This window comes from Streptomyces sp. NBC_00442, from assembly GCF_036014195.1.
In the GTDB taxonomy this organism is placed as follows: domain Bacteria; phylum Actinomycetota; class Actinomycetes; order Streptomycetales; family Streptomycetaceae; genus Streptomyces.
The window spans coordinates 968,045-1,080,874 of record NZ_CP107918.1; the positions used below are offsets into that span (position 1 = coordinate 968,045).

Consider the following 112,830-nt stretch of genomic DNA (forward strand, 5'->3'; position numbering starts at 1 on the left):
TGCGGCGGGCCCGGCGGGGTACGGGCAGCCCGCAGCCGGCCCGTACGAGATCCTTCAGGGTCAGCCCGAAGGCGCTCTCAAAGGTCTCCCCGGGGCTCTGTCCGTGGTCGGACAGGAGCACCATGCGGTAGTCGCGCGGCGCGTGTTCGGCGGCGTCCGCGATCAGCGCGAGGGAGCGGTCGAGACGCTTGAGGACCTGGGCGGCATCCCTGCCGTGCGGTCCCGAGTGGTGGGCCACCTCGTCGTAGGCGACGAGGTCGGCGTAGACGGCGGTGCGTCCGGCGAGCATGTCGCCCATGACGGCGGCGACGACCACGTCGCGTTCGACGACGGTCGCGAAGGCGCGGATGAGGGGGTACAGGCCGCCGCGTCCGATGCGCGGGGTCTGCTTGCGGAGTCTGGCCCGCGTCGACTGGGCGATCTCCAGTCCGACCTCGGCGACGAACGAGACGGCGGTGCGCACCGCGTTGGCCGGGTCGGAGAAGTAGGCGAAGTATCCGGCGCGAGAGCGGTTTCTGCGTCCTCTGCGGGCGGCCGCCGTCAGGACCAGGGCCACCTGGTCGGCGCCGCCGGAGAACAGGTTGCCGCGGCTGGCTCCGTCGAGGGTGAGCAGCCCGCCGTCGCCGGTGCGCTCGACGGCCCGGCGCTGCAGTTCGACGGCGGATGCGGGCCGGTTGGAGACCATGACCTCGCCGCTCTCCTTCTCGTACCAGCGGAACGCGGGCACGTCGAAGGTGGAGCCGTGCAGGATGCCCAGCTGGCTCGCGCCGGTCTGGCTCGACCAGTCGGTACGCCACGGGGTGAGCCGGTGGGTGTCCCGCAGCCAGGCCCCGACGGTCGGCATCAGACCCTGGGCGACGGCGTCGCGCAGAACGCGCTCTCCGACCCCGTCGAGCTGGATGAAGACGATGCCCGGCGGTGTCGGAGCCGCTCCGCCGCCGCGTCGGCGTCTGCGGCGCAGGGCGAGCCGGGACAGCCGGCGCCGGTAGGCGTCGTCGTCGCGTACGGCGAGAGCGGTGGAGGTCGCCGACGCGACCGCCGACATGACCGCCGCGACGATCACCGCGGTCTCGGGGTCGGCTGCGCCCCGGCCGGTCGGGATCAGGCGGAGCGCGAGCAGGAGCAGCGAACCGTTCAGGAAGAACACCAGAAGACCGAGCACCAGCGCGGGCACCAGCAGGAACGCCCGTACCACGAGCGGCCACACCAGCGCGCCGAGCAGCCCGAAGGCGCCCGCTCCCCAGCCGGCCGTGAGCGCGACCCGGGTGATGCTGTCACCGTTGTCGGAGGTGAGCTTGAAGTCGGGCAGGACGCCCGCGAGCAGCATCATGGTGAGCGTCGAGACGACCCACACCACGATCACCCGGAGCAGGGCGCTGCCCGCCGTCCGCCACCGCCCCACGCCGTCCGCCCTTCGAGGTACCCGTTCCTTCCCCACCCTGCCACAGGCCCGGAGGGAGCCGGTGACGTCAGGGCGCGTGCGGCCTGGTGAGGGGGTCCGCCGGTCGAGTGGGGGCGTCGGCGGCAGGGCCGGGTGGAGAGCGTCCCCGCCGCGCGGGCCGGGTGGGGGCCTCGATGGGCGGGGGCCGGGGAGCCGTCGTATCCGGCGGGGGGGCCGGGGCCGGGAGCCGTCGTATCCGGCGGGGGGCCGGGGTCAGCAGCCGTCGTATCCGGCGGTGGGGCAGGGGTCAGCAGCCGTCGTATCCGGCGGGGGGGCAGGGGTCAGCAGCCGTCGTATCCGGCGGTGGGCATCGAGAGGCGGCGGTGGATGTGGGCCTTGTGCGTGGCGTCGTAGTCGGGCTCGTCGAGTCCTGCCGTCTCCAGGCGCACGCCGCGTCGTCGGCACTCGGCGGAGAACTCCGGCACGGACGTCAACGCCCGTGCCAGAACACGGTCGTTGGGCGCGACGAACACGTCGACGAGGCCCGCGTCGACATCCGCCCAGATGCCCGCGTGGTCCGGACGCAGACCGTAGAAGAGCAACTGCCTGGTGACGACGTAGCCGCGGCCCGCGGCCCAGCGCGCACACATCTCGTGCTGGCTGCGGGTGTCCACGAGGAAGGGGTCGAGATCGAGTTCTTCCAGGGGGGTCAGGCTCGCGATCGCCGCCACACGTACGTGGTCCATGGCCGTCCCCCTGTATGCGCCGTAGGGGGCGACCCTACTCCCCTTCAGGGCGGGGAGGAGTAGCCGCACGAGTGGCAGATCTTCCATCCGTCCTGGCTCACCGCAAGGACTCCTCCGCACCGCGGACACTGCTCGGAGTGCATGGTCACGGCACCCCTCCCCTCTGGTGCCCGATGCCTACCCCCGTGGACGCTGGTTTGCGCGCGGGGAGATTTAGGCTCGTCATGAACAATCGCTGACGACCCCCGTACAGCGAGGAGAGGATCGCGTGCCGGTGGAGGTCACCTGGTGGGGTCACGCCACCTGCACCATCGAGGATTCCGGCGTGAGGCTGCTGACCGATCCGCTGTTCGCGCGGCGCCTCGCGCATCTGCGCCGGCGCCGTGGCGCGCTCCCGGGGCCGCGCGCCGCGGTGGCCGACGCCGTGCTGGTCTCGCACCTGCACGCCGACCATCTGCACGTGGCCTCCCTCGCGCGGCTCGCCCCCGGCACCCGGGTGATCGGGCCGGCCGGCGCGGTGCGTTCGGTGCCCGCACTGGGGCGGCTCGGCCTGCGCGTGACCGAGGTGCGGGCCGGCGACGTCGTCGAGGTGGGAGCGGTTCGGGTACGGGCCGTGCCCGCCCGGCACGACGGGCGCAGGCTGCCGGTCGGGCCGCGCCGCTGCCCCGCGCTCGGCTACGTCGTGGAGGGCGAGGCCCGGACCTACTTCGCCGGGGACACCGGGCTGTTCGACGGCATGGCGCAGGCGGTCGGGCCGGTGGACGCGGCGCTGCTTCCGGTGGGCGGGTGGGGCCCCGGGCTCGGGCAGGGCCATCTCGACGCGGGGCGCGCGGCGCAGGCACTGGCCGCGCTGGGAGCGCTCTCAGCCGTGCCGGTGCACTACGGCACGTACTGGCCGGTCGGCATGGACGGCGTGCGGCCGCACGAGTTCCACGCCCCGGGCGAGGAGTTCGTACGGCAGGCGGCGCGGCTCGCTCCGAAAGCCGCGGTGCACCGTCTGGAGCACGGCGAGAGCGTGCGTCTGGAGGCCAGACGATGATCACGGGCGGGGCCCTCGCACTGGCTTTCACGGTGACACCCGAGTCGACGCAGCAGGCCGCCGGCTACCCGACGCTGTTCGTCCTAGTCGTGCTCGGATCGCTGCTGCCGGTGGTGCCCACCGGGGCGCTGGTGTCGACGGCCGCGGTGGTGGCCTTCCACCAGACCGCCTGGTTCTCGCTGCTGCTGGCGTTCGGGGTGGGTGCGCTGGCCGCCTTCCTCGGAGATGTCGCGCTGTACTGGCTCGGGCAGCGCGGGGTGCGGTCGAAGAACGGCTCGCGCCTGCTCGCGACGTTGCGCGACCGGGCGGCGCCGGACCACCTGGAGCAGGCCAGGCGCAAGCTGGACGACCACGGCGTGGTGGTACTTGTGCTGTCACGCCTGGTGCCGGCCGGACGCATCCCGGTCATGCTGGCCTGCCTGCTCGGGGACATGCCGCTGCGCACGTTCGTGCGGGGCGACATCCCGGCCTGTCTGGCGTGGACGGGTGCGTACGGCCTGATCGGCATCCTCGGGGGCTCACTGTTCGACGAGCCGTGGAAGGGCGTCGTGGCGGCCGTGGCGCTGACCCTCTTCATCAGCGGGGTGCCCGCGGGGTGGCGGCGACTGCGGCGGGGACGGGTGGCGGCGCACGACGGCGGCTAGCCGAGAGCGCTCTCACGGGGGGGGCGTGCGTGCTCGCCGGGCGAGCGCCGGGCCGGGGCCGGGGCCGTGGCCGGGAGGGGGTCGCGGCCGGGGCGATGTGGGGGACGGTATGGGGACGAAGGCGGGGCCCCGGGTCAGCGGAGTTCGTCCAGGACCGCGGCGAAGTGGATCAACGCCTCGCGTACGTGGGGCAGTTGGAGGGGGTCCGCCGCGGCGAGGGAATCGAGTCGCTCGTCCGGGGTCGCGCCGAGCAGCGGGCCGGTGGCGAGGCGCACGCGCAGGGCTCCCAGTTCGTCTCCGAAGCGATGGCCGCCGGGGGCCGGCCCGCCGAGACGGCGCGTCAGATAATCCTCCAACTCCATGGAGTCGGTGACGCCCCGGGCGGCGAGGCCGGCGCGGAACGGTCCGAGGTCGGCGTAGAGATGGCGGCCGGCCTGGGGTGGCCTCGCCATGGCGCCCGCGGCGAGTACGGCCTGGTGGGCTGCGGCCGCGACGCGGCCGTGCAGGGCGGCCGCCTGCCGGGTGCGTTCGGCGACGGGCGCCGGTTCGCTGAGCGCGAGCGCCGCGGCCGCGGCCACCGGGGCGGCGACGACGGCGCCGAGCGCCGCGAGGATGTCCAGGGTGCGCGCCCGGCGCGGCACTTCCGTATCCGTGGCGGGGAAACGGGCCACGGCGGCGGGCCAACCCGGCGGGGTGTGCGCGCCACCCAGGTCGGCGAGGACGGTCACATTGCCGGGGCACATCTCGGCGGGGCTGAGCGGCACCGTTTCGTGGGGGCGGTGCACGGTGTCCCGCCAGGTTTCGTCGCTGATGATGTGCAGCCCTTCGGCGACGGCGGCCTCGCAGGCTTCCCGTACGGTCTCGGGCGGCGCCACGGTGGCGGTCGGGTCGTCGGCGACGCAGAGCAGCAGGAGGCGAGGCGTGCCGCCCTCGGCGCGTACCCGGCGAACGGTTTCGAGCAGGGCGTACGGGTCGGGTACGCCGCCGCATTCCGCCGGGGTCGGCACGTGGTAGGCGGGTCTGCCGAGCAGCCGGGCCTGCGGGGTCCACCACGCGGGGCACGGCCTCGGCATCAGGACGTCACCGCCGTACGCGCCGAGAAGGGCGACGAGGAGGGCCTGGGCGCCCGGGGCGGCGACGACGTGTTCCGGGGCGGTGGGCAGCCCGCGTCGCAGCCAGTAGCCGCAGGCGGCTTCGCGCAGTTCCGGGCCGCCGCCGGGCGGCTGGGGTTCGGTGTGCCCCGCGGCGGCTCCGAGTGCGGCGGCGAGTTCCGGGAGTACGGGCAGGCTGGGGCCGGGGGCGGGTGGCCCGTACCGCACCGGCCCGCGGCCTTCGGCGGCCGTCCCTTGCATGCCGGCTCCCTCCTCGCCCAGACCTCGGTGGGGTCCGGGGTCCTGGCCGCTGTCAGGCCCATGTGGTGCTGCGGCCCGCAGGTGATTTCGGGCCGTTCACAGTGTGAACCACACCTTCAAGCATTTATACGGAGGTTTGCCCCGATCCGCCGCTTGTGCGCTCGCGGTGTGCGCTCGCGGTGTGCGCTCGCGAAGAGGCGCGGGCAGCCCCGTGCCACCTCCCGGCGAGCGCACAGGCGGCGGACCGCGGCGTAGGAGTGCCGGCGGGCCGTCGGACCGGCGGTCGGTCGAGCGGTCGTTCGGGCAATCGGTCGGGAGGTCAGTGGTTCGGGAGGTCAGTGGTTCGGGAGGTCAGTGGTTCGGGAGGGCCAGGGCGGAGAGTTCGGATTCCAGGCCCCGCCCTTTGGCGCGCACCACGGCCTCGGCGACCTCGGCGAGTTTGCGGTTGGTGCGCTGGGAGATGGTGCGCAGGATGCCGAAGGCGACGTCGGCCTCGCAGCCGAGGACGTGCATCACGATCCCGCTGGCCTGGTCGATGACCGGGCGGGAGCGCAGCGCCGCCTCCAAGTGCTCGACCTCGGCGAGCGCCGCGTGGTAGCGGCGGTCGCGGACCAGGGCGGTGGTGGTCTCCTTGGCGAGGATGCCGACGGGTCCGCGCACGATGTCCTTGAGCGATCCGGGGCGGTAGCCGTAGAGGCTGACCGTGACCTCGATGCCGGACCGGCGGTACGGGAGCGTGACGCAGGAGCGGACGCCCGACACGAGGGCCAGCGCGCGATAGCCGGGCCAGCGGTCCTCGGTCAGCAGGTCCTCGGTTTCCACGGGTTCCCCCGCGTCCAGTGCGCTCTGGATGGGGCCGTCGCCGCAGGCGAGCTGCACGGAGGCGAGGGGTGCCAGGTCGGGGTGGGTGGCGGTGATGCGGCGTTCGGGTCGGCTGTCGCCGATCGTGGCGACCGCTCCGCAGCAGGCGGGCGCGCAGCGCACCGCTTGTTCGGCGAGCAGGGAGAGCCGCCGGGCGTTGGTGGTCGCTTCGGGCTCTTGGCGTTCGGGCTCGGGCAGCATCGCGAACACCTCCTCGTGCTGCGGTTTCCCGGGCCGCCCGGCCCGAAACGGTACGGGCCCCCGGAGCGCGGTCGAGCGGCTAGCTTTCTCCCATGACGCAGACGGAAGACGACTTCGGCGACGAACTGGCGGACTTCGTCAGACGGGTGGGCGAGCTGCGCACCGCACGCGCTCGCCCGGTCGGTGAACACTCCGTGGTCCTGGACGCGGCACTGTTCGAACTCCAGCACGTGGCCGAGCAGTTGTGGCCGCGCTATGAACGGATGGCGTCCGGATCGGGGGGCGCCTCGCGCGAGGAGCGCCAGGAACGGCTGCTGCTCAAGGCGCTGTTCCAGCGGATGCCGCTGCCGGTGGTACTGGTCGACCGGGAAACCGTCGTACGCAGACTGAACTTCGCGGCGACCGGGCTCACCGGGATCCGCGCCGGATACGCCACCGGCCGGCCGCTCGCGGCCCTGCTCACGCCCGGCGACCGCGCGGCGTTCCGTTCACAGGCGGCCGCGGTGGCGCGCGGCGAGGGCGATCGCGGGCTGATGGTGCGGCTCCAACAGCGCCCCGAGGAGGCCCTGCTGGCCACGCTCACCGCGCTGCGCCCGCCGGGCGAGCCGCAGCCGGCCGTGCTCGTGGTGTTCCAGGCGGGCAGCGCCCGGGGCTCGGCCGCCGCTCCCCCGCCGCCGAAGACGCCCGACCTCGCCGAGTCGACCGGGCACGCCGAACTCATGGATCTGATGGATGCCATGGCGTCCGCACTGCTTCAACTCCCCTCTGGGGCGAGGGAGTCGATACTGACGCGGGCCGCGCGGGTACTGTGCGGACGGTTCGCCGAGTGGGTCGTGGCCGACCTGGTCGACGGCGGTCTGCGGCGCGTGGTCTGCCTGGGACCCAAGGGCCCCGCGGCGGCTCCTCTGCTGCACGCGATGGCCGGCCAGGAGCCCGCGAGTTGCCCGGTGGTGCTCGAAGCGGCCCGCGCCGGGAACGGGGTGCTGCAGGTGCAGCCCGAGGACATCGACGGGTTCGGACACGATCCGACGGGGACGCCGGTGCTGGCGCGCGCCGAGGTGTCGTCCCTGATGTGTGTGCCGCTGGGGGCGCCCGGCCCGGTGACGGGGGTAGTGACCCTGTTCCGGACCGGCTCCGCCCGTCCGTTCTCGATGGCGGAGGGACAGGCGGTCGATGTGATGTCCCGTCATATCGACCTGGCTATGCGGCGTCCTCATCCTGATGAGTCGTCATCTTCTGTGCCACCCGCGGCAGTTGACGCGGAGGAGTCCTGCGCGTCTGCGTCGCCCCCTTCGTCCGCGGCCCCGCCGCCGCCGTCGGCTTAGCCTTCGCCCCGGCCCGTTCCCTCGCGTCCGTCCGCGCCTTCGGCAGCTCCGCGGAGCGGACCGCCTGCCCCGGGGCCCGGCCCGGCCGACCCGCGGAGCGGACCGCCGTCGCGGTCCCGCCCACCGCGGCCTCGTCCCGTGTCGGCCGACGGCCATCGTCGCGCAGATCCCGCATGGCCTGGTCGCGCAGACGGCTGCAGCAGCGCGTGAGCAGCCGGGACACGTGCATCTGCGAGATGCCGAGGTCCTCGGCGATCCGGCTCTGGGTCATGTCGCGGAAGAACCTCATGTACAGGATGGTGCGCTCGCGCTCGGGCAGGCAGCTGAGGCCCGGCTTGACGGACTCACGGTCGACGACGATGTCGAGGGCCGGGTCGGCGCTGCCGAGCGAATCGCTCAGGCTGTATCCGTCTGCTCCGCCCGGCAGTTCGGCGTCGAGGGAGAGCGCGCTGAAGCTGTCGATGGCCTCGAGTCCCGCCCTGACCTCGTCCTCCGTCAGGCCGGCCTGCGCGGCCAGTTCCGCGACGCCGGCCCGCTGGGATCCCGCCGTCGCCGCGATCTCCTGACTCGCCACCCGCACCCGGCCCCTCAAGTCCTGTACGCGGCGCGGCACATGCAAGGTCCACATGTGATCGCGGAAGTGCCGCTTGATCTCGCCCGTGATGGTGGGGACGGCGTAACTCTCGAACGCGGCGCCGCGCGCCGGGTCGTAGCGGTCGACGGCCTTGACGAGGCCGAGGGCGGCGACCTGACGCAGGTCCTCAAGGGCCTCGCCCCGGTTGCGGAAGCGTCCGGCGAGCCGCTCGGACATGGGCAGCCACGCGCTGACGAGGTCTTGGCGCAGGGCGTCCCGTTCCGGCCCCGCGGGCAGCGCCGCGAGCCGTTCGAAGGCGGCGACCGTCTTCGGTGCGTCGTCGTGCGGGTGCTTGTGCTTCGCCGTGGTGTTGGTACGCATCTGCGATCCCAGCTCCCTGAAAGCGGTGCGGCGGATGGTTGTCACCGGGGAGCCTTCTTCGGCCGGGCACACGGGCACGCCCCGAGCGGTCCACCGCTCCCTCGGACGTGCCTCCGGTCCGAAGCACGTGCTGCGCCTGCCCTCGGTTCGCGAGGCCAAACGGGGATTGTGCCGAAGCGGCGAAGATTGTGTCGAAGCCCTCGAGGAGCGGGTTTCCCCCGCTGCACACCCGGTACCCGGCGTATCCGGGCGACCGGGCGACCGATGGGCTGATCAACAGGAACGGGGCGCCGAACTCATGGCACGTTTCGTCAGGGAAGTGATGACGCCGGGCGTCGCCGCCGTGCGGCCCGACGCGTCGCTTCAGGAGGCGGCGCAGCTGATGCGGGCCCAGGACATCCGCGATGTGCTGGTCACGAGGGCGGGCCGGATCATCGGCGTGCTGACGGACCGGGACATCACCGTGCGGGCGGTCGCCGAGGGAGCCGATCCTCTGATCGTGAGCGCGCAGTCCGTCTGTACGCGGCCGCCGGTGTGCGTGGGCCCGGACGACGAGGTGGCGACGGCCCTGTCGTTGATGCGCCGGTACGCGGTGCGGCGGCTTCCGGTGGTGGCCCAGGGGCGCCCTCTCGGCATGGTCAGCCTCGCTGACGCGGCCGCTCACCTGGACGCGAGCCCGCGACCACCGACGTAGACCGTCCCACGCCCACGCCCTCGCCCCTCGCCCGCGACCGCGACCGGGTACCCGCGTGCCTTTCGGGTACCCGCCTGCCATGACGTACTCGAACTGGCACAAGCGACTCGGCGCCCGGGACCGGGCGCTCTTCGACTTCGCCGCCACCAGTCACTGGCCGGCCGCCGAGGCCGTGCTCCCGCGGCTGAGCCGGGCCGCCAACCACGGTGTGCTCTGGTTCACGGCCGCTGCCGCGCTGAGCGCGACCCGCTCGCCGCGCGCCCGCCGAGCGGCCGCGCGGGGCGTCGCCTCGCTGGCGCTGGCCTCGCTGACGGTCAATACCGTCGCGAAGCACGCGGTGCGCCGCGACCGCCCCCTGCTCGACGCGGTGCCGCTGGTACGCCAGTTGAAGCGCCACCCGATCACGACGTCGTTCCCGTCCGGGCACTCCGCGTCGGCCGGCGCCTTCGTGACGGGCGTCGCCCTGGAATCGCCGGCCCTGGGTGCCCTCCTGGCCCCGGTCGGCATTTCGGTGGCGGCTTCCCGCGTCTACACCGGGGTGCACTATCCGGGCGACGTACTGGCGGGCGCGGCTCTGGGCGTGGGCGCGGCCTTCGCGGTGCGCGGGCTCGTCCGGAAGACCCAGCGCGGTGCGGACCCGTCCTGGGGATGTGACGCGGCGACGGAACCGGCGACCGGCCGGCGGCGCCCCCGGCACGACGCGCTGACCGCCCGCCGCCCGGCGGCTCGCCGCTGAGCCGGATCGCCGGCTCGCGGGAAGGGGTAGCGGTTCGGGGCCGGAGCGACACGTCGCTCCGGCCCCGAACCGCTACCCCTTACGGCGCGCGTTCAGGAACCGTCCCTCGGGAGGAGGGGGCCGAGCGGCCCGAGGTCGATGTTGAGGTCCTCCGGGCGCAGCCCGAACTTCGACCTCAGCTCCCCCATCCTGTCCTCCAGGAGCATGAGCGTGAGGCCGATCCGCTCCTCCTGGTCCTCGGTGAGCGCCCCGGTCTCGACGCGGCGCAGCGCCTGGCGCTCCATGAGCTGCCGCAGCAGTTCGATGACGGTCAGGACCAGCCGCGCGAGGTCGCGCTCCACGGTGTCGGGGTCGAGGTCGACCCGGCGCCGCTTGCCGGCCTCGTCCGCGGTCGCGCCGGCGTCCTGCGTGGTCCGGTCGGCGTCGTCCGCGGTCCGGCCTGCCTCGCCCGCCGCCTCCATGGCCTCGAAGATGTCCGCGTTGATGATGTCGTCCATTGCGTCCATTACAGGCGCTCCTCGAAATCCTCGAAGGGGGAGGGGACTTCGGAGCTGACCGAGCTCACCAGCGCGTTGAGGTCGATGCGTACGAGGTCCACGTCGGCGATCCGCAGCGTCAGATCGCCCGTGATGACGACGCCGCCAGCGAGCAGCCGGTCGAGCAGGTCGACGAGGGCGACCTCACGTTGCGCGAGGGCTTCTCCGCTGTCCCTCACGAGTCCTCCTGGCCTTCGCCGCTGTTCCTCACAGGTCCTCCTGGGACTCGTCCGGTCCGCCGGCGAAGGAGTACGGCGCCCAGGGGCCGGTCAGCTCCACGCGTACGCCGTCGTCCGCGGGGGTGTGCTCGCGCACGGCCGCCACGAACTGCTCGCTCTGTTCGCGCGGCACCAGGTAGGCGGCGTTGAGCACGTTCTCGCCGGGCTCGCCGGAGAGCTGTCCGCTCTGGGGGCGGTGCAGCCGCCCGTCCTCGGCGCGCCCGCACAGTTCCGCGTGGAGGGTGCGCGAGAGGGCTCCCGCGCGACGCCACGTGTCGTCGCGGGACTGCCGCTGGCCGAGCCGTCGGCGCAAATAGTCCCGGCCACTGGATGCCTTCGACTCCGGCTCCGGGGCGGCTGGTCGGGACTGTGCGTACACCTTGACGCCCCATTCGACGCGGCCGTCGAGGCGTTCGATGGTCGGCACGAAGCGGGCGCGGCCGGAGTCGATCAGCCGGCGCACACCGCTCTCGTCGCGGCACACCGTCGCCAGGCGCAGCGGCACGGGACAGGTGACCGAGGCGAGTGCGGCGATCACCGCCTCGTGGGTGCGCGCGGTCCCGGAGAGCCAGTCGAGGTCTTCGAGGCGGGAGCGGAGGGGCTCGGCGTCGAACTCGGCGGCCGGGACCCGGCTCACCGCGGCGCACAGCCCGTCGTGCTCGATCACGCGGGGCGGCTCCCCGTCGAGCCCGCGCACCCCGTCGGGCAGCACCCCGGAGAAGGGGGGCGTGACGGCGTACACGTAGAGCAGCTCGTCGTCATTCATCGGTCACCGCCCGCTGTTCCTTGGCCGCGACCGCCTCGGTGTCGGAGGGACGCGCCGCTTCCATGGCGGCGATCCGCGCCTTCAACTCGTCGTTCTCCCGGGCGAGTTCGCGGCGGCGGGCACCGGTGGAGAGGGCGGGGTCGTCCTCCCACCAGTCGATGCCCATTTCCTTCGCCTTGTCGATCGAGGCCACGATGAGCCGCAGCTTGATCGTGAGGAGCTCGATGTCGAGGAGGTTGATGCGGATGTCCCCGGCAATGACGATTCCCTTGTCGAGAACGCGTTCGAGAATGTCGGCCAGGTTGGCGCCGCCGCCGTCGGACGGGTAGGAGTCGGGGAATCTCGCCGGGGTACCCATCAGTTCCTCCCGAAATCGGATGCGCCGCTCGTGGGGCCCTCAAGCCGGTCGAGGAGTTCGTCCTCGCGACGGTCGAACTCTTCCTCGCTGATCTCGCCCTCCATCAATTGCCTTTCCAGTTGGGCGAGTTCGCGTCGCACGGTCGCCGGATCGTAGTACTGCCGCTCCGCTTCCTCGGCGACCTGCCCGAGCACCCAGAAGGTGCCACGGACGGGCGCCGCGGGAAGCAGGAGCAACTGCTTGAGGAGGCCCACTCGAATTCACCCCGTGAAGCTGTAGGGGGGTAGCGGGCCGTGCACCTGGACGACCAGGTGCGGCGCCTGGGCTCGCAGGCCGTCCACGGTGGCGATGAACTCGTCCGCGTGGTCGCGCGGCACGAGGAAGGAGATGTTCGCCAGCCAGCCGGTGGACTGCGGTCCGGGGCACTGTTCGGCGGCCGCATCGCGCAGGGTCTGCTGCACCAGGGCGGCGTCCGCCGTCTCGCGCTGCTGCACGGCCGCCGCGATGCGCTCGCCGAGGCGCAGCTTGTCCTCGTACGAACCGCCGCCGGACTTCCTGTTGGCTTCGCTCAGGGCGCGCAACTCGGCGTTGTCGGCGAGGACTTGGTGCAGGACGGCCTCTTCGTCGTGGGTCGCCTTCACGTTGTACTCGACCTTGCCGTCGAGCGCTTCGAGGCGTTCCAGGTAACGCTCCTCGTGCTCGGCGAGCACGGCCCGTACGGCCTCGTCGTCGGTGGAGACCCCGCCGAACCGCATCGGCAGCACGGGGCCGGCCGCTCCGGCCTCGGCGAGTACATTCTGGTGGGCGAGCAGGTCGCGGCGCTTGGGCTTGAGTTCCTCGGGGGCGTCGCTGACCAGTGCCACGAGTTCGCCCTGCTCGACGGTGCGGACGGGGCGCGGCGGATTGCCGATGCCGCCCATCTGTTCCGGCAGCCGTCCGTGACTGCGGCGGGCTATGCCGTAGACGTAGGTGGTCATTCCTGCTCCTCCTTACGGCGCGTGGTGGTGCGCCGGGCCCGGGGCTTGGCCTCGCGCTGCTGCTCGCCGTCGTCGCGCGCCTCCTTGAAGGCGTCGGAGATGGTCTGCGCGGCGCCCGAGAGCGCTCCCTTGGTCTTGCCGCGGGCGCCCGATTCGGTCATGTCGCCGACCAGGTCGGGAAGGCCGGGGTTGCGGTGCGGGCCCGCTTCCAGGTCGAGGCGGTTACAGGCCTCGGCGAATCGGAGATAGGTGTCGACGCTGGCGACGACGACACGTATGTCGATCTTCAGGATTTCGATACCGACGAGGGAGACACGTACGAACGCGTCAATCACGAGTCCTCGGTCGAGCACGAGCTCCAGGACGTCGTAGAGGCCGCTGCTGCCGCCACTGCCGCCGCTTTGCTGTGCCGGGACAACCGTCATGGCGTCCGGCCCTCCTCACGTGTTGTCCTACGTGCTTCTGTCAGGTGTTGCGTACCGCTGTTGCCTGTCGTGCTGTTGTCTGTCGTCCTGTTGCCGTACGGCCGCGAGATATGCGTCCGGCCGCCGGGCAGGTCGCGTTCACTTCCGGTCGGCCCGGCCGCGTTCGTATCTGTGCAGCCGCTGGTAGCCGGTGAGCTCGCCGCGCGCGTCGAGTTCGACCTCGTACGAGGCGAGGAGGCTCATCGTGTCCGGGACCCGGGAGAGCTCCAGGACCTCGATCTTCAGCAGCCAGCCGTCGTCGGTGCGCTCGAAGGACGAGACCGATTCGGCGGCCATGCCGATGAGCTCGGAGAGCTGGGCGCGTGCGCCCCGCAGAACTTCCACCGCGCTCGGGAGGTTGTCGTCCTCACGGGATGTGGAGGCGGTCTTCGCCGCCGACTTGGATGGTGTCTTTTCTGGGTTCTCGGATGTCTCAGCCATGTCACCTCGCGTTCTAGGCCTTTCGGGTAGCCGCGACCGAGCAGCTCAAACCCCCTGCGAGCGGTTCCGCCCGGACTGTCCCGCCCGCGACGGCACGAGCGGCGTCCACCGGACGGCGCGACACCGCGCCGGGGGGCGGCAGGACCCCTTCGGGTACCGCCCGCCGGGCGCGCGGCAGTTGGGGATTCCGCGGAGGCGGTGCGGACGACGCGGACGGGACGCACGGGCCCGGCGGGCACGTCGGCCGATGAGGCCCGGGTCACACGGCTTGCGTGGCGTACGCCATACCGGCTGCGCGGCGCGTCGGCGGTCCGTGTCGTGAGCGCCTCAGCGGTTCCTGTCGTGCGGCGTGTCGAGCGGGCTGTGGGGTGCCTCGGGGGCGACCGGCGGGACGGGCGGCACGACCGGGGCGCCGGGCGGCACCCCGGGTTCCATCGGCGCGGTGATCCGGTCCGGCGGCGTGCCCCGGGCGCCACGGGCGCTCCTGCTCAGCAGCACGGCGGCGCCGAGCAGCAGGACGGCGACGATCAGCGCCGCCGCCCAGTAGGGCAGCGCCAGGCCGAGCACCAGGAGCAGGAACGCGGTGAGCGCGGCGCCTCCGTAGAGCCCGGCCGCGCCGGCTCCCGCGTACATCCGCGCGGCGTGGCGCTGCTTGCTGGTCTGTTCGCGCAGCTCGTCCCTGATCGCGTCCCGGACGACCTGGGAAAGCTGCTCCGGCAGATTCGGCAGGTTCGTTTCCATGGCGGCCGAGTACCCCCGGCCCCTGTCGCCAGTCCCGGCGGAGCGCGCACCATCCGTCCATATATCAAGACGCGTATCTCATTATCTGGCGGCGCCTCCTAAAGTGGACGCAGCAGCGGGGCAGTTCGGCGAAAGGGAGTCAGCCATGTCACAGGACACACCTCGGGCGCAGCGGGGCGAGAGCGCGGTCTACACCCACGGCCACCACGAGTCCGTCCTGCGCTCCCACACCTGGCGCACCGCCGCCAACTCGGCGGCGTACCTCATCGGCGAGCTGAAGCCGCACATGCGGGTCCTGGACATCGGCTGCGGGCCCGGCACCATCTCCGCCGACCTGGCCGCGCTGGTCCCGGAGGGTCACGTAACGGCGGTCGACCACGCTCCGGGCATCGTGGAGCGGGCCCGCGCACACGCCGCCGACCGAGGCCTGGAGAACATGTCGTTCGCGGTGGCGGACGTCCACGCGCTGGACTTCCCCGACGACACGTTCTGCGTCGTGCACGCCCACCAGGTGCTGCAGCACGTCGGAGACCCGGTGCGGGCGCTGCGCGAGATGCGCCGGGTCACCAAGCCCGGCGGGATCGTCGCGGTGCGCGACAGCGACTACGGGGCCTTCACCTGGTACCCCGAGTCCCCCGTCCTCGACGGATGGCTGGAGCTGTACCACCGGGTGGCGCGGGCCAACGGGGGCGAGCCCGACGCCGGCCGACGGCTCAAGTCCTGGGCGCTGGAGGCCGGTTGTACCGATGTCACCTCGTCGGCGAGCACGTGGTGCTTCGCCACCGCGGAGGAGCGCGCCTGGTGGAGCGGGCTGTGGGCGGAGCGCACGGTCGCCTCCTCGTACGCGGATCTGGCGGTCGACGGCGGACACGCCACGGCAACGGAACTGGCCGCGGTCTCCGAGGCCTGGCACGCCTGGGGCGCGCAGGACGACGGCTGGTTCATGGTGCCGCACGGCGAGATCCTGTGCCGCGTGTGAGTGACGTCCGGGGACCGCGCGGTTCGGCGCCCCCGCCGTTCGGGGACCTCGCCGTCCGCCGATCCCATGGGCCCGGGTCGTGGGATATCTGCTGAAGGACCGGGTGGGCAGGGTGGAGGAATTCCTGTCCGCACTGGAGCGGGTGCACGAGGGTGGCACGGTGTTCGATCCGGAGGTGGTGCGCCGCCTTCTGTCGCGCACCCGTCACACCGACGATCTCGATCTGCTCACGGACCGCGAGCGCGTCGTGTTGACGCTCATGGCCCAGGGCTGGACCAACGCGGCCATCGCGCGGCACCTGCTCGTCTCCAAGAGCGCGGTGGAGAAACACACCAATGCGACCCTGCCCCGCCCGCGGCCGTGTGCGCACCGCACCGGTCGATCGCCTGCCGTGGACGATCTCACCCAACTAGGCTTCGGCGCATGGAGATTCTCGGGACCACGCTGCGCATCTGCGTCGACGACCTGGAGAGCGCGATCGTCTTCTACGAACGCGTCACCGGCAGTCGGGCGCTCCGTTTCGACCGTGGGGGCGTGTCCGTCGCCGCCGTGGGCGCCTTCCTGCTGATGAGCGGTCCCGCGGCGGAGCTGGACGTGCTGCGCAAGGTGGCGGCGACGGTCGCCGTCCAGGACGTCGACGAGGCACACGCCGTCCTGACCGGGGCGGGCGCCCACGTCGTGGCCGGCCCGGTCGCGACGCCCGCGGGCCGCAATCTGATCGCCGTCCACCCCGACGGTTCCGTCTTCGAGTACGTCGACCGCAAGCCGGCGTGACGGGGCCCGGGGCCGTGCTCACCCCGCCAGGTCGCGGATGACATGGCGGGCGATCGTCGCCCGGACGGCCGCCATTTCGGCGGCGATCGCCGCGGCCGCCTCCGGGCCGACGACGACGGCCGCCTCGGCCGGCTCCCCCGCCTCGATCAGGTGCCGGCGCAGATGGGTGGGCGGGTGCGTGGAATCGACGCTGTGGCCGCGCAGCGCGCTGACGCGGCGCCGCCGCTCGTACTCGCGCTCGGAGACGGTGGCGGCGCGCCGCGCGATCCGCTCCCACAGGCCGTCGGCGGCCGCCCGCGGTGCGGCGCCGCCGATCCGCGTCTGCGCGCGGACGGACTCCGTACGCAGGGCCGAGCGGATGGCGTCGCCGATGAGGAGCCGGTCCATCAGGGCGGCGGCCGCCGCGGTCGAGGCGACGCGCGCCGCCGCACGGTCCGCGAGGTATTCGGAGCGTTGCGAGCTGCGCAGGGTGAGACCCTCCAGGAGCAGCGCGATCCCGTACACCCCCCATCGGGGCACGGCCATGAGCGCGTCCGTGGCGATCTCCGGGATGGTCCGGTGACGGTGCAGGCTGTGGGCCGGGGTGAGGAAGTACAGCCAGTGGTTCAGGGAGGACAGGGCGGTACCGATGAAGAAACCGTGCCGCAGGTCACCGTTGGCGTAATGGCCGAGTTCGTGACCCAGCAGGGCGACGCGCTCCTGCGGGTCCAGGGCCTCCCACAGACCCAGCCCGATGTGCAGCGCACGGCGTCCCTTGATGCCGTACGTCGTGACGAAGGCGTTGCAGTCCCCGTCGACGACCACGATGTCGACGCCCCGCGTCCCCACCGCCGACGCGACGTCGTCGACCAGCTCGTAGAGCCGCGGCGCGTCCGCCCTGAGCAGCACCTGTGCGGTGTCGGGCAGCCGGTGGAACCGGGGCCGCAGTACGACGGCGGTCACCAGGAGAATGATCCCGAGGGCGCACTGCAGGATGCTGTTGCGGCCGAGCACCATCAGCAGGACGCCGCCGACGGCCAGCGTGGCGGTGACGCCGTGCACGGCCAGCGCGACCGCGCGGGCGAGGGCCCCTGAGCGGTCCCCCTTGGCGGAGGCGGCGTCCGGTCCCGCGAGCAGCTCGGCGTGCAGCTGCTCGCCGTAGCGGTGGGCGAGGCGGCGCTGCGTCGCCTCGAACCTGCTGCGGGCCGGTTCCTCGCCACCCGGATCGACGTTCCAGTCGCAGGCGGTGCACCACGTGGCGAACCGGTCGTCGCACGGAATGTCCGCGCCGCACATCGGGCATGCCGTCGACTTCCCGACGGCAGGCGTGAGTTGTTCCCCCACTGGGACGTACCCCCCGCCCCATCGGCTCCCCCCGGAGCCGCCCCGGCAAAGGCGCACTGTAGCCCACCCCCGAGGGGCCCCGCGCCGGTACGCCCCCCTGGCCGGCATGCCCCCGCTTGCGCCGGCGCCGTGTCGCGGCCATGGGGTCTGTCCGGCGGATCTGGTTGGCCTTGGTTCCGGGTGTGTTTTCGGTGGTGGTGAGCGGGGGTCTGGTGCGTCCAGCTGTACGGCGGAGGAGGGCGGCGACGCGATGGGGGTCCCCCCCTTGTTCTAGCGGAGCCGAGAACGAGGGGGAGTCGGCACCCGACGGCAACGCGGCAGATGGGCGGGCCGGGCCGCGCGTGCCGTCAGGATCCGCCGGACAGACCCTAGTCCTCGGGCCGCATGCGGTACTGGTAGCGGTCCGGGAGGGGGTCGTCGGTGAGGCGGGACCACAGATCGTTGAGGATCTCGGCGCCCTCGCGCAGGTCGGCGACCTCGAAGCCCGCGTCGAAGAGGGCGCGCGCGGCGTGCGGGTCGCCCTCCGCCAGGAGGAGTTGGGCCTCGACGAGGCGGAAGCGGCCGCGTTCGCGCACGGCGGGGCGCAGCCGGGCCCATATCGCGCGGGCGTCGGCGGGGCGGCCCGCCAAGAGCAGCGCATCCATCGCCTCGCGGCCGAGCGCGGCGTCGGCCGCCGTCCAGGCGTCGCCCTCCCTGCGTTCCTGGCAGAAGTCGTCGTACGCCTCGGCGTAGCGGTCGGCCGCGCGGCTGGCGTGCCCGGACAGCTGGTCGGCGACGGCGAGGCAGCGCAGCAGCGGCCAGCGCGACGGGGCGAGCGGCAGGCCGCGCTCCCAGCTGCGCACCGCTTGGGCGCGGTCACCGGCGTGCCATTGGGCGATGCCGAGGTGGTACTCGGTGAGCGGGTCGGCGGGCGCCGTCTCCAGCATGTCGCGCCAGTGCGGTGCGACGAGGGTGGGGCCGGGCGGGGCCACCTTGCGCGGTTCGGGGAACACACCCGCTCGCAGCAACTCCAGCCAAGGCAGCTGTTCTTGAGTGAGCGTCAGATCGGGGAACGGGGTGCCGGGCAGCTTCGCTCCCGTACGCAGGACTTCGAGGGCGCCCCAGCCCGAGCCGGTGGCGAGGCTCTCGCCGGGCTCGGCGTCGGCGAAGGGACGCCAGGCGGCGTAGGCCGCGTCCACCGTGGCGCGGGGCAGGGCCCGCTCCAGACTGGCCTCGGCTTCGGCGCGGGCCGCCGCCCAGTCGGGGCCGTGCACGAGCGGGGCGTCGGTGGCCAGCGGGCCGTACGCCTCCAGCCAGGCGAATTCGGCGCCCGGGTCGAGCGGCGCGTGCTCCAGCTGGGTACGGGCGAGGCCCGCCTGGATTTCGGCGTATCCGACGGTGCCGGGCTCGGTCAGCCACTCCTGCCAGCGGCGCCCGCCGCGCCCCGAGCCCCACAGGAACAGTTTGCGGCCGCGCGGGGTGTCCGTGGAGGTCTGGACGAGGCCGTGCCCGCTGTCGTCGAGCGAGGCGATCCAGCGGCGGGCGCCGTCGGGGACCTCGTAGAAATAGTCGGCGGGGTGCTCGCTGCGCAGCGGGTAGGTGCGGTCGATGCCGTCGAGGACCGGCACGGGCACCCGGCGCAGGGTGCGCTCGTACCCGAAGTGCCAGGCCTCGTCGGCGGGAGCGAGCACGCGGGTGCGCTCGCCCTCCTCGACGGCGATGTTGGACCACCAGTAGACGGGCGCGGTCCGCTCGTGCGGGTTGCGGACGCGGACGCCCACGTACAGGAAGTCGGAAGCGTCGGGCAGCCAGAGGTCGACCTGGAAGGGGAGGTCGCGCAGCCGTTCCCACTCCCACAGGCGGACCATCTGCCCGCCGTCCGGCGCCGGGACGAGCGCGGCGTGCAGGGGGGCGCAGGACAGGGTGGTGTGGCCGGTGGCACCGATGTTCCACTCGATGCCGCCGGAGAACCAGGCGCCGTTGAGCGCGAAGTCGGCAGGCTGGAACACCGGGTTGGTGTAGAGCAGTTCGCGGCCGGTGGGCTTGTGGAACAGGGAGTGCACGCGGCCGCCGAGACCGGGCAGCACGGTGGCGCGCAGCCGGTCGTTCTCGATCACGATCGTGTCGAGCTCGACGGTGCCGCGCTCGCGCCCGTAGCCGTCGAGGACCCGCACCGGCAGCAGCGTCTCCAGCGGGGCGTATCCGATCTGGCGGGCCATGTCCCGCGGCAGCCCCTCGCGTGCGCGCTCGTCGAGTCGGTGCAGTTCGTCGCGCGGGCGCAGCGCGGGCAGCGGGTTCGCCTCGCCCAACGGGGCGCCGGGCAGGGTCAGTACGGCACGTCGCACGGTCGTGGCCAAGGCAGCCTCACTCCCTCGTACGGGGCTTCGGCGGCTCTTTCGGCCGATCCCCCGATGACCATGGAACACCGCGCCACTGACAACGGCCAGGGGCACCCCGGGTCAGGATTGCGCAAAGGCCGAGCGGACAGGGGCCGGGGCGGCTGCGCGCGGCGGGCCGGATGCCGTATATCGATCGACAGGATCCGCTCCATGGGCGACGATCTGTCCGCAACGGACAGGCGGTACGGAAGGACAGCGGGACATGAGCGAGCAGCACACCTACCGGGTCATCGTGCGCGGAGTGTGGGACGGCCTGAGCGAGGACTCGCGGGTGCGACTGCTGGCCGAGGCCGACGACCACGGGCTGACCGCGATGACGTTCACGCAGGAGGGCTCGCTCGCCTACGACCGCACCCTGAAGCACTTCTCGTGGCGCTTCACCGTGGTCTCCGACGCCGCCGACGGCGACGAGATGGCCGGCGCGATCGCCGAGGACCGGGCCGAGTCCGCGCTCTCGGCGCTCGGCCACGGGTTCCGCGATCTGCGGTCGACCGTGACCGACCTCGACACCATGAAGATCAACTACAAGGGCGGCGGCCGGCGCTGAGGGAGCCTCGGCCGTTACAGCTCCCTCAGCCGGGCCCGGCCGGCCCCGGCCGGTCGGAACGCGGCTCCGGGGACACCGAGCCCGCCGTCAGCACCCCATGAGCAGGAGGCACCGCGCGCCGAGACGTTGTCCCCGCGCCGTCATTCCATCCCCCGCGCGCCGGGTTCCTCACCGCCCCGCTCCGTCATCTCCTTGGTGATCGCCCACCGTTCGTGGTCGCGCCACGCGCCGTCGATGAAGAGGAAGTCCGGCGAGTAGCCCTCCAGGCGGAAGCCGGCGCGGCGGACCAGGTTGATGGAGCCCTCGTTGCGGGGCTGGATGTTCGCTTCGAGGCGGTGCAGGCCGAGCCGGGTGAAGGCGTGGCGGACGATCAGGGTCAGGCCCTCGCTCATCAGGCCGCGGCCGGCCGCCGGGGCGAACGCGCCGTAGCCGAGCGCGCCGCTCTGGAAGGCGCCCTCCACCACGTTGTTGATGTTGATGAATCCCGCGATGCGGCCGTCGCCGCGCTCGCACACCAGGTAGCCGTGCCGGGCCGGATCGTCGAGGAGGCGGTCCACGTAGCTCGCGTACGCGTCGGGGTCGGCGGGCGGGAAGAGCCAGGGGGCGTGCAGTGGGCGGCTCGCCGCGGCGAGGGCGGTGAATTCGTCGGCGTCCTGACGGGTGAAGGTGCGTATGCCCACGCGGGGGCCCTCGGCGAGGTAGCCGGACTCTGTTCCCATCGGGTCAGGTTACTGATCCACCCGCCCGCAAGGACACGTGCTCCGCGGGGCGGTTCTCGGTCCGCGCCCGTCCGCCCCTCACCTGCTGCGCCTCCTCAGGACGTAGCCGCAGCAGAGCCCGACCACGAACACCGCGAGCAGGGCGAGGTACAGCGGCATGGTGACCTCGGGGATCAGCAGCCGGATCTTGACGCGGCGGGTGTTCTCGAAGATGAAGACGAGCGCCAGGATCGCGAGGACCAGGACCGCGATCCTGCCCGGCGTGACGACGCCGCCCGCCCTGCTCCGCGTACTGCTCGACTCGCCCCTGGGGCTCATGGGCCACCCTTCCGCTCGTGTCCGCCGTGTCCGGTCGTGTCCGCCGCTCGTGTCCGCGCGCGATGCCGCAGCTCCGTTGCGCCCAGCGTGCCGGATGCGCGGGTACGGGGTGCGGTGGAGCGAGCCGTACGGGTGAGCCATGGGCCGCGCGCCGAGCATGGGGCCGCCTTGTCAGACAAGCAGGCGCCGGGCATGCTGGGCTTCCGGTACGTCGAGGGGTGGAGCCATGGCAGGGAGCGGACAGCGGCGCAGGCCGGTCGTGGCGCTGTACGAGCGGATCGCGGACGCGATCCACGACGGCACCTATCCCCCGGGCTCGACACTGCCCTCGGAGCCGAAGCTCGCCGGCGAGCTCGGGGTGAGCCGGCCGGCCCTGCGCGAGGCCCTGCTCCTGCTCCAGGAGGACGGGCTGCTGTCGGTACGGCGCGGGGTGGGCCGCACGGTCAACGACCGGCCGCCCCGGCGCGGCTTCGAGCACGTGCAGCCGCTGGACGACCTGCTCGGCCCGGTGCGGGTGCGGGCCCTGCTGCGCAGCCGTGAGGAGCCCACCGACTTCACCGCGCAGCACCTGCTCGCGCCCGCCGGGTCCGAGCTGCGGTTCTGGGAGTCATTGCTGGTCGGGGCGGATCTTGCCGTTGCGCTCAGCCATGAGTGGGCGGCTCCCGAGGATGTTCTGGAGCGGCTGCACCCGGCCTTTGCGGACGCGCTGGCCGCCGAGCCGGCCTCCTCGATGCTCAGCGTCCTCGCGGACGCCTCGCGGGCCGTGGCGCTGACCGCGCACAGCGGGGTGAGCGCGACGCTGCTGGGGCGGCGCAGGGGCGAGCAGCTCGACCGCCCGGCGGACACCCCGGCCGTGCTGATCACCCAGGTCGTACGGGTCGACGGCACTCCGGTCATGGCCGCGAAGCACATGCTGCCGTCGGGGGCGCCCGCCCTCGCGGTCCTTCAGTCGAATTAGTCGCCGGGGTGGTCGGTGGGCGGCACGCTGTACACTCCCGCCTCATGCACTTGTCAGACAACCTTGCCGCCGCCGCTCCGGTCACCCCCGCGGAGTGGATCCGCCGCGCGCCGAAGGCCGTCCTCCACGACCACCTCGACGGCGGTCTGCGCCCCGCCACCATCGTCGAGCTGGCCCGCGCCTGCGGTTACACCGCGCTGCCGACCGAGGACCCGGTCCAGCTCGCCCTCTGGTTCCGTGACGCCGCGGACTCCGGCTCCCTCGAGCGTTACCTGGAGACCTTCGCCCACACCTGCGCGGTGATGCAGACCCGCGAGGCCCTGCACCGCATCGCGGCCGAGTGCGCCGAGGACCTGGCGGCCGACGGCGTCGTGTACGCGGAGGTGCGCTACGCGCCCGAGCAGCACCTGGAGGGGGGTCTGAGCCTCGACGAGGTCGTGGACGCCGTGAACGAGGGCCTGCGCGAGGGCGAGCGCCGCACCGGCGGCAGGATCACGGTGCGCGCGCTGCTCACCGGCATGCGGCACACCCGGCGCTCCCTGGAGATAGCCGAGCTGACCGTCGCGCACCGCGACCGCGGGGTGGCGGGCTTCGACATCGCGGGCGGCGAGATCGGCAACCCGCCGGCCGAGCACCTGCCCGCCTTCCAGCACCTCAAGCGCGCCAACTGCCACATCACCATCCACGCCGGGGAGGCCGTGGGCGCGGAGTCGGTGCACGAGGCGGTCCAGGTGTGCGGTGCCGAACGCATCGGGCACGGTGTGCGGATCACCGACGACATCGGCGCCGACGGCACGCTCGGACACCTCGCCGCGTACGTCCGCGACAACCGGATCGCCCTGGAGGTCTGCCCGACCTCCAACCTCCAGACGGGCGCGGCCCTTTCGTACGAGAAGCACCCGATCGACGAGTTGCGCAGGCTCGGCTTCACGGTGACCCTCAACACCGACAACCGCCTGGTGTCCGGCACGACGATGAGCGAGGAGTTCCAGCACATGGCGGACGCCTTCGGCTACGGTGCGGACGTCTTCGAGGAGTTCACCGTCGCCGCGGTCGAGGCGGCGTTCCTGCCGCTGCCGGAACGCCGTCGCATCATCGACGAGATCGTGCGTCCGGGCTACGCGGCGCTCAGTTCGACCTCCCGCTGACGACGGGCAGTTGGAGCGTCCCCGTGTCGCCGGGGGCGCTCACGACGGTGACCGGCTTGATGCCCTTGTTGCCGAGGTAGGCGTCGTCGCTGGCGGCGATGGCGAACTCGATGCGGTGCCCGGCCTCGTAGCGGTGGGCGATGCCGGGCAGGGCGACGGTGAACGGTTGGGTGACGTCCGGCACCCTCACTGGCGCGACCAGGCGGCGCACCAGTGTCTTGGTGCCGTCGGGCGCCACGTCGTAGAGCTTGGCGAACAGGACGAGCTTGTCGGCGGCGTCTCTTGAGTTCTGTGTCCTCCTGGCCGTGGGCGAGGACACCTTGAGCGTGGCCTTCGCCGAGCCGACCACGTCGACGGGGGCCGCGAGCGGGTCGGTGTCCCAGCCGAGGTAGGTGCCCGGCGTGTCGTACGGCGCCGGGTCGGGCAGCCCGATCATGCCGGCCAGCGAACTCTCCGAATGGCTCGTCGGCACAAGGGCGTTGGTGTACGTACGGCTGCCGCGCGCCACCTTCGCGCGGTTGTCGACGAGCTTGCCGTCGCCGGAGAGGTACATCTTCTGCGTGAGCGGCGGAACCTTGGCCGCCTCGCCGTAGCCGCTCTGCCAGTCGCGGTAGTACGCGAAGGCCGGCCCGGTGTCGGTGTGCCTCAGCCCTCGCAGGTAGCGGTCGAACCAGGACAGGATGCGCCGACCGGTATAGCTGCTCTCCATGTTGCCCTTGGACAGGTCGAGTTCGCCGGGCGCCTGACCGCCGCTGTGGCCCCAGGACTGCCAGATCATCTTGGTGGTGGTGCCGTTGCCCTTGAGCGTGTTGTACGTCGCCGTGGCCTCGTTGAGGTTGAACAGGCTGTCGGTCTGTCCCTGGATGAGCAGGGTGGGGGCCTCGACCCGGTCGAGATAGGTCACCGGGGAGACGCTGCGGGCGTAGCGCAGCATCGCGGCGGTGGGGGCCGCGGGGTAGCTGCCCGAGTTCAGCAGGCCGATCGTCTTGCAGGCGTCGGGGGCGAAGTGCACGCAGCCGAGCGTGCCCCAGCGGGACGGGTCGAGGTTGGGCAGCGTGATCGGTTGGCTCTCGCCGATGAGGTAGAACCCGTTGGTCCACTGCCACTTGAAGGCGCCCGGCACGGTACGGTCGGCGGCGTTGTTGGGGTCGAGCGCGTACGACAGGTCGTTCCAGGTGATCATCGGGACCAGTGCGTCGACGCGGTGGTCGACGGCCGCCGTCGCCATCTGGATGGCGCCGCCGTAGGAGCCGCCGATCATGCCGACGCGCGGGTCGCCGGGGCGGTCCCGGGTGACGAAGTCGATGCGCGTGCCGTCGTCGGCGGCGCGGGTCCCGGCGAGGAAGTCGATGAGGCGGGACGCGGCGCGGCCGTCGGTGCCGGGAGCGTCCAGGGAGATGAGGCAGCCGGACTCGCCGAAGCCGAGCCCCGAGTAGGCGAGGGTGACGTAGCCGCGGTCGGCGAACGCCTTGGCGGTTCCGGTGGTGGAGCCGTCCGACTTGCTGCCGCCGAAGCCGTTGGTGGTGAGTACGGCGGGCGCGGGGTGCCGCTTGTCGACGCCGGCCGGGCGGTAGAGATCGGCGTCGATGGCGCAGGTCCGGTCGCCCGCGCGGACCGTGAACTTCAGGGGTGTGACCGTGACGTGGCCTGCGGTGGGAGCCTGTGCGGCGGCGGGCGCGGCCGCGAGCAGCGGTACGGCGAGCGCCGCGCCGAGAGCGGCCGCCAGCGGCTTGCGGGATCTGGGCACGGTAGGGCGACGGGTCACGGTGTCCTCCACGGCGAGCGGGCCTACCGATCGGTAGGCCCGGCGCCCTCATGCTGTGACACGTCATGGATCACGTCAACGCCTCGGACGCACAAGGTTGTTGATGCGTGTGGGGGACACGGAGGATGGGCTCGGGGGGCGGTCCCGGCCGCACGATCGGGCTCCCCCGTCAGATGAGGGCGGGCGTCTCCAGGGTGAGGGTGCCCCGGTCCGCGTCCAGGACCGCGGGCGCGCCCAGCGGCATGGTCAGGGCGTTCGCGCAGTGCCCGAAGCCGAGGTTCTCCACGACGGGCACGCCCACGCGGCCGAGGCGCTCGTACAGCACCGGGCGCACCCTCTCCTCGTAGGGGCCGCACTCCTGCCAGGAGCCGAGCGCGATGCCGGTGACGCCCTCCAGGCGTCCCGCGCGCAGGAGTTGGGTCAGGGCGCGGTCCAGGCGGTAGTCCTCCTCGCCGATGTCTTCGAGCAGGAGCAGGCCGCCGGCGGACGTCGGCCGGGCGTGCGGGGTGGCGAGTTCCGCGGTGAGCAGGGAGAGGCAGCCGCCGAAGGTGACGCCGCGGGCCCGGCCGGGCACCAGGGCGCGGGCGCCCGGCCGGCCGAGGGTCATCGCGGCTTCCGGCTCGAACAGGGTGGTGCGCAGGGATTCCTGGGCGGCTGCGTCGGTGACGAAGGACTGTGCGGAGGCCATCGGGCCGTACAGGGTGGACAGGCCGAGACGGACGGCGAACGCCTCGTGCAGGACGGTCGTGTCGCTGTAACCGATGAGCACCTTGGGGCCCGCGGCCCGCATCGCCTCCCAGTCGAGGAGGTCGACCATGCGCTGGGCCCCGTAGCCGCCGCGGGCGCACATCACCGCGTCGACGGCGGGGTCGCACCAGGCGTCCTGGAAGTCGCGCGCCCGCTTCTCGTCCTCGCCCGCCAGATATCCGAACCGTGGGTGCCGCTCGGCCACCTGAGGACCAGCGACCGCATCGAGGCCCCAGCCGCGCAGGACGTCGAGCCCGGCCCGCAGCCGGTCCTCGACGACGGGTCCGCTGGGCGCGGTGACGGCGATCACGGCGCCGGGGCGCAGCCGGGACGGGCGGGTGAGGGCCGTCACGCTCACTTGGTGAGCTCCAGGAGCGGGATGTCGTTCCTGTCGATCGCGAACACCTGGGCGTACAGGGAGAATTCGGCTTCGAGAGCGCGGATCATGGTGTCCGCCCGGCGGAAGCCGTGGCCCTCGCCCTCGAAGGTGAGGTAGGCGTGCGGGATGCCGCGGCCGGCCATCTTCTCCAGGAATTCCTCGCACTGTGCGGGCGGACAGACCGCGTCGTCGAGGCCCTGGAGCAGCAGGAAGGGGGCGGTGACGCGGTCGGCGTGCCGGCCGGGCGAGCGTTCGCGGTAGCGGCCGGGCTGTTCGGCGTAGGGGCCGACCAGGCTCTCCAGGTACTGCGATTCGAAGTCGTGGGTGGTGGTGAGCCAGCTCGTGAGGTCGAGCACGGGAAAGCTGATGGCGCCGCAGGCGTACACGTCGGTGGTGGCGAGGGAGGCCGCCGTGGTCCAGCCGCCCGCGCTGCCGCCGCGGATCGCGATGCGGCGCGGGTCGGCGGTGCCCTCGTCGGCCAGGGCGCGGGCGACGGCGGCGCAGTCCTCCACGTCGACGACCCCCCACTGTTCGCGCAGTCGGTTGCGGTAGGCGCGCCCGTATCCGCTGGAGCCGCCGTAGTCGACCTTGACGACGCCGATGCCGCGCGAGGTGAAGTACGCGGTCTCCAGGTCGAGCACGAGCCGTACGTTGCTGGTGGGGCCGCCGTGCACCCAGATCACGTAGGGCGGCAGTTCGTCGGCCGGGCCGGTCCGGTCGGGGCTGTGCGGCGGGTAGACGTGCGCGTGGATGTCCCGTCCGTCGGGCCCGGTGAAGGTGCGGACCAGCGGCTCCGGGTAGTAGGCGGGGTCCACCCTGTCGGTGTGGCCGCAGCCGATCACGCGGGCCCGGCCGGTGGCGGTGTCGAGTTCGACGAGCTCGACGCCGCTGCGGGGGCTCGCGGCCACGCCGACGACACGGCTGCCGTGTGCGGCGAGCGTCGCGCCCCACTGGGTCCACGGCCCCGCGGTGTCCACGAGGTCGCCGCTCTGCGGGTCGAGTATGCCGAGCGTGGTGGCGCCCCTGCCGTGCACGACGGCGATCAGTCCGCTGCTCAGGGGCTGGAACCAGCGGCGCCCGACCTGCCACAGAGGACCGGCGAACTCCTCCTCGCGCGGACACGGCGCGGTCGCCGCCCCCGACCCGGGGTCGCCGCGGTACAGGTTCCACCAGCCGTCGCGGTCGGAGCTGAACAGGAGCTGCCCCTCGGCGTCCCACTCGGCCTGGGCGATGGATTCCTCGGGGCCTCCGGCGACGGCACGGGCCGCGTGCAGCAGGCCGTCCTCGCCGACGTCCGCGACGATCAGCTCGGTGCCGTCCCACGGCATCCGCGGGTGGTCCCAGGCGATCCAGGCGGCGCGCAGGCCGTCCGGCGAGAGCTGCGGGCCGGTGACGAAACGGTGCCGTTCCGCACTCAACTCCCTTACCGCGCCCCGGTGTTCGGCGGCCGACCCGTCCAGGGGGACGGCCGCGATCACCCGGCGCACGTCGGTGGGGGCCGCGCCGGTGAACTCCTCCAGGACGCACCACACTTCGCCGCGCTCCAGGTCGATCCGCGGATCGACCCAGCGCAGCCCCGCGCCGGCCGGGGAGAGCGGGGTGAGCGGGCGCGGCGGCGCGGTGGTGTCCGGCTCGAAGGCGTAGAGCCGCTGGTCGGCGAAGTGCGCGAAGACGATGAGGGGGCCCCGGCCGGCACGGGTGGCGCCGTGCCAGGGTGTGCCGCCGTACTCCATGACCCGGGTGCGCACGTCCCACGGGCGGGGCAGGACCGCCTCGGCGTCGCCGTCGGGGCGGCGGCGCACCAGGGCGCTCCGGCCGCCCTCGGCGGGCCGCGCCTCGGTCCACCACAGGTCGTCGCCGACCATCCCCACATGGTCGGGGTATCCGTCGTGGGTGACCGCGACGGCCGCGTCGATCGGCGACGGCCAGCTTCCGTAAGCCCCGGTGGGCACCATCGTGACAACTCTCCCTATGCGGACCGCAGATAGTGGTCGAGGACGCGGACGCCGAAGTGCAGGGCGTCCACGGGCACGCGTTCGTCGACGCCGTGGAACAGCGCCTGGTAGTCGAGGCCGGCCGGCATCCGCAGCGGCGCGAAGCCGTAGCCGGTGATGCCGAGGCGCGAGAACTGCTTGGCGTCGGTGCCGCCCGACATGCAGTACGGCACCACGTGGCCCTCCGGCGCGAACCGCTCGATGGCGGCCCGCAGTTTGCGGTACGTGGGCGAGTCGACGGGCGCCTGGAGCGACACGCCGGAGTGGTAGAAGTCCCACTCGACGTCGGAGCCGGTCAGCTCGTCCATGGTGGTGCGGAAGGCGGCCTCACCGCCGGGTACGGTGCGCCCGTCGACGTATCCGGTCGCGAGACCGGGGATGACGTTGACCTTGTAACCGGCCTCCAGCATCGTCGGGTTGGCGCTGTTGCGGAGCACGGGCCCGACCAGGGCGGCGGCGGGTCCGAGCTTGCCGAGGAGTTCGTCGGCGTCGAAGTCGTCGGCGTCCGGGTCGGCGTCGATGCCGTGCAGGGCGGCGAGTTCGACGATGCTCGCGCGGACGGTCGGGGTGATCCGCACCGGCCATTCGTAGGCGTCGATGCGGGCGATGGCGGCGGCGAGCCTGCTCACCGCGTTGGCGCGGTTCACCTTGGAGCCGTGGCCGGCGCGGCCGTGTGCGGTGAGCCGCAGCCAGGCGGTGCCGCGCTCCCCCGCCCCGATCGGGTAGACCTCCATGCCGGGTCCGGCGTGGAAGGTGACGCCGCCCGATTCGCTGATGCCCTCGGTGCAGCCCTCAAAGAGGCCGGGGTGCTCGTCGGTGAGGAACGACGCGCCGTCGACGGCGCTGTCCTCCTCGTCGGCGGTGAAGGCGAGGACGATGTCCCGCCGGGGCCGCACCCCGTGCCGGGCCCAGGCCCGCACGACCGCGAGGACCATCGCGTCCATGTTCTTCATGTCGACCGCGCCGCGACCCCAGACCACGCCGTCGCGGACCTCCCCCGAGAAGGGGTGCACGCTCCAGTCGGCGGCCGCGGCGGGCACCACGTCGAGATGGCCGTGGACGAGCAGCGCGTCGGCCGACGGGTCGCTGCCCTCGATCCGGGCGACCACGTTGGTGCGTCCTTTGGTGCGCTCCAGCATGCGGGGCTGAAGCCCCGCCGCGCAGAGCCGTTCGGCCACGTACTCCGCGGCCGGCCGCTCCTGGCAGTCGCCGCCGCCGCGGTTGCTGGTGTCGATCCGGATCAGCCCGGAGGTGAAGTCCACCACCTCGTCGAGCGTCACCCCGTCGACCGTCTCCACCTCAGCCATACTGCTCCTCCACCGCGGACGAGACGATCGTGGTGACCGCCTTGAACGTGCGGATTCCCTCATACATCGTCAAACTGGTGTAGGAAACGCGGCGTTCACCCGTACGCGCCACGCCTGGCACCACGGTGGCCGCGTCGGAGAGGTGCTCGGCGTCGAACTCGATCTCCACGGTGAACGGCCCGCCCTCCACGGGTGCCGTGCGGCGCGCGAGCGGTACCGCGGCTCTGGCCGCGTCCCGGATGTCACCCGCGGTACGGGCGGGGGTGCGGCACACCGCCGCGTAGCGCGAGACATGGTCCTTCACGGCGACCTTGCGGGCGTCCGGCGCATAGCCCTCGGCGTCGGCGCAGGTCAGGTCGTCGCCGGTGACCAGTACGACGGGCACCCCGTACTCGGCGGCGACCTGGGCGTTGAGCAGCCCCTCGCTCGCGCGGGTGCCGTTGAGCCACACCCCGGTGATGGAGTTGGCGAGGTAGGTGTGGGCGAGCACACCCGCCGTGCCGGCGCCCGTGTGATAGCCCACGAAAGCGATCGCGTCGACGTCGCCGTGCTGGATGCCCTCGACCATGGACAGCGACTTGTGCTTGCCGGTGAGCATCCGGGCCCGCTCGTCGAGCCGCTCCAGGAGCAGGTTGCGCATGGACCAGTGCGCCTCGTTGATGAGCACTTCGTCGGCGCCCCCGTCGAAGAACCCGAGCACCGCCGCGTTGACGTCGGAGGTGAACATCGCCCGGCAGCGCTCCCACTGGGGCGTGCCCGGCAGCACGTCGGCCGGCCAGGTGACTCCGGTGGCGCCTTCCATGTCGGCGCTGATGAGGATCTTCACGAAACGTCGTCCAATCGCAGGTCACAGGCTTGACGTTGGGTTTTCCCCAGGGGTTCTCGACGGGTAGCACACGCTCGGCACGGAGACCATGCCACCGCGTGCGTCATCGGTGGCGGAGATCTTCCTGAGGCGTGACGTTACGCCCCGGCGGGAGAACCTGCTACGAGGGGGAGGGCGGTCCGGGCCCCGTTTCCGGCTCCGGCGGCTCCTTCCGCGCGGCACATTACAGAGGCAGATTCCGCTTCGACTGCTCCGCGACACGACGGCACGGCACGCGATCAAGAGGTCGTGTCCCATGGCAATCTGCGGCGAGCACGATGACTTGAATCAGTCGGAGGTACACCGCTCGTGGCGGCGAACACCAACCCCACCGTCAGGAGACGCCGTCTGGGGGCCGAGCTCCGCCGGCTCCGAATGGACAGGGGGCTGAAGAGCACCGAAGTGGCCAAACTGCTCATGGTCTCCCAGCCGAAGATCAGTCACCTGGAGAACGGCAACCGCGCGATCAGCCCCCGCGACGTGCGCGACCTGTGCGCGCTCTACGGAGTCACGGACCAGCAGGTCGTCGACGTGCTGATGCAGATGGCCAGGGAATCGGGTCAACAGGGCTGGTGGCACGCGTACGGCGACATTCCGCAGAGCGTCTATGTCGCCCTGGAGACGGACGCCGCCCGCCTCGACACCTTCGAGCCCATGACGGTCCCCGCGCTGCTCCAGACTCCCGCCTACGCCCACGCGGTCATCGAGGAAACGATCCCCCCGATCACTGCCGAACAGGCCGCCACGCGCCTCAAGGTGCGGCTGCGCCGTCAGCACCGGATCTACGACCCCGGCTGCCCGCTGCGGCTCGGGGCCATCCTGGACGAATCGGTACTGCACCGCGTCGTCGGCGGCCCCGACATCATGCGTGAACAACTGGAGCATCTGAACGCCCTCGGTTCCGAGCCCCACATCACGGTGCAGGTCCTCCCCCACACCGTGGGCGCACATCCGGGCCTTTCGGGCCAGTTCTCCCTCCTGCAGTTCGCCGAAAGCCCCGACGCCGGGGTGGTGTATCTGGAGCGGTTCACCAGCGACGTCCACGTGGAGAAACGATCCGACGTCCAGCACTTCAGCATGCTGTACGACCATCTCCGGGCGCGGGCGCTCGACCCGGCCGGCAGCCGCGAGCTCATCGCCGACGCCACCAAGACGTACATCGGCATGGCAAGCCGCCCCTGAGCCGCGGCCTTCGCGGTCGACGAGGCGGGAGACGGGCAGTGCGTCAGCCGGACGGTTCGCTCTGCGCGGGTACCCGCGCACGGGGAGCCCTGTGCGCGTGCGCCGTCCTTCCGGGTTCCATCACCCGGGCAGGGCGTCGCCACAGCCGTCCCGGAGCCCGGTAGAAGCGGTCCGGCAGGAACACCGCATCGGCGATGATCATCGCGCCGGAGAAGAGGGGCAGCCCCATGAGCACCGCGATGCCCAGGTGCATGCCCAACAGCATCGTGAGTACCGGGTACTTGAGCCGCCCGAACAGGACGAACGGGAAGGCGACCTGCAACAGCACCGTCAGGTAGCAGGCGATGGCGATCGGCACCTCGTGCCCGTCCGCCATGCGGGACAGCCCTGGCCAGGGCCGGAACAGGTCGAGGTTCAGGACGTAGTGGAGGGCGGTCCCGTCGCCCCAGGAACCTCCCTGCACCTTGTACAGACCCGCGGCCCCGTAGAGGAAGCAGACCTGGGCCGCGATGACGAACATCCCGCAGTTGTGCAGCACGGCGGTCAGGGTCCGGCCTCCGGCGCGGAGGTGATGCCGGAGCCCGCCCGCCCTCCGGCCGGCCGACGGTCGCGTCGCAGCGCCCGCACGGGCCCGGAGCCGGGCTCTGCGTGCGTCCAGGGACCAACGACGACCGCATGCGGTGGGGACGAGGTAGAGGGCCATGAGGAGGATGAGGTTGTCCCCTCCGTCGCTCATGAAGATCGCCCTGCTGTGGAACGACGCGACGACGACCGCGAACAGTACGGACACCGCCCTGGTCCGCCAGCCGAGGGCGAACAGTACCGAGACGCCCACGGCCAGTGCGTAACACGCCTCGAAGTAGGCGCGGTTGTCCGACAGGGTGAGGATGCTGCTCCATCCGGTCTGGTCGAACAGCCGCCTCGCCAGGTCCGGCGTCCACGGTGAGCCAGGACCCCAGATCTCGTCGCGGTGCGGGAACTCGCGCAGCAGGAAGACCAGGTGGAGGAGCCCGTATCCGATGCGCAGGACGGCCGCGGCGTACAGGGAGACCGGCCGGTCGGTCAGGCCGTCAAGGGCCGTACGCAGGCGGCCGGTTGCCCGGTGCGGCGCACCAGCCCCCGGACCCGGCCCCGCGCCGGTACGCGGGCGCGATGCGGGCAGTTGCTCAGTTGCCACGGGATGTCCCCTCCACCTTCCACCAGGGAAGGAACCGCGTTTCCGGCGCCCTCGGCGCGACGGCGTCCGGGCCCGCACCGCCTGCCGGGACGGGCCGGGCGATGGGCACCGTGACCACCCGCAGCTGGAGCGCCTCGAAGCTGCCGCCCCGCCGGGCCGCGACGCGATCCGACGCGATGTTGGTCAGGTACTGCTGAGTCATCAGCGCCCGCTGCGTGCGTGGCCGGTCGTCCACCAGGTGGTTGTCGAGGTAGGAACTCCACGCTCGCCGCAGCATGTTCTGCGCCGTATGGCTCGGGAAGGGGTCGTGGTTCACCGCGGCGTTGTCCACGGCGGTCAGGTCGAACCAGCCGCTGGTCCGCACGGTTCCGTCCGGGGCGGTGTGCAGGGTCCTCGCCGAGATCTGCCGGTTGACGGACTCCGGATCCGGAGCGAAGAGCCGCCAGTTCTGCTCGAACAGCGGGAAGACCCAGGCGTTGATCTGCCGGCTGTACCGCTGGGAGAGCGGGTTCGCGGGCGCCACGTGCAGAAAGACCAGGAGCACATGGACCAGGGCCGTCACCAGGCAGAGGAACACGGCGCCGGTCGTTGCCGCGCGCAGAAGTGCGGGCGGGGGCTCCACCTGTTCCGCGGGTCCTGATGCGGATTGCGGTGCGGATTGCCACTCGGGCGGCGGCGTGAATTCCTGATGGAATTGCTGCGGGGGCTGCTGTACGGATTGTTGCGGGGGTGGGTACGGGGAGCGTTGCGGGCTCGTCTGCGTCGAATCGTCCGCGGATTCATGTGCGGATTCATCGGCGGATTCATCGGCGGATTTGTCCTCAACCGTCGATGCGGTGCCGTCGTCCAGCATGGCCTCACCCGGCCTTTCGGTCCCGACTTCTGTCACTGCTTCTCCCGGGCTTTCGGCGGCGGCGTGCGACGGAATCGGATCCGATCCGTCGCACGCCGCCTGTCCCCTCAAGGACGCGTGAACGACTCAGTGACCGTCGCTGCCGTAGCCGCCGTTGTCCTTGCCGGTCTCGTCGCCGTACCCGCCGTGGTCGTGTCCGTTCCCGCCGGAGGAGCCGCCCGTGGACCCGCCGGTGGACCCGCCGGTGGACCCGCCCGTCGACCCGCCCGTGGTGGGGCCCGTGGTCCCGCTCGTGGTGGCGCCCGTGGTCCCGCTCGTGGTGGCGCCCGCGACGAGGCCGCCGAGGGCTCCGCCCGTGGTGCCGCCCGTCGTCAGGACCCCGCCGAGGAGACCGCCCAGGACGCCTCCGGTTCCGCCGCCCGTGGGCACGCCGCCGATGGCTCCGACCGTGGTGGCGCCCGTGGTGCCGCCGGAGGTCGCGCCGGCGATCACGCCGCCGGTGATCAGACCACCCGTGGTCCCGCCCGGGGACCCGGTCCCGCACGGCCCCTGGAAGATCCTGTTGCTGTCCAGCGTCACGGCACCGTCACCGCGCAGGCCCGCGTCGGCCAGCAGCCTGCCGTTGACGGTCGCCCCCGTGGTGGCGGTGATCGACGTGTCGGCCAGGACGGTGCCCACGAACGTGGAGTTGGTACCGAGCGTGGCCGAGCTGCCGACCTGCCAGTACACGTTGCACGGCGAGGCCCCGTTGACGAGGCTCACCGAACTGGCGGACGCCGTCGTCAGCGTCGAACCGACCTGGAACACCCAGACCGCGCTGGAGTTGCCCTGGGCGTCCAGGGTGAGCGTGCCGGTGATCCCGGCCGAGCTGTTCGCCCTGTAGAGGCCCGGCGTCAGTGTCTGGCCGCCGAACTCGTGAGGAGCGTCGTTGTAGATCGCGTCCGTCAGCGTCTGCCCCGCGGCCTGCCTGTACGCCGTGTTCAGGTCGGTCTTGGCTTGACCCGCTACGGCATCGGCGGAGTGCAGGACACCGGGCGGGGTGACCGCACCGGGCCCTCCGTCGGACGTCTGGAAGCCGGTGATGGCCGTCCCCGGGCTGACGCCGACATCGAGTCCGTCGACCACCGTGGGGCCGGTGTTGGTGACCGTGGCACCGGCCAGTACTCCGAAACTGGCCGCCGTGCCCAGGGGCACGGGGCCGGCCACGGCGCTTGCGCGGGTCGGCGTCACCGCGAGGACCGCAGCGGCGATCAGCACGGCCGTTACCGCCGCGATCCACACCGACAATGTGCGCCGTGGAGGCGCGTCAGGGATGTTCAGCGTCATCGAGGGGGCAACTCCTTCAAGAGGATGATCTTGGCAATTCCCGGCCGTGCAGAATTCCATTCTGCGTCTGGCATATTACGCAGGAATCTGCTCCAGTAATGGCCCCGCCGTGCGGTTTCGCCGAAATGGAAGAATGCGGCCCTTGATCTGCACAAATGATTAATGACCTGAATGGCGGCGCAATTTCTACGGCTCGGCCACGATCGAACCGCTCACGCTTCCCCGACCGCCCGCACCCGCGAAGGGGCGCCACTCACCGCGGCGCCCCTCGACCGATGGGCACGCGTGTCCCAACGTGGCTTCGTGAGGCGCGAGTTGGGCAGGATTCGCCACCGCACGGAGGAAGCTTCCGCGCTCCGGCCAAACCTTCGGCCGCCGCTCCGGTCACGGAGGCACATCCAGGGCCCACAGGCACAAGAATGGTTGTCGTCACGGCGCCCGGGGCTCGCTCAACCGGGGCCGACAGGGCCCGCGTCCGGGTCCGGTCCGGGTCCGCGTCCGGGTCCGGGTCCGGGCCTGAGGGCCGCCGCAGGCGGCCCGGGGATACTGGCGGCATGCGTATCGACTTCGATCCCGCCGTGGTGCCGCCCTTCGACTTCTACCGGCTGCTCACCGCGACCGTGGTGCCCCGCCCCATCGCGTGGGTGTCGACGGTGACACCCGAGGGGATCCCCAACCTCGCACCGCACTCCTTCTTCACCATCTCCTCCGTCGCACCGCCCGTCGTCCAGTTCACCTCGGTGGGGCGCAAGGACTCACTGCGCAACGTCGAGGCGACGGGCCAGTTCGTGGTCAACCTGGCTCCCGAGCCACTGATGCACCAGGTCAACGTGACGGCGACCACCTTCCCGCCGGGTGTGAGCGAGTTCGAGCAGGCGGGCCTCGCCACCGAGCCGAGCCTGCGGGTGAAGCCGCCGCGGGTGGCTCTTTCGCCGGTCGCCCTGGAGTGCGAGCTGCACAGCACGCTCGGCATCGGCGACTCGACCGTCGTGTTCGGCCGGGTCGTGCACGCGGTGGTGTCGGACGAGGTCATGGTCGACGGCCACCCCGAGATCCGCCGCCTGCTGCCGCTGGCCCGGCTCGGCAGGGACGAGTGGGGCACGGTCGCCTCCGTACACGAGCTCGGCCGGGTGCCGTACACGGGACCCGAGGGCGGCGCCTGACGAGCAGGCGTTCGCGGCGGGCCGCCCGGCACTCGACGTGCGGCGGCCGCACCGGCGGACCACCCTGGAGCCATGCGGAAACCAAGGACTCTGGACGCCCGCGCCTCCGTACACATCGGCGGTCGGCGGCGCCGCCGGGCGGGCTTGGCGGCCCTGTGGGCGGCCCGCCTGTGGAGGGCCGGACGGCTGGCGGGCCGCTGGGAGGAGCGCCTGCGGCGGCGGCGCCGGTCCTAGGGCCTCACGGCCTCACGGCCTCACGTTTGGATCGTGCCGGGCTCACGGGGTCTGTACGGCGGTCCGGTTCGCCCTGTTCCGGGTGCCGGTGGCCGCGCGCTATCGCCCGGCCGCCGGCACCGCCTGGAGCTGTTCGAGGCGCCGCCGTACGGCGTCGAGCGCGCCGGGCTGCCGGCCGGGCACCCGGGTACGCAGGGCGATCAGGTCCGGAGCGAGCGATCGGGCGCGCTCGGCGTCACGGAGCTGCTCCCACTGGTGGTGCGCCCGGTCGACGGCCGCCTGGACATCGGCGTCCTCGGTGGTCTGACCGCGGGCGAGCCGGGCCTGGGCGCAGGCCATCCACAGCTCGCAGGACCGGGCCGGCTCCCGGGCCAGCCGGGCGAGGTCGGCGCGAACCTCCAACCAGTGGAGCGCCTGCGGCGACGAGGGGCCGTGGGTCCGCATCGCCTCGCTCTCCCACACCGCCGCCATCGACGCCGCCTCGCCGTGCCGCCCGGCGCGTGCGGCGGCCAGGATCGCCGGATGCGGATCGCTCGCCGCTCCGGCGGCGGCGGGCGGCACGGAGGGCGGGAACGAGGGCGGGGCCGGCAGGAGACGGGCCGCGCTCTCCTGGGTCCGGGCCGGCGGCACGGAGGGCAGGAGGCGGGGCGGCGCCTCATGGGGACCGCCCGGTGGCACGGACGGCAGGAGGCGGGCCTCCCCCTCCTCACGGCGGGCCGCATCCTCCTCACGACGGGCCGCATCCTCCTCGCGACCGGCCGACGGCGCGGACGCACGCGCATGTGCCGGGGGCGTGGTCGACGCGGCGGGCTGGGTGTCCGCGCTCAGCAGGAGCGCGTCGCCGGGGCCCGCCCGGTCCGCCGCGTACGCGTGCAGCTCGGCGAGGGGCGGCCGGGCGCCGCCGCGCCAGACCTGCGCGTACGCCTTCACATAGTCCGGCGAGGCGATCGCGCGGCGCGGCGCGGGCGGGGCGACCCTGCCGTAGAGGCGGACGCCGGCACCGAGGGCGAGGCCGTCCTGTCCCAGCCGCTGCCAGGCCGCCGGGTCGGCGACCAGATCGACGATCACCGTGGTCGTGCCCGGCTCGCGCACCTGGAACTCGTGGGCCAGCCAGTCCCAGGGGAAGGCGGTGTAGCGCAGGCTGGCCTGCGTGGTGCGGGCCAGCGCCAGATGGATCTGGTGCCGGCGGGCATCGACGTGCAACTGCCCCGCCACATACACGGACAGCGGTCCGGGCGCGGCGGACACCGCGCGGATCCTGGTCAGCACGGTCTGCGGGTCGACCGGATCGGCGAGTTCCACGACGCTGGCCGCGTCCGTACCGGTCAGCACGCCCGGAGGCACCGCGGCCAGACCCGGCAGAGCCGATGCCGCGTCGACAAGACGTCCCTTGTTCGCCGGGGCGGCCGCCAGCAGCAGCGCCGTACCCGGTTCCTGCCCCTTGATCAGCACACGAGCACCGTATCCGGTCCGCCCCGCATGTTGTCCCGCCGTCGGCCCAACTCCCCTGCGGACGAAGGCAATCGAGAACTATGTGCAGCAAAGGGGCAAAGCTGATCGGTCACGGCAATTCGCCGCCCCTTCCCCGGAGTTCACCCCTCGGATCCGCGCCCCTGCACCCGGGCCGGTCGCGGCGGCCGCGTTACGGTGAAGCCCGCCACCGACCGCCGACCGCCAGGACCGTCATGCCCGTCACCCCTCTCTCGACCGTCCCCTACACCGCGGAGCAGGACGGCGCGGTGCCTCAACTCCTCGATGTGCACCGCAGCGAGGCGGCCCCGGCGTCGGCCCCCTGCGTGCTCCTGTGGCACGGCTCGGCTCCGGACACGCGGTTCGAAGTCGCGGCCCTGGCACGGGAGACGGCCCGGTACGGAGTGACGGTGTTCGTGCCCGACTGGCGTCCGGACGCGCCCGACGGCGGGCGCGCGCACCTCATGGCCTCATGGCGTTACGTACGCGAGAACGCGGCCTCGTTCGGCGCCGACCCGGGCCGCACCGTCGTGGCGGGCTGGTCGATGGGCGCCGGCGCCGCCGTGGCGATGGCGCTGCGCCCCGACCTCACGGACGGCCCGCTCCCCAAGGCGGTCGTCGGCATCGCCGGCCTGTACGGGCGCGCGGCGCGCAGCACGGGCTCCGTCCCGCTGGAGGATCTCGCCGCATCGCCCTCGACGGGGGTTCCGGTCGTCCTGGTGCACGGCGCGGCGGACACGATCGTCGAGAGCCGGCACTCCCTCGACTTCCACACCGCGCTCGTCGGGCACCGCAGGCCGGTGAGCCTGTACGAGCCGGCGACCGACCACGCCGGAGTCGTCATGAGCGCCTTCGACCCCGCGCTCGGCCACTGCGTCCCGGCCACCTCGCCGCAGGCCCTGCGAGCCGGGCGGGACACGGCCCGGCTCGTCGCACGGGCGGCCCTCGACTGAGCCCCGGCGTGGGCCCCGGCGCCCGTGCGGGATCTCCCGCGTGGCTCGGACGGGCCGGTGGCGCCATGCTGGGAGCGTGATGACCGTGCTGCTGGTAGCCACCGACGAGGAAGCCGCGGTGCTGCGCGAGCGCATCCACCGCAACCCCCACTTCCGCGTCATCGCGCACACCCCGAGCCCCCGGCTCGCCCTGGCGCAGGCCTACGTCCTGCTGCCCGACGTGGCCGTGCTCGACCCGAGCATGCACGGCGACAGCGACCCGACGGCCCTGTTCACCGGTCTGCGCTCGCTGTCGCCGCCCAGCGCCGTCGTCCTGCGCACGACCCCCGCCACCGCCGGGCTCCCCGAGCTGCGCACCGTCCTGGAGGAGGGCGCGGTGCACACCGCGGCGCGGGACGACCACGACGCCCTCATGGAGGCCCTGCTCACCATCGGGCGGCGCCGCGAGAGCTGCGACCCCGACCGCTGAGCCGTGCCGGGCCGGCGCGGCGGCTCCGCGGGCGCGGGCCTGGCCTTCCGCGTGCGCGCTCCGGACGGACGAGCGACACTGGAGGGGTCTCTGTGCCGGTATGCCGAAATTCCCGGAAGCGAGGGTTTTCGTGACGCCGCCGCCGAACCGCACCGACCTCACCGCGGAGCCGCCCGCCCCCGGCAGGCACCGCGGGGGCGTCGTCGGTGTGCCGTGCTGGGTGAGCCTGATGGCTCGGGATCTGGGTGCGGCGCTGGATTTCTATGGTGCGGTGTTCGGGTGGTCGTTCCGGTCGGGGGCGTTGGGTGAGGAGTTTCGTATCGCGTCGTCGGGTGGGGTGCCGGTGGCGGGGATCGGGGCGTTGGCTCCGGCGCTTCGGGTGGCGGTGGCGTGGACGCCGTATTTCGCGGTGGAGGACGCGGATGTGACGGTGGCGCGGATCAAGGAGCGGGGTGGCACGGTGGGGGTGGGTCCGGTGGCTCTGCATACGGGGCGGGGTGCGTTGGCGGCGGACCGGGACGGGGCGGTGTTCGGGTTGTGGCAGGGTCCGTTGGTGTCGCAGTGGGAGGTGTGGCGGGATACGTCGCCGGCGTGGACGCGGTTGCGGACGCGGGATGCGTTCGATGCGGCGATCTTCTACGGGGAGGTGCTGGACTGGGCGTGTGAGCGGCCGGGCTGCTGTGAGGTGCGGTACGAGCACGACGAGGTGGTGCTGCGGCACGGCGGGCATGTGGTGGCGCGGCTGACGTCGGGTGCCGTGGAGGCGGCTCCCGATCCGAGTCTGCGTCCGCACTGGCACACCCATTTCACCGTGAAGGATCCCGTGGCGGTGGCCGGCACCGCCCGCGCCAATGGTGCGACGGTGCTTGCCGAGGGCACTTCACCCGCAGGGCCCTGGGTCCGCGTCAGCGACCCCGACGGAGCCACCTTCACCCTCAGCACCCCCGCCTGAACCACGCCCCACCACCAACCACCGGGACGGGAGCTCGATGCGCCGCCCGTCCGGGGTGTACTCCGTGGTGAGGAGCGGGAGTTCACCTTCCGCGAGCACCGCAAGGCCGGCGTCGGCGAGCAGCTTCGCGAGCCCGCTGTCGGACACCTCTCCCGGCGCGATGCCGTGGGCGAGGACAGCGCGGAGCTTGGGCGGCGGCCCCTGAACATCCTGGGCGAGCCGCATGAGTACCGGCTTCGCGCCCTCCGCGAGCTCCACGACGAAGGCCCGGCCCGCGTCGCCGAGCAGGGTGGCGATGGCGTTCGCGACGGGCCGCCGGTCGGCCGGTTCGCACTGGTGCAGCACGCCCCGTACGTACACGTTGGCGTCGCCCAGCCGGTCGTGCAGCGCCTGGACGGCCTTGTCGTCGGCGGCGTCCAGCTGCTCGAACTGTGCTTCTTTGCCCGGATCCTGGCCACCGGCCTGCTCGACGGCGGCGAGGGAGAGGTCGACCCCGGTCACGTTCGAGAAGCGGCCCGCGAGGTAGCGGGTCTGGGTGCCGTTGCCGCAGCCCAGGTCGACCATCGGCAGGTCGGGGTCGTCGATGCGGCCGGCGAAGTGGGCCAGGTGGCGGGCGGCGGTCAGGGCCGGCTCCGCGTCCCAGAAGACCGCACCCTGCTCGTCCGGCGCCTCGCGCCAGAACCCCTCCCAGGCGTCCTTGTACCGTCGCGTCACGCTCATGACCGTCTCCCCGGGCAGCATGCACAGTGTCAAGATCGGTCTACCGCGCGGGGCGCACACCGGGCAAGCCCATGGCACACACCTTCACGTGCCGTTCGAGGCCCGCGCCGGCGGCGTCAGCGCGCCGCGCGCGGCGTCCGCGGGAGTGCCACGTCGAACCAGACGGTTTTGCCGTTGCCGGTGCGGCTGGTGCCCCACTCGCGCGCGAGCGCGCTGACCACCCGAAGGCCCCGGCCGGCCTCGTCGTCCGGGCCGGTGCCGAGCAGGGACGGCAGGGTGTGGTCGTCGTCGACCACCTCGCACAGCAGCGCCTCGGCCCGCACGAGACGCAGCTCGACCTGGCGGCCGTGCGCGTGCCGGATGCCGTTGGTGACGACCTCGCTGACCAGCAGCTCGACGGTCTCCTCGACGGCCGAGAGGCCCCACCGGTCGAGCTGTTCGCGCACCAGGCGGCGGGCGCGGCCCACCTCTCGCGGGTCGACGGCGAGCCGCCACTCGGCGACGTCCTCGCGGGCGATGCCGTTGAGGCGTGCCATGAGCAGGGCGACGTCGTCCTTGCGGCCACCACAGGTGTTGAGGGAGCGGATGATCGTGTCGCAGGCGTCGTCCATGGAGGCGGCCGGGTGGGCGGCCGACTCGCAGAGCGTGGCGAGGCCGACGCCTATGTCCTCGCCCCGCACCTCGACGAGCCCGTCGGTGCACATGATGAGGCGGTCACCGGGCTCGACGCGGACGCGGGCCGTCTCGAACGGCACCCCGCCCACGCCGATCGGGGCTCCGGTGGGCAGTTCGAGGAGCTCGCTGCGTCCGTCGGCGGAGCGGACGATCACCGGCGGGACATGGCCCGCGTTGGCCATCCGCAGTTCGCCCCTGATCGGGTCGTACACGGCGTAGAGACAGGTGGCGAGGTAGTGCTCGCCCAGACGCTGCGCCAAGTCGTCGAGGTTGCGCAGGAGTTGGTCGGGCGGGAGGTCGAGGGCGGCCATGGTCTGCACGGCGGTGCGCAACTGGCCCATCATGGCCGCCGAGTTGAGACCGTGCCCCATGACGTCGCCGACGACGAGCGCGGTGCGCGACCCCGGCAGCTTGATCGAGTCGAACCAGTCGCCGCCGACCCGGCCGAGCAGGGTGCCCGGCAGATAGCGGGTCGCGGTGTCGCAGCCCGCCATGCGCGGGGTGACCTGCGGCAGCATCGAGTCCTGGAGGGTCTCGGCGACGCTCTCCTGGTAGGTGTACATGCGGGCGTTGTCGAGGACCAGACCGGCGCGCGCGGCCAGTTCGGCGCCGGTGACGCGGTCCATGTCGTTGAACTCGGCCCGCTCGGCGTGCCGCAGAAGGATCATGAAGCCGAGCACGACGTTGCGCGCCTTCAGCGGGACGACCAGCATGGAGCGTCCGTTGATCAGCGGCCGGATGTCGCGCTTTTCGAACTGTGAGGCGATGGCGGCACCCATCTCCTCGCTGATCCGCGGCACGAGCACGGGCTCGCCGGACGTCATGCACTGGAAGAACGGGGTGTGCGCGGGGAACGGCATGGACTCGCCGACCGGCACCACGTCGTCCCAGCGGCCGGGCTCCTCCACGTGTTCGAGGGCGACGCGGTGCCACAGGGTGCGCGCGTCGGGCGGCCCGTCGGGGAAGCCCTCGCCCGCGATGACCTGCTCGCGCAGATAGGTGCCCGCGACATCGGTGAAGCGGGGTACGACGGCGGCGCTCACTTCCTGGATGGTGCGGGACAGGTCGAGCGAGGAGCCGATCCGGCCGCTGACCTCGTTGAGGAATTCGAGCCGCTCGCGCACCGCGGCGTATTCGAGGTCGGCGGCGAATTCGGGGCCGGGCCGCTGGGCCCGGGTCACGGGCTCCATGGGGTGGCGGCGCGGCGCGGACCGGCGTTCGGTGCGCCGCGGCACGCCCCAGTCGGGCGTGACGGGCACCCGGTCGTGGTGGCTGAACTCCAGTACGGGGTAGCCGAGTTCGAGGACCTGGGCCACTATCCGGGAGCTTTCGCCGACGCTCATGCTCGGCAGGATCTCCGGCAGCCGCCGGGCCAGCTGGTCGGCGCCGGGGAAGTCGGTGTGCAGGGCGAAGCCGGGCGCTATCCGCTCCACCGGGCCGTCCTCGTCGTCGCTCTCCAGGTGCAGTCGCGCGGCGTCCGCGGCGAGCACCAGGAGCCGCTCGGGTCCGGGTCCGACCAGCGGGTAGGCCCACCACAGCACGTCGCTGCGGTCCCGGCCGGGCTCGCGCAGTGCCGCGCGGCCGGCGGTGGGGTAGGCGGTACGCCCGGTCAGCGGGCCGTCGAGGCCGGGGCCGAACGCGTCGCCCGCGCCGAAATCCTCGAAACCGCCCCCGTCGGCGTCCGCGTCGTCGTAGTGGTGCTCCAGCGCTCCGGACACCGGAAGCAGATCGACGGCGGGCCTGCCGACCGCCTCTTCCCGGCCGGGACCGAACAGCCTGCGCGCACCCGAGGACCAGTGCGACACCAGGCCCTCACCGTCCACGACGATCACGGCGAGCGGAATCCGGCCGGCCACGGCGAACTTCTGCGCCAGCTGCGGCGGAGTGCCACTGTCCATGGGTGGGAGGCTCCTTCCCCGCCGCGAGAATCGGCGGCTGCGCCTCCACCGTACGGCCATCGGCGCACCGCGCGGGACCCAACTGCACAATAGGCGTACGCCCTGGCGTACATGCCGGTGACACAGACCAAGGGCCTTTTCGCTCCGCACCGTTGGGCCCGCCCGCCCCCGGTCGCGGGTCCCGCGGTTCCCGTCCGCGGCGCTCGGGCCGCGGGCCCGTGCCGCCGTCCATCGCCCGGCGGTCCCCGCCGTGTGCGGATCTGCGCCATTTCGGCAGGAGCGGGGCCGGGCCCGTACGGGGCGCGCGACGGCCGCGGCGCGGCGGTTCCTTCATATTCCCGTCGGCATTCCGGAGGGCGACGGTAGGCTTTTCCCACAGCGGGAAACAGCCGAATACTCCGTCACGTTCTCGGCCCGTTCATGATCCGTTGAACATTGTGGATCAAGACCGGGTCGCAGCTCGGAGAAGAGAATGAGCAACCGGTTCTCGGATCGAAGGAGAGGTCATTTTTGGCCGCGCCTTGACAGTCGACAGTTTACAATGCAACAATTTCCTGGTACGGGGGCGTGAGATCATGTATGCCACTTGTCCAGCCCGTCACGCTTCCGCAAAAGGAACCCTTCCGGCCGATCAAACGGGGTGTGGTAGGTGATGAAGGTAGGCATACTCGGATCACTTCGTATTTCCTGCGACGAGGAAAACGGACACAGGCACGTGGAGCTGGCTCCCAAGCCTCGTACGGTCCTGACCGTCCTGATCGCGAACGCCGGCGGCATCGTCCCCGTGTCCGCGCTGGCGCGCGAAGTCTGGGGCGACAGCAGGCCCGTCAGCGCGTTACGTAACCTGCAGACATATATCTTTCAGTCACGCAAGGTGTTGTCCCAGTTCACAGGCCTTTCACTGCGTGGCGTAGCCAGCGAGTTCCTGATGACGAGGCCCGGCGGCTACTCCTTCACCAACACCGCGGCCCGGTTCGACTACAGCTCCTACCGAAACCTGGTGGTGGACGGCCGGCGCATGCTGCGCAAGGGCGCGGACGACGAGGCCATTGAATTGTTCGAGGATGCTCTGAGCATTTGGCGCGGGCCGGCCTTCGTCGACGTCATGCGCGGGCCGACGCTGGAAACCCAGCGGCGTCAGTTCGAGGAATCACGCATCGGCGTCATCGAATCCCTGTCCGACGCCAAGATCAGGGTGGGTAATTACCATGAGGCCATAGCGGACCTCGCGGCTTCCATATCGGAACACCCCCTGCACGAGGGAATACACTACCGATACATGCGGGCCCTTCACCTCACGGGTCATCGGGCGCGGGCCCTCGACGTCTTCAACACGCTTCGTTCAAATCTCGTCTCCGAACTCGGAATCGAGCCCGGGGCTCCGGTCCAGCGGTTGCAGCACAGCATTCTCAATTCTTCCGGGCCCGACTACACGGCCCCGTATCCGCCGTCGACGGGAAGAATCATTCCCGTCGCATAGGACGCGAGCGGCTCGGAGAAGTTCACGATCCACCAGGCGATCTCCTCGGGCCTTCCCAGACGGGCCATCGGGAGCAGTTCCTGCAGGCGGTGCATCTCCGTCACCTCGTGGTCCGTCCACGCGTTGTTGTCGAGGATCGGGGTTTCGATCGGGCCGGGCGCCACGGAGACGACGCGGATCCCGTGGTCGGCGAGCTCGCCGGCCCACGCGCGGGTGAAGAAGTCGAGGCCGGCCTTGGTCGCCCCGTAGAGGGAGAGGCCCGGCCAGCCGCGCTGTCCGAAGGACGCGCTGATGTTGACCACCGTGCCGCCCGCCACCGACAGCGCGGCCAGTGCCGCCTGAGTGAGCAGCAGGGGCGCCCGCAGGTTCACGGCCATGAACCGGTCGAAGTCGTCGACGGAGATCGTGCCGAGCGGCGTGCGCCGCAGCAGGCCCGCGCTGTGCACCAGGGCGTCGATGCGGCCGAAGCGCTCCAGCGCCGTGTCCACCACCTTGTCCGGGGCGTCCTTGTCCGTCACGTCCATCCGGAACGGCGAGATGCTGGGCCACTCCTGCCCGGTCCCGAGGAGTTTCTCCCAGGACCTGCCGACGGCCAGGACGTTGGCCCCGCGCTCCGCGAACGCCCGCGCGGTCGCCCGTCCGATGCCGCTGCCTGCGCCCGTCACGACTGCGGTCTTGCCCGCCAGGGTGGGTAACAACGCGGCGCCTCCCGGTGCGATGTGAACACTCACCGAGAGAACACCGCGCACGCGGCTCAGGTTGCACCCTGCGGCGCCCGCCCGTGACGAACAGTGATGGCCGCCGGGTCCGGGGCCCCCGCCTACGGAGCCGGCGCCCCGCTGCGCGAGACCGGTCGCATCGCCGTCCGGTCGGAGAGCAGCCGCTGGTTCACGCCGTGGGTCAGCGTGCGGCGGTCGGCGGGCGGATCGAAACGGCCGAGGATGCGCACCGCCCCCGTGAGGGGGTCGAGTTCGGCCCGGTCGCGGGTGGAGAGCCACCCCGGCCCGTCAGCCCCGTCGGGCACGAACCGGGTGGGAGGCCCCTCCTCGCCGAGGTAGGGGGTACGGGCGAGGCGGACCTGGAGTTCGCCGTCCAGGATGCGGATGCGGATGCCCGGCGCGACCATGCCCACCGCCCCGGGGGAGAACCAGCCCACGGGGTCCGCGGCCACGATGCCCGTCTCCGTCGTGCCGTACGCCTGCCCTATCCGTACCCCGTACTGGTCGGCGAACCGCGCGTACACCCGCTCGGGCAGCCGGTCGCCGCCCGAGATCGCACAGCGCAGCCGCGGCAGCCGTACCGAATGGTCGGTGAGGGTGAGCGCGGCGAAGTGGGCGGGCGCCGCGAGGACGGCTGCCGCGTTGGAACGGATCGCGGTGCGCAGCGCGGCGCTACGCGAGGCGCGCGGCGCGAAGACGCTGACCGCGCCGACGGACATGTGGTGCAGCAGACCGCCGATGAGGTTGAAGGAGTGCGTCAACGGCCCGAGCAGCAGCACCCGCTCCCCCGGGCCCGGCATTCCGGCGAGGCGGCTGAAGGCGACGAGTTCGTCCTGCAACGACTGCGGGGTCCGGCCCACCGCCTTGGCATAGCCGGTGCTGCCCGAGGTGAACTGGACCAGGCAGTGGTCGGTGGCCGCGCGGCGGCCGCCCTTGATCCGGCGGACGTAGACCTCGCATTCGTCGTGGAAGGTCCGTGCGGGCGATCCGGAGGTGTCGAACGAGATGTAGAACTGCGGCCGGCAGCGGTCCAGGAGGAGACCGAGTTCCCCGCCTCGTATACCGGCGCCCATGAGCATGACTTGGGCGCCGAGCGACCACAGGGCGAAGACCGACCAGATCTGGGTGAAGCTCTCGGCTCCCTGAAGGGCGACGGTGCCGCCGGGGCGAATGCCATGGGCTTGGAACAGGCGCCGCAGCATGGAGACTTGGGTCCGTAACCGTTCATAGGTGACGTCGTAGCCACCCTGCGCCCATATCGCTTCCCGGGGCGGGCGTGCCAGCATCGCGGCACCCCACCAGTCGGGTTCACTACCGGATTCGTCTCGCATGTCGGCCTCCCGCTCGTACGTGTGTCCGGCGACGGTCTCCCTAGGCGGAACACCGGCGGGCCGGAAACGGTTGCACGCGGAAGCGGGCGCGAAGGTGAAGGATTGTCGGCCGCCCGACCGTGCGGATCGAGCGGCCGACCAGGGACCGGTATTACGGGGGAATGGAATCCCGGCCCCAGCTCATGGGCGCGGCGCGGCCGCGTGCGTCAGACGGAGAGAGGACGACAACTGCGGCAGGCACGATAGCCCGCCCGGCTTGCCTCCCTCGCGCTGCGGAACGGCTTGCGGTGGGGCGGCGTGATGCGGCGCGCGTGCGCACACGTCGGATGGCAGTAGATGTGGGTCGTATCGCTGCCCAGGTAGACGGCGCCTTCTCGTGAGAGCTCCGCGAACCGCTCCATGTCGATGCCTTCGGCCGCGCGCAGGGCGCGTCCGGTGCCCGGCAGATAGGCGGCGTCACACGGCGTGCCGTCGTCGTGGGTGACACGGTGACACGGAATGAGCAGCATCACCGGGTTGTGCGCCAGGACGTGGACGACGCGGTCGGCGTCGCTCAGGCACGCCTCCCTCGCGACCCAGCCGGCGGGGCGCAGTTGCCCCTTGGGGATGCACCGCACCGCCTGGAGGACCGCGCGGTCCTCGGCGGGCAGCCGGGCCAGATCGATCGGCAGGTTCTTGGCGCGCCCGGTCCGCAGCGCGGTGCGCAGGCCCGGCAGGGGTGTCGTCGCGCAGATGGCGGTCCTGCGGGTCCGCGCCCAGTGCAGTTCTTCGAACATGGCCGGGCTGACCACCATCGACTCCAGCATCGCGCCCGTCACCGCACGCGGGCTGAAGGCCACGTACAGGCCGCCCGCACCGGTGTCCAGCCGGACGTACGTGTCGTAGCGCTCGGTGGAGATGTTCACCCGTTGCAGCACACGCAACGCGAAATCCGCCGGGGCGGGAGACGTGAGATCCGCCAGTGCGTTCTCCACGTCCTGCTCGGACGGCGCCATGTCCTCACTCCTCGAGCTCACTTCACCACCTCCCTCATCGGCGGGTCGTCCCTGCCTTCCAGTAACAGCCGCAGGCTACCGATCCCTCGGGACACCTGGGCCTTGACCGTGCCGACCGGGCACCCCTGCGCCTCCGCGATCTCTCCGTAGCTCATGCCGACCACATGTCTGAGCACCACCGCCACCCGGGGTTTCTCCGGGAGTTCGGCCAGGGCCGACACCAGGCATCCCCGGTCGTGGGAAGCCGATGCCCGCTCCTCGGGTCCTGGCCGCGCGTCCGCCCAGGCCCCGCACGAATCCTCGACGGGAACGGCGGACACCGGGTGCCGTACCGCGGTGCGCACCTGGTTGCGCCAGGTGTTGGCCGCGATCGTCATCAGCCAGGCCCGCGGCCGCAGGGCACGGCGCCGTTCCGGCGAGTAGCCCCGCAGAGCCGTGTAGGCGCGCAGAAAGGTGTCCTGGCCCAGGTCGTCCGCCTCCGCGGCCGATCCCGTGACCCGGAGCAGGAACGCGCGGACCACCGTGGCGTGGAGTCGGACCAGCTCCGTGAAGCCGTCGTCGAGATCCACTGCCAGGCGCTCAGTCAGCTGCTCCGCCATCTCGTCCATCACCGACCAGAACACCGAGCGGTCGGAAAGGGTTGCACGGACCTGGTCGCGTACCTGCTCTCACCAGTCGTCATCCTTCAACCCTGCGCGCACGCGAGCCGGGGCGCTGGCGGGATACGGACACCGAGCTGCGGCGGGGCTCACCCCGGGGTCAGGACCTCCGAGACGGCCGCGGGGTCCCAGTAATAGGGGCGGATCTCGAAGAGAAGGCCTGATCGCACGGTCATCATCTGCACGAGGGAGGTGTCGAGCTTGCGCCCCGACGCGCGGGCGACGAAGCGTACTTCGTTGACGACGACGATGCGCTCGTCGTCGACCAGGTGCCGCTGCTCGAGGAACTCCACCGACTGCCACAGCTCGGTCATGACACCCATGAAGCGTTCCATGCCCTCGGCCCCGCGCCACTCGCCGGTGAAGGGCAGGCCGGGGGCCTGGTGGAGCACCACCTGCGGGTGCAGGCAGGCCGCGATCTCCGCGAAGCCGGCCCGGCCGGGACCCCCTGCCGCCACATACGCCGATTCAGCGGCGTAGAACCGCTCCAGCACCGCTCGGGCACCGTCACTCGTCATCATGGTCAAGGCCTCCTGCCGGGGTCGAGGCGGTCGCGGTCCGACCACCAGGGACACCAACGAAGGGCGACTCGACGGGTAACTGCGCGGCGGCATCGGCAGGTCACGCGGGAGCACGACGTCCGAATACCGCCGGATCGTGGGGGCGTCGGGCGCCAGCATGGCCCGCATGACCAGCACGATCGATCAGCAGGGCCGGGCGGCCGCCGGCCGGGACGCGGCGGCGGCCCGGCGCGCCGTCATCGGCGAGGACGGCGCCGGGCGCTGCCCGTGGGCCGTGACCCATCCGCTCAACCAGGGCTACCACGACACCGAGTGGGGACTGCCGGTCCACGGCGAACGGGAGCTGTTCGAGCGCATCACCCTGGAGGCGTTCCAGGCCGGACTGAGCTGGCTGACGATCCTGGCGAAGCGGCCCGCCTTCCGCGCCGCCTTCGACGGATTCGACCCGGTGGCCGTGGCGGCGTACGGCGACGGCGACATCGAGCGGCTCCTCGACGAGCCCGGCATCGTCCGCAACCGCGCCAAGATCGTGGCGGCCCGTGGCAATGCGAGAGCCGTGCTCGCCCTGCGCGAGCAGGGCGGCCTCGACCGGCTGATCTGGTCCCACAAGCCGCGGCGGACCCCGGCGCCGTTGACGGCCGGCGACGTGCCGACCCGCACGCCCGACTCCGAGGCCCTGGCCCGCCGGCTGCGCTCGCTCGGCTTCTCCTTCGTGGGGCCCACGACGTGCTACGCCCTGATGGAGGCCATCGGTCTGGTGGACACCCATCTCATCGGATGTCACCGGCGCGGCAGTTCGGGTGAGCACGTCTGAGGGCCGGGGTGTTTCTCACGGGCCGACGCGTGACAGCCGGCCCGCCCGGGAGCCCACCACGTTCTGATGGATCTCCCGTACCGCGCTCGACCGGTTGAGGGTGATGTAGTGCAGACCGGGGGCGCCTTCGGCGAGCAGCCGTCGGGCCATGGCGGTGGCGTGCGCGACGCCGACACGGTGTGCGTCGTGCGGGGCGTCGCGTGCGGCCTCCAGACGGTGCGCGAGGTCTTCGGGGAAGGCCGCGTTGCTCAGCTCCGCGAACCGGCGGATCTGGCGGACGTCCGTGGCCGGCATGATCTCGGGGATGATCGGGATGTCGCACCCGGCGGCCGTCACCAGGTCGCGCAGTCGCAGATAGTCCTCGACGCGGAAGAACATCTGGGTGATCGCGTAGTCCGCGCCGGCCCGGCACTTGGCGACGAAGTGGCGGATGTCGCTGGCCCAGTCGGGCGAGCGGGGATGACGTTCCGGGAAGGCGGCGACTCCGATCGTGAAGTCGCCCAGTGAACGCACCAGTTCGACGAGTTCGGACGCGTGGGCCAGTCCCCCCGGGTGGGGGGTCCAGTCGCCTCTCGGGTCTCCCGGAGGGTCGCCGCGCAGCGCGAGGACGTCGCGCACGCCGGCGTCCGCGTACTGCCCGATGATGCCGCGGAGTTCGGCGACCGAGTGTCCGACGGCGGTCAGGTGCGCGACCGGCCGCAGGGTCGTCTCGGCCGCGATCCGTTTGGTCACCGCGACCGTCCGGCTGCGGGAGGAGCCGCCGGCTCCGTAGGTCACCGACACGAAGTCCGGTGCCAGCGGCTCGACTTGACGGATCGCCCGCCACAGGGACCGTTCCCCGTTCTCCGTCTTCGGCGGGAAGAACTCGAAGGAGAACGTCGGTCGCGCGGACGCCTCCCGGTGGCGCGGAGGCCGCGGCGGCGCCGTCACGCGAGGTCCCCGACGAGCGGTTCGACGAGGGCCTTGGCCGGGGCGCCGTAGTGCCGCCCGATCCGCCGCAGCAGATCCACGGGCACCAGTTTGTACTCCTGGGTGCCCACCGTTTCGAGGACCAGGGTGGCGAGGGCGCAGCCGAGGTGGGCGGCGCTCTCCAGGGGGAGGCCGCGGGCTGCACCGGCGAGGAACCCGGCGCGGAACGCGTCGCCGACGCCCGTCGGGTCGAGCGCCGCGTCGGTGGGCACGGCCGCCACGCGCAGCGTGGGCCGGTCCCGGCGCGCCACGCTCACTCCACCGGCACCCAGCGTGGTGATCCACGTGCCGGTCCTGTCCAGCACCTGGTCGTGGGTCCAGCCGGCGCGTTCCTTGAGGAGGGCGGCCTCGTACTCGTTGGTGAACAACAGGCGCGATCCCTCCACGAGGAGGCGGGTCTCGGCGCGGTCGAGCCGGGCGAGCTGCTGGGAGGGGTCGGCGGCGAAGGACAGCCCCGTCGCGCGGCAGGTTTCGGCATGGCGCAGCATCGCCCGCGGATCGTCGGGGGCGATGACGGCGAGGGTGACACCGCCGCGTTCGGCGACCGGGGCCAGGTCGATGTGCCGCGCCTCGGCCATCGCCCCCGCGTAGAAGGTGGCGATCTGGTTCTGGTCCGCGTCCGTCGTGCACACGAAGCGGGCCGTGTGCAGCGTCTCGCTCACGCGCACCGCCCGGGTGTCCACGCCGTTGTTCTGCAGCCAGGCGTCGTACTCCGCGAAGTCCTTGCCGGCCGCGCCGACCAGGACCGGCGCCAGGCCGAGCCTGGCCAGGCCGACGGCGATGTTGGCGGCCACTCCGCCGCGGCGCACCTCCAGGGTGTCGGCGAGGAACGACAGGGAGACGCGGTCGAGCCGGTCCGGAATCAGCTGGTCGGCGAAGCGTCCGGGGTAGACCATCAGGTGGTCGGTGGCGATCGAGCCGGTGACTGCGATGCGCACGTCAGGGTCTCCTTGAGGTGGGGTGCCGGGTCGTGTGCTCACGCGCCGGCCGCGGCGCGCAGGGCGTCGGCGCGGTCGGTGCGCTCCCAGGTGAAGTCGGGGAGTTCGCGGCCGAAGTGGCCGTAGGCGGCGGTCTGGGCGTAGATCGGGCGGAGCAGGTCCAGGTCGCGGATGATCGCGGCCGGACGCAGGTCGAAGACCGAGGTGATGGCCGTCTCGATCTTCTCGTTGTCCACCGTGTTGGTGCCGAACGTCTCGACGAACAGGCCCACCGGCTCGGCCTTGCCGATCGCGTACGCCACTTGGACCTCGCAGCGCGCGGCCAGGCCCGCGGCCACCACGTTCTTGGCGACCCAGCGCATCGCGTACGCGGCCGAGCGGTCGACCTTGGAGGGGTCCTTGCCGGAGAAGGCGCCGCCGCCGTGGCGGGCCATGCCGCCGTACGTGTCGATGATGATCTTGCGCCCGGTGAGGCCCGCGTCACCCATCGGGCCGCCGATCTCGAAACGGCCGGTCGGGTTCACGAGGAGGCGGTGCCCCTCCGTCTCCAACTTGACTCCCTCGCGGGCGAGTTCGGACAGGACGTGCTCCACGACGTACTCGCGGACGTCGGGGATCAGCAGCCCTTCCAGGCTGACGTCGGCCGCGTGCTGGGAGGAGACGACGACGGTGTCCAGGCGCACCGGGCGCGACCCCTGGTACTCGATGGTGACCTGGGTCTTGCCGTCGGGGCGCAGGTACGGGATCGAGCCGTCCCGGCGGGCCGCGGAGAGCCTGCGGGACAGGCGGTGGGCCAGGTCGATGGGGAGCGGCATCAGGGTGCTCGACTCGTCGGTGGCGTAGCCGAACATGAGGCCCTGGTCGCCGGCGCCCTGCCTGTCGAGTTCGTCGTCGTCACCGGCGGCGGGTCCTGCGACCCGCTTCTCGTAGGCGGTGTCGACGCCCTGTGCGATGTCCGGGGACTGGGCGCCGATGGACACCGAGACGCCGCAGGAGGCGCCGTCGAAGCCCTTGGCCGACGAGTCGTAGCCGATCTCCAGGATCTTCTGCCGGACCAGCTGGGCGATGGGGGCGTACGCGGTCGTCGTCACCTCTCCCGCGATGTGCACCTGCCCGGTGGTGATCAAGGTCTCCACGGCCACCCGGGAGGCGGGGTCGTCGAGCAGCAGCGCGTCCAGGATGGTGTCGCTGATCTGGTCGGCCATCTTGTCGGGGTGGCCCTCGGTCACGGACTCCGAGGTGAACAGGCGTATGGACATGGGGAGTTCCTCACTCAGGGAAGCGGATGGGGAGGCAAGGAGGCGGCCGGGCCCGCCAGGGCGCGGGTGACCAGGTCCGGTGCGGCGCCGGTGTAGCCGGCCGGGTCGAGCAGGGCCGCGAGCCTCTTCTCGTCGAGGTGTCCGGCCAGTTCGGGCAGGGTGCGCAGGACGTCGGCGAGGGGCCGCGCCTCGCGGTCCGCGGTGACCGAGGCCGCCGCCAGGAGTTCCTTGGCCCGGCGCTTGCCGAGGACGGGCGCGAGGGCCACCGCGAGGCGCTCGGTCACTATTTGACTGCCCGTCAGTTCCAGGTTCTCGCGCATCCGGCCGGGGCGGACCACGAGAGCGCGCGTCAGCTCGACGGCGGTGTGCGCGGCTCCGCCGGCCAGCCGCAGACCTTCCCGCAGCAGGAGCCATTCGGCGTGCCACGCTCCGGCCGAGCGTTCGTCCTCCGTGACGAGCGCCTGGGTCAACCCGGCGGTCAGGAGGGGGACTTGGAGCGCGGCGCTGCGGATCAGCGTGGAGAGCACCGGATTGCGTTTGTGCGGCATCGCGGAGGAGGCGCCGCGTCCCGCGACCTCCGGTTCGGCGACCTCCCCGATCTCGGTCCTGGTCAGGACCTGCACGTCGGCGGCCATCTTGCCGAGCGCCCCGGTCGTCATGGCCAGGGCCGCCGCCAGGTCGGCGATCGGCGTGCGCAGGCCGTGCCAGGGCAACGGCGGACGGCTCAGCGAGGTTTCGGCGGCGAAGGCGTCGACGAGCCGGTCCGCGTAGGAAGCGGGGTCGAAGGCCTGCGCGTCGAGGGCCGCGTACTCCAGGTAGCCGGCCAGGGTGCCCGCGGCGCCGCCGACCGAGACGGGCAGCGTCCGCTGCGTCGCGGCAAGGCGCGCCTCGGCGTCCAGGGTCAACTGCCGCCACCCCGCGGCCTTGAGGCCGAATGTGGTGGGCACCGCGTGCAGGCAGAGGGTGCGGGCCGCCATGACGGTGTCCCGGTGGCGCTCCGCCAGGCCGGCGAGGGACCGCGAAACCTCCGCGAGGTCGGCGCGGATCATGCCGATGGCCCGGTGGGCCACCAGCATGGCCCCGGTGTCCAGGACGTCCTGGCTGGTCGAACCGCGGTGGACGTACTCCGCCGCCGCGGGGCTTTCGGCGGCGACCGCGTCGGTGAGGGCGCGCACGAGCCCGACGACGGGGTTGGCCGTCTCCCGCGCCGCCAGCGCCAGCTCCCGCAGGTCGAACCGCTCGGCGCGGGCGGCGCGGGTGATGGCTCGGGCGGCGTCCGCCGGGACCGTCCCGAGCCCGGCCTGGGCGCGGGCCAGCGCCGCTTCGGCGTCGAGCATCGCCTGGAGCCACGCGCGGTCGCAGACGGCCTCTTCGACCGGGGTTCCGGCCCTCACCGGTGACAACAGGCCCGTGTCGGGCCCTCCGTCGAACGTCTCGCTCATGCCGTCACCTCCAGCAGGTCCGGGCCGGGGGCGGCCGCCGCCGAAGAGGCAGGGGCCGGGGCGAGGCTCAGGCCGAGCACCGCCCGTGCGATGGCGTCGGAGTCCCCGAGCGTGACCGAGTTGACGCCCGGCCGGATCCCGGCCGCCGTCACCCAGTGCACGGATTCCGTGGGTACTCCGTAGGCGAAGCGGCGGGGGTGGGCGCGGCCCCGCCCGTCGATGAGGCGATAGGGACGTTCCGTGACGGCCAGGCCGCCCGTCTCGTACGTGGTGCCGTGGACTCCGTCGAGCCGGTACGGCGTGATCTGACGACTCATCAAAAGCTGCCGCAGCAAGGCGTCTTTGGTCCTCCTGAGGTCGGGCTCGGGGAGCCGGGCCTCAATGAGCACCGTGGCGCTGACGGGCTCGGCGGCGACGGACTTCGACGAGGCGACGAAGGCGGGGCCCCCGTCGGCGCCGGTGGCGATCTCGATGTGCAGATCGGGGCCGAGGACGTCGACGACGCCGGCTTCGATCAGCGCCCGGAGCTCCTCGACCCGCGAGACGGGTGGCCCGATGGAGAGGAAGGCGTTGAGCGGTGTGTACCAGCCCTGCAGATCGTCACGGTAGGAGTTGCCTTCCAGGCCGCCGTGGTCGACGGCGAGACGGATCTCGTTGCGCAGGTCGCGCAGTACGTCAAGGGCCGTCTTGAGGGGTCCGCTCAGGTTCCCGGACCGGGCCTCGCGCACGTCGCGCGCCAGATGGTCGAGGAGCCAGGCGCGGAACGCGGCGCGATCGGCGAACCGTCGCCCGCCGGTGGGCCGGGCGATGGCCCCCCAGTCCCACCGGTCGGCGCTCTCGACGCCGAACTCGTCGAGCAGGCGCTGCTCCTGGGCGCCCGCGGGCGCGGTCAGATAGCGCCGGGCGAACTCCTTTGCCGCGGCGCGCCGTCCACGGCCGGCGAGGAGCGTCTCGTAGTAGACGCACTCCACTTCCTTGGCGATCAGGGGCCACAGGTCGGTGCCGAAACGGACGCGCTCGGCGCCCTCGGCCCGTCGGCGCAGGCCGGCGACGACCTCGGGGGTGAGCAGCCGCGGCAGATACCGCCCGTGCGCGCCCTTCTCGTTCTCACCGCGTGCGTGATACGGAATGCCGCGCCGTGATCCGGCCAGGATCCTCGGTTCCTGGCCCGACGGGCGGTAGACGAGCCGGCCGTCGCGGCGCTCGAAGAAGCCGCCCCTGCCCCGGGTCAACAGGGCCATCTGGTCGAAGAAGTTCAGGCCGAGCCCGCGGATCAGCACGCTCTGGCCGGGAGTCACCCGGGACAGGTCGAGGTCGGCCGGGTTGGCCGGCGGCACGTGCGTCAGTCCGCGCGCCGCGGCGGCGCGCGCCCACTCCTCCTCCCGACTCCCCGGACGGGTCGGTACGTGCCCGAGGGCGAGCACGACGGCGTCGAGACCACGCAGCTCTGTGCCGTCCGCGAGTTCCAGGGTCTGGGGGCCCTCGCGCACGCCCGTGGTGTCGCGGAGCGCGACGGCCCGGGTGGCGTACTCCCGCAGGACGCAGTGGGCGGGGGCCCGCCGTGCCACGTGCCGGTAGGCATGGGCGAGGTAGTGGCCGTAGAAGGCGCGGGTGGGATAGGAGTCCGGGGCCAGGTCGCGGGCCTCGGCGTGGACCCGGTCGTCGTGGTCGACCCGGTCGCCGGACGCCACGACCTGCTTGGCCCACTCGTACAGGCTCGGCCCCGGCTCGACCGGCCCGTCCATGTCCACGCTGGTGTCGGTGAAGACCGTGACCTGCGAGGCGACCGTGTTCATCAGGAGGAGGCCGGACTGGTTGGTGCGCCAGACCTTGCCGGGTCCGTGCGGATAGGGGTCGACGAGGTGGATGACGACCGTGTCGTGGGTGGCGCTCTCGCGTTCGTTGGCGCAGAGCCGCTCCAGCACGGACAGTCCGCGCGGACCCGTGCCGACGATGCAGACCTCCAGACGGCTCCCGCTCATGTCGCCTCCCCCGGCTTCGACCGCCGGGCACCGGTCACCCGTGCCACGAGCTCTCCCGGATCGGGGGGCAACTGGTCGCCCCGCCAGGCCACGTGCTGGTCGGGCCGGATCAGTACGAGGTCGCGCTCGTACAGCTCGCGGGCGTCCTCGCCCTCGACGTCAAGCACCGTCAGCGGCATGCCCGCCGCCTGGGCGGCGGCTTCGAGCGGCTTGCCGCTGGGGGGCTCGGGCCCCAGCCGCAGCAGGGTGAACCCGGCGCCGAACCGGTCGAAGAGGGAACTTCCCTGGCCGTGCCAGTCGTCCAGCCACAGATGCGGGGCCCGGCCGCCGGGGACGCTGCTGGGCGTGTAGGTGCCCCAGGAGTCCGCGGGCGGCTCGCCGTCCGGTGCGATGACGGGCGAGCCGTCGTAGCGGGCCCCGAGCTGCACGCCGAGGGAGTGGGTGCGTTCCCCGTAGCAGCGCAGCAGCGCACCGACGCGCTCGCGGGCCGCCGCTCCCTGCCGCGTGTCCTCTTCGAGCGCCGGCGGCCGGTCTATGCCGCCGAGTCCGGAGTTGAGGTCACGGGCGGCCGTGGTGTTGCGCAGGGCGATCGGCCTGCGTTCGCCCTCGTAGGTGGCCAGGAGGCCCGGCCCGCCCCAGCCGTCGAGGACGGCGGCCAGCTTCCAGGCGAGGTTGGCCGCGTCGTCGACGCCCGTGTTCATGCCGAACCCCCCGTTCGGGGTGAACAGATGGGCCGCGTCGCCGGCCAGGAAGACCCTCCCCTTCGTGAAGCGCTCCGCGACCAGGGCGGCCCCCGGCGTCCAGGGCCGGTGGCTCAGCACCTCGACGGGCAGCGCCCTGCCCGCGGCGCGCCGCACGAGCGAGGTGATGGCTTCGGTGTCCGCGGTGTCGGGATCGAGCGAACTGGTCAGGAGGAAGAACTCGTCGTCGCCGTTGAGCGAGATGAGGTTCATGACGAGTTCGCTGTTCAGCGCCCAGTAGCTCCAGGCGCGCCGCCCCGTTAACACCTCCTGGTGGAAGGTGGGCAGCCGCAGGTGCACGGCGGTCGCCCGGCGCCCGAGCACCTCCTGGTCGAGCGAGCCGGGTCCCTCGTAGCGGACGCCGAGGGCGCGGCGCACGAAACTGCGTCCGCCGTCGCTTCCCACCACGTAGCGCGCCGTCCAGTCCTGCGTGCTCCCCTCCGCGGGGAACTCCGCGCGCAGCGCCACCTGTTCGGCGTTCTGTTCCAGCGCCGTGACCCGCCGGCCGAACCGCAGGGAGATGTTGGGCCGGGTGCGCGCGTGGTGGTAGAGGAACTCCTCGACGTACTTCTGGTTGGCCCGGTGGACCGGCTCGGGAAGCTGGTCCGTACGGGGAGAGACGGCCGTCTGCCGCAGCCGCTGCGTCCCCGTGGGCAGGGTGAGGCGCGACAGTTCGTGGCCGCTGTAGCGGGTGAAGTAGGCGATGTCCGTGGGCTGTTCGCACGGAAGGCCGAGCCGTCGGATGGGGCCGGATATCCCGAGCCGGCGATAGTGCTCCATCGTGCGGGCGTTGTGGGTGTTGCCGCGCGGCCGGCCGTGCCAGCTCTCCTCGGCGTTGAAGACGACGCTCGGCACGCCGTACCGGTCGAGGAAGAGCGCGAGCAGCAGCCCCACCGGTCCGCCGCCCACGATCGCGACGGGCGTGTACGGGTGGTCGCTCATCTAACCCCTCCTCCCCGCGCCGCTGTCCCCGTCGAGGGCGAGGGACCTGCGGAGCGCCTCGGCGAGCGCCTGGGCCGGTTCGTGGACCCGCGACAGCCACCGCATGGCCACGAAGCCGTCCGGGCGCACCAGGATCGCGCCGTCGCGGTCGTGACCGCACAGCCCCGCCCACTCCCCTTCCTCGTCGACCGGGCCGCCGGCGGCGCCCACGGCGTGCGCGGCGACGGGAACGCCGTAGGACGCGGACAGGCGGGCGGCGGCCGTGAGCCAGCCCTCTCCCCTGGCCCCGGCGAGCAGGAGGAACGCCCCTGGCTGTGCCAGCAGGTGGTGGGTGGAGACGCGCTCGGTGCCGCACCGCAGCCAGGCGTGCGGCAGCCGGGCCCCCGGACTCGACGTCGGCTCGTAGACCAGGCCGAGCGGGTCGGGCTTGGGGTAGGTGGCCCGGTCGGCGCCGACGAAGCCGGCTCCCGCGTAGTCGTACCCCATTTCGAGGCCCAGGTGGGCCGTGGTGATCCGGTTGGTGTCGAAGTACTCGCGCAGCACCGCCCGCCTGGTGTCGCCGTCGGGGGTGTCGGAGAAGAGCGCCGTCATCTGGGCGCGGTTCCACTCCGGCCGCGCGCCGGGCACGACGCCCGTCCCCGCGGTGAAGGCGATCTGGTTGAAGAGCGAGAACAGCGCCCGCTCCACGACGCGCTGTGCCACCGGCTTGCGTTCCGCCTCGTAGCTGTCGAGCAGCGACTCGCCGGCCTGGCCGTTCAGGACCCGGGCGAGCTTCCAGGCGAGGTTGTGCACGTCCTGGATCCCGGTGTTCAGGCCGAGCGCGCCGGACGGCGGGTGGCGGTGGGCGGCGTCACCGACGAGGAAGACCCGGCCCGAGCGGAACCGTTCGGCGACCAGTCCTTCCACCGGCCACTTGCTGATGCTCTCCACCTCCATGGGGTGGTCGTCGGGGAGCTTCAGCGTGCGGCGCACCATCTTCACCGTCGTCGCGTCGTCCACGTCGGCCGCGCCCGGGTCGCCCGGCGGCCGGGAGAACATCAGCGTCCACTCCTCGGAGTGCCGGCCCCAGTTGCGCGGCCCCATCGGCACCACGCCGCAGTGTTCGAGCGTCCCGTCCTCGGCGAGGCTGGAGACCCGGTTGACCACCGCGTCGTCGTACGGGATGAACGGCGAGAAGTCCGCCCGTACATGGAGGTTGATCCATTCGAGGAATGTCGGCGTGCCGGTCATGGGGATGTCGCGCATGCGGCCCACGGTCTTGCCGCCGTCGGCCGCGATGACGTACGCGGCCCGCACCTGGAAGCTGTCGCCGCTGGTGCGGTCGCGGACGGTGGCGCTCACGCCGCTCTCGTCCTCGTCCAGGGACGTCAGCTCGTGGTGGAAGAGGAGTTCTCCCGGACCGCGTTTCTCGGCATGGCGGCGGATCAGGGGTTCGAGCCAGCGCTGCCCGAGGTTGGCGTGCCGGTAGGCGGATGCCCTGGCGTAGCGTTCCGCCTCCTCTCCGCCGCCGTAGGCGCTGGTCCGGTACAGGACCTTGCGGTCGTAGGGCTCCTCGCCGCCGAGGCTGGAGAGCCAGACCATCGCTCCGCAGTTCTCCGGCGGGGCGCCCTCGCGATAGATGTCGTCGGCCACGTCGTGGTGGCCGAATATCTCCATGGTCCGGGCGTTGAGGATGTGCGCCTTCGGCTGGATCGACGTGGTGGGGTGGCGCTCGACGAGCAGCGAGGCGATGCCCAGGTCGGACAGGATCAGGGACGCGGTGAGGCCGGATCCGCCGCCGCCCACCACGAGGACGGGGACATGACGGTCGCTCGGACCGGACCGGGGGGCTGCGTTCATGAGAGTTCCTCGGATTCGCGTTCCCGCACGGGAGCGGCGACCAGCAGGCTGGTCTCCAGGGCCAGCGGAGTCACGGACTCCAGGCACAGCCCGGCGGCGCCGAGCAGGCCGCGGTAGCCGTCGAGGGTGCGTTCTCTGCCGCCGGCGGCCATCAGCAGATGCAGGTCCCACAGGAGCGCGAGGAGTTCGCTCCCCTCGGTGGGGATGACCCGCTCCACGATCAGCAGCCGCGCGGTGTCGGGCATGGCCGCGCGGAGGGTGGACAGCAGGCGGCACGCCTGGTCGTCGTCCCAGTCCTGCAGGACGCGGGAGAGCAGGTAGACGTCGGCTCCGGCCGGAACGCTGTGGAACGCGTCTCCGCCCACCGCGTCGTAGCGGTCCTCCCCCACGGCCCGGTCCAGGTGCTCCCTGGCCACCGGCAGGACGTGCGGAAGGTCGAACAGCACGCCGTGCAGGGCGGGATGGGCGTCGAGGACGGTGGAGAGCAGCATGCCGCTGCCGCCGGCGACGTCGACGACGGTGTGGCAGGCCGAGAAGTCGTAGGCCTTCACCACGTCGGAGAAGAAGACGTTGCCCGCGTTCATCGCCCGCTGGAACTTGGCGCCGGCGGCCGGATCCGCCTGGAGGTGGCCGCGCAGGTCGACGCCGAAGGCGTGCTCGAAGCCGGAGCGTCCGGTGCGCACGGCCGGTACGACGGCGCCCCAGGCCCGCTGGAACTCCTCGCCGTAGATCACGGCCATGTCCCGCATGGACCGGTCGTCGTCGGTGCGCAGGATCTGGCTGACCGGGGTCAGCCGGTAGCCCTCGTCGGCGGAGCCGGTGAAGAGCCCCATCGCCGTCAGCAGGCGCATCAGGCGTTCGACGGCGTCCTTGTCGGCCTCCACGGCCAGGGCAAGGGCCGCGGCCGTGTCATGGCCGGCGGCGATGTGGTCGGGGATGTCGAGCGCGGCGGCCGCGTACAGCGCCTGGGCCTGCCAGGCGCCGGTGAGGATGTCCACCACGCGACGTGCGGGGTGCCCGTCGGGCATGAGTCGAGCCTTTCGGTGTCGAGGAGGCCGGCGCGATGTGCCGGCGCCGGGCGGGGCTATTCGGCGGGTACGGAACCGATGGCGGTCCGGCTCCGTACGTGGGCCGCCCCCGCGGGCGCGGGCCCGCTGAGGATGGAGCGGTGCTGTTCGCGCAGCCGGCGCTTGAGCACCTTGCCGGTGGGGCCGACCGGGAGCGCGTCACGGTTCTCGGCGATGACCAGCGCGCTCAGCGGGGCCAGCCCGGCGGCGGTCAGTGCGGCGTTGCACCCGTCGAGCAGGTTGCGCGGGGAGCGCTCGATGCCGTCGCCGAAGAGCACGACGGCCGCGGGCCGGCAGGCGCCGGGGCGGTCGGGGTCGGCGACGGCCACGACCGCGGCGTCGAGCGCCTGGGTCCTGAGCAGGACGGTCTCTTCCAGCGGAAGGCTGTAGACCGGGCCGCCGGCCGTGTGGATCACGTCGGGCGTGCGGTCGAGGTGGTACCAGAGGCCCTGGCTGTCGCGCCGCACCACGTCCCCGGTCAGGAAGTAGCCGTTGCACAGGGAGTCGCGGCCCAGGGTCGGGTCGTCCCAGTAGCCGGGGGTGAGGCTCGGCGTGCGCACGCCGAGCCGGCCGGCTTCTCCGTCGGGCAGGACGTTTCCGTCCTCGTCCAGGACCGCGGCCTGCCGCACGGCCTTGACGGGGCGCCCGATGAGCCGGCCGAACCCGGAGCTGTCGGGGGTGAAGACCTGGCGGAAGAGGACCATCCCCATCTCGGACGAGCCGAGCCCGTCGATGTAGCGGGAGCCGGGCTTCTTCTTGCCGTCGTCGTGGCGCATGCCGAGCGCGGTCAGCGGCCGGATGTGACGTTCGTGCGAGGCGTCGCCCATGCCGTTCCAGGAGTGGATGTGCTGAGCGGCGTACGGGGTGACCTTGGATACGTCGATCTCGGCGAGCGTCAGCGGGAAGCCGAGGACGAAGGTGGGGTGGAACCGGTTGACCGCCCGGACCACGGACTCGCCCTTCGCATCGTCCAGTACGAGCGTCGGGATGCCGAGGAGCAGCGCCATCGTGAGGTAGCTGATGCCGGCGGAGTGGCTGTGCGGCAGGGCCGTCAGCATGCGGTCGCCGCGCAGCGACGGGAAGGTCCACAGGCGTTCGCGCTTGCCGTCGAAGAAGGAATCGTGCGTGAAGACGGGGGCCTTGGGCCGTCCGGTGGTCCCGGAGGAGTGCGAGATCATCACCAGGTCGTCGCCGCGGTGGCGGTGCGGGAAGCCGGGCATCGGGCCGGTGGGGCGCGGTGCGTCGCGGTCGAGGCGGGCGATGTCCTGCGTGAGGATCCTGCCGGCCTCGGGGGCCCCGGAACGGGCCCAGGCGTCGGCGCAGTTCGCGCGGAGGTCCTCGTCGGCGACGAGCACGGTGGTCCGGGTGCGCAGGAAGTACTCGGCGGCCGTGTCGCTCGCCATGTTGGGGTTGCAGTGCACGGCCACCGCTCCCAGGGCGGTGATGGCGATGTGGTGCAGGAGCCCGAAGAGGCCGTTGCGGGTGTGGACACCGACGTGGGTGCCCGGCAGCACGCCGTGCGTGCGGTGCCAGTGGGCGTACCGGATGGCCGTGATGCGCAGGTCGTTGAGCGAGACGCCCGGGGTCTGTGTCTCGTCCCAGCCGGGCGATGTCACATCCGGGTGGAAGAGGATCGGCCGGTCGCGGTCGGTCGCGTTGCGCCATGCGTGCCAGAAGAAGTTTCCGGCGCCGAGCCTGCGGTTGGCGGTCAGGCTCAGACGCTGGGCGACGGAGCGGTGGGTCCCGAATATATGCATCGGTGTGTGTCTCTCATCCTTCGGCAGAATGTGTCTGGTCCCATGCCTCGTTCAGTGCCGTGCGCAGCCACTCCGCGAGCGCCGTGGCCCGGATATCGCGCGGGACGGCGTGCGGCACGGCGAGGGGCGCGGCCCGGCCGAGGGTGGCCGTGAGGCGCTCACTCAACTCCGGTGACGCGCGGGACAGTTGGGCTTCGGTGAAGGCTTCGCGCAGCCGCCGTACGACGGTGTCCGTGTCGCGGCCGATGAGGAGGGAACAAACGCCTCTGCCGCTCGCTCCCACCAGCAGGCGCCCCAGGGGGCTGTCCGTGGTGGCGTAGTGGATGCGGACGCCGCGCCCCCGGTTCTTGAAGACGGTGGGTGTCATCCCGAGGAGGCTCTGTGCCCGTGCGTAGAAGTTGCCGTTGGTGTTGAAGCCGGCCTGGTAGATGGCGTCGGTGATGGTGCGGGTCCGCGGCAGGGCCAGCCGGAGCCGTTCCGCCCGGCAGGCGTCCGCGTACGCCTTGGGTGTCACCCCGGTGGCGGTGACGAACACCCGGTGGAAGTGGAACCGGCTGAACCCGGCCCCCGCCGCCAGCTCCGCGAGCGGCGGGGGCGTGCCGGGCGCCTCCATCGCCCGGCACGAGCGGATCACGGCGGCGGTGCGGGCCGCGTGGGCCGAACCGTCGGGGCGACAGCGCCGGCAGGGCCTGAACCCGGCCCGCTCCGCGGCGGCCCCGTCGGGAAAGAAGACGAGGTGGCCGCGGTGCGGCGGGCGCGAGCCGCAGGAGGGTCTGCTGTACGTGCCGGTCGTCAGCACCCCGTAGCAGAAGGAACTGTCGGCCCGGCTGTCCCGGTCGAGCACCGCGCGCCATCGGGCGTCGTCCTCCACGGACCGTGGGGGCGGGCGGAGTTCGCGTCCCCGGGCCGCGCGGATCGGGGGCGGGCGCCCGGCCGGCACCGCGGGCGCCGACGCGGCGGCCGCGCGTCCCGGCATCGCGCTCACTTCTCCAGGCAGAATTCGGCTATGGGGTAGCCGACGTGCCGGTCCGCGACCGGCAGGTAGCCGAGCACCTTGTCGCCGGGCTTGAGCTCGGTGCTGTTGAGCACCACGCCGCCCGGCCCCAGCACCCGTACGTGCCAGTCGTCCTGGAGGATCAGGTTGGCGGTGCGCCCTTCCGGGCCGACCGCGTCGATGGAGATCAGCGGACGGCTCTCGATCTTCACCCGGCCGACGGTCACCAGCCGTGTCCTGCCGTGGATGTCGACGGCGGTGACCTTGCTGCCGGACTTCAACTCGCTGAGGTAATTGGTGCGTTCGTTCTCGCCGAGGGTGTACGAGTGGATGGCTCCGGCGTTGACGCGGAAGGGGCGGGTCGGCATGTAAGGCAGCGGATGCGTCTCACTGACACAGAGGATCATGCCCTTGGAGTGCGAGCCCACGAGGATGCCCTCGTCCTCGCGGAAGTAGGTCGCGGTGTCCACACACGCCCGGTCACCCATGCCGACGTGCGCGGTGGCGGTGATCTCGAGCTCCACCAGCTCGACGTCCGGCACTCCCGCCTGGGCGGCCAGCTTCAGATCGGTGGTGTCGCCGACCTTGGCCGGCGCCATGAGCACGCCGTCCGAGCCGAGTTCGAGCACACCGAAGATGATCTCGGCCTCTTCGACGTCCTTGGCCACGGTGATGAGGCTGCCGTCCGCCCTGGCCGCCGCGGCGATCACGATCTCCAGCGGGATCTTGGTGGGGTCGCGGAAGTCGAGCAGGCTCCACTTCTCCACGCGGCCCGACGTGCAGGCCTCCTCCAGGGTCTCCGCGTCGACGATCTCGACGTACCGGCCGAACTCCACGGCCGGGTGCTGAAGCGCCAGTTCCCTCGGCTCACCGTGCTTCGCCGGATCCACGATGATCACGTCGGCGCCGCCGAAGTCCTCGGGCAGGGGCTGGCCCTGGGGGAACAGCACCTTCTTCACCGTGGGCGGAAGCGTGGCGAAGTCCGCCGGGTCCGCGGCCAGGATGGCGTCGACCCGCGCGTGGACGGCCTCTTCCACGATCGCGTCCTTGGCGGACCCGACGGAACGGATGTCTATCCAGCTGAGCTTCACAGAGCACCTGCCATCTGAGAGGAGGGGGAAGGGACCAGAGGGATGGGGCCGCCGTGCACGATGGACGCGAGTTCACGCACCGTGGCCGCGGGGTTGGCCGAGCCGAACACCCGCCGCCCGACGGCGAGTCCACTGCACCCGACGGCCATCGCGGTGGTGGCGAAGTCCGTGAGGCTGTCGCCGCGGTTGCCGCCGGCCACGATCACGGGGAGGGTGGAGTTCGCGACGACTTCGACCATGCTCTCGGCCGGCGAGGCGAAGACGGTCTTGACGATGTCGACGCCGAGGTCCGCGGCGATGTTCACCACGTGGGAGAGCAGGACCGGGTCGGACGGGTCGGTGACGCGGGGTCCGCGCGGATAGATCATGGCGAGCAGCGGCATGCCCCAGCGGTCGCAGGCCGCGGCCACGGTCCCGAGGTCCGCGAGTTGCGCGGACTCGGTGTCCGACCCGATGTTGACGTGCACGCTGACCGCGTCCGCGCCGAGCCGGATGGCGTCCTCGACGTCGCCGACGAGGACCTTGGCGTCGACGTCCGGGCCGTGCACGGTGCTCGCGCTCAGATGCACCAGGAGCGCGCATTCGGTCAGCACGTCGGGGTCGACGACGCGGGCGCGCCCCTTGTGCAGGACGATGCCGTCGGCGCCTCCGGCGACCACGCCGCGGACCAGCGTGTCGAAGCCGTCGGCGCTGGTGATGGGGCCGTCCGAGACGGAGTGGTCGAGGGGGACGAACAGGTAGCGGCCGTCGTTGTGGCCGCCGGACAGGCGGGCCAGGCGCATTGATTTTCCGGTGGAGGACGTTCTCGTCATGAGCACTCCCTTGTGCGGCAGACGCGCATCGGCTTCTAGGACTTCTTGCGGACGAGCGTCACTCCGTCACCGATCGACAGGATGACCGCTTCCACGCGCTGGTCGGATGCGACGTGCGCGTTGAAGGCACGCATGCTCGCGCCTTCGCCGTCGGGGTCGTCGACGACGGTCTGGAACCAGAGGACGTTGTCGACGAGGATCGCGCCGCCGGGGCGCATCCGCGGGACGAGCTCCTCGTAGTACGCGATGTAGTTGGGCTTGTCCGCGTCGATGAACGCGAGGTCCACCACGGGGTCGGCCGGCAGGGCGCGCAGGGTCTCAAGGGCCGGCCCGAGGCGGAGTTCGATCCGGTCCTCGACCTCGGCCTCCACCCAGGCCTTCTTGGCGATGTCGGTCCACTCCTCGCTCACGTCGCAGGTGAGGAGGTGGCCGCCGGGCGCGAGTCCCTTGGCGATGCACAGGGCGGAATAGCCCGTGAAGGTGCCGATTTCGATGGCGGTTCGCGCTCCCATGAGCTGGGTGAGAAGAGTGAAGAATCCGCCCTGCGGAGCGCCGATCTGCATGCGCGCCCGGTCGCCGACGGTGGCTGTGGCCGCGACCAGATTGCGCTGTGCCTCATCGGCTTGGAGGCTGTTTTCCACGATGTATCCGTAGAGGGCTTCAGGCACCATTTTCGGTCTCATGGAAAGAGCTTTGCATCGACTACTCCAGAGCTCATCCAGGAATAATACAGGGGACCGGAATCAGCCATTCCGGACATATGAAAAAAATAAGGGTGCCGAAGACCACCGGGATGGTCTTCAACACCCTTGTTCTTTACCGCTCCCGCCTTCGCTGCCCTTGTCTTCGCAGCCCCTGTCTTCCCTGCTCCGTGTCAGTAGTGCCAGGCCGCCACTTCGTCGGGCAGCGGTTCCAGCTCGGCCGTCTCCGACGGTTTGCGGGTCATGTATTCGGGATTGCAACCCTGATAACCGAGCATCCGCGCCACCGGCGCGAGGACGCCGAACAGCACGCGCTGGACCGGCCAGGACGGCTGGGTGAACCGCAGCACGTCCTGGAACTCCAGGGTCGTCACGGCCTGCTGAAGCAAATGGGGCATGCCCCGCGCGTCGGTCTTGCCGTCCTGCGCGAGCCCGAAGAGCTGACGCAGCACCAGGCTCTCGAACCGGTCCGCGCGGCCGCGCAATTCACACACGTGCCGCGACTCCTCGGTGCCGGCGTTCCACCAGCGGTGCTGTGCGCCCGGCGGTATCAAAACGCTCTGCCCCGGGCTGTCGAGCACCTGCTCGTGGCCGTCGACGAGAAAGGCCACCCGGCCTCTGACCAGCGTGAAGCGCTCTTCACTCAGCGGATGCGTATGCGCACCGGAGACGGCCCCGCCCGGCTGGACGTACACGTCCATGATGGTGCGCTTCCCATCCGTCTCCGCCGCGGGCGTCCTGATGATCACGCGTTCCCTGCACCGCGGGTTGACATATACCTCTCCCTGGCTGACGGTCATCTGCCGAATCTCCTTCGCCGAGACGTGTGCTGCGTCTTTTTGTGCTTCACAGCCGCGCACCGCCACTCACATCGATGACCCGACCGGTGATCCAACGAGCCTGTTCGGAGGCGAGGAACGAAATGACGTCCGCGACGTCCTGCGGCTGTCCCACGCGACGCAGAGCCGCTTCTTCCGAGACCGCCTTCTGAGCCGCCTCGTTTCCCCGCAGCCAACCCGCGTTGACATCCGTGTCCAGAGTCCCTGGAGCAACCGCGTTCACCGTAATTCCACGTCCACCCAGTTCTTTCGCCAAGGTGAGCGTGAAGGTGTCGATCGCTCCCTTCGTCAGGCTGTAGGCCATGACTTCGGGAAAAGCCATCCGGGTGACAGCGGAGGACACATTAATGACCCGCGCGCCGTCGCGCAATCGTGTGAGGCCCTGCTGAATGAGAAAGAACGGCGCGCGCACGTTGACCGCGAAGATGCGCTCGAAGTCCTCCGCGCTCGTCTCCGAGAGGGTCGCCCACACCGACGTTGCCGCATTGTTCACCAGAATGTCGACTCCGGGATCGCCTGCGAACTCCGCGACCTTCTTGTCGAATTGCGCCCAGAGTTCCTCCGGCCCCCCGGGCCGCGAGAAGTCGGCCTGCACCGGGAAGGCGGAGCCGCCCGCGGCCCGGATGCCGTCGACGACCTCCTGCGCCGCGCCGGCGTTCGTGGCGAAGTGGACCGCGACCACGGCCCCCTCACCGGCCAGCCGCTCGGCCGTGGCCCGGCCGAGTCCGCGACTGGCGCCCGTCACGAGGGCCGTCTTGTCCTTGAGCGATGTCACAGTCGCCGCCTGTCTGCTGGAACCGGAGGGGAACCGGATGAGGGGTGTCGCGGTGGGACCGGAGTGCGAGGCGTCCGGCGTGGGGCCGACTCGAGCGTCGGCCGTGGGGCCGGCTCAGGCGTCGGCGCGGTCGCGCACCCCGCGGCGGGCGAGGAAGAACCACACCAGCAGGGCCGAGGCGAGCAGGAAGGCGGCGTTGACGAGGACTCCCATGTGGAGCCCGCCCAGTACGGCCTCGGTCTCGGACTCGGTGGCGGCCAGCGACGAGGTGCGGGCGGAGATGACGGCGCTGACGACCGGGATTCCCAGAGTGATGGCGATCTGCATGCTCATCGTGGTCAGACCGGTCGCGAGTCCCTGCTCCTCGTCGGGCATCCCGGAGGTGGCACTGACCATGTACGAGACCAGGCTGTAGGCGTGGCCGAAGAAGCCGACCGCGAGCGCCGCGAAGACCAGCACGACGCTGCTGTCGCTGTCACTGAGCCACAACAGCACCGCGTACGCCAGGGACTGGACCACCAGCGACGCGGCGAGAACGGCCGGCGCACCGATCCTGGCGAGCAGCCGCGGCGCGATCGTGCCGCCCACGATCGTCAGGATGCCGGGCAGACCGATGGCCACACCCGTCGTGAACGCGGAGAAGCCGAGCACCTTCTGCATGTACAAGGTCGTCGAGAAGGAGATCGCGGTGGCCATGGCGATCGAGGCGAACCCGCCGAAGTTGCCCCACCGGACGGTCCGCCGCTTCAGGACCCGGACCGGGGCCAGCGGGTTGGGGCTCTTCAGCTCCACGAAGTAGAAGGTCACCAGGAGCGCCGCGGACGCCACCAGCCAGATGTAGACCGCGGGTTCGGCCCAGCCCTTGTGTCCGGCCGTCGTGATGCCGAAGACCAGGGCGAGGAGCCCGCCGGTGACCGTGATCGCGCCGGGGACGTCGAGCCGGGTGTGCGTACGGGACTTGGCCTCCGGGATCACCATCAGCGTGCCGATGAGCACCAGCACGGCCACCGGAACGTTGATCAGGAAGGACCAGCGCCAGCTGAACAGTTGCGTCAGCGCGCCACCGAGCAGCGCACCCGCGCTGAACCCGCCGCCCAGGAGAGCCCCGTTCAGGCCGAGCGCCCGTTGCCGCAGCGGGCCTTCCTGGAACGTCGTGGTGAGCAGGGACAGGGCCGAGGGCACGGAGATCGCGGTGGCCACGCCCTGGGCGACGCGGGCCGCCACCAGAACGGCGGCGCTCTGCGCGAGGCCGCCCACCAACGAGGCCGTGGCGAGCAGCGCGACACCCAGGATGAACACCCTGCGCCGGCCGAACAGGTCGGCGATGCGTCCGAAGAGCAGCGTGAATCCGGCAGCGGGCAGGGCGAACCCCGTGGTGATCCACTGGAGGTTGTCCAGCGAGAAGCCCAGTGAGTCTCCGATGACAGGGAGCGACACGGTCAGGATGGAAAAGTCTGCGGCGAGCATGAACTGGGCGCCGAGCAGGACCGCGAGGGCCAGCTTCTGCTGGCCCGTCATGCGGTCCGGCGCGGCGGCCGCGGCACGTGTGCCGGTCATCTCCTCCAGATCGGACATGGTCTTCCCTTTCCAGCTGCGGCGTTGTCGACATCTCCGGGCGTGAGTCCCCGCGGGGCCGGAGAACCGGCGTGAAACCGACCGGTCGATGGGAGAACACCGGCCCCGTCCGGCGGGTTGCATGGGCCGGGAAATTCGACCGCAAGATCTTGAGCGCCGTCGGCGCGGCCGGTGACTAGCGTCGCCGTGACGCAGCCTTGGGAGGCCACATGGACGAGACGACAGCCGCGGGAGCGCAGGCCGGGCCCGGCGTGCACCGGCGGGCGCTGCTGATCGCGGGCGCCACAGCCGGCGGTTCGGCCGTGCTGGGCGGCGCGGGCCCGGCGCGGGCCGCGGGGACCGGCGGCGCCGCACCCACCGCGCCGGGCGCCGCGCCGAGCGTGGTCACCCCGGGTGACGCCCGGTATCCGGACCTCGTACGAGGGTGGAACCAGCGCTGGGTCGGCCGACCGGACGCGGTGCACGTGGTCGGCTCGGCGGAGCAGGCCAGGGACGTCGTGCAGTCGGCGGTCCGCGACGGCAAACGTCTTTCCGTGCGCGGCGGGGGCCACTGCTACGAGGACTTCGTCTTCGACCCGGACGTCCGGGTCGTCCTCGACATGTCCCGGCTCAACCAGGTCTTCTACGATCCCGCACGGCGCGCGTTCGCCGTGGAGGCCGGGGCCCAGTTGCTGGACGTGTACGAGAACCTCTACCGCTTCTGGGGCGTCACCGTGCCGGCCGGCATCTGCTTCTCCGTCGGGGCGGGCGGACACGTCAGCGGGGGCGGCTGGGGCATGCTCTGCCGCAAGCACGGACTGGTGGTGGACCACCTCCAGGCCGTCGAGGTCATCGTCGTCGATGCCTCGGGCACGGCCCGGCTCGTCACCGCCTCGCGGGACTCCACCGGGCCGCTGCGCGAGCTGTGGTGGGCGCACACGGGCGGCGGCGGGGGCAACTTCGGTGTGGTCACGCGCTACTGGTTCCGCACCCCGGGCGCGCGCGGGAACGAGCCGTCCGAGCTCCTCCCCGCGCCCCCTCCCGAGGTCCTCCTGCACGCGACGTCCTGGTCGTGGGACGCGCTCGACCGCGCGGACCTCATCCGGCTGGCAGGCAATTACGGCGCCTGGCACGCGGCGCACCGCGACCCGGGAACCGCCTTCGACGGTCTGTGCAGCTATCTCGTGCTCGGCCACCGCTCGGGCGGCTCCGTCTCCATGGTGACCCAGGTGGACGCCTCGGACCCGGACGCGTCCGCGCTGCTCGCGCAGTACCTGGAGGCCGTCACGCAGGGCGTACGGGCCGCGGCGGCGCCGATGAGCGAACCGGCCGGGGAGCACCCGGCGTTGCCCGGGTTCGCCAGCCCTCGGCGGATCCCCTGGCTTCAGGCCACCCGGCACCTGGGCACGACCAACGCCCTGGTGAACGATCCGACGCTGCACAGCGACTTCAAGTCCGCCTATTTCCGCGAGGGGTTCAGCGACGCGCAGCTCGCCTCCCTCTACGACCGGCTCAGCCGCACGGACTCGGGCAATGCGACGGCCGGCATCACCCTCAGCTCCTTCGGCGGCCGGATCAACTCCGTCGCCCAGGACGCGACCGCCTCCGCGCACCGCGACGCCGCCTTCAAGGCGCTGTGGGGCATCTGGTGGTCCGACCCGAGCGAGGAGTCGGCCTGCCTGGACTGGATCCGCTCGGCGTACGCGCAGGTCTTCGCGGCCACGGGCGGGGTTCCCGTCCCGAACGGGGCCACCGACGGCTGCTACGTCAACTATCCGGACGCCGACCTGAGCGACCCGCGCCACAACACGTCCTCGGTTCCGTGGCACGCGTTGTACTACAAGGCCAACTACCCGAGGCTGCAACGCGTCAAGGATGCCTGGGATCCGCGTGATGTGTTCCGGCACCGGCAGTCGGTGCGCCCGTCCGGCGCCTGACGTCGGACCGTGCCGGGGGCGTCCGCCCGGGGTGTGGAGGTCAGCGTTCCCAGGGCGGGGCCCCGGCCGGGGGACGGGTGGTGACCCAGCCGCGGCGCATCTCCCAGGTGCCCCCGTCGCGGGCCGCGCCGCGCAGGCCGTGCAGGGTCTCCGGTCCGGTGAGCGCGGGCAGGCGGGAGTCGCCGAGGCCGGCGAAGGCGTAGGTGCGGGCCGGGTCCCAGTCGGTGGAACGGCGCAGCCTGCGGGCCAGCTGGGCGAAGCCGAGGGGCGCCGCGGCGATCACCCACGCGTCGGGGGCCCCTTCGGTCAGGCGCACGGCCGGGCGCAGCCAGGACGCCGCCGTCTCCGGCCAGTCGACCACCGTGAGGACCACGCCGTCGCGGGCCGTCCAGGCCGCGCCGAAGGCTTGTGCGGCGGCGCGGCAGGGGGCGCAGCGGGCGTGGCCGATCGAGACGGTCTCGATGCGGTCCTTCCGCCGGCCCGGAGCGGTCAACAGGCCGATGAGGGCGGCGAGTTCGGGCTCGCTGTGCGGCTCCGGGTCCGGCAGGGCGCCGTACTGGGCCAGTTCCGCGGGGCCGATCAGGGGAGACCGCGCCAGGTGCCGTTCGGGGAGGGTGCTCATGGGGTGCGGATGCCTTCCCGGTTCGCTTTCCATCGGGCGTACTGATCGGACAGGCAGACCGCGCAGGGCCGGTATCCGGCCGCGACGGCGGTGGCCTCGTCGGCGAAGAACACCCGGTCCCGCACGTAGTGGCCGCGGGCGATGGCCCGCAGCGCGGAGGGGCAGTCGAGGCGCCCGTACAGGCGTTGGCGCCGGTGTCCGCCCAGGGTGCCCGGGGTGACGCTGGGGCGGGCCGTGCCGTCCGCGCCGATCAGTGTGTACGTGCGCTCGGCCGCGCCCGCGTCCGGCGGGGCATCCTCGATCACCACGTGACCTCCTCGGGGGGCTTCAGGCCAGCGTCGGTTGCAGGGCGCCCTCGTGCGTGAGGAGGCGGACCTTGGCCTCCACGCCTCCCGCGTAGCCGCGCATGGAACCGTCCGCACCGATCACGCGGTGGCAGGGGCGTACCAGCAGCAGCGGGTTCGCGCCGATCGCCGCGCCCACGGCCTGGGCCCGGCCCCGTTCGAGACCGAGCTGTGCGGTCAGCCGGCCGTAGGTGGTCGAGGTGCCGTACGGGATGGCTTCGAGGGCGCGCCAGACCCGCCGCTGGAAGTCGGAGCCGGCCGGAGTGAACTCCACGTCGAAGGTGGTGAGTTCACCCGCGAAGTAGGCGGACAGCTGCTCCGCGACGTGGGTGAACGCCGTGGGATCGCGGCGCCACCCGCTCTGGACGGCGGGGACGCCCCGCTGCCCCGGCAGGGACAGCGAAGTCAGGGTGGTGCGGCCGTCGGACGGCTCCCCCACCAGGAGCAGTTCGCCCAGCGGGCTGTCGATCGTCGTGTACGAGGGCATCGTCGCCATCCTCCTCATCACCTTTCGTCTCACCCTCCACACTGCGGGGTGACGGCGACGGATACTGGCGGAATACGGACATCGCACTGGGGCGGGGCGCGGGGCCCGGATGCCGGGCCCCGCGATCGTGCGGGGTCAGTCCTCGTGCCCGAGCTGGAGGTCGCGCTCGGTGCGGCCGCCGCCCGCCACCTGGAGGACCGTGGCCACCGGCGGATAGCCGGCCGCGATCACGGTGTATTCGCCGGAGGACAGGTCGATGAATCTGAAGGTGCCGTCGGGGCCGGTGGTGAGGGTGTCGACGACGTTGCCCGCGGCGTCGAGCAGCGTCACCCTGGCGTCCTCGACGGGGCGGCCGCCGCCCGCGCGGACCGTGCCGCGCAGCACCGCTCCCCCGGCCAGCTCGATGTCCTGGCGGGTCTCGCGCGAGGCCTGCACGGAGACGGGCAGGGCGGCGGGGCGGAAGGCGGGGGCGCTGGCGGCCAGGGTGTACTCGCCCGCCACCAACTCCCCGATCACATACGTCCCTTCGCGTCCGCTGCGTGTCGCCGAGACGACCTCGCCGCGTACGTCGGTGAGGGTGACGGCGGCGTCCCGTACGGGGGTGCCGTCGGCGGTGACCACGGCGCCGGCGAGGCGGCCCGCGCCGCCGAGGACCACGTCGAGGTCGACGGGGCGCTCGCCGACGGTGACGGCGACCGCCTGCGGCTGGTGGCCGCCGGCCGCGGCGATCAGGACGTAGGAACCGGCGCCGGGCACGCTCAGCGCGTACCGCCCGTCCGCGCCGCTGGCGCCGCGTCCGACCTGCTGGCCGCGTACGTCGACGAGGGTGAGGGCGGCGCGCGGCACGGTGGTTCCGTCGTGGTGCTGGACGGTGCCGGTGACCGGGACGCCGCCGGCGTAACCGGAGTTGGCGGCGGTGCGGGCGTGCGGCAGGGGCGCGGTGTCGGTCACGGGCGCGGTCTCGGCGGTGGGGGCGTTGTGGGACACCAGCGGTTTCTCCTTGAGGAAGAAGGCGAGGACGAAGCCGAGCACGAGCACCGGCACGAGGTAGAGGAAGATGCGCGGCATGGCGTCGGCGTAGGCCCGGATGTAGCCGTCGCGCAGCGCGGGCGGCATGGCGTGCACCAGTTGCGGGGTGATCGACTCGGGATCGGGCAGGCGGGCTCCGGCCGGGAGCCGCTCGGTGAGCGCGTGGGCGAGCCGGTTGGTGAACAGGGTGCCGAAGATCGCCGCGCCGACGCTGCCGCCGATCTGCCGGAAGTAGTTGTTGGCGCTGGTGGCGGTGCCGAGGTCGGCGGGGGCTGCGGCGTTCTGCACGGCGAGGACGAGCACCGGCATGACCAGGCCGATGCCCGCGCCGAGCACGGCCATCCAGATGCTGTAGTCCAGCCGCGGGGTGTCGGTGCCGAGCTTGGAGAGCAGCCACATGCCGACGGCGGAGACGGCTCCGCCGACGATGGGGTAGAGCTTGTAGCGCCCGGTGCGGCTGATGAGCTGGCCGGAGACGATGGAGGCGCCGACGATGCCGCCCATCATGGGCAGCACGAGCAGCCCGGACTCGGTGGCGCTGGCCCCGTCGACCATCTGCAGGAACGTCGGCAGATAGCTCGCGGCGCCGAAGAGGGCGACGCCGATGACCGCGCCCACCAGGCCGGAGACGTTGAAGACCGGGTCGCGGAACAGCCGCAGGGGGATGACGGGTTCGGCCGCGTAGTTCTCGACGACCAGGAACAGCAGGGTCGTTCCGGCGGCTCCGGCGGCGAGCCCCACGATGGTGCGCGAGCCCCAGGCGTACTCGGTTCCGCCCCAACTGGTCAGCAGTACCAGGCATGTTGAGGCGGTGGCCAGGAGCAGCATGCCGAGCACGTCGAGGCGGGGGCGCACCGCGGGCCTCGGGAGTTTGAGCACGGCGGTGATGACGGCGAGGGTGACCAGGCCGAAGGGCACGTTGATGTAGAAGCACCAGCGCCAGGTGGCGTGGTCGGTGAAGAAGCCGCCGAGCAGGGGGCCGGCCACCGAGGCGAGCCCGAAGACGGCTCCGATCAGCCCCATGTAGCGGCCGCGCTGCCGGGGCGGCACGATGTCCGCGATGATCGCCTGCACGCCGATCATGAGTCCGCCGCCGCCGATGCCCTGCATGGCGCGGAAGGCGATGAGCTGGTCCATCGTGCGCGACCAGCCGGCCAGTGCCGAGCCGATGACGAATACGACGATCGCGAACTGGAAGACGGGTTTGCGGCCGAAGAGGTCGCCGAGCTTGCCGTAGATCGGGAGCCCGATCGTGGAGGCGAGGAGGTAGGCGGTGACGGCCCAGGAGACCTTGTCGAGGCCGTGCAGATCGCCGACGATCTTCGGCAGCGCGGTCGCGACGATCATCTGGTCGAGCGCCGCGAGCAACAGCGTGAGCATCAGGCCGACGAAGACCATCCGCACCCGGCGGGGCTCCAACGGCGCCCGGGGCGCGGGCGGTTGCTCCACCGCCGGCGCCGCCGGAGCCGGAGCGGGCTCGGCGGCCCGCTCGTCCTTCACCAGAGTGATCCCGCCCACGAAACTCTCCCCTCGTCACGCTTGCGCCGACCATTTCTCGCATTACGCGACAACCGGGGCAAGCGGAGCGAGGGTGGGCGGGAGGCGCACGCCGGGCGCTTATGCGCTGGCGGGAGCCCCTACGGCGCACAACCGGGCGGGGACGGAAGTCCACCCGAACCGGTGACCGTGGAGAAGGTTACCGCGGGCTACTTCTCCACCTCGGCGGCGAGCTTGGCGAGCATCGCGTCGTAGATGCGGCCGAGCCCCTTGGGCGCGAAGGTCCTTTCGAAGAATCCGCCGATGCCACCGGCGCCGTTCCACACGGTGGCGACGACGACCTTGGCGCGGCCCTCGCCGGCCGGCGTGACCGTCCACGTGGTGACCATGGAGGAGTTGCGGTCCTTCTCGACGAGCTGCCCGTCGGTCGGCTCGGTGACCTCCAGGAGGCAGTCGCGCACCCGCTTGCTGGTGGCCTGGAGCTTCCAGTGGACGAGGGTGCCCTCGCCGTCGCCGCCCTCGCGGACCTCGTACTCGCTGAAGTGCTCCGTCAGGAGCTTCGGGCGGCCGACCTTGTAGTCGGCCAGCGTGTCGAACACGGTCTCCGGATCCGCCGTGACGATCCGCTCCGTCGTGGCCTCGACCTGCGCCATGGCACTTCCTCCAGCAGTTGTGTTTCGGGGGTTCCCGGGGCGGGCCAAGCCAACCACCTCGGGGTCGGCCGTCACAATCCGGGTTGCGATCAAGAAGGGAACATGTGTTCTATTCAGGGGTGGGCGTGACCGAACAGGGCCCACACGAGCAAGGGAGGCGTTCATGCGCTGGGAGAATCTCGCCGACGACGACGCCTCGGCCGGCGCGGCCCGCACGGCCGCGCTGTTCGCCGCGGACACGGTGACCACCCGTACGTTCGACACCCCCGAGTTCCGCGGGATCACCTTCCACGAGATCCGGGCGCGGTCCATCGTCAACCGGGTGCCGGGCGCGTCCCGCATGCCGTTCGAGTGGACCGTCAACCCCTATCGCGGCTGCTCGCACGCATGTGTGTACTGCTTCGCCCGCAAGACGCACAGTTATCTGGACCTCGACACCGGGCTCGGCTTCGACTCGCAGATCGTGGTGAAGGTGAACGCGCCGGAGCTGCTGCGCTCGCACCTCTCCTCGCGCCGCTGGCACGGCGCGCACATCGCGATGGGCACCAATGTCGACTGCTACCAGCGCGCGGAGGGCCGCTACCGGCTGATGCCGGGCATCATCGCGGCCCTGCGCGACCACGCGAACCCGTTCTCCATCCTCACCAAGGGCACGCTCATCCTCCGTGACCTGGAACTGCTGGAGCAGGCGGCGGCGGTGACCGAGGTCGGCATCTCGGTCTCCGTCGGCTTCCTCGACCGGGAGCTGTGGCGCACGGTCGAGCCCGGCACGCCTTCGCCGGAGCGCCGCCTGGACGTCGTGCGCACGCTGACCGAACACGGCATCGGATGCGGGGTCCTGATGGCGCCGGTGATCCCCTTCCTCGGCGACCACCCCGACCAGCTGCGCGCCACGGTCCGCGCGATCGCCGCCGCCGGCGCGACCTCGGTCACCCCGCTGACGCTCCATCTGCGGCCCGGCGCCCGGGAGTGGTTCATGGCGTGGCTCGGCGAGCACCACCCCCATCTGGTGCGGCGGTACGAGCGGCTGTACGCGGAGGGGGCGTACGCGCCGAAGTGGTACCAGCGCCGGATCACCGGTCACGTGCACGAACTGGCCAGGGAGTTCGGCATCGGTCCGGCCCACCGCGGCGCGGCCCGGCGCATCCCGGCCGCTCCGGCACCCACGGAATCCTCGCCGACGCAGCTCACCCTGCTCTGAGAGGATGGCCGGCATGACGACACCGACGCGCATCGGCGCACCCGAAGGCATCGCTCCCGGCAACGGCTACAGCCATGTGGTCTGGGGAACCGGCCGGTTCGTGGCCATATCCGGGCAGTGCGCCCTGGACGAGAAGGGGAACATCGTCGGAGAGGGTGACGCGCGGGCCCAGGCCGACCAGGTCTTCGAGAACCTGCGCCGCTGCCTCGCCGCCGCGGGTGCCACCTTCGAGGACGTGGTGAAGCTGACCTACTTCGTCACGGACGTGGCCCATCTGCCCGCCGTCCGCGCGGCCCGCGACGCCGTCATCACCGCCGACCAGCTGCCCGCCAGCTCGGCGGTGCAGGTCAGCGCGTTGTTCCGGCCCGAACTGCTGGTGGAGATCGAGGCGTTCGCGGTGACCGCGCCGACGGCCGAGCACCCGTAGGAGCAGGCGGCGTCCGCGCACCCGTGGGGCCCCGCGTCCGGATCCGGGCGGGCCGGGCTCTAGATCCGGCCCCGGCCCGCCTGGATCCGGCGGAGCGCCCAGGCCGCCGGCCGGGCCACCCGCGGGTGCGCCAGGGCCTCGGTGAGGACCTCGACGGCCCGCTTGTCGCCGAGCTCGCCGAGGCCCTCGATACAGGCCTGAGCCACGCGCCAGTACGGGTTGTGCGCAGAGAGCAGCGGCCGCAGCGTCCTGATCAGGGCCGGTACGGACTCGGGGGCGCGCAGGGCCGTGAGCAGACGGACCGGGTGCAGCGCGTAGGCGGTGCGCAGTTCATTGGTCGCGAGGGCGGCCGCGGCGCGTGCGGTACGCGGGTCGCCGAGCCGCGCCAGAGCGTACGCGGCGCTCGCGCAGCGTTCCGGATCACGGTGGTTGAGCAGCAGGACGAGCGCCTCGAAGGCCCGGCGATCGCCTTCGGCGCCGAGCCGGAACGCGGCCATCTCGCGCGCCCACAGCGGGCGTTCGTGTTCCGTGAGCACAGCCGCGAGCGCGTCGTGGTCGACCGTGGCGGCCAGCTCTTCGTACGCCGCTGAGCCGCCGCTCTCGCGCCGCACTCGGTCCAGGAGGGACCGTAACTCCTCGTCCATGTCCAAAAGCCTAGTGGCGTAAGGCCGTTGGCACCCCAAGGATGATCGGATCCCGTCGCTCGCCGGGACATGCCACCGGCAAGAAGCACAGGCAAGGAGCGGTCCCATGGAGCACAATGGCGCCCCGGCACCGGGCGACCGGCCCGCACGCCCCTGGTTACCGGGCCGCCGGGCCGAGTTGGCGGCGCTCGCGGCGAGGGTGCGCTCGGTGGGGCCCGGCGGGGGCGCGCTGGTCGTACGGGGGGCGGCCGGCTCCGGCAAGTCCGCCCTGTTGCACGCGACGCGCGGGTTCGCCTCGCGGGCGGGGTTCCTGATTCTGGCCACCTCGGGGGCGCCGGCCGGCACGGCCCTTCCGTACACGGCGCTGCACGAGCTGCTGCACCCGCTCCTCGGCTCCGCGGGAGCACTGCCGGACGCCCAGCGCGTGGCCCTGCGCACCGCGTTCGGCGAGGAGGCGGGGCCCGCTCCGGAGCCGTTCCTCGTGGCGCTCGCCGCGCTGGGTCTGCTCACCGGCGCCGCCGCGACCCGCCCGGTCCTCGCCCTCGTGGACGGCCTGCCCTGGCTCGACGAGGCGAGCGCGCAGGTGGTCGCCTTCCTCGCCCGGCGCGTCGGCGACGACCCCGTCCTGCTGTGCGCGGCGGCCCGGACCGAGCCGGGCCGACGGCCGTTCGCGGCCGGCGTGGACAGCCTGGAGCCGAGCGGTCTTGACGCGTCGGCCGCCGCCGAGGTCCTCGCCGTCACGGGCCGCGATCTGTCGCCCGCCGAGCGGGACGAGGTCATCGCCGCGGCCCGGGGCAACGCGCTCGCGCTGACCGAACTGCCCCGGATGTGGCGGGAGTTCATGCCTGCGGACGGGGGTCTGCTCGGGCCCGCACCCACCCCGGCCGGCCGCCTCGAGCGGGGATTCGCCGCGCTCTTCGGCGCCCTGCCGCGAGCCGCCCGGGACGCGGTGCTCGTCGCCGCGGTCGACCCCGGCGCCACGGTCACCGAGATCCTTGCGGCCGCCGCCCGGATCGGCGGCTCCCCGGTCACCACCGGCGATCTGGACCGGGCGGCCGCCGCGGGTCTGCTGCGCGTCGAGGAGAACCGGATCCGCTTCCGCCATCAACTGGTGCGCTCCGGCGTGCTGCACGCGCAGCCGCATACGCGGCACCGGGCGGCGCACACCGCGCTCGGTGCCGCGCTCGGCTCCGACCCGTACCGCGGCGCCTGGCACCGGGCGCTCGGCATGGACCGGCCCGACGACGAGGCGGCGGACGCCTTGGAGGCCACCCACCGGATCGCGCTCGCCCGCGGTTCGAGCGCCCTCGCGATCCGCGCCCTCGAGCGGTCGGCGCACCTCACCCGGGATCCGGCACGGCGCGGCCGCCGGCTGCTGCTCGCCGCCGAGCTCGGCGTACGGCTGGAGCGCTCCGACCTCGTACGCCCCCTGCTCGACGCCGCGGCGCGCACCGCCCCGGGCGCGCGGGACCGGGCCCGGACGGCGTTGCTGAGCGAGCCCTGCGGCCACGGGGCGGCGGCCCACGGCACCGGGGGCGAAGACCTGTGTGCGCTCGCCGAGGACGCGGCGCGGGCCGCGGACGCGCCGCTCGCCCTCGATCTGCTGCTCGCCGCCGCGCGATCGTGCCACCGCGCGGACCCCGGTGCGCCGACGCGTCGGCGCGTCGTCGCCACGGCGGAGCACCTGAAGGGCCCGGCGTGGGATCCGCGCCTGACCGCCGCGCTCGCGCTGGCGGAGCCGGTGCGCCAAGCCGCCGATGTCCTCGCGCAGTTGACCCGGGCGGCGAAGGAGCACGGCGTCGACAGCGACGGGCTGCGACTGCTCGGCACGGCCGCGCACGCGGTGGGCGACCCGGTGCTCGCCACGGATTTCCTCGACCGCGCGGAAGCCGGGTTGCGTGAGCGAGGCCGTCTGGCCGCGCTCAGCCAGGTCCTCGCGGTACAGACGCGGGCGCGGCTCGACCTCGGCGCCTTGCGCCGGGCGGGCGAGGCCTCGGCCGAACTGCGCCGGCTCGCCGCGGAGACGGGATGCCCGGTGGACACGGCGGGCGCCCTCGTGGCCGAGGCCGGCGCCGCGGCCCTGCGCGGCGACACCGGGGCGGCCCGGCGTCTCGCGGACCGCGCGGAGAAGACCGGCCACGGCCGGGACGCGGACCTGCCCGCCGAGGTGGCCCTGGTCCGCGGCATCGCCGCCTGCGCGGCGGACCACCACGACGAGGCCTACGACACGCTGCGCGCCCTCTTCCCCGATGCCGGCCGCCCCGCACCCGGCTCTCCCGCGCGGGACGACCACTCCCCGCGCCCCGGGGCCGCCCGCCCCGGCCACGACGCCCCCGAGGCCGGCGTCGACGACCCGCCCTGCCGGGCCTGCTTCGGTGCGATCGGGTTCCTCGCCGATGCGGCCGTGCACGCGGGGCGGCACGGCGAGGCGGCCCGGGTGGTCGCCCGCCTGGCGCGGCGCACCGCGGGATCCCCGGCGCCGCTGCTCCGCGCCCATCTGCGGTACGCGGCCGCGGTGCTGGCCGACGACATCGAGGCGGAGACCCTGTTCCGGCGGGCGCTCGCCGACAATCTGGCCCGCTGGCCGTGGCCGCGGGCCCGCGCCGAGCTCGCCTACGGCGGCTGGCTGCGCCGGCAGCACAGGACCGCGGAGTCGCGCCCGTTGCTGCGTTCCGCGCGGCTCACCTTCGACCGGATCGGGGCCCGGCCGTGGGCGGCGCGGGCCGGGGAGGAGCTGCGCGCCGCGGGCGAGCGCACCGCCCCGCCCGCCACATGCAGCCCGTTGCGCCAACGCGCGCTCATGGCAGGTGAGTTGGGGCCGCTGGAATCGCAGATCGCCCGGCTCGCGGGCCTCGGCCTTTCCGACCGGGAGGTGGGCGACCGGCTCTTCCTCTCCGCCCGCACCGTCGGCGCGCACGTGGGCCGCGTCCTCCACCGGCTCGGGCTCGCCTCCCGCGACGGGCTCGGCACCGCCCTCGACACCTGGGCCGGCTGAGGCCCGCGGGGCCCGCCCCCGCCCGTCTCGTCCGCCCCCCCGCCGCAGGGGCGAGCCAGATCACATGGACTCGGCAGGGAGAAGGCCTGGCGCGCTCGTTACTCGCCGGTTAATCTCAGGTGAGCGGGTAACCCCCGCGGCTCCGGTGGCCTGGTGACGCAGCCACCGCGAGTGATCGTCGGTTCGGCAGTTCTGTACGACGCGCCCCGGGACAGGGCCGTCGGCCTCTTTCAGCGAGTCGCTCCACGACTCGCGCCACGACACAACTCCCGCACGCCGTGCGCCCGTCGGCGTATTCGAGCGCCCCCTGATGCCGGTCGCGTGCGCCCTCTCTCAGTCGTCACTCATCCCTGGAGTCCCGTGATGGACATCCCCCTGAACACTGTCGCCGTGGTCGGTCTCGGCACCATGGGCACCGGCATCGCCGAGGTCCTGGCCCGCGCCGGGCGCGAGGTCATCGGCATCGACATCAGTGAGCGCGCCGGCCGCCAGGCCGTGGCCTCCCTCGAAGCCGCCACGGCCCGCGCGGTGTCCCGCGAGCGGATCACCGCGCAGGAGCGGGGCGACATCCTCGCCCGGTTCCGTACCTTCACCGACCTCCAGGCCGCGGCCGAGGCCGATCTCGTCATCGAGGTCGTGCCCGAGACCTACGAGCTCAAGCACCAGGTCTTCCACGCCCTCGACTCCATCGTCGCGCCCACCACCATCCTGGCGACCGGCACCAACGCCCTCTCGGTGACCCGGCTCGCCGCCGATTCCGCGCACCCCGAGCGCGTCATCGGCCTGCACTTCTTCAACCCGGCGCCCGCCATGAAGCTCGTCGAGATCGTCTCGTCGGTGCTGACCGCGCCGCCGGCCGTCGACGCGGTCACCGCGCTCGCCCTCGACCTCGGCAAGGAGCCCGTCGCGGTGGGCGACCGTCCCGGCTTCGTCGCCGACGGGCTGCTCTTCGGCTACCTCAACCAGGCCGCCGCGATGTACGAGTCCAAGTACGCGTCGCGCGAGGACATCGACGCCGCGATGAAGCTGGGCTGCGGGCTTCCGATGGGCCCGCTCGAACTGCTCGACCTGATCGGCATCGACACCGCGCGGACCGTCCTGGAGGCGATGTACGCCTCCTCCCAGGACCGGCTGCATGCGCCCGCCCCCATCCTCGGCCACCTCGCCGAGGCCGGCCTGACCGGCCGCAAGAGGGGCCGCGGCTTCTACACGTACGAGGGTGAGGGCAGCGCGGTCGTGGTGGCCGACGCCCAGACCCCGGACACGATCGCGGGCGGGGGCGGCGGCCGGGAGATCCGCTCGGTCGGCGTGGCCGGCTCGGGCACCATGGCCTCCGGCATCGCCGAGGTCTTCGCCAAGGCCGGGTACCACGTGGTGCTCGCGGCCCGCAGCCTGGAGAAGGCCGAGACCGCCAAGTCCCGTATCGGCACGTCGCTTTCGCGCTCCGTCGACAAGGGCCGGCTCACCGCCGAGGCGCGCGAGGAGACCCTGAACCGCATCACGGCCGCGGGCGCCCTGGAGGCCTTCGCCGACGTCGACCTCGCCGTCGAGGCGGTCGCCGAGGACCTGGAGGTCAAGCAGCAGCTCTTCTCGACGCTCGACAAGATCTGCAAGCCGGGTGCGGTGCTCGCCACCACCACCTCCTCCCTGCCCGTCGTCGCCTGTGCCCGCGCCACCTCTCGTCCCCAGGACGTCATCGGGATGCACTTCTTCAACCCGGCGCCCGCGATGAAGCTCGTCGAGGTGGTCCGCACGGTGCTCACGTCCGACGAGGTGCACGCCACCGTCCGCGAGGTCACCGCGAAGATCCGCAAGCACCCGGTGGACTGCGGCGACCGCGCCGGGTTCATCGTCAACGCGCTGCTCTTCCCGTACCTCAACAACGCGATCAAGATGGTGCAGGAGCACTACGCGACCCTGGACGACATCGACGCCGCGATGAAGCTGGGCGGCGGTTACCCGATGGGCCCCTTCGAACTGCTCGACGTGGTGGGCCTCGACGTCTCGCTCGCCATCGAGAAGGTGCTGCACGCCGAGTTCCGCGACCCGGGCCTCGCCCCGGCGCCGCTCCTCGAACACCTCGTCGCGGCCGGCTGCCTGGGCCGCAAGACGGGCCGGGGATTCCGCGAGTATGCCCGGCGCTGATCCGGAGGCGGGGTGGGGCGGGCTGCTCGATCCTCCGGACAGCTCGCCCCCGTGGGCGCGACCTGCCGCGCCCATGCAGTACGTTCGGTCCATGCCCCAGCCAGTCAGGTCCACCCGTACGAACGCCGTGCCCGATGCCCCGGAGAGCGCCGCGGGCAGCAGGGCGGCGGCCCAGCGGCTCAAGATGCGCCGTGAACTGGCGACCGCGGCGATGGACCTGTTCTCCGCGAAGGGGTACGAGGCCACCACGGTGGACGAGATCGCCGCGCGGGCCGGAGTCGCCCGGCGGACCTTCTTCCGCCACTTCCGCTCCAAGGAAGAGGCGATCTTCCCCGACCACGACGACACCCTGGTACGGGCCGAGGCGGTCCTGAACGCCGCGCCCCCGCACGAGCATCCGCTGGACACCGTGTGCCGGGGCATCAAAGAGGTCATGAAGATGTACGCGGGTTCCCCCACGGTGTCCGTGGCCCGCTACAAACTGACCCGTGAGGTGCCCACGCTGCGCGAGGCGGAGATCGCCTCGGTCGCCCGCTACGAGCGCCTCTTCACCCGCTATCTGCTCGGTCACTTCGACGAGCACGACCACCAGCCGGGCAATGACGACCCGCTGCTCGCGGAGGTCGCGGCCTCCGCGGTCGTCACCGCCCACAACCACGTGCTGCGCCGCTGGCTGCGGGCCGGCGGCCAGGGTGACGTGGAGAGCCAGCTCGACCACGCCTTCGCGATCGTGCGGGAGACCTTCGGCTCCGGCATAGGAGCGGGCCGCACCAGCAAGCCGAGGCCGGCCGCCACCGTTTCGGCCGGCGACGAGGTGCTGGTCGCGGTGGCCCGCACGGACGCGCCGCTCGACGAGATCATGCAGACCATCAAGCAGGCGCTCAAGACGACGTAGGCGGCACCCAGTGCCATTGGTGGCCGCATCCCTCCCGGAGGGATGCGGCCACCGGCCTGTCCGGCGGCACCCACGCGCCCCGGCGGGCCGACCCCGCTGACCTGCAACGATCGATCATCGCTCATCTGTACCGCTCAATTCGCACATGAGAGAAACTCTTGGCACGCAGTGTCTTGCGGCCTGGCACGGGGTGCCATACGTTGATGTTGTCCGGGTGGCCGGCGCACGGAGAAACCTCGTACGCCGGCTGTCCCACACCCGCCGCTACCGGCGAGTGAGCCCGGACGCCTGCGTCACAGGCAACCTCCCGCGCCCACCAGGCGCTGCCGTACTTGAACGACCACACCGCCGAACCGACGGCACACCTCCACAGCACCACCCCCGAAGACCCTCAACGCCCGCCATGGGCGCTTCGCCGGAGGCAACACCGTGAAGGAAATCCTGGACGCGATCCAGTCGCCGGAGTCCACCTCCGCCGACTTCGCCGCTCTGCCGCTCCCCGACTCCTACCGCGCGATCACCGTGCACAAGGACGAGGCGGAGATGTTCGCCGGGCTCACCACCCGCGACAAGGACCCCCGCAAGTCGATCCACCTGGACGAGGTGCCGATCCCCGAGCTCGGTCCGGGTGAGGCCCTGGTGGCCGTGATGGCCTCCTCGGTCAACTACAACTCGGTCTGGACCTCGATCTTCGAGCCGGTGTCGACCTTCAGCTTCCTGGAGCGCTACGGCCGGCTCAGCGATCTCACCAAGCGCCACGACCTGCCGTACCACATCATCGGCTCCGACCTCGCGGGCGTCGTGCTGCGCACCGGCCCCGGCGTCAACGCCTGGCAGCCGGGCGACGAGGTCGTCGCGCACTGCCTGAGCGTCGAGCTGGAGAGCTCCGACGGCCACAACGACACCATGCTCGACCCGGAGCAGCGCATCTGGGGCTTCGAGACCAACTTCGGCGGCCTCGCCGAGATCGCCCTCGTCAAGTCCAACCAACTCATGCCCAAGCCACGGCACTTGAGCTGGGAGGAGGCGGCGGCGCCCGGTCTGGTCAACTCGACCGCGTACCGCCAGCTGGTCTCCCGCAACGGCGCCGGCATGAAGCAGGGCGACAACGTCCTGATCTGGGGCGCCTCCGGCGGACTCGGCTCGTACGCCACGCAGTTCGCGCTCGCGGGCGGCGCCAACCCGATCTGTGTCGTCTCCAGCCCCGAGAAGGCCGACATCTGCCGCGCCATGGGCGCGGAGGCGGTCATCGACCGCAACGCCGAGGGCTACAAGTTCTGGAAGGACGAGCAGACCCAGGACCCCAAGGAGTGGAAGCGCTTCGGCAAGCGCATCCGCGAGTTCACCGGCGGCGAGGACATCGACATCGTCTTCGAGCACCCCGGCCGCGAGACCTTCGGCGCCTCGGTCTACGTCACGCGCAAGGGCGGCACCATCACCACCTGCGCCTCGACCTCGGGCTACATGCACGAGTACGACAACCGCTACCTGTGGATGTCCCTGAAGCGCATCATCGGTTCGCACTTCGCCAACTACCGCGAGGCGTGGGAGGCCAACCGGCTGGTCGCCAAGGGCAAGATCCACCCGACGCTCTCCAAGGTGTACTCCCTGGAGGACACCGGGCAGGCCGCCTACGACGTGCACCGCAACCGGCACCAGGGCAAGGTCGGCGTGCTCGCGCTCTCGCCCCGCGAGGGCCTCGGCGTCAGCGACCCCGAGCTGCGCGAGAAGCACCTCGACGCCATCAACCGCTTCCGCAACGTCTGAGGTCCGGGAAGTCACATGACAGAGCGTCAGAAGGATCGGCCGTGGCTCATGCGGACGTATGCCGGTCACTCGACCGCCGAGGCGTCCAACGAGCTCTACCGCAACAACCTGGCCAAGGGTCAGACGGGTCTGTCGGTCGCGTTCGACCTTCCGACGCAGACCGGATACGACCCCGACCACATCCTCGCCCGCGGCGAGGTGGGCCGGGTCGGGGTCCCGGTCTCCCACCTCGGTGACATGAGGCGCCTGTTCCAGGACATCCCCCTGGAGCAGATGAACACCTCCATGACGATCAACGCCACCGCGATGTGGCTGCTCGCCATGTACCAGGTGGTCGCCGAGGAGCAGGGCGCGGACATCACCAAGCTCCAGGGCACCACCCAGAACGACATCGTGAAGGAGTACCTCTCGCGCGGGACGCACGTCTTCCCGCCGGGTCCTTCGCTGCGCCTGACGACGGACATGATCTGCTACACCGTCAACAACATCCCCAAGTGGAACCCGATCAACATCTGCAGCTACCACCTGCAGGAGGCGGGAGCCACCCCGGTCCAGGAGATCGCGTACGCGATGTCCACCGCGATCGCCGTCCTCGACTCGGTCTTCGCGTCGGGGCAGATCCCCGAGGACCGCAAGGGCGACGTGGTGGCCCGCATCTCCTTCTTCGTGAACGCGGGCGTGCGCTTCATCGAGGAGATGTGCAAGATGCGCGCCTTCGGCCGCATCTGGGACAAGATCACGCGGGAGCGGTACGGGATCGAGGACGCCAAGCAGCGGCGCTTCCGCTACGGCGTCCAGGTCAACTCGCTGGGCCTGACCGAGGCCCAGCCGGAGAACAACGTCCAGCGGATCGTGCTCGAAATGCTGGCCGTGACCCTGTCGAAGGACGCCCGCGCCCGCGCCGTCCAACTCCCCGCCTGGAACGAGGCGTTGGGGCTTCCGCGGCCCTGGGACCAGCAGTGGTCGCTGCGCATCCAGCAGGTTCTGGCGCACGAGAGCGACCTGTTGGAGTACGAGGACATCTTCGAGGGCTCGCACGTCATCGAGGCCAAGGTGGACTCGCTGGTCCAGGAGTGTCTGGCCGAGATCGACCGGATCCAGGAGATGGGCGGGGCGCTGGCCGCCGTCGAGTCGGGCTACCTCAAGTCGCAGCTCGTCTCCTCGCACGCCGAGCGGCGGGCCCGTATCGAGGGCGGCGAGGAGAAGATCGTCGGCGTCAACTGCTACGAGGCGACCGAGCCGAGCCCGCTCACCGCCGACCTGGACGGCGCGATCATGACGGTCGACCCGGCCGTCGAGGCCCGCGTCGTCGCCTCGCTCAAGAACTGGCGCGACACCCGCTACCAGCCGCCCTTCAACCACCCGCGGCCCTGCAAGGCCCTGGAGAAGCTGAAGGCGGCCGCCGAGGGCACCGGCAACCTCATGGAGGCCACCTTGGAGTGCGTGCGCTCCGGCGTCACCACCGGCGAGTGGTCCGAGGCGCTGCGCGAGGTGTTCGGCGAGTTCCGGGCGCCCACGGGCGTGTCGTCGGCGCCGGTCGCCGTCACCGCCGAGGCGGGCACTCCGATGGCCGTGGTTCGTGAGAAGGTCGCGCGGACCGCCTCGGACCTGGGCTCGGGCCGGCTGCGTCTCCTGGTCGGCAAGCCGGGCCTGGACGGGCACTCCAACGGGGCCGAGCAGATCGCGGTGCGTGCGCGGGACGCCGGCTTCGAGGTGGTCTACCAGGGCATCCGGCTGACTCCGGAACAGATCGTGAGCGCCGCCCTCGCCGAGGACGTGCACTGTGTCGGCCTGTCCATCCTGTCCGGCTCGCACGCCGAACTCGTGCCGGACGTCCTGGTGCGTCTGCGCGAGGCGGGCGCGGGCGACATCCCGGTGATCGCCGGAGGGATCATTCCGCCCGCGGACGCCGAAGCATTGCGCACGGCGGGCGTGGCCGCCGTCTTCACACCCAAGGACTTCGGTATCACGGAGATCATCGGCCGTATCGTCGACGAGATCCGGAAAGCGAACAAGCTCGACCCGTTGGAGGTCCCCGCATGAGCTCCCACCCGTCTCCCACCGCCACCCTGCCTGGCGGCCCCTCTTCCTCCCTCACCCCGGTCAACCGGCTCCGCCCCCGCCGCTCCTGCCTCGCGGTCCCCGGGTCGAACCCGCGCTTCCTGGAGAAGGCCCAGGGCCTGCCCGCCGACCAGGTCTTCCTCGACCTGGAGGACGCCTGCGCCCCGCTGGCGAAGCCGGAGGCCCGGCACACCATCGTCAAGTTCCTCAACGAGGGCGACTGGACGGGCAAGACACGCGTGGTGCGCGTGAACGACTGGACGACCGAGTGGACGTACCGCGACGTCGTGACCGTCGTCGAGGGCGCGGGCCAGAACCTCGACTGCATCATGCTGCCGAAGGTGCAGAGCGCCGACCAGGTCGTCGCGCTCGACCTGCTGCTCACCCAGATCGAGAAGACGATGGGCTTCGAGGTCGGCAAGATCGGCATCGAGGCGCAGATCGAGAACGCACGCGGCCTGAACAACGTCAACGCGATCGCCGAGGCGTCGCCGCGCACCGAGACGATCATCTTCGGGCCCGCCGATTTCATGGCGTCGATCAACATGAAGTCGCTGGTCGTGGGCGAGCAGCCGCCGGGCTACGGCGCCGACGCCTACCACTACATCCTGATGAAGATCCTCATGGCGGCCCGTGCCAACGACCTCCAGGCGATCGACGGCCCCTACCTCCAGATCCGCAATGTGGACGGCTACCGCGACGTGGCCAAGCGCGCGGCCGCCCTCGGCTTCGACGGCAAGTGGGTGCTGCACCCCGGTCAGGTCGAGGCGTCGAACGAGATCTTCTCGCCGTCGCAGGAGGACTTCGACCACGCCGAGATGATCCTCGACGCCTATGAGTGGTGCACCTCCGAGGCGGGCGGCAAGAAGGGCTCCGCGATGCTCGGCGACGAGATGATCGACGAGGCCAGCCGCAAGATGGCCCTGGTCATCTCCGGCAAGGGCCGGGCCGCAGGCATGAAGCGCACCACGACGTTCGAAGCCCCGGAGGCGTGATCATGCAGTTCGGCCGGACCTATGAGGAGTTCGAAGTCGGCGCCGTCTACAAGCACTGGCCCGGAAAGACGGTCACCGAGTACGACGACCACCTCTTCTGTCTGCTCACCATGAACCACCACCCGCTCCACATGGACACCAACTACGCGGAGAAGACGACCGACTTCGGCAAGAACGTCGTCGTGGGCAACTACATCTACTCGCTGCTCCTCGGCATGAGCGTGCCGGACGTCTCCGGCAAGGCGATCGCCAACCTGGAGATCGAGTCGCTCAGGCACGTGGCGCCGACCTTCCACGGCGACACCCTCTACGGCGAGACGACGGTGCTCGACAAGACGCCGTCGAAGTCGAAGTCGGACCGCGGGATCGTCTACGTCGAGACCAAGGGCTACAAGCAGGACGGCACCCTGGTCTGCGTCTTCCGCCGCAAGGTGATGGTGCCGACCGAGACGTACATCAAGGAGCGCGGCGGCGAGCAGCCCGGCCGCCCTGAGCTGGTCGAGCCCGCGAAGAAGACCGCCCCGACGACCGCCCAGAAGCCCGTCGAGAAGTCGGAGAAGTAGCCATGGCCCGTCTCGCGCAGACCGCCGGTCTGACCGACGTCCAGCAGGAAATCCTGTCCACCGTACGGGACTTCGTCGACAAGGAGATCATTCCGGTCGCGACCCGGCTGGAGCACAAGGACGAGTACCCGACGCAGATCGTCGAGGGGCTCAAGGAGCTGGGCCTGTTCGGCCTGATGATTCCCGAGGAGTACGGCGGCCTCGGGGAGTCGCTGCTCACCTACGCGCTGTGCGTGGAGGAGATAGCGCGTGGCTGGATGTCGGTGTCCGGCATCATCAACACGCACTTCATCGTGGCGTACATGCTCAAGCAGCACGGCACGCAGGAGCAGAAGGACACCTTCCTGCCGCGGATGGCGCTCGGCGAGGTGCGCGGCGCCTTCTCCATGTCGGAGCCGGCGCTCGGCTCGGACGTGTCGGCGATCACGTCCAAGGGCGTCAAGGACGGCGAGGAGTACGTCCTCAATGGCCAGAAGATGTGGCTGACCAACGGCGGAACGTCGTCCCTGGTGGCCGTCCTGTGCCGGAGTGACGAAGGACACCCCGAGGGCACGGCGCCGCACAAGTCGATGACGACGTTCCTGGTCGAGAAGGAGCCCGGCTTCGGCGAGGTCCGGCCCGGCCTGACCATCCCCGGCAAGATCGACAAGATGGGTTACAAGGGCGTCGACACGACCGAACTCATCATGGACGGGCTGCGCATTCCGGCCAATCGCGTCCTCGGCGGGACCACCGGCCGTGGTTTTTACCAAATGATGGACGGCGTCGAGGTCGGCCGGGTCAACGTCGCGGCACGTGGCTGTGGAGTCGCTCAGCGTGCATTTGAGTTGGGTGTCTCCTATGCCCAGCAAAGGCACACTTTCGGAAAGCCGATCGCCCAGCACCAGGCGATTCAGTTCAAGCTCGCCGAAATGGCTACCAAGGTCGAAGCGGCGCATGCGATGATGGTCAACGCAGCACGCAAAAAGGACTCCGGGGAACGAAACGACCTCGAAGCAGGGATGGCGAAGTACCTCGCCTCCGAGTACTGCAAGGAGGTGGTCGAAGACGCGTTCCGCATTCACGGCGGTTACGGCTTCTCCAAGGAGTACGAGATCGAGCGCCTGTACCGCGAGGCGCCGATGCTGCTCATCGGTGAAGGTACCGCCGAGATCCAGAAAATGATCATTGGGCGCCGACTTCTTGAGGAGTACCGGTTCCAGGGTTGATTGTCGCTTTTGAGTCGGTTCGGCCGCGAAGAACATCACACCCTGTCATCGCCTTCCGGCCGCCGACTCGGCTTCTGGCTTGCCCAGTTGCGGCTCGCAACCGATACCATCGCCGGTAAACCTGCCGCCGTCCCCCGTTGCCAGCGCGGCATCATCCGCTACGAAGGTCATCCATGCCCCACAGCCAAACCTCTGCACCACGCGACGGCTTCCTCAACGGACGCCTTGCTCGCGGAGCATCGCCGTGGCTTCTGCCGACCGTCGCCACCGCAGCCATCAGCCTCGCCCGCTCCCGCCGTTCCAAGGGCGCCGCGATCGTGGCCGTGCCCACCACCGCGCTCGCGGCGGGCATGCTGTGGTTCTTCCGCGATCCCGAGCGTGAGATCACGCAGGGGCGGGTCATTTCCCCCGCCGACGGTGTGGTGCAGAGCATCATGCCGTGGAAGGACGGGCGTACCCGCGTCGCGATCTTCATGAGCCCGTTGAACGTCCACGTCAACCGCGCGCCCCTCGCGGGCACGGTGACGTCGGTGGAGCACATCCCCGGTGGCTACGTTCCGGCGTTCAACAAGGAGAGCGAGAACAACGAGCGCGTCGTCTGGCACTTCGACACCGAGCTCGGTGACATCGAGATGATCCAGATCGCCGGCGCCGTCGCGCGCCGCATCGTGCCGTACGTGCCGCAGGGCACCAAGGTCGAGCAGGGTGAGCGCATCGGCCTGATCCGCTTCGGCTCGCGGGTCGACATCTACCTCCCCGAGGGTGTCGAGGTCGCGGTCGAGGTCGGGCAGGCGACCACCGCGGGGGTGACTCGAATTGACCGTGGTTGATCCCGAGACGCAGGCCGGCTGGGTCCCCGAGGCGGAGTCCGACGACGACGTCGAGGAGATGCCGCTGTCGCTGCGTCTGTCGATAGCGGACACCCTCACCCTCGGTAACGCCACGTGCGGCTTCATGGCGGTGTACTTCACCACCACCGGCATCCTCATCCCGCACCTCTCCGGCAGCCAGGAGACCGGCATGGCGCGGCACTCCGCCGCGACCGCCGTGATCCTGATGCTGCTCGCCGCGATCTTCGACCTCTGTGACGGTCTGGTCGCGCGCAAGCTGCGCAGCTCCCCGATGGGCGCCGAGCTGGACAACCTCTCGGACCTCATCAGCTTCGGGCTCGCCCCGGCCTACTTCGTGCTCGTGTACGGCATGGTCGCGGACGACGCCCACCAGCGGGTGGCGGCGGTGGCGGCGATCACCGTGCTGCTCGCCGTGGTGCTGAGACTCGCGCGCTTCTCGTGCGTGACGATGAAGGACGGCATGTTCCAGGGCATGCCGAGCCCGTTCGGCGCGCTGACGGTCGTCTCGATCGTGCTGCTGGAGCTGCCGTTCGTCCCGACGCTGCTCGCCGTCATAGGAGTCGCCTGGCTGATGGTGAGCCGGGTCGAGTACCCGAAGCCGCGGGGGATCCTCGCGGTGGCGATGCTCAGCTGGATCATCGGGGCGATGGGGCTGCTCGCGGCGTGGGCGTTCGACGCTCCCGGCGGTCAGATGCTGCTCCAGACCGGTTGTGCGCTGCAGATCGTCCTGGCCGCCACGATCCCCCTCTTCGCGACGGCCCGCCGAGTGAACACGTTCCGTGACAATCGGCGCGAGGCGCGGGCGGCGCAGCTGCCGTAGTCGCTCACACGGCTGAAAGGGGGCCCCGGGTTCTTGAACCCGGGGCCCCTTTTCGTATCCCCGCCGGCCGGGGCGGGCTCCCCGTCGCACGGGGCGGGCCTGTCGTCCGGCTGCGAGCGGAGGCCGCTTCTCGCGCAGTTCCCCGCGCCTCTAACCCCGCCTTCGTGTGCGGACCGTGCTCGCTTCTCGCGCAGTTCCCCGCGCCCCTTACGGGGCTCGGTGGAGGCATACCCAGCCTGTCATGGGGGTCCCCCCTGGCCCTCAAGGCCTTGGGGGAGATTGAGGACGAGCACCCTTCAGGTGGCGAACGGGGTCCGGGGCGGAGCCCCGGGGAGGGGGCGGTCAGTGGGTGCTCTCCGTCGGGCGGAGGCCGGCCGGGATCTTCGCCCAGGCGAGCACCGCCGCGGCCAGCGGCAGCGCCGCCGCCAGGAGGAACGTGGGGGTCATGCCCAGGGTGAACGCCGTCGAGGCCTTCTCCAGGAGCAGCGCGCCGCCCGGCCCGCCGATGGAGGAGGCCACGTGTGCCGCCTCACCGACCGAGTCGCGTACGGACGCGGTCGTGGGCCCGTCCAGAGCGAGATCCGGCAGGTGGCCGCGGTACAGCGCCGCCGCGACGCTGCCGAGGATGGCGACGCCCATCGCCGCGCCCAACTCGTAGCAGGTCTCCTCGACGGCTGCCGCGCCGCTGACGTGTTCCTTGGGCGCGGAGGCCATCAGGGTCACGGAGGCGGCGGTGGTGGCGATGCCGACACCGCAGCCGAGCACGCCGAGCGCCACGGCGACTCCGGGGTAGGCCAGCGGACCCGACTGCTGGAACAGCCAGGGCAGCGCGAGCCCCGCGGTCATTAGGAGCAGCCCGCCTCCGATGACGTGCCGGATCGGCAGGCGGTGCATGAGGACCGGGGTCACCAGGGACGTGACGACCAGGCCGAGCGGCGCCGGAAGCAGACGGACACCGGCCTCCAGGGGGCTGTAGCCCTGGCCGTACTGGAACCACTGGGTGACCAGGAACAGCGCGGAGCCGAGCGCGATCATTCCGAGGAAGATCGAGGCCGCGGCGATGCTGAAGGACCGGTTGGTGAAAAGCCGGACGTGGAAGAGCGGCTGGGCCAGGCGCAGCTGACGCCGTACGAAGACCGTGAGCGCGACCGCGGCCACCACCAGCAGCACCCAGGCCACCGGGTCGGCGGGGCCGCCCTTGCCCAGCTGCTTGATTCCGCCGGCCAGGGCGAGCATGCCGACCACGGACTGCCCCACGCCCCACCAGTCCCAGCGGCCCTCGCGGGGCTGTCGGGACTCGGGCAGGATCCAGGCGCCGAAGGCGATGATCACCAGGGCGACCGGCACGTTGAGCAGGAACGCGGACTGCCAGCCGTTCTGCTCGACGAGCAGCCCGCCGACGACGGGCCCGAGCGCCATGCCGCCGCCGAACACGGCCGCCCACACCGCGTACGCGAGGGCGCGCTCGCGGGCGTCGGTGAAGACGTCGCGCAGGATCGACAGGGTCGACGGCATGATGGCCGCGCCGCCGACGCCGAGCAGCGCGCGGGCGGCGATGACCTGCCAGGCCGCGGTGGCGAAGACCGCCATCAGGGAGGCGAGCGCGAAGATCGCGAAGCCGGCGAGCAGCAGGCGCTTGCGTCCCCAGCGGTCGCCGAGCGCGCCGGCCGTCACCAGCAGTCCGGAGAGCGCGAGCGCGTACACATCGATGATCCACAGCTGCTGTACGGAGCTGGGCTGAAGATCGCTCACCAGCGAGGGGAAGGCCACGTTGAGGATCGTGGTGTCCATCGCGATCAGCAGCAGGCTGCCGGACAGGATCGCGAGGACGAGCCAGCGCCGGGGATCGAGGGGCGGCGTGCCGAGGGGCGACGTCATGGAACACTCCAGTATCGAATGAGACATCAGTGTCTCACGAGAGGCGGGGGTGTGCACCTCGGTGCGTTCGCAAGGGGCGGCTTCCCGTCCAGGGAACGACAGAACGGCCCCCCTCGCTCGTCGCGAGGGGGGCCGTTCGGGTTGCCGGGATCTAGCGCAGGAAGTCGCCCGCGATGTTCTGGGCGACCCGTTCGAGCAGCGGGCCGGCGTTGGCCATGCAGCGGGCCGGGTCGGGCTCCAGGTCGGTGAGCGCGTAGGCGCGGCGGATGCCCGCCTCGCCGAGCTGGCCGGGCTGGAGCAGCAGGCGGCCGCAGACCGCGACGACCTCGATGCCCGCCGCGCGCGCGGCTGCCGCGACGCCCGCCGGGGCCTTGCCGTGCAGGGTCTGCTCGTCGAGCGAGCCCTCGCCCGTGATGACCAGGGTGGCCCCGGCGAGCGCGGGTGCGAAGCCGAGCACGTCGAGCATGACCTCGATGCCGGGACGGAACGTGGCGTCCAGGGCGACCAGCGCGCCGTAGCCGATGCCGCCGGCCGCGCCGGCGCCCGGGGCGAGCGCGGCCTCCGCGGCCTTCGCGCCGAGCACCCCTTCGAGGACCTTGGCGTAGTGGGCCAGCGCCGCGTCCAGGCTCGCCACGTCATCGGGCGATGCGCCCTTCTGCGGACCGTAGACCGCGGGTGCGCCCTTGGGGCCGGTCAGCGGGTTGTCGACGTCGCTGGCAAGGACGAGTTCCACGTCCTTGAAGCGGGCGTCGAGACCGGAGAGGTCGGCCGTCGCGAGGTCGGCGAGCGCGCCGCCGCCGGGGCCGACGGGCTCGCCCGCGGCGTCCAGGAAGCGGGCGCCCAGCGCGGCCAGCATGCCGGCCCCGCCGTCGGTCGTCGCGCTGCCGCCCACGCCGAACACGATGGTCCGTGCGCCCGCGTCGAGCGCGGCGAGCAGCAGCTCCCCCGACCCGTACGTGCTGGCGGTGGTCGCCGCGAAGACACCGTCGGGAAGGTGCTGGAGCCCGGAGGCCTCCGCCATCTCGACCACGGCCACGCCGTCGCGCACCGCGTACGCGGCGGTCACCGGGGTGCCGAGCGGTCCGGTGACCAGCGCCTCGCGGCGCTCGAATCCGGCCGCCACCGCGGCCGCCACCGTGCCGTCGCCGCCGTCCGCGACCGGCAGGGTGTCCACCCGCAGATCCGGGACGACCCGCCGCAGCCCGGCCGTCACCCGCTCGGCGACCTCTACGGCCGTGAGCGAGCCCTTGAACTTGTCCGCCGCTACGAGTACGCGGGCGGTCTCCAAAACTGCGCCGTCCGTCACCTTGCTATCCCTTGCTTTCGAACAGGCAGTCGCGCCGCTTCAGACCCTATCCGCCCGGCGCTCGCCTGCCCATAGCTGCCCGGACCCACGGGCGGCGCGCCACCCCACAAAATGGGCACATTGCCTACCATAGTGGGGCGCCATGAGCATGGATTCGATCGATCATTCCGGCTCCGGCACCCCGCCGGGCGATGCGCCCAGTGACCTCGACCCCTCGCCCGACCGCACCGTGATCACCATCGGTGTGCTCGCCGTGGCGGCCGCGGTGGCCTGGGCGGCCCTCGGCAAGAGCTCCTTCGACAGCGCCTCGTCGACCGCGCTCGCCTGGGTCCTGAACAACTTCGCCTGGCTCTTCGTGGTCGCCGCCGACACCTTCCTGGTGCTGTGCGTGGTCCTCGCCATCAGCCGGTACGGGCGGATCAGGCTGGGCGCCGACGACTCCGAGCCCGAGTTCACCAATCTGGCGTGGATCGCGATGATGTTCAGCGCCGGCATGGGCATCGGCCTGATGTTCTACGGGGTCGGCGAACCCCTCACCCATTTCCTCAGCCCTCCGCCGGCGACCGGTGCGCTGCCCGGCACGGGCGACGCCGCCCGCACCGCTCTGGAGTACTCCTTCTTCCACTGGACGCTCACCCCCTGGGCGATCTACGGCATCGCGGGCCTCGCGCTCGCGTACGCGGGCTTTCGCAAGCAGCGCGGCAACCGGCTCTCCTCCGCCTTCGTCCCCCTCATCGGCGCGCGGCGGGCCGAAGGACCGGCCGGCAAGTGCATCGATCTGCTGGCCGTCTTCGCGACCGTCTTCGGCACCGCGACCAGCCTGGGGCTCGGGGCGCTCCAGGTCGCCGAGGGACTCGACATCACTTCGGGCATCGGCAACTCACGGACGACCCAGCTCGTCATCATCGCCTCGCTGTCGGCGGCCTTCGTGCTCTCCGCCTTCTCGGGCCTCCACAAGGGCGTGAAGTGGCTGTCCACCATCAACATCGTGCTCGCGGCGGTGCTGATGCTGTTCGTCTTCCTGCTGGGTCCCACCGTCTACGTCCTGGACACGATCCCGGCTTCGATCGGCGGCTATCTCCACGATCTGCTCCCCATGGCGAGCCGCACGGGCGCGTTCACCGACCGCGCGTGGCTGGGTGCCTGGACGATCTTCTACTGGGCGTGGTGGCTGTCCTGGGCGCCGTTCGTCGGCACCTTCATCGCTCGTATCTCGCGGGGCCGCACGATCCGCGAGTTCCTCGTCGGGGTGCTGCTGGTGCCGAGCGGCGCGACCGTGATCTGGTTCTGCGTCATGGGCGGCACCGCGATCCGTCTCGAATCCACGGGCGCGGCCGACCTCGCCGGCACGGTGAAGGACGGCGCCGAGGCCTCGCTCTTCGCGATGCTGGACGCGCTGCCGATCGGCACCGTCACCTCGTACATCGCGATGGTCCTGGTCATGACGTACTTCATCACCAGCGCGGACTCGGCCTCCCTCGTGATGGGCTCGCTCACCAGCCGGGGCTCGCTGCACCCCCCGACATGGCTCGTGGTGATGTGGGGCGTTCTGATGGCGGCGGTCGCCGCGGTCCTGCTCGTCGCGGGCGGCCTCCAGTCCCTCCAGACGGCGACGATCCTGGTGGCGCTCCCCTTCGTCCTCGTGATGCTGGGTCTGTGCTGGTCGCTGGTGAAGGAGCTGCGCGAGGACCCCGGCGCGGGACCCTCGCGCCACGGAGCGCTGCACGGACTGCGCGACGCGGTACGGGCGATGGTGGGGGACGCGATCACCGAACAGAACCCCGCCCTGCACCACAGGCTGCGCCGGGCCGCCAAGTCCCGTACGGGCGACGATGGTTCGGGCCCGCCCCAGCTCTGACGTCACGAGCGGGGGCGCGCCGGCCCCGACGACACGGGCGGGGCATCGGGCCGGATCCCCGGCCCGGCGCCCGCTCCCGCTCCCAAGGAGCTTTTCAGGAAGTCCAGTTCCAGCGTGAGCAGGGTGTCCGCGACGCCTTCCCCGGTCACCATGTGCCCCACCCCCGGCAACAGCAGCACCCGGTGGGGCCGGCCTGCCGCGACCAATGCCGCCGAGAGACGCAGTGTGTGTGCGGGGGCCACATTCTCGTCGGCGAGTCCGTGGACGAGCATCAGAGGACGGGTCAGATTCCCGGCGACCGGCAGCAAGGAGCTGCGCTCGTAGTCGAGCGGCTCCAGATCCGGGTGGCCGAGGTAGCGCTCCTCCCAGTACGTGTCGTACAGGCGCCGGTCGGTCGGCGGCGCCCCCGCGACGGCCGCGTGGAACACGTCGGGACGGTGCAGCACGGCCCCGGCGGCGAGGTAGCCGCTGAACGACCAGCCGCGGATGCCCACGCGGCCCAGGTCCAGGGCGTCGCAGTGTTCGGCGGCGGCGTGCAGCCCGTCGATCTGGTCGTCGAGCACCGGGCCGAGCCGGTCACCCACGACGGCCCGCTGCCACCGCACCCCTCGCCCGGGGGTGCCGCGCCCGTCCGTGGCCAGCACCGCGAAGCCGTGCTCGGCGTACCACTGGCAGACCGCCGTGTGCCACCCGTTCGCCTTCGTCACGATCTGCATGCCGGGTCCGGCGTACGGGCTGAGCAGCACCGGGAGCCGGGGCATGCCCGGCTCGTACCAGGACGGCAGATGAAGTCGGCCGCGCAACTTCCGCTCCCCCAGCGGCAGATGGGCCGGCCGCGGGGTGACCAGGGGCTGCTGCGCCAGGACCGCGATCCTGCCTTGCGGCTCGCCGTCCCGCAGCACCGTCACCGTGTGCCCGTCCAGGGTTCTGCTGTCCACCACCAGGGTGTCGCCCCCGGCCGTGGCCGTATGCACCCCCGGGGTGTGCGTCAGCCGCTCGAAGCCGCGCCCGGCCTCGTACGCCCAGACGTGTTCCTCCGTCGGCTCCTCGCTCGCGGTGAACAGCACCCGTTCCCCCACCGAGCCGAGCACCGCACGGACGTGGAGCCCGGCCGGAGCGAGCACATCGCCGAGGCGGATGGTGCGCTCGTCGCCGCGGACCTCGGGCAGCACCAGCATCCCCGCCGCGGTGTGCAGCGGAGCGCCCGGAGGGTACTCGATCCAGTCCTCGTCCCTCTGCCGGGCCAGTGGCTCGACAGCGCCGGTCGCGGGGTCGGCCCGCAGGACCCACATCGTCTTCTGATCCCGGGTCTGAAGGCCGATGACGGGCCCCGCGCTCTGCCAGTCGGCACTGACGACGTACTCGAACGCGAGCCCCCAGCTGCCGGTCGGCGCGTCCTTCGCGGGCGCCCGGTGCGGCAGTTGTACGGGTGTGTGGCCGCCGGCGACCGTCATCAGGTGCAGCGAGGTGACCGCGTTGACCGTGCCGGCCGCCGGGTACGGGACCGACCGGGGCACCCGGCCGGGATCCGAGGGATCGCTCAGCCACCGGCGCTCCACCCCGGAGGTGTCGACCCGGGCGACGAGCAGCGCGTCGCCGTCCGGAGACCACCAGTGGCCGCGCGTTCTGCCGATGGACTCGACAGCGGTGTGGTCGGGCAGCCCGTAGGTGATGTCCGCGGACTCGGGTACGGCGAGCGGCCGGTCACCCGTTCCGTCGGTACCCACCACGCGCAGGGCGCCTCGGGCGACGTAGGCGATGAGGGTGCCGTCCGGGGACGGGCGGGGGTCCCTCACCGGGCCGGCCGTGGGGATGCGGCGCGGCGGGCCGCCGCCGTCCGTACGCACCGTCCACAGCGAGCCGTCGAGCAGGTGGGCCACGACCCGGACATCGCGGTCGGTCGCGTAGGCCGTCGTGGGCCCGGCCAGGATCCGCTCCTGACCGCCCTCGTACATCCACAGGTGGGCACGCGGATCGACGCCGGATTCCGAACGGAGGAACAGCACGCGGTCGCCGTCAGGGGAGACGGTGATGTCGCGGGGCACTCCGAGCGTGAAGCGGCGGGTCCTGGCGAACTGACGGGGAAAGCCATCGATGTCCATGATCGTCCATCTGTGCGGGTGCGGTGACACGAAAAAGGCTCCAGGTCGATGACCTGGAGCCTGAAGGGGGTGGGGGCGCGGTGGCCCCGTCAGTTGTCACGCGGCGACGATCTCAGCCGGACCGCAGGCATGTTAGCACCCAGGAGTCAGGAACGAACAAGTCCACGACCTCGTCCTGCGGCATCAACTCCGGGCGCCGGACAGGGCGTACGACGCGCCCGGCGTGCCGGTCCCGCCCCCACCGGCCCCCTAGGCTTCTCGACATGACGACCGACAACCTCACCGCCCCCGACAACGACTACGCCGCCTACATCGCCGGACTCCCGCGTGTCCTCGCCGGGGCCGCCACGCTGTTCCGGGACGCCGGGGGCAGGGTGCTGCTCGTCGAGCCCAACTACCGCGAGGGCTGGGGGCTGCCGGGCGGCACCATCGAGTCCGACACCGGAGAGACCCCGCGTCAGGGGGCTCGCCGCGAGACCCTCGAAGAGATCGGCCTCGACCTGGAGCCGGGCAGGCTCCTCGCGGTGGACTGGACGCCCGGCACGGCCCGCCCGCCGATCGTCGGCTACGTCTACGACGGCGGAGTCCTCGACGAGACCCAACTGCGCGCGATCCGCCTCCAGGAGGAGGAGCTCATCTCCTGGCGCCTGGCCGCGCGCGACGAACTGTCCACCTACCTTCCCTCCCCGCTCTGCGGCCGGGTGCTCGCGGCGCTCGACGTCCTGGCGCAGGGGCACGGCACGGCGGAGCTGGAGAACGGGCAGCGGGTGGGCTGAGCGATTCCGGTCCACTGTGCCGCACGGACCGGCGCGGGTCGTTCCGTCGCGCACATATGCGCCATCTCGACGATGCGAGGAACGCACTAAGCCGATGACTGACCCTCACCACGTCGAGGACGACAGCGGCTGCCTTCGCCTGGTACTCGCCGTCCCGTCCTCCCTGCTTGCACTCATTGCCGCGTTCTTCTGCCGGACGGCGCTGACCATCCACCCCTATGGGGCCTGGGACCGCGACGCGTTCGCAGGCATCGCCGTTTCGTGCCTCCTCACCATCGGGTCTACCGGTGCGACGGTGATGCTGTGAGCGATGCCATCGGTGCGGCTGGTCGTGCGCGCATGGTGGTTGGCACCCGCCCTTGTCTTCGGGGTCGTCGCAGGGGTGCGATGGGTGATGAGCACGTGAGCTCCTCACCGCGTCAACCCCAAGGGTGGAGGCCGGGGGCTGGTTGTCGGACCCGGGCCGTAGGGTCCATGCGTCTCGCAGGGACAACGCGTCAAAGACGCCGGTGAGTCGTCGTACCCCGCCCCGCCCGGTCGCTGTAGAGCGGCTGTATCCCGAGTTGGGGCCGCTCTGAGCGCGCGGCTCGTCGGGAGAGCCGGCGGTAAGACGGATCAGGGCGGCGGCGATGCCGACGAAGGCCGGGAAGTGCTCGGCCCTTCGTTCGTAGCGGCGGTGCAGGCGGCGGCACCCGGCCGGCCGAGCGACGGTGCGTTTCCACGGTCCAGCGATCGCGGCCCAGGCGCTGGGAGGACTCGATGCCCTTGCGCGCGACCCGCGGACGCGCTGCCCCGCTCCGCAGCACGCTCGGCCAGGGGGACGCGCCCGGCTGACGGGGCGGCCGGGCGGGGCATCGGGGACGGCGGCCGGGGCATCGGGGGCGGCGCGGGCGGGGTCCGAGAGGGGCGGCCTAGAAGAGCGCGTCCTCCGTCTCGCCCCTCTCGAAGGCCAGCAGCCGCTGCTTGCGGTCGAGGCCGCCGCCGTAGCCGGTGAGGCTGCCGTTGGCGCCGATGACGCGGTGGCAGGGGACGATGATGCCCACCGGGTTCTTGCCGTTGGCCAGGCCCACCGCGCGGGACGCGTTCGGGCTGCCGAGGGCTTCGGCCAGCTCGCCGTAGGAACGGGTCCGGCCGTACGGGATCTGCTGGAGCTGATGCCAGACGCGCTGCTGGAAAGGGGTGCCCAGCATGTTCAAGTCCAAGTCGAATTGGGTGAGTTCACCCGCGAAGTACGCCTCCAGCTGGCGGATCACCTCGGGGAAGGGGCCGCCGTCGGCGCGCTCGCCGAAGGTCTCCTGCGGTGGACGGTGACGCTGGTTCTCCATGTAGAGACGGCTCAGCACGCCGTCGGCTGCGACGAGGGTGAGCGGACCGTAGGGGCTGTCCACGACGGTGTGCGTGATGTGCGGCACGACGGAACCTCCTTACGCGGGAAGGTAGTTGATGGCATGGTCTTCCGTCGCCCAGAGGTACTGGACGGCGTAGGCCCGCCAGGGCCGCCAGGCGGCAGCGGACGCGGTGAGCGCGGCGGGCGTGGACGGCAGCCCGAGGTTCTGGGCGGCCCGGCGCATGCCGAGGTCGGTCGGCAGGAAGGCGTCCGGGTCGCCGAGCGCGCGCATCGCGATCACCTCGACGGTCCAGGGTCCGAAGCCGGGCAGCTCCATGAGCTGGGCGCGCGCCAGGTCCCAGTCGCTGTCGAGACCGAGCCTGAGGGTGCCGTCGGCGAGGGCCGCGACGAGCGTGGTGAGCGTGGCGCGACGGCTGCGCGGCAGGGCCAGCGTCTCCGGGTCGATCTCCGCGAGCTGGGCGGGCGTCGGAAAGAGGTGGGTGAGGCCGCCCGCCGGATCGTGGACGCCCTGACCGTGCGCGACCACCAGTCGGGCCGCGTGCGTGCGGGCGGCGGCCGTCGAGACCTGCTGGCCGAGCACCGCCCGCACCGCGAACTCGGCGGCGTCGACCGTGCGCGGCACCCGCCGCCCCGGCGCCTTGTCGACCAGCGGCGCGAGCAGCGGGTCGGTGCGCAGCCGGTCGTCCACGGCGACGGGATCGGCGTCCAGGTCGAGCATCCAGCGGCACCTGCTGATGGCGATGGTGAGATCACGGAGGTCGGTGAGGTGGAGCACGCAGCCGATGTGTTCGGGCTGTGGCGTGAGCTCGGCGATGCCGTGCCCGTACGGGAGGGACAGAGTGCGGCGGAACGCGCCGTCGCGCCACTCCTCGACTCCGGGGACTCCGGTCGCCGCGAGGTGCCCGAACAGATTGTCCGGGGTCAGCGGGGCCCGGAAGGGCAGCCGCAGGGTGATCGCGCCCGGCGTCTGGCCGGCGATGCCCGGTGTGGCGCGGGCCCGCAGCTCGGTCGGGGCGAGCCCGAACACCTCGCGGACGGTGTCGTTGAAGGTGCGGATCGAGGAGAACCCGGCGGCGAAGGCGACCTCCGCCATGGGCAACGGGGTCGTCTCGATGAGCAGCCGCGCGGTCTGCGCGCGCTGCGCCCTCGCGAGGGCCAGGGGGCCCGCGCCGAGCTCGGCGAGCAACTGGCGCTCGATCTGGCGGGCGCTGTAGCCGAGGCGGGACGCGAGCCCCGGCACGCCTTCGCGGTCGACGACTCCGTCACGGATGAGGCGCATGGCGCGGGCGACGGTGTCGGCGCGCGCGTTCCACTGCGGCGAGCCGGGTGTCGTGTCGGGGCGGCACCGCTTGCAGGCCCGGAACCCCGCCTGCTGACAGGCGGCCGCGCTCGGGTAGAAGGTCATGTTCTCGACCTTGGGCGGCACGACCGGGCAGCTGGGCCGGCAGTAGATGCGGGTGGTGAGGACCGCCGTGAAGAACCAGCCGTCGAAGCGCGCGTCCTTCGACTGAACGGCGCGCACGCAGCGCTCGGTGTCGGTGTGCATCGGTGCGGGAGCGACGGGAGGCATGGCTCAAGCATCCGACACGGACCCCGCCCCCGCTGGCGAGAATCCGACATCGAGCTCGCGGGGCCTGGGAGCCGTACGGGGTACGCGGGCCATCCGTGCACGGGGGGCCTCCATGCACGCGAGGCTTCCCCGCACGGGAGGGGCTTCCATCGGTTCCGGGGTGGGGCGGTCGCGGGATCCGATGTGGGCACGGGCGCGAGGCGGCGGCGCGGTCGCGCGTGGGGTCCGCACGAGCTTCGGGCGGTGGCGTGAACACTTGTCCGGTCGGCGCGGAGTGTGGTCTCGTGGGCGTGATCACGCGGGCGGAACGAGGGGGCACCGATGGCGGACGGCAAGGGGCGGTTGCTGGCCATCAGCGACCTGCACATCGGATACGCCGAGAACCGCGCCCTGGTGGAGAAGATGGTGCCCGGTTCCGACGACGACTGGCTCCTGGTGGCCGGGGACGTCGCCGAGAAGGCCGCCGACATCCGCTGGGCCCTCGCCACCCTGGCGAGCCGCTTCCGCAAGGTCGTCTGGGCCCCCGGCAATCACGAACTGTGGACGCATGCGAAGGACGACGTCACCCTGCGGGGCGCCGCTCGCTACTCACACCTGGTCGAGATGTGCCGCGACCTGGGCGTGCTCACCCCGGAGGACCCGTACCCGGTCTGGGACGGTCCCGGCGGCCCGGTCGCCGTCGCGCCGCTGTTCCTGCTGTACGACTACACCCTCCTGCCGGCCGGCAGGACCACCAAGAGCGAGGGGCTCGCCTACGCCTACGGGACCGGCGTCGTCTGCAACGACGAGTACCTGCTGCACCCCGACCCCTACCCGAGCCGCGAGGCCTGGTGCCGGGCCCGGGTGGCCGAGACGGAGCGCAGGCTCACCGCGCTGCCCGACGACCTGCCCACGGTCCTGGTCAACCACTACCCGTTGCACCGCCACCCCATGGACGTCCTGTGGTACCCCGAGTTCGCCATGTGGTGCGGCACCCTGCTGACCGCCGACTGGCACCGCAGGTTCCGCGTGTCCGCCATGGTGTACGGCCATCTCCACATCCCCCGGACCACCTGGCACGAGGGGGTCCGCTTCGAGGAGGTGTCGCTCGGCTATCCCCGCGAATGGCGCACCCGTCCGAGCGCGCCGGGTCAGCTGCGCCGCATCCTGCCGGTCCCGGCCGAACACGAGGCGCCGGCCCTCAAGCACCGGACGGGCTGACCGGGAAGCCGTTGCCGGTTCCGGTTCCGGTTCCGGTTCCGGTGACAGTGCACGCCGGAGTCCCCAACTCCCCTTCGACGCAGGGTCAGTGACGGAACGTCAGTCAATGGACGCACCCTATGGACGTCGGCCGACGGTCCTCAGCCGACCTGCTCGGCGAAGGCGGCGTACGCCCGCTCGTCGAAGAGCACGAACCTGACCTCTTCCACCGCCGTCCTCGCGCCCCGCACCGCGTCCACCGCGATGCGCGCGGCATCCTCGACGGGCCACGCGTAGACCCCCGTGGAGATAGCCGGGAACGCGACCGTGCGCGCACCGAGCTCGTCGGCCACCCGGAGCGACTCCCGGTAGCAGGAGGCGAGCAGCGGCTCGTCACCGCTGCCGGCCCGGTACACCGGGCCGACCGTGTGGATCACGTGGCGTGCGGGCAGCAGGCCCGCCGTGGTGGCGACCGCCCGGCCCGTGGCCAGGCCCTTGCCGTACTGCGAGGCCCGCAGGTCACGGCATGCGGCGAGGACAGCCGGGCCGCCCCGCCGGTGGATCGCGCCGTCCACCCCGCCGCCGCCGAGAAGCGAGGAGTTCGCCGCGTTGACGATGGCGTCGACCTCCTGTTCGGTGATGTCGCCGCGCACCAGGACGATCTCCGCCCGCGCCGCCGTCACCGCAGGTCCGCCCTGCGCAGGGCGCGCCACACGGCCTTCGCCGCGTTGTGGCCGGACATGCCGTGCACGCCGGGGCCCGGCCAGGCGGCCGACGAGCACAGGAACACCGAGGGGTGCCGGGTCGTGTAGGGGAAGAGGGAGACCTTCGGGCGGAGCAGCAGCTGGAGGCCGCGGGCCGCGCCGCAGGCGATGTCGCCGCCGACGTAGTTGGCGTTGCGGGCGGCGAGCTGGGGCGGGCCCGCGGTCGCCCGAGCCAGAACCCGGTCGCGGAACCCGGGCGCGAACCGCTCGATCTGCCGCTCGATGGCGTCCGTGGCGTCGCCCTCCCACCCGTTGGGGACGTGCCCGTACGCCCAGAACACATGCTTTCCCTCGGGCGCGCGGGACGCGTCGACGAGGCTCGGCTGGGCCGTGATCAGGAACGGCGTCGCGGGCGCGGTGCCGGTGGAGGCCTGGCTGAGGGCGGCGCCGATCTCGCGGCTCGACGGCCCGATCTGGACCGTGCCGGCCATCCGGGCCTCGTGCGCGGTCCACGGCACGGGCCCGTCCAGGGCGTAGTCGATCTTGAAGGCGGCGGCTCCGTACCGGTAGCCGTCGTAGGCGCGGCCCAGGCCCGCGATCCGGGCGAGAGCGGTCGGCGAGGTGTCGAAGAGGTAGGCGCGGGCCGGCGGCAGGTCGTCAAGGCGCTTCACCTCGAACCCGGTGTGGACGGCTCCGCCCAGGTCCCGCAGGTACGCGGTGAGCGCGTCGGAGATCGACTGGGAGCCGCCGCGCGGCAGCGGCCAGCCGTTCTCGTGCGCGGCGAGCGCGAAGAGCAGACCGACGCCCGCGGTGGCGATGCCGTTCAGCGGGGCGATGACATGGGCGACGAGGCCGGCCATCAGGGCGCGCGCCCGGTCGTCGCGGAAGCGGCGCATCAGCCAGCTGTACGGCGGCAGGCCCACCGCGCCGAACCGCGCGAGGCCGAGGGGGTCGCGCGGCAGCGCGGTCGACGGCAGCGACATGAAGTCCCGTGCCAGAACGTCCCACTTGCCGAGGTAGGGGGCGATCAGACGGCGGTAGGCGCCGGCGTCGCGCGGGCCGAAGGAGCCCGCGGTCTCGGCGACCGACCGGGACAGGACCGCGGCCGTGCCGTCGTCGAAGGGGTGCGCCATCGGCAGCTCGGGGTGCAGCCATTCCAGTCCGTACCGCTTCAGCGGCATGGTGGCGAAGACGGGCGAGCCGATGCCCAGCGGGTGGACCGCGGAGCACGGGTCGTGGCGGAAGCCCGGGAGGGTGAGCTCCTCGGTCCGGGCGCCGCCGCCCACGGTGTCCTTGGCCTCGAAGACCTCGACGCCCAGTCCCCTCCTTGCCAGTTCGACGGCGGCGGTCAGCCCGTTGGGGCCCGCCCCCACGACGACTGCATCGAGCATCGGCGCCACCTCGGACTTTCCTCACACCACGGCCAGGGGCCCCAGGATATTCCGGGTGCACCGACAATCCGGCCCGGGGTAGCGTCCGGCCGGTGAACTCGCAGCCGGACTCCGCCTTCAGCGCCCGCGTCCTCGCTCTCGCCGAGCGGCTCACCGAGGTGCCCGGGGTGCGGGCCGTCGCCCTGGGCGGCAGCCGCGCCCGCGGCACGCACCGGCCGGACTCCGACTGGGACCTGGGTGTCTATTACCGCGGCGAGCCGGACGTTGGCGCGCTGGCCCGGCTGGCCGAAGAGGTCACGGGCGCCCCGGTGGAGGTGGCGGGGCCCGGCGGCTGGGGCCCCTGGGTGAACGGCGGCGCCTGGCTGACGCTCGACGGCGTCGCGGTCGACTGGATCCTGCGCGACCTCGACCGGGTGGAACACGTCTGGGCGCGGTGCGTCGAGGGCCGGTACGAGGTCGGTGTGCAGCCGGGTCACCCGCTCGGCTTCTGGTCGCCCGCCTATCCCGGGGAGGTCGCCCTCGGCCGCGTACTGGCCGATCCCCAGGGCGAGTTGACGCGACTTCAGGTACGGACGCGGCGCTATCCGGAGCCGCTGCGGGCGGCGCTGGTCGCGGCCGCCTGGGAGGCGGAGTTCTCCGTGGCGGCCGCGCGCAAGTCGGCCGGCTCGGGCGATGTGCTGCACGTGTCGCTGTGCCTGTCGCGGGCCTTCGGCGTCCTCGCCCAGTCGCTGCACGCCCATCACCGGCGCTGGCTGCTCAACGAGAAGGGTGCGCTGGCCTCGGCGGCCGCTCTGCCCGCGACGCCCCCGCGCTTCGCCGAGCGGACGGCGGCCGCCCTGACCGTCCTCGGCATCGAGGCGGTCGACCTCGCGGACACGCTCGTCGGCGACGTACGGACCGCCCTGTCCTGACGGCGCCCCGCCTCCTCGTGTCACACCCCGCCGGAGCTCCGCGGCGCCACATCCCGCCGAACCCCCGGGGGCACCACGCCGAGGGCCCGCGTCACACCCCGCCGGAGCCGGCCGCCCGGCAGCCCCGCCAGAATCCCCGTCCCGCTCCCCTCACTCCCCCGCCAGGAGCCCACGGACGCGGTCCGCCGTCGCCGCGTCGCGGGCCGCGGTGAACGGCAGTGCGTTGCCCCCGGTGATACGGAACGGCACCCCGGCGACGGTGGTCTGCGCGCCGCCCGCCTCGGCGACGAGGAGCAGCCCCGCCGCGTGGTCCCAGGCGTACTCCCAGGAGAACGCCAGCGCGTCCAGCTCCCCACGGGCGATCGCCAGGTATTCGAGGCCTGCCGAGCCGCAGGGCACGGCCTCCACCCCGTCGGTGCGCAGGCTCAGGAGGGCCCGCTTCTGCTCGGGCGTCGTGTAGTCCGGGTGCGAGGTGGCGACCCGGAGCACCGCGCCCGGTTCGGGTGAACCGGCGTGCAGCGGCTCGCCGTTGAGGGTGGCGCCCCGGCCCCGGACCGCCACGGCCATCTCGTCGAGCGCGGGCGCGTACGTCCACGACGCCAGGAGTTCGCCGTGGTGGGCGAGCGCGACCAGGGTACAGAACCCCGCTTCGCCGCGGACGAACTGTCGGGTGCCGTCGACCGGGTCGACGATCCACACCGGCGCCTCGCCGCGCAGCGCCTCGTAGATGGCCGGGTCGGCGTGCACGGCCTCCTCGCCGACGACCACCGAGCCGGGAAGTATCGCCGTGAGGGCGGCGGTCAGATGCTCCTCCGCCAGCCGGTCGGCGACCGTCACGAGGTCGTGCGGGCCGTTCTTCTCGGTGATTTCGTGCACGGCGAGCTGCCGGAAGCGCGGCATGATCTCGGCGGCCGCCGCCTTGCGGACGGCTTCTTCCACCGATGCCGGACCATCTGCGAGAAAACCTTCGTCGATCATGCGTCCAGCAAAACACGCGGCACTGACAACCGGCGAGCCGCGTCCGATCCCCCGGTGAACAGCGCGTGGCCCCCGCGTGAATCCCGGCCGGCCCGGCCGGTGGAGCGGCACGGGGCGGAATACCGCGGGGCCCGACTACCGTTGAGCCGGCTCGGAGCAGAGGGAGGCACAACGGTGCACGGCGAATACAAGGTCCCCGGCGGCAAGCTCGTCGTCGTCGATCTGGAGACCCGCGACGGCGTCCTGCGGGACGTGCGGGTCGCGGGCGACTTCTTCCTCGAACCCGACGAGGCCATCGAGGCGATCGACGGCGCCCTGGAAGGCGCCCCCGCCGACACCACGGCGGCCGGCCTCTCGGCCCGTATCGACGCGGCCCTGCCGCCCGGCACCACCATGTACGGGCTGTCGTCCGACGGTGTCGCGGTGGCCGTGCGCCGTGCGCTGGCCCATGCCACCGACTGGAACGACTACGACTGGCAGCTGATCCACGACGGCCCGCAGCCGCCCGCCCTGCACATGGCGCTCGACGAGGTCGTCACCGCCGAGGTCGCGGCCGGCCGGCGTCCGCCGACCCTGCGGGTGTGGGAGTGGGCCGCTCCCGCGGTGGTCATCGGCAGCTTCCAGTCGCTGCGCAACGAGGTCGACCCCGAGGGCGCCGAACGCCACGGCATCACGGTCGTGCGGCGGATCAGCGGCGGCGGTGCCATGTTCATCGAGCCGGGCAACACCATCACGTACTCGCTGTCGGTGCCCGACGCCCTCGTACAGGGCCTGTCCTTCGCGGACAGCTACGCCTACCTCGACGACTGGGTGCTCGGCGCGCTCGGCGACATGGGGATCAAGGCCTGGTACCAGCCGCTCAACGACATCGCGACGGAGGCCGGCAAGATCGCGGGGGCGGCGCAGAAGCGGATGGTCGCGGGCGGCGGCGCGGTGCTGCACCACGTGACGATGGCGTACGACATCGACGCGGACAAGATGACGGACGTGCTGCGCATCGGCAAGGAGAAGCTGTCGGACAAGGGCACGAGGAGCGCGAAGAAGCGGGTCGACCCGCTGCGGCGCCAGACCGGCCTCGCGCGCGAGGCCGTCATCGACCGGATGATCGCGTCGTTCCGCGCCCGGTACGGTCTCTCCGAAGGCAGGGTCACGGACGAGGAGATGGTCCGGGCGCGTGAGCTCGCGGCCGCCAAGTTCGCCACCGATGAGTGGACGGCGCGCGTCCCGTAGGAACGGCGCGTTCCGCAGGACGGCGCACGGCGTGGAGGAACGGGGACCGGTGGATGGCTGAGCGGTCGATGCGGCTGGACGGGCCCGAGGTGGCGCCGCTGCGGGTGGAGACCGCGGCGGGCGGGCGGCTTCTTGTGCGCCAAGGCGCGGAGCCGGTCCTGTTCGCGGTGCAGCGGGCCTCCCGCCGGGGGCTGCACTATGCGAGGACGGGCCGCTACGTCTCGCCCGTGCCGCCGCTGCGGGCCGCGCGGGCCCGCTCGTTCGCCACCTCGCGGCCCTGCTCGGCCCGCTGGTCGCACCACTTCGGCGCCGCTCTGCGCGCGAGCCCCAACGGGCCGCTGCACCAGGGGGATTGGCGGCTGCTCGGCTCGCTGCCCCGCTGGTTCGCCGACGCCAACTGGCCCAAGCTGCTCGCGCACGATCCCGACCGGGGCCACCTGACCTGGTTCGGCTACGGCGACCCCGTCGAGGACGCCCGCGATCTGCTTCCCCTGCGCCGCCTGTCCCCGCCGGACGCCCCGCGCGTGAAGGCCTTCCGCCGCCTGTACCGCGAGGGCGTACTGCCCCCGGTGCTCCTGTGGTGGATCAGCGGCCTGAACTCCCCCGTCGTGCTCGACGGCCACGACCGCCTCACGGCCGCGCTCGCGGAGGGCGGCCGCCCGGAGCTGCTCGTCCTGACCCGCGCCGTGCCGGACGGCTGGGCCGGGCCGGCGATGGACCGGCGCATCGAGGCGTACGAGGACCACGTACACCGTCAGGAGGCGGAAGGCGGACCGCTCGCCTCCTTGCTGATCTCGCACGAGTCCCGCAGGTTCGCGGCGGACCTCACAGCCCTGGAGGACGCCGCCGCCCTCACCCGCGGCTGGCCCCTGCCGGGCGGCCCCGACGCGTGGCAGCGGGCCGTCGACGCCTGCGCGCCGGGCTGGGAGCCGGGCCCGGCGGACTGACGGTCCGGGGCGAGTGCCCCGGCCGGCGGCATAACGGGCCCTGAGGGTAAGGGAATTGACGGGGCGCGCCGAGGGGCGGCGCGAGGCGGGGTCAGGTCAGGGCGGGGGTCAGGTCAGGTCAGGGCGGGGATGACCTGCTCGCCGTAGGCGTCGATGACGGCCTCGCGGGCGTCGTGCATGGCGTACACGGCGAACTGGTCGACACCGAGTTCGCGCAGCGCCTTCAGTTTCTCGATGTGCGCCTCGACCGGGCCGAGCAGGCAGAAACGGTCCACGATCTCGTCGGGCACGAAGGCGGTGTCGGGGTTTCCGGTCCGGCCGTGGTGGCTGTAGTCGTAGCCCTGGCGCTGCTTGATGTACGCGGTGAGTGCCTCGGGCACGAGACCGGAGTGTTCGCCGTAGCGGGACACCAGGTCGGCGACATGGTTGCCGACCATGCCGCCGAACCAGCGGCACTGCTCGCGGGCGTGGGCCACGTCGTCGCCGACGTAGGCGGGCGCGGCGACACAGATCGTGATCGAATCCGGGTCGCGGCCCGCGTCGGCGGCGGCCTTGCGCACCGCCTTCACCATCCATTCGGTGAGGAAGGGATCGGCGAGCTGCAGAATGAACCCGTCGGCCTTCTGCCCGGCGAGCGCGAGCGCCTTCGGCCCGTACGCCGCCATCCAGACGGGCAGCTTGCCGTCCTTGACCCACGGCAGCCGCAGGGGCTGACCGTCGACCTCGGACTCGCGGCCCTCGGCGAGGTCGCGGATGACGCCGATCGCCTCGCCGAGCCTGGCCAGGGTGTTGGGCTTGCGGCCGGCCACCCGCATCGCGGAGTCGCCGCGCCCGATGCCGCAGACCGTGCGGTTGCCGTACATGTCGTTGAGGGTGGCGAAGGTGGAGGCGGTCACCTCCCAGGTGCGGGTGCCGGGGTTGGTGACCATGGGGCCGACGGTCAGTTTGGTGGTGTGTTCCAGGATGCGGCTGTAGATGACGAACGGCTCCTGCCAGAGCACCGACGAGTCGAAGGTCCAGCCGTAGCGGAAGCCGTTGCGTTCGGCACGCCGCATCAGGCCGACGACGGCCGAGGCGGGCGGATCGGTCTGCAGGACAAGTCCGAAATCCATGGTGCTCCTAGCGGTCCACGGTGCCTGACCTTGCAGGCCGGCTGCCTCGGCGGCGGTCCGAGGAGGGATAATCCTGGACTCCTTGCGGGGGCTTCGCAAGAGGGCTTCTCCGCGTGTCCGCCGCTCCTCGGGACAGTCTTCACGACCGGGTGCGCCCGCTGCCCGCCGCAGGACCGACGCCACGGCGCCGTCATGCGTCTGGCGCAGTCGGCTTCGGGTCGACGGTGCGCGCGGGGGTGTGCCGATGGGCGCGCGACCGTACGCGAGAGGGGGCGGCGTTCGCACGCCGCCCCCTCGCCCCACCTCGGGGCCCGTCGCGTCAGTGTGCCTGCTCGAAGGGCGAGGGCACGGGGTAGTAGGCCGCGAGGAAGGCGCGCAGGGTGCGGTCCTGCTCCTGGACCGAGACCTCCGCGTTGGCCGATTCACCGATGCAGAAGACGGCGCGGTTGCGGGTGGCCAGCAGACGGCTCA

The 112,830-nt window shown here is 72.1% G+C and carries 101 protein-coding genes and 4 pseudogenes (2 of these 105 only partly in view); 38 read left to right on the forward strand and 67 right to left on the reverse strand.

The features are described from left to right. Window positions 1-1,330, reverse strand: partial view of an alkaline phosphatase family protein gene (locus OG432_RS04425; protein WP_443058551.1) — the 5' portion only. 899 nt of this gene lie to the left of the window's left edge; 1,330 of the gene's 2,229 nt are visible here — the first part of the coding sequence; the start codon lies at window positions 1,328-1,330; its stop codon lies off the left edge, out of view. 392 nt (window positions 1,331-1,722) lie between these two features. Next, window positions 1,723-2,127 (reverse strand): hypothetical protein, encoded by a 405-nt coding sequence (locus OG432_RS04430; protein WP_328307910.1) that lies wholly within the window; start codon window positions 2,125-2,127, stop codon window positions 1,723-1,725. A gap of 268 nt (window positions 2,128-2,395) precedes the next feature. Between OG432_RS04430 and OG432_RS04435 the strand changes: the two genes are divergently transcribed. Further along, complete coding sequence (locus OG432_RS04435) at window positions 2,396-3,166, forward strand: MBL fold metallo-hydrolase (protein WP_328307912.1); 771 nt, start codon at window positions 2,396-2,398, stop codon at window positions 3,164-3,166. After that, entirely contained in the window at window positions 3,163-3,810 is a 648-nt protein-coding gene (locus tag OG432_RS04440; protein WP_328307914.1) for a DedA family protein, read from the forward strand. The genes OG432_RS04435 and OG432_RS04440 overlap by 4 nt, the downstream gene beginning before the upstream one ends. Before the next feature lie 134 nt (window positions 3,811-3,944). On the opposite strand, the gene OG432_RS04445 is transcribed toward OG432_RS04440, so the two are convergent. Then, entirely contained in the window at window positions 3,945-5,162 is a 1,218-nt protein-coding gene (locus OG432_RS04445) for an aminotransferase class I/II-fold pyridoxal phosphate-dependent enzyme (RefSeq protein ID WP_328307916.1), read from the reverse strand. A 351-nt stretch (window positions 5,163-5,513) separates the two neighbouring features. Continuing rightward, a complete protein-coding gene (locus tag OG432_RS04450; protein ID WP_328307918.1) occupies window positions 5,514-6,224 on the reverse strand; it encodes an ANTAR domain-containing response regulator in 711 nt (236 codons plus the stop codon). A gap of 92 nt (window positions 6,225-6,316) precedes the next feature. Here OG432_RS04450 and OG432_RS04455 point away from each other — a divergent pair, with 92 nt between their 5' ends. After that, entirely contained in the window at window positions 6,317-7,549 is a 1,233-nt protein-coding gene (locus OG432_RS04455; RefSeq protein WP_328307920.1) for a PAS domain-containing protein, read from the forward strand. Window positions 7,550-7,715: 166 nt separating this feature from the next. Here the strand turns inward: OG432_RS04455 and OG432_RS04460 are convergent. Continuing rightward, window positions 7,716-8,504, reverse strand: a pseudogene (locus OG432_RS04460) (SigB/SigF/SigG family RNA polymerase sigma factor); the annotation flags it as partial. Window positions 8,505-8,802: 298 nt separating this feature from the next. Here OG432_RS04460 and OG432_RS04465 point away from each other — a divergent pair. After that, window positions 8,803-9,198, forward strand: coding sequence for a CBS domain-containing protein (locus OG432_RS04465; protein WP_328307922.1), 396 nt, complete (start codon window positions 8,803-8,805; stop codon window positions 9,196-9,198). 79 nt (window positions 9,199-9,277) lie between these two features. Next, window positions 9,278-9,838: pseudogene (locus tag OG432_RS04470) on the forward strand (phosphatase PAP2 family protein); the annotation flags it as partial. Window positions 9,839-10,026: 188 nt separating this feature from the next. Here the strand turns inward: OG432_RS04470 and OG432_RS04475 are convergent. The 9 genes from OG432_RS04475 to OG432_RS04515 all read right to left on the reverse strand — a co-directional run bounded on the left by OG432_RS04475 (window position 10,027) and on the right by OG432_RS04515 (window position 14,435). Beyond that, window positions 10,027-10,440 carry a gas vesicle protein K gene (locus OG432_RS04475; RefSeq protein ID WP_328307923.1) on the reverse strand — a complete coding sequence of 138 codons (414 nt, stop codon included), beginning with the start codon at window positions 10,438-10,440 and terminating at the stop codon, window positions 10,027-10,029. After that, a complete protein-coding gene (locus OG432_RS04480) occupies window positions 10,440-10,649 on the reverse strand; it encodes a gas vesicle protein (RefSeq protein ID WP_328307925.1) in 210 nt (69 codons plus the stop codon). The genes OG432_RS04475 and OG432_RS04480 overlap by 1 nt, the downstream gene beginning before the upstream one ends. Before the next feature lie 28 nt (window positions 10,650-10,677). After that, on the reverse strand, window positions 10,678-11,454 hold the full coding sequence (locus tag OG432_RS04485) for a GvpL/GvpF family gas vesicle protein (protein WP_328307927.1): 777 nt from the start codon (window positions 11,452-11,454) through the stop codon (window positions 10,678-10,680). Beyond that, the gene (locus OG432_RS04490) at window positions 11,447-11,812 is read right to left on the reverse strand and encodes a gas vesicle protein (RefSeq protein ID WP_328307929.1); all 366 of its coding nucleotides are present in this window, start codon (window positions 11,810-11,812) and stop codon (window positions 11,447-11,449) included. The genes OG432_RS04485 and OG432_RS04490 overlap by 8 nt, the downstream gene beginning before the upstream one ends. Beyond that, window positions 11,812-12,066, reverse strand: a complete 255-nt coding sequence (locus OG432_RS04495) for a gas vesicle protein GvpG (protein ID WP_328307931.1) — start codon at window positions 12,064-12,066, stop codon at window positions 11,812-11,814. The genes OG432_RS04490 and OG432_RS04495 overlap by 1 nt, the downstream gene beginning before the upstream one ends. 6 nt (window positions 12,067-12,072) lie before the next feature. Further along, window positions 12,073-12,789, reverse strand: a complete 717-nt coding sequence (locus OG432_RS04500; protein ID WP_328307932.1) for a GvpL/GvpF family gas vesicle protein — start codon at window positions 12,787-12,789, stop codon at window positions 12,073-12,075. After that, on the reverse strand, window positions 12,786-13,214 hold the full coding sequence (locus OG432_RS04505) for a gas vesicle structural protein GvpA (RefSeq protein WP_328307934.1): 429 nt from the start codon (window positions 13,212-13,214) through the stop codon (window positions 12,786-12,788). Before OG432_RS04505 ends, OG432_RS04500 begins: the two co-directional genes overlap by 4 nt. Before the next feature lie 138 nt (window positions 13,215-13,352). Next, entirely contained in the window at window positions 13,353-13,694 is a 342-nt protein-coding gene (locus tag OG432_RS04510; protein ID WP_328307936.1) for a gas vesicle protein GvpO, read from the reverse strand. 327 nt (window positions 13,695-14,021) lie between these two features. Continuing rightward, window positions 14,022-14,435 (reverse strand): phage holin family protein, encoded by a 414-nt coding sequence (locus OG432_RS04515; protein ID WP_328307938.1) that lies wholly within the window; start codon window positions 14,433-14,435, stop codon window positions 14,022-14,024. A gap of 145 nt (window positions 14,436-14,580) precedes the next feature. Here OG432_RS04515 and OG432_RS04520 point away from each other — a divergent pair, with 145 nt between their 5' ends. From OG432_RS04520 to OG432_RS04530, 3 genes and pseudogenes are all read left to right on the forward strand, one after another. Next, a complete protein-coding gene (locus OG432_RS04520; RefSeq protein ID WP_328307941.1) occupies window positions 14,581-15,414 on the forward strand; it encodes a class I SAM-dependent methyltransferase in 834 nt (277 codons plus the stop codon). Between the two features lie 79 nt (window positions 15,415-15,493). Continuing rightward, window positions 15,494-15,754 (forward strand): annotated as a pseudogene (locus tag OG432_RS04525) (LuxR C-terminal-related transcriptional regulator); the annotation flags it as partial. An 83-nt stretch (window positions 15,755-15,837) separates the two neighbouring features. Further along, on the forward strand, window positions 15,838-16,188 hold the full coding sequence (locus tag OG432_RS04530) for a VOC family protein (RefSeq protein ID WP_328307944.1): 351 nt from the start codon (window positions 15,838-15,840) through the stop codon (window positions 16,186-16,188). A gap of 18 nt (window positions 16,189-16,206) precedes the next feature. On the opposite strand, the gene OG432_RS04535 is transcribed toward OG432_RS04530, so the two are convergent. Both OG432_RS04535 and OG432_RS04540 read right to left on the reverse strand, forming a co-directional pair. Further along, a complete protein-coding gene (locus OG432_RS04535; protein ID WP_328307946.1) occupies window positions 16,207-17,463 on the reverse strand; it encodes a M48 family metallopeptidase in 1,257 nt (418 codons plus the stop codon). A gap of 416 nt (window positions 17,464-17,879) precedes the next feature. Beyond that, window positions 17,880-19,847, reverse strand: coding sequence for a DUF5107 domain-containing protein (locus OG432_RS04540; RefSeq protein WP_328307948.1), 1,968 nt, complete (start codon window positions 19,845-19,847; stop codon window positions 17,880-17,882). 244 nt (window positions 19,848-20,091) lie between these two features. Between OG432_RS04540 and OG432_RS04545 the strand changes: the two genes are divergently transcribed. Beyond that, the gene (locus OG432_RS04545; RefSeq protein ID WP_328307950.1) at window positions 20,092-20,436 is read left to right on the forward strand and encodes a DUF6204 family protein; all 345 of its coding nucleotides are present in this window, start codon (window positions 20,092-20,094) and stop codon (window positions 20,434-20,436) included. 140 nt (window positions 20,437-20,576) lie between these two features. Here OG432_RS04545 and OG432_RS04550 read toward each other — a convergent pair whose 3' ends face one another. Then, a complete protein-coding gene (locus tag OG432_RS04550; RefSeq protein ID WP_328307952.1) occupies window positions 20,577-21,155 on the reverse strand; it encodes a GNAT family N-acetyltransferase in 579 nt (192 codons plus the stop codon). Between the two features lie 78 nt (window positions 21,156-21,233). Then, on the reverse strand, window positions 21,234-21,473 hold the full coding sequence (locus OG432_RS04555) for a LapA family protein (RefSeq protein ID WP_328307954.1): 240 nt from the start codon (window positions 21,471-21,473) through the stop codon (window positions 21,234-21,236). Between the two features lie 226 nt (window positions 21,474-21,699). Between OG432_RS04555 and OG432_RS04560 the strand changes: the two genes are divergently transcribed. After that, window positions 21,700-22,431: a GntR family transcriptional regulator gene (locus OG432_RS04560; protein WP_328307956.1), complete on the forward strand. Its 732-nt coding sequence runs from the start codon at window positions 21,700-21,702 to the stop codon at window positions 22,429-22,431. Window positions 22,432-22,475: 44 nt separating this feature from the next. After that, window positions 22,476-23,579, forward strand: a complete 1,104-nt coding sequence (locus tag OG432_RS04565) for an adenosine deaminase (protein WP_328307957.1) — start codon at window positions 22,476-22,478, stop codon at window positions 23,577-23,579. Here OG432_RS04565 and OG432_RS04570 read toward each other — a convergent pair. From OG432_RS04570 to OG432_RS04590, 5 genes are all read right to left on the reverse strand, one after another. After that, the gene (locus tag OG432_RS04570; protein ID WP_328307958.1) at window positions 23,560-25,344 is read right to left on the reverse strand and encodes a CocE/NonD family hydrolase; all 1,785 of its coding nucleotides are present in this window, start codon (window positions 25,342-25,344) and stop codon (window positions 23,560-23,562) included. The genes OG432_RS04565 and OG432_RS04570 overlap by 20 nt on opposite strands. Before the next feature lie 169 nt (window positions 25,345-25,513). After that, window positions 25,514-26,449, reverse strand: a complete 936-nt coding sequence (locus tag OG432_RS04575) for a S66 peptidase family protein (protein WP_328307959.1) — start codon at window positions 26,447-26,449, stop codon at window positions 25,514-25,516. Beyond that, entirely contained in the window at window positions 26,446-28,425 is a 1,980-nt protein-coding gene (locus OG432_RS04580) for a S9 family peptidase (protein WP_328307960.1), read from the reverse strand. Before OG432_RS04580 ends, OG432_RS04575 begins: the two co-directional genes overlap by 4 nt. A 14-nt stretch (window positions 28,426-28,439) precedes the next feature. Continuing rightward, window positions 28,440-29,771: a M20/M25/M40 family metallo-hydrolase gene (locus OG432_RS04585; RefSeq protein ID WP_328307962.1), complete on the reverse strand. Its 1,332-nt coding sequence runs from the start codon at window positions 29,769-29,771 to the stop codon at window positions 28,440-28,442. Next, the gene (locus OG432_RS04590) at window positions 29,764-30,597 is read right to left on the reverse strand and encodes a M55 family metallopeptidase (RefSeq protein WP_328307964.1); all 834 of its coding nucleotides are present in this window, start codon (window positions 30,595-30,597) and stop codon (window positions 29,764-29,766) included. The genes OG432_RS04585 and OG432_RS04590 overlap by 8 nt, the downstream gene beginning before the upstream one ends. 348 nt (window positions 30,598-30,945) lie before the next feature. On the opposite strand from OG432_RS04590, the gene OG432_RS04595 reads away from it, so the two are divergent. Then, window positions 30,946-31,818 (forward strand): helix-turn-helix domain-containing protein, encoded by an 873-nt coding sequence (locus tag OG432_RS04595; RefSeq protein ID WP_328307966.1) that lies wholly within the window; start codon window positions 30,946-30,948, stop codon window positions 31,816-31,818. 43 nt (window positions 31,819-31,861) lie between these two features. On the opposite strand, the gene OG432_RS04600 is transcribed toward OG432_RS04595, so the two are convergent. From OG432_RS04600 to OG432_RS04610, 3 genes are all read right to left on the reverse strand, one after another. Next, window positions 31,862-32,995, reverse strand: coding sequence for an HTTM domain-containing protein (locus OG432_RS04600; RefSeq protein ID WP_443058337.1), 1,134 nt, complete (start codon window positions 32,993-32,995; stop codon window positions 31,862-31,864). Then, window positions 32,985-33,848, reverse strand: a complete 864-nt coding sequence (locus OG432_RS04605) for a DUF5819 family protein (RefSeq protein WP_328307968.1) — start codon at window positions 33,846-33,848, stop codon at window positions 32,985-32,987. Before OG432_RS04605 ends, OG432_RS04600 begins: the two co-directional genes overlap by 11 nt. 126 nt (window positions 33,849-33,974) lie before the next feature. Continuing rightward, a complete protein-coding gene (locus OG432_RS04610; RefSeq protein WP_328307970.1) occupies window positions 33,975-35,174 on the reverse strand; it encodes an ice-binding family protein in 1,200 nt (399 codons plus the stop codon). A gap of 554 nt (window positions 35,175-35,728) precedes the next feature. Between OG432_RS04610 and OG432_RS04615 the strand changes: the two genes are divergently transcribed. Further along, a complete protein-coding gene (locus tag OG432_RS04615; protein WP_328307972.1) occupies window positions 35,729-36,337 on the forward strand; it encodes a flavin reductase family protein in 609 nt (202 codons plus the stop codon). Window positions 36,338-36,670: 333 nt separating this feature from the next. Here the strand turns inward: OG432_RS04615 and OG432_RS04620 are convergent, their stop codons facing one another. Beyond that, window positions 36,671-38,023, reverse strand: coding sequence for a hypothetical protein (locus tag OG432_RS04620; RefSeq protein ID WP_328307974.1), 1,353 nt, complete (start codon window positions 38,021-38,023; stop codon window positions 36,671-36,673). 233 nt (window positions 38,024-38,256) lie between these two features. Between OG432_RS04620 and OG432_RS04625 the strand changes: the two genes are divergently transcribed. The 3 genes from OG432_RS04625 to OG432_RS04635 all read left to right on the forward strand — a co-directional run bounded on the left by OG432_RS04625 (window position 38,257) and on the right by OG432_RS04635 (window position 40,415). Beyond that, window positions 38,257-38,994: an alpha/beta hydrolase gene (locus OG432_RS04625; RefSeq protein ID WP_328307976.1), complete on the forward strand. Its 738-nt coding sequence runs from the start codon at window positions 38,257-38,259 to the stop codon at window positions 38,992-38,994. A 76-nt stretch (window positions 38,995-39,070) separates the two neighbouring features. Beyond that, entirely contained in the window at window positions 39,071-39,463 is a 393-nt protein-coding gene (locus OG432_RS04630) for a hypothetical protein (RefSeq protein WP_328307978.1), read from the forward strand. A gap of 229 nt (window positions 39,464-39,692) precedes the next feature. Continuing rightward, complete coding sequence (locus OG432_RS04635) at window positions 39,693-40,415, forward strand: VOC family protein (protein WP_328314996.1); 723 nt, start codon at window positions 39,693-39,695, stop codon at window positions 40,413-40,415. On the opposite strand, the gene OG432_RS04640 is transcribed toward OG432_RS04635, so the two are convergent. After that, window positions 40,344-41,135, reverse strand: coding sequence for a class I SAM-dependent methyltransferase (locus OG432_RS04640; protein ID WP_328307980.1), 792 nt, complete (start codon window positions 41,133-41,135; stop codon window positions 40,344-40,346). The two genes, OG432_RS04635 and OG432_RS04640, sit on opposite strands and share 72 nt — an antisense overlap. A gap of 116 nt (window positions 41,136-41,251) precedes the next feature. After that, entirely contained in the window at window positions 41,252-43,708 is a 2,457-nt protein-coding gene (locus OG432_RS04645) for an ATP-binding SpoIIE family protein phosphatase (RefSeq protein ID WP_328307982.1), read from the reverse strand. Between the two features lie 715 nt (window positions 43,709-44,423). Between OG432_RS04645 and OG432_RS04650 the strand changes: the two genes are divergently transcribed. Then, entirely contained in the window at window positions 44,424-45,188 is a 765-nt protein-coding gene (locus OG432_RS04650; protein WP_328307984.1) for an AfsR/SARP family transcriptional regulator, read from the forward strand. Here OG432_RS04650 and OG432_RS04655 read toward each other — a convergent pair. From OG432_RS04655 to OG432_RS04675, 5 genes are all read right to left on the reverse strand, one after another. Beyond that, window positions 45,137-45,919, reverse strand: a complete 783-nt coding sequence (locus tag OG432_RS04655; protein ID WP_328307987.1) for an SDR family NAD(P)-dependent oxidoreductase — start codon at window positions 45,917-45,919, stop codon at window positions 45,137-45,139. The genes OG432_RS04650 and OG432_RS04655 overlap by 52 nt on opposite strands. Before the next feature lie 89 nt (window positions 45,920-46,008). Then, window positions 46,009-47,238, reverse strand: coding sequence for a class I adenylate-forming enzyme family protein (locus OG432_RS04660; RefSeq protein WP_328307989.1), 1,230 nt, complete (start codon window positions 47,236-47,238; stop codon window positions 46,009-46,011). A 206-nt stretch (window positions 47,239-47,444) separates the two neighbouring features. Next, a complete protein-coding gene (locus OG432_RS04665; protein ID WP_328307991.1) occupies window positions 47,445-48,254 on the reverse strand; it encodes an MGMT family protein in 810 nt (269 codons plus the stop codon). Next, window positions 48,251-48,841: an RNA polymerase sigma factor gene (locus OG432_RS04670; protein WP_328307993.1), complete on the reverse strand. Its 591-nt coding sequence runs from the start codon at window positions 48,839-48,841 to the stop codon at window positions 48,251-48,253. The genes OG432_RS04665 and OG432_RS04670 overlap by 4 nt, the downstream gene beginning before the upstream one ends. 140 nt (window positions 48,842-48,981) lie before the next feature. Continuing rightward, window positions 48,982-49,413, reverse strand: coding sequence for a nuclear transport factor 2 family protein (locus OG432_RS04675; protein WP_328307995.1), 432 nt, complete (start codon window positions 49,411-49,413; stop codon window positions 48,982-48,984). Window positions 49,414-49,579: 166 nt separating this feature from the next. On the opposite strand from OG432_RS04675, the gene OG432_RS04680 reads away from it, so the two are divergent. Next, entirely contained in the window at window positions 49,580-50,227 is a 648-nt protein-coding gene (locus OG432_RS04680) for a DNA-3-methyladenine glycosylase I (RefSeq protein WP_328307997.1), read from the forward strand. Window positions 50,228-50,242: 15 nt separating this feature from the next. On the opposite strand, the gene metF is transcribed toward OG432_RS04680, so the two are convergent. From metF to OG432_RS04760, 16 genes are all read right to left on the reverse strand, one after another. Then, window positions 50,243-51,157, reverse strand: coding sequence for a methylenetetrahydrofolate reductase [NAD(P)H] (metF, locus tag OG432_RS04685; protein ID WP_328307999.1), 915 nt, complete (start codon window positions 51,155-51,157; stop codon window positions 50,243-50,245). After that, a complete protein-coding gene (locus OG432_RS04690) occupies window positions 51,154-52,134 on the reverse strand; it encodes a carbohydrate kinase family protein (RefSeq protein ID WP_328308001.1) in 981 nt (326 codons plus the stop codon). The genes metF and OG432_RS04690 overlap by 4 nt, the downstream gene beginning before the upstream one ends. A gap of 38 nt (window positions 52,135-52,172) precedes the next feature. Beyond that, the gene (gene metK, locus OG432_RS04695) at window positions 52,173-53,393 is read right to left on the reverse strand and encodes a methionine adenosyltransferase (protein WP_328308003.1); all 1,221 of its coding nucleotides are present in this window, start codon (window positions 53,391-53,393) and stop codon (window positions 52,173-52,175) included. 14 nt (window positions 53,394-53,407) lie between these two features. Beyond that, entirely contained in the window at window positions 53,408-54,835 is a 1,428-nt protein-coding gene (locus tag OG432_RS04700) for a lyase family protein (protein ID WP_328308005.1), read from the reverse strand. Next, window positions 54,832-56,817: an FAD/NAD(P)-binding protein gene (locus OG432_RS04705; RefSeq protein WP_328308007.1), complete on the reverse strand. Its 1,986-nt coding sequence runs from the start codon at window positions 56,815-56,817 to the stop codon at window positions 54,832-54,834. Before OG432_RS04705 ends, OG432_RS04700 begins: the two co-directional genes overlap by 4 nt. Then, entirely contained in the window at window positions 56,814-58,499 is a 1,686-nt protein-coding gene (locus OG432_RS04710) for an FAD-dependent oxidoreductase (RefSeq protein ID WP_328308009.1), read from the reverse strand. Before OG432_RS04710 ends, OG432_RS04705 begins: the two co-directional genes overlap by 4 nt. Then, complete coding sequence (locus OG432_RS04715; protein ID WP_328308011.1) at window positions 58,500-60,338, reverse strand: FAD-dependent monooxygenase; 1,839 nt, start codon at window positions 60,336-60,338, stop codon at window positions 58,500-58,502. It lies immediately after the preceding gene. Continuing rightward, on the reverse strand, window positions 60,335-61,366 hold the full coding sequence (locus tag OG432_RS04720; RefSeq protein ID WP_328308013.1) for a methyltransferase: 1,032 nt from the start codon (window positions 61,364-61,366) through the stop codon (window positions 60,335-60,337). The genes OG432_RS04715 and OG432_RS04720 overlap by 4 nt, the downstream gene beginning before the upstream one ends. Before the next feature lie 56 nt (window positions 61,367-61,422). Beyond that, on the reverse strand, window positions 61,423-63,162 hold the full coding sequence (locus OG432_RS04725; protein WP_328308015.1) for a class I adenylate-forming enzyme family protein: 1,740 nt from the start codon (window positions 63,160-63,162) through the stop codon (window positions 61,423-61,425). A gap of 13 nt (window positions 63,163-63,175) precedes the next feature. Further along, complete coding sequence (locus tag OG432_RS04730; protein WP_328308017.1) at window positions 63,176-64,138, reverse strand: bifunctional transcriptional activator/DNA repair enzyme AdaA; 963 nt, start codon at window positions 64,136-64,138, stop codon at window positions 63,176-63,178. Between the two features lie 5 nt (window positions 64,139-64,143). Continuing rightward, a complete protein-coding gene (locus OG432_RS04735) occupies window positions 64,144-65,247 on the reverse strand; it encodes a 3-dehydroquinate synthase II (RefSeq protein WP_328308019.1) in 1,104 nt (367 codons plus the stop codon). Further along, entirely contained in the window at window positions 65,244-66,059 is an 816-nt protein-coding gene (locus OG432_RS04740) for a 2-amino-3,7-dideoxy-D-threo-hept-6-ulosonate synthase (RefSeq protein WP_328308021.1), read from the reverse strand. The genes OG432_RS04735 and OG432_RS04740 overlap by 4 nt, the downstream gene beginning before the upstream one ends. A gap of 35 nt (window positions 66,060-66,094) precedes the next feature. Continuing rightward, a complete protein-coding gene (locus OG432_RS04745; protein WP_328308023.1) occupies window positions 66,095-66,730 on the reverse strand; it encodes an O-methyltransferase in 636 nt (211 codons plus the stop codon). A gap of 203 nt (window positions 66,731-66,933) precedes the next feature. Beyond that, window positions 66,934-67,560: a cupin domain-containing protein gene (locus OG432_RS04750; RefSeq protein WP_328308025.1), complete on the reverse strand. Its 627-nt coding sequence runs from the start codon at window positions 67,558-67,560 to the stop codon at window positions 66,934-66,936. A gap of 46 nt (window positions 67,561-67,606) precedes the next feature. After that, window positions 67,607-68,374, reverse strand: coding sequence for an SDR family oxidoreductase (locus OG432_RS04755; RefSeq protein WP_328308027.1), 768 nt, complete (start codon window positions 68,372-68,374; stop codon window positions 67,607-67,609). Window positions 68,375-68,488: 114 nt separating this feature from the next. Continuing rightward, window positions 68,489-69,949 carry an MFS transporter gene (locus tag OG432_RS04760; RefSeq protein ID WP_328308029.1) on the reverse strand — a complete coding sequence of 487 codons (1,461 nt, stop codon included), beginning with the start codon at window positions 69,947-69,949 and terminating at the stop codon, window positions 68,489-68,491. A gap of 209 nt (window positions 69,950-70,158) precedes the next feature. On the opposite strand from OG432_RS04760, the gene OG432_RS04765 reads away from it, so the two are divergent. Continuing rightward, window positions 70,159-71,865, forward strand: coding sequence for an FAD-binding oxidoreductase (locus OG432_RS04765; RefSeq protein WP_328308031.1), 1,707 nt, complete (start codon window positions 70,159-70,161; stop codon window positions 71,863-71,865). A 40-nt stretch (window positions 71,866-71,905) separates the two neighbouring features. Here OG432_RS04765 and OG432_RS04770 read toward each other — a convergent pair whose 3' ends face one another. The 5 genes from OG432_RS04770 to OG432_RS04790 all read right to left on the reverse strand — a co-directional run bounded on the left by OG432_RS04770 (window position 71,906) and on the right by OG432_RS04790 (window position 76,497). Then, window positions 71,906-72,487 carry a hypothetical protein gene (locus tag OG432_RS04770; RefSeq protein WP_328308033.1) on the reverse strand — a complete coding sequence of 194 codons (582 nt, stop codon included), beginning with the start codon at window positions 72,485-72,487 and terminating at the stop codon, window positions 71,906-71,908. Beyond that, window positions 72,484-72,795, reverse strand: coding sequence for an Ada metal-binding domain-containing protein (locus tag OG432_RS04775; RefSeq protein WP_328308035.1), 312 nt, complete (start codon window positions 72,793-72,795; stop codon window positions 72,484-72,486). Before OG432_RS04775 ends, OG432_RS04770 begins: the two co-directional genes overlap by 4 nt. A gap of 19 nt (window positions 72,796-72,814) precedes the next feature. After that, complete coding sequence (locus OG432_RS04780) at window positions 72,815-73,318, reverse strand: methylated-DNA--[protein]-cysteine S-methyltransferase (RefSeq protein ID WP_328314997.1); 504 nt, start codon at window positions 73,316-73,318, stop codon at window positions 72,815-72,817. Between the two features lie 135 nt (window positions 73,319-73,453). Next, window positions 73,454-75,865: an MFS transporter gene (locus tag OG432_RS04785; RefSeq protein ID WP_328308037.1), complete on the reverse strand. Its 2,412-nt coding sequence runs from the start codon at window positions 75,863-75,865 to the stop codon at window positions 73,454-73,456. A 188-nt stretch (window positions 75,866-76,053) separates the two neighbouring features. Beyond that, window positions 76,054-76,497: an SRPBCC family protein gene (locus OG432_RS04790; protein ID WP_328308039.1), complete on the reverse strand. Its 444-nt coding sequence runs from the start codon at window positions 76,495-76,497 to the stop codon at window positions 76,054-76,056. A gap of 163 nt (window positions 76,498-76,660) precedes the next feature. Here OG432_RS04790 and OG432_RS04795 point away from each other — a divergent pair, with 163 nt between their 5' ends. Continuing rightward, window positions 76,661-77,698: an Rv2578c family radical SAM protein gene (locus OG432_RS04795; protein ID WP_328308041.1), complete on the forward strand. Its 1,038-nt coding sequence runs from the start codon at window positions 76,661-76,663 to the stop codon at window positions 77,696-77,698. A 13-nt stretch (window positions 77,699-77,711) separates the two neighbouring features. Continuing rightward, entirely contained in the window at window positions 77,712-78,125 is a 414-nt protein-coding gene (locus OG432_RS04800) for a RidA family protein (protein ID WP_328308043.1), read from the forward strand. 59 nt (window positions 78,126-78,184) lie between these two features. Here the strand turns inward: OG432_RS04800 and OG432_RS04805 are convergent, their stop codons facing one another. Continuing rightward, window positions 78,185-78,769 (reverse strand): adenylosuccinate lyase, encoded by a 585-nt coding sequence (locus tag OG432_RS04805; protein ID WP_328308045.1) that lies wholly within the window; start codon window positions 78,767-78,769, stop codon window positions 78,185-78,187. A 106-nt stretch (window positions 78,770-78,875) separates the two neighbouring features. On the opposite strand from OG432_RS04805, the gene OG432_RS04810 reads away from it, so the two are divergent. The 10 genes from OG432_RS04810 to pssA all read left to right on the forward strand — a co-directional run bounded on the left by OG432_RS04810 (window position 78,876) and on the right by pssA (window position 93,069). Continuing rightward, complete coding sequence (locus tag OG432_RS04810) at window positions 78,876-81,764, forward strand: LuxR family transcriptional regulator (RefSeq protein WP_328308047.1); 2,889 nt, start codon at window positions 78,876-78,878, stop codon at window positions 81,762-81,764. A gap of 363 nt (window positions 81,765-82,127) precedes the next feature. Beyond that, window positions 82,128-83,909: a 3-hydroxyacyl-CoA dehydrogenase family protein gene (locus OG432_RS04815; RefSeq protein WP_328308049.1), complete on the forward strand. Its 1,782-nt coding sequence runs from the start codon at window positions 82,128-82,130 to the stop codon at window positions 83,907-83,909. Between the two features lie 73 nt (window positions 83,910-83,982). Continuing rightward, on the forward strand, window positions 83,983-84,804 hold the full coding sequence (locus tag OG432_RS04820) for a TetR family transcriptional regulator (RefSeq protein WP_328308051.1): 822 nt from the start codon (window positions 83,983-83,985) through the stop codon (window positions 84,802-84,804). A gap of 429 nt (window positions 84,805-85,233) precedes the next feature. Beyond that, window positions 85,234-86,571, forward strand: coding sequence for a crotonyl-CoA carboxylase/reductase (gene ccrA / locus OG432_RS04825; RefSeq protein ID WP_328308054.1), 1,338 nt, complete (start codon window positions 85,234-85,236; stop codon window positions 86,569-86,571). A 15-nt stretch (window positions 86,572-86,586) separates the two neighbouring features. Further along, entirely contained in the window at window positions 86,587-88,614 is a 2,028-nt protein-coding gene (locus tag OG432_RS04830; RefSeq protein ID WP_328308056.1) for a protein meaA, read from the forward strand. Continuing rightward, on the forward strand, window positions 88,611-89,627 hold the full coding sequence (locus tag OG432_RS04835; protein ID WP_328308057.1) for an HpcH/HpaI aldolase/citrate lyase family protein: 1,017 nt from the start codon (window positions 88,611-88,613) through the stop codon (window positions 89,625-89,627). Before OG432_RS04830 ends, OG432_RS04835 begins: the two co-directional genes overlap by 4 nt. Before the next feature lie 2 nt (window positions 89,628-89,629). Continuing rightward, on the forward strand, window positions 89,630-90,190 hold the full coding sequence (locus tag OG432_RS04840) for a MaoC family dehydratase (protein WP_328308060.1): 561 nt from the start codon (window positions 89,630-89,632) through the stop codon (window positions 90,188-90,190). Window positions 90,191-90,192: 2 nt separating this feature from the next. Next, window positions 90,193-91,398 (forward strand): acyl-CoA dehydrogenase family protein, encoded by a 1,206-nt coding sequence (locus OG432_RS04845; RefSeq protein WP_328308062.1) that lies wholly within the window; start codon window positions 90,193-90,195, stop codon window positions 91,396-91,398. A 173-nt stretch (window positions 91,399-91,571) separates the two neighbouring features. Continuing rightward, window positions 91,572-92,228 (forward strand): phosphatidylserine decarboxylase, encoded by a 657-nt coding sequence (locus tag OG432_RS04850; protein WP_328308064.1) that lies wholly within the window; start codon window positions 91,572-91,574, stop codon window positions 92,226-92,228. Next, window positions 92,215-93,069, forward strand: coding sequence for a CDP-diacylglycerol--serine O-phosphatidyltransferase (gene pssA, locus OG432_RS04855; RefSeq protein WP_328308066.1), 855 nt, complete (start codon window positions 92,215-92,217; stop codon window positions 93,067-93,069). Before OG432_RS04850 ends, pssA begins: the two co-directional genes overlap by 14 nt. Before the next feature lie 342 nt (window positions 93,070-93,411). Here pssA and OG432_RS04860 read toward each other — a convergent pair whose 3' ends face one another. Both OG432_RS04860 and OG432_RS04865 read right to left on the reverse strand, forming a co-directional pair. Continuing rightward, the gene (locus tag OG432_RS04860) at window positions 93,412-94,947 is read right to left on the reverse strand and encodes an MFS transporter (RefSeq protein WP_328308068.1); all 1,536 of its coding nucleotides are present in this window, start codon (window positions 94,945-94,947) and stop codon (window positions 93,412-93,414) included. 151 nt (window positions 94,948-95,098) lie between these two features. Then, window positions 95,099-96,253, reverse strand: coding sequence for a glycerate kinase (locus OG432_RS04865; protein ID WP_328308070.1), 1,155 nt, complete (start codon window positions 96,251-96,253; stop codon window positions 95,099-95,101). Window positions 96,254-96,395: 142 nt separating this feature from the next. Between OG432_RS04865 and OG432_RS04870 the strand changes: the two genes are divergently transcribed. Beyond that, the gene (locus OG432_RS04870; RefSeq protein ID WP_328308072.1) at window positions 96,396-98,111 is read left to right on the forward strand and encodes a BCCT family transporter; all 1,716 of its coding nucleotides are present in this window, start codon (window positions 96,396-96,398) and stop codon (window positions 98,109-98,111) included. A gap of 2 nt (window positions 98,112-98,113) precedes the next feature. Here OG432_RS04870 and OG432_RS04875 read toward each other — a convergent pair whose 3' ends face one another. After that, a complete protein-coding gene (locus tag OG432_RS04875; RefSeq protein WP_328308074.1) occupies window positions 98,114-100,213 on the reverse strand; it encodes a S9 family peptidase in 2,100 nt (699 codons plus the stop codon). Between the two features lie 263 nt (window positions 100,214-100,476). Here OG432_RS04875 and OG432_RS04880 point away from each other — a divergent pair, with 263 nt between their 5' ends. Beyond that, window positions 100,477-100,989 (forward strand): NUDIX hydrolase, encoded by a 513-nt coding sequence (locus OG432_RS04880; protein WP_328308076.1) that lies wholly within the window; start codon window positions 100,477-100,479, stop codon window positions 100,987-100,989. 94 nt (window positions 100,990-101,083) lie between these two features. After that, complete coding sequence (locus OG432_RS04885; RefSeq protein ID WP_328315371.1) at window positions 101,084-101,296, forward strand: hypothetical protein; 213 nt, start codon at window positions 101,084-101,086, stop codon at window positions 101,294-101,296. 306 nt (window positions 101,297-101,602) lie between these two features. Here OG432_RS04885 and OG432_RS04890 read toward each other — a convergent pair. From OG432_RS04890 to OG432_RS04900, 3 genes and pseudogenes are all read right to left on the reverse strand, one after another. After that, window positions 101,603-101,771 (reverse strand): annotated as a pseudogene (locus OG432_RS04890) (IS5/IS1182 family transposase); the annotation flags it as partial. 129 nt (window positions 101,772-101,900) lie between these two features. Next, window positions 101,901-102,401 carry a methylated-DNA--[protein]-cysteine S-methyltransferase gene (locus tag OG432_RS04895; protein WP_443058338.1) on the reverse strand — a complete coding sequence of 167 codons (501 nt, stop codon included), beginning with the start codon at window positions 102,399-102,401 and terminating at the stop codon, window positions 101,901-101,903. A gap of 12 nt (window positions 102,402-102,413) precedes the next feature. Then, window positions 102,414-103,883 (reverse strand): AlkA N-terminal domain-containing protein, encoded by a 1,470-nt coding sequence (locus OG432_RS04900; RefSeq protein WP_328314999.1) that lies wholly within the window; start codon window positions 103,881-103,883, stop codon window positions 102,414-102,416. Window positions 103,884-104,228: 345 nt separating this feature from the next. On the opposite strand from OG432_RS04900, the gene OG432_RS04905 reads away from it, so the two are divergent. After that, complete coding sequence (locus OG432_RS04905; RefSeq protein WP_328308078.1) at window positions 104,229-105,107, forward strand: metallophosphoesterase family protein; 879 nt, start codon at window positions 104,229-104,231, stop codon at window positions 105,105-105,107. A gap of 140 nt (window positions 105,108-105,247) precedes the next feature. Here the strand turns inward: OG432_RS04905 and OG432_RS04910 are convergent, their stop codons facing one another. Next, window positions 105,248-105,769 carry an O-acetyl-ADP-ribose deacetylase gene (locus tag OG432_RS04910; RefSeq protein WP_328308080.1) on the reverse strand — a complete coding sequence of 174 codons (522 nt, stop codon included), beginning with the start codon at window positions 105,767-105,769 and terminating at the stop codon, window positions 105,248-105,250. After that, window positions 105,766-107,181 (reverse strand): phytoene desaturase family protein, encoded by a 1,416-nt coding sequence (locus OG432_RS04915; protein WP_443058339.1) that lies wholly within the window; start codon window positions 107,179-107,181, stop codon window positions 105,766-105,768. Before OG432_RS04915 ends, OG432_RS04910 begins: the two co-directional genes overlap by 4 nt. A 92-nt stretch (window positions 107,182-107,273) precedes the next feature. Here OG432_RS04915 and OG432_RS04920 point away from each other — a divergent pair, with 92 nt between their 5' ends. Next, window positions 107,274-108,092 (forward strand): nucleotidyltransferase domain-containing protein, encoded by an 819-nt coding sequence (locus tag OG432_RS04920; RefSeq protein WP_328308084.1) that lies wholly within the window; start codon window positions 107,274-107,276, stop codon window positions 108,090-108,092. Between the two features lie 150 nt (window positions 108,093-108,242). On the opposite strand, the gene OG432_RS04925 is transcribed toward OG432_RS04920, so the two are convergent. Next, window positions 108,243-109,070: an inositol monophosphatase family protein gene (locus tag OG432_RS04925; protein ID WP_328308086.1), complete on the reverse strand. Its 828-nt coding sequence runs from the start codon at window positions 109,068-109,070 to the stop codon at window positions 108,243-108,245. A gap of 174 nt (window positions 109,071-109,244) precedes the next feature. Here OG432_RS04925 and OG432_RS04930 point away from each other — a divergent pair, with 174 nt between their 5' ends. Continuing rightward, window positions 109,245-110,300, forward strand: a complete 1,056-nt coding sequence (locus tag OG432_RS04930) for a lipoate--protein ligase family protein (protein WP_328308088.1) — start codon at window positions 109,245-109,247, stop codon at window positions 110,298-110,300. A 53-nt stretch (window positions 110,301-110,353) separates the two neighbouring features. Next, window positions 110,354-111,247, forward strand: a complete 894-nt coding sequence (locus tag OG432_RS04935; protein ID WP_328308091.1) for a hypothetical protein — start codon at window positions 110,354-110,356, stop codon at window positions 111,245-111,247. Between the two features lie 113 nt (window positions 111,248-111,360). Here the strand turns inward: OG432_RS04935 and OG432_RS04940 are convergent, their stop codons facing one another. Together OG432_RS04940 and OG432_RS04945 are read right to left on the reverse strand one after the other, a co-directional pair. Next, window positions 111,361-112,359 (reverse strand): TIGR03842 family LLM class F420-dependent oxidoreductase, encoded by a 999-nt coding sequence (locus OG432_RS04940; RefSeq protein WP_328308093.1) that lies wholly within the window; start codon window positions 112,357-112,359, stop codon window positions 111,361-111,363. A gap of 319 nt (window positions 112,360-112,678) precedes the next feature. Further along, on the reverse strand, window positions 112,679-112,830 hold the 3' portion of the coding sequence (locus OG432_RS04945; protein WP_328308095.1) for a stealth conserved region 3 domain-containing protein. The gene runs 2,686 nt beyond the window's last position; the window shows 152 of its 2,838 coding nt (coding positions 2,687-2,838); the start codon falls outside the window, past its right edge; the stop codon is at window positions 112,679-112,681.

Bases quoted from the DNA above. Each gene is read 5' to 3' on its own strand.
- OG432_RS04765 (WP_328308031.1), top strand. From the start codon at position 70,159: ATGGACGAGACGACAGCCGCGGGAGCGCAGGCCGGGCCCGGCGTGCAC.
- OG432_RS04860 (WP_328308068.1), bottom strand. From the start codon at position 94,947: ATGACGTCGCCCCTCGGCACGCCGCCCCTCGATCCCCGGCGCTGGCTC.
- OG432_RS04640 (WP_328307980.1), bottom strand. From the start codon at position 41,135: ATGAGCGTGACGCGACGGTACAAGGACGCCTGGGAGGGGTTCTGGCGC.
- OG432_RS04815 (WP_328308049.1), top strand. From the start codon at position 82,128: ATGGACATCCCCCTGAACACTGTCGCCGTGGTCGGTCTCGGCACCATG.
- OG432_RS04760 (WP_328308029.1), bottom strand. From the start codon at position 69,949: ATGTCCGATCTGGAGGAGATGACCGGCACACGTGCCGCGGCCGCCGCG.
- OG432_RS04550 (WP_328307952.1), bottom strand. From the start codon at position 21,155: ATGGGAACAGAGTCCGGCTACCTCGCCGAGGGCCCCCGCGTGGGCATA.
- OG432_RS04450 (WP_328307918.1), bottom strand. From the start codon at position 6,224: ATGCTGCCCGAGCCCGAACGCCAAGAGCCCGAAGCGACCACCAACGCC.
- OG432_RS04705 (WP_328308007.1), bottom strand. From the start codon at position 56,817: ATGAGCGGGAGCCGTCTGGAGGTCTGCATCGTCGGCACGGGTCCGCGC.
- OG432_RS04510 (WP_328307936.1), bottom strand. From the start codon at position 13,694: ATGGCTGAGACATCCGAGAACCCAGAAAAGACACCATCCAAGTCGGCG.
- OG432_RS04645 (WP_328307982.1), bottom strand. From the start codon at position 43,708: ATGGACAGTGGCACTCCGCCGCAGCTGGCGCAGAAGTTCGCCGTGGCC.
- OG432_RS04515 (WP_328307938.1), bottom strand. From the start codon at position 14,435: ATGGAAACGAACCTGCCGAATCTGCCGGAGCAGCTTTCCCAGGTCGTC.
- OG432_RS04900 (WP_328314999.1), bottom strand. From the start codon at position 103,883: ATGCACACCGACACCGAGCGCTGCGTGCGCGCCGTTCAGTCGAAGGAC.
- OG432_RS04605 (WP_328307968.1), bottom strand. From the start codon at position 33,848: ATGCTGGACGACGGCACCGCATCGACGGTTGAGGACAAATCCGCCGAT.
- OG432_RS04800 (WP_328308043.1), top strand. From the start codon at position 77,712: ATGACGACACCGACGCGCATCGGCGCACCCGAAGGCATCGCTCCCGGC.
- OG432_RS04750 (WP_328308025.1), bottom strand. From the start codon at position 67,560: ATGACCGTCAGCCAGGGAGAGGTATATGTCAACCCGCGGTGCAGGGAA.
- OG432_RS04485 (WP_328307927.1), bottom strand. From the start codon at position 11,454: ATGAATGACGACGAGCTGCTCTACGTGTACGCCGTCACGCCCCCCTTC.
- OG432_RS04740 (WP_328308021.1), bottom strand. From the start codon at position 66,059: ATGACGAGAACGTCCTCCACCGGAAAATCAATGCGCCTGGCCCGCCTG.
- OG432_RS04715 (WP_328308011.1), bottom strand. From the start codon at position 60,338: ATGAACGCAGCCCCCCGGTCCGGTCCGAGCGACCGTCATGTCCCCGTC.
- OG432_RS04875 (WP_328308074.1), bottom strand. From the start codon at position 100,213: ATGGACATCGATGGCTTTCCCCGTCAGTTCGCCAGGACCCGCCGCTTC.
- OG432_RS04500 (WP_328307932.1), bottom strand. From the start codon at position 12,789: ATGACCACCTACGTCTACGGCATAGCCCGCCGCAGTCACGGACGGCTG.
- OG432_RS04625 (WP_328307976.1), top strand. From the start codon at position 38,257: ATGCCCGTCACCCCTCTCTCGACCGTCCCCTACACCGCGGAGCAGGAC.
- OG432_RS04870 (WP_328308072.1), top strand. From the start codon at position 96,396: ATGAGCATGGATTCGATCGATCATTCCGGCTCCGGCACCCCGCCGGGC.
- OG432_RS04790 (WP_328308039.1), bottom strand. From the start codon at position 76,497: ATGGCGCAGGTCGAGGCCACGACGGAGCGGATCGTCACGGCGGATCCG.
- OG432_RS04555 (WP_328307954.1), bottom strand. From the start codon at position 21,473: ATGAGCCCCAGGGGCGAGTCGAGCAGTACGCGGAGCAGGGCGGGCGGC.
- OG432_RS04530 (WP_328307944.1), top strand. From the start codon at position 15,838: ATGGAGATTCTCGGGACCACGCTGCGCATCTGCGTCGACGACCTGGAG.
- OG432_RS04675 (WP_328307995.1), bottom strand. From the start codon at position 49,413: ATGATGACGAGTGACGGTGCCCGAGCGGTGCTGGAGCGGTTCTACGCC.
- OG432_RS04820 (WP_328308051.1), top strand. From the start codon at position 83,983: ATGCAGTACGTTCGGTCCATGCCCCAGCCAGTCAGGTCCACCCGTACG.
- OG432_RS04905 (WP_328308078.1), top strand. From the start codon at position 104,229: ATGGCGGACGGCAAGGGGCGGTTGCTGGCCATCAGCGACCTGCACATC.
- OG432_RS04635 (WP_328314996.1), top strand. From the start codon at position 39,693: ATGGCTCGGGATCTGGGTGCGGCGCTGGATTTCTATGGTGCGGTGTTC.
- OG432_RS04560 (WP_328307956.1), top strand. From the start codon at position 21,700: ATGGCAGGGAGCGGACAGCGGCGCAGGCCGGTCGTGGCGCTGTACGAG.
- OG432_RS04465 (WP_328307922.1), top strand. From the start codon at position 8,803: ATGGCACGTTTCGTCAGGGAAGTGATGACGCCGGGCGTCGCCGCCGTG.
- OG432_RS04880 (WP_328308076.1), top strand. From the start codon at position 100,477: ATGACGACCGACAACCTCACCGCCCCCGACAACGACTACGCCGCCTAC.
- OG432_RS04725 (WP_328308015.1), bottom strand. From the start codon at position 63,162: ATGCATATATTCGGGACCCACCGCTCCGTCGCCCAGCGTCTGAGCCTG.
- OG432_RS04430 (WP_328307910.1), bottom strand. From the start codon at position 2,127: ATGGACCACGTACGTGTGGCGGCGATCGCGAGCCTGACCCCCCTGGAA.
- OG432_RS04885 (WP_328315371.1), top strand. From the start codon at position 101,084: ATGACTGACCCTCACCACGTCGAGGACGACAGCGGCTGCCTTCGCCTG.
- OG432_RS04935 (WP_328308091.1), top strand. From the start codon at position 110,354: ATGGCTGAGCGGTCGATGCGGCTGGACGGGCCCGAGGTGGCGCCGCTG.
- OG432_RS04670 (WP_328307993.1), bottom strand. From the start codon at position 48,841: ATGGACGAGATGGCGGAGCAGCTGACTGAGCGCCTGGCAGTGGATCTC.
- OG432_RS04440 (WP_328307914.1), top strand. From the start codon at position 3,163: ATGATCACGGGCGGGGCCCTCGCACTGGCTTTCACGGTGACACCCGAG.
- OG432_RS04845 (WP_328308062.1), top strand. From the start codon at position 90,193: ATGGCCCGTCTCGCGCAGACCGCCGGTCTGACCGACGTCCAGCAGGAA.
- OG432_RS04520 (WP_328307941.1), top strand. From the start codon at position 14,581: ATGTCACAGGACACACCTCGGGCGCAGCGGGGCGAGAGCGCGGTCTAC.
- OG432_RS04770 (WP_328308033.1), bottom strand. From the start codon at position 72,487: ATGAGCACCCTCCCCGAACGGCACCTGGCGCGGTCTCCCCTGATCGGC.
- OG432_RS04850 (WP_328308064.1), top strand. From the start codon at position 91,572: ATGCCCCACAGCCAAACCTCTGCACCACGCGACGGCTTCCTCAACGGA.
- OG432_RS04795 (WP_328308041.1), top strand. From the start codon at position 76,661: ATGCGCTGGGAGAATCTCGCCGACGACGACGCCTCGGCCGGCGCGGCC.
- OG432_RS04780 (WP_328314997.1), bottom strand. From the start codon at position 73,318: ATGCCCTCGTACACGACGATCGACAGCCCGCTGGGCGAACTGCTCCTG.
- OG432_RS04585 (WP_328307962.1), bottom strand. From the start codon at position 29,771: ATGGCTGAGGTGGAGACGGTCGACGGGGTGACGCTCGACGAGGTGGTG.
- OG432_RS04615 (WP_328307972.1), top strand. From the start codon at position 35,729: ATGCGTATCGACTTCGATCCCGCCGTGGTGCCGCCCTTCGACTTCTAC.
- OG432_RS04475 (WP_328307923.1), bottom strand. From the start codon at position 10,440: ATGGACGCAATGGACGACATCATCAACGCGGACATCTTCGAGGCCATG.
- OG432_RS04545 (WP_328307950.1), top strand. From the start codon at position 20,092: ATGAGCGAGCAGCACACCTACCGGGTCATCGTGCGCGGAGTGTGGGAC.
- OG432_RS04720 (WP_328308013.1), bottom strand. From the start codon at position 61,366: ATGCCCGACGGGCACCCCGCACGTCGCGTGGTGGACATCCTCACCGGC.
- OG432_RS04580 (WP_328307960.1), bottom strand. From the start codon at position 28,425: ATGGTGCCCACCGGGGCTTACGGAAGCTGGCCGTCGCCGATCGACGCG.
- OG432_RS04535 (WP_328307946.1), bottom strand. From the start codon at position 17,463: ATGTGCGGCGCGGACATTCCGTGCGACGACCGGTTCGCCACGTGGTGC.
- OG432_RS04830 (WP_328308056.1), top strand. From the start codon at position 86,587: ATGACAGAGCGTCAGAAGGATCGGCCGTGGCTCATGCGGACGTATGCC.
- OG432_RS04915 (WP_443058339.1), bottom strand. From the start codon at position 107,181: ATGCTCGATGCAGTCGTCGTGGGGGCGGGCCCCAACGGGCTGACCGCC.
- OG432_RS04700 (WP_328308005.1), bottom strand. From the start codon at position 54,835: ATGAGCGAGACGTTCGACGGAGGGCCCGACACGGGCCTGTTGTCACCG.
- OG432_RS04925 (WP_328308086.1), bottom strand. From the start codon at position 109,070: ATGATCGACGAAGGTTTTCTCGCAGATGGTCCGGCATCGGTGGAAGAA.
- OG432_RS04745 (WP_328308023.1), bottom strand. From the start codon at position 66,730: ATGGTGCCTGAAGCCCTCTACGGATACATCGTGGAAAACAGCCTCCAA.
- OG432_RS04810 (WP_328308047.1), top strand. From the start codon at position 78,876: ATGGAGCACAATGGCGCCCCGGCACCGGGCGACCGGCCCGCACGCCCC.
- OG432_RS04505 (WP_328307934.1), bottom strand. From the start codon at position 13,214: ATGACGGTTGTCCCGGCACAGCAAAGCGGCGGCAGTGGCGGCAGCAGC.
- OG432_RS04490 (WP_328307929.1), bottom strand. From the start codon at position 11,812: ATGGGTACCCCGGCGAGATTCCCCGACTCCTACCCGTCCGACGGCGGC.
- OG432_RS04610 (WP_328307970.1), bottom strand. From the start codon at position 35,174: ATGACGCTGAACATCCCTGACGCGCCTCCACGGCGCACATTGTCGGTG.
- OG432_RS04445 (WP_328307916.1), bottom strand. From the start codon at position 5,162: ATGCAAGGGACGGCCGCCGAAGGCCGCGGGCCGGTGCGGTACGGGCCA.
- OG432_RS04660 (WP_328307989.1), bottom strand. From the start codon at position 47,238: ATGCGAGACGAATCCGGTAGTGAACCCGACTGGTGGGGTGCCGCGATG.
- OG432_RS04840 (WP_328308060.1), top strand. From the start codon at position 89,630: ATGCAGTTCGGCCGGACCTATGAGGAGTTCGAAGTCGGCGCCGTCTAC.
- metK (WP_328308003.1), bottom strand. From the start codon at position 53,393: ATGTCCATACGCCTGTTCACCTCGGAGTCCGTGACCGAGGGCCACCCC.
- OG432_RS04835 (WP_328308057.1), top strand. From the start codon at position 88,611: ATGAGCTCCCACCCGTCTCCCACCGCCACCCTGCCTGGCGGCCCCTCT.
- OG432_RS04730 (WP_328308017.1), bottom strand. From the start codon at position 64,138: ATGCCGGGACGCGCGGCCGCCGCGTCGGCGCCCGCGGTGCCGGCCGGG.
- OG432_RS04940 (WP_328308093.1), bottom strand. From the start codon at position 112,359: ATGGATTTCGGACTTGTCCTGCAGACCGATCCGCCCGCCTCGGCCGTC.
- OG432_RS04565 (WP_328307957.1), top strand. From the start codon at position 22,476: ATGCACTTGTCAGACAACCTTGCCGCCGCCGCTCCGGTCACCCCCGCG.
- OG432_RS04710 (WP_328308009.1), bottom strand. From the start codon at position 58,499: ATGAGCGACCACCCGTACACGCCCGTCGCGATCGTGGGCGGCGGACCG.
- OG432_RS04680 (WP_328307997.1), top strand. From the start codon at position 49,580: ATGACCAGCACGATCGATCAGCAGGGCCGGGCGGCCGCCGGCCGGGAC.
- OG432_RS04805 (WP_328308045.1), bottom strand. From the start codon at position 78,769: ATGGACGAGGAGTTACGGTCCCTCCTGGACCGAGTGCGGCGCGAGAGC.
- OG432_RS04455 (WP_328307920.1), top strand. From the start codon at position 6,317: ATGACGCAGACGGAAGACGACTTCGGCGACGAACTGGCGGACTTCGTC.